The 113,029-nt window shown below is 57.2% G+C and carries 110 protein-coding genes and 1 pseudogene (1 of these 111 cut by a window edge); 56 read left to right on the top strand and 55 right to left on the bottom strand.

The genetic code is table 11. From position 1 onward, the window contains the following. The 3 genes from IM271_RS01815 to bioD all read left to right on the top strand — a co-directional run. On the top strand, positions 1 to 863 hold the 3' portion of the coding sequence (locus tag IM271_RS01815; protein ID WP_193052083.1) for a LysR family transcriptional regulator. The gene continues 34 nt to the left of window position 1, outside the view; only the last 863 of its 897 coding nucleotides appear in the window; its start codon lies off the left edge, out of view; its stop codon occupies positions 861 to 863. A 129-nt stretch (positions 864 to 992) separates the two neighbouring features. Next, positions 993 to 2,213 (top strand): sugar metabolism global transcriptional regulator Mlc, encoded by a 1,221-nt coding sequence (gene mlc, locus IM271_RS01810; protein WP_041910244.1) that lies wholly within the window; start codon positions 993 to 995, stop codon positions 2,211 to 2,213. A 130-nt stretch (positions 2,214 to 2,343) separates the two neighbouring features. Further along, entirely contained in the window at positions 2,344 to 3,039 is a 696-nt protein-coding gene (gene bioD / locus IM271_RS01805) for a dethiobiotin synthase (protein WP_028012980.1), read from the top strand. Here bioD and clcB read toward each other — a convergent pair. From clcB to IM271_RS01770, 7 genes are all read right to left on the bottom strand, one after another. Beyond that, entirely contained in the window at positions 2,974 to 4,284 is a 1,311-nt protein-coding gene (gene clcB / locus IM271_RS01800) for a voltage-gated ClC-type chloride channel ClcB (protein ID WP_193052082.1), read from the bottom strand. The two genes, bioD and clcB, sit on opposite strands and share 66 nt — an antisense overlap. A 102-nt stretch (positions 4,285 to 4,386) precedes the next feature. Beyond that, the gene (gene osmV / locus IM271_RS01795; protein WP_193031283.1) at positions 4,387 to 5,535 is read right to left on the bottom strand and encodes an osmoprotectant ABC transporter ATP-binding protein OsmV; all 1,149 of its coding nucleotides are present in this window, start codon (positions 5,533 to 5,535) and stop codon (positions 4,387 to 4,389) included. Further along, positions 5,535 to 6,182 carry an osmoprotectant ABC transporter permease OsmW gene (gene osmW / locus IM271_RS01790; protein WP_028012983.1) on the bottom strand — a complete coding sequence of 216 codons (648 nt, stop codon included), beginning with the start codon at positions 6,180 to 6,182 and terminating at the stop codon, positions 5,535 to 5,537. Before osmW ends, osmV begins: the two co-directional genes overlap by 1 nt. Positions 6,183 to 6,190: 8 nt before the next feature. Then, a complete protein-coding gene (gene osmX, locus IM271_RS01785; protein ID WP_041910236.1) occupies positions 6,191 to 7,090 on the bottom strand; it encodes an osmoprotectant ABC transporter substrate-binding protein OsmX in 900 nt (299 codons plus the stop codon). Between the two features lie 18 nt (positions 7,091 to 7,108). Further along, positions 7,109 to 7,819 (bottom strand): osmoprotectant ABC transporter permease OsmY, encoded by a 711-nt coding sequence (gene osmY / locus IM271_RS01780; protein ID WP_193052081.1) that lies wholly within the window; start codon positions 7,817 to 7,819, stop codon positions 7,109 to 7,111. 277 nt (positions 7,820 to 8,096) lie between these two features. Beyond that, entirely contained in the window at positions 8,097 to 8,834 is a 738-nt protein-coding gene (locus IM271_RS01775; RefSeq protein WP_193052080.1) for a YoaK family protein, read from the bottom strand. Positions 8,835 to 8,989: 155 nt separating this feature from the next. After that, entirely contained in the window at positions 8,990 to 9,613 is a 624-nt protein-coding gene (locus IM271_RS01770) for a glutathione S-transferase family protein (RefSeq protein ID WP_069732349.1), read from the bottom strand. Between the two features lie 251 nt (positions 9,614 to 9,864). Here IM271_RS01770 and catA point away from each other — a divergent pair, with 251 nt between their 5' ends. Beyond that, entirely contained in the window at positions 9,865 to 10,530 is a 666-nt protein-coding gene (gene catA / locus IM271_RS01765) for a type A chloramphenicol O-acetyltransferase (protein WP_048956348.1), read from the top strand. A 64-nt stretch (positions 10,531 to 10,594) separates the two neighbouring features. Here the strand turns inward: catA and IM271_RS01760 are convergent, their stop codons facing one another. Further along, positions 10,595 to 10,885, bottom strand: coding sequence for a YebG family protein (locus IM271_RS01760; protein WP_028012989.1), 291 nt, complete (start codon positions 10,883 to 10,885; stop codon positions 10,595 to 10,597). Between the two features lie 69 nt (positions 10,886 to 10,954). Then, entirely contained in the window at positions 10,955 to 11,308 is a 354-nt protein-coding gene (locus IM271_RS01755) for a helix-turn-helix domain-containing protein (protein ID WP_028012990.1), read from the bottom strand. 333 nt (positions 11,309 to 11,641) lie between these two features. Here IM271_RS01755 and IM271_RS01750 point away from each other — a divergent pair, with 333 nt between their 5' ends. Both IM271_RS01750 and oqxB read left to right on the top strand, forming a co-directional pair. After that, positions 11,642 to 12,817: an efflux RND transporter periplasmic adaptor subunit gene (locus IM271_RS01750; RefSeq protein WP_193052079.1), complete on the top strand. Its 1,176-nt coding sequence runs from the start codon at positions 11,642 to 11,644 to the stop codon at positions 12,815 to 12,817. A gap of 24 nt (positions 12,818 to 12,841) precedes the next feature. Beyond that, a complete protein-coding gene (gene oqxB, locus IM271_RS01745) occupies positions 12,842 to 15,994 on the top strand; it encodes a multidrug efflux RND transporter permease subunit OqxB (protein WP_028012992.1) in 3,153 nt (1,050 codons plus the stop codon). Positions 15,995 to 16,053: 59 nt separating this feature from the next. Here the strand turns inward: oqxB and IM271_RS01740 are convergent, their stop codons facing one another. From IM271_RS01740 to IM271_RS01730, 3 genes are all read right to left on the bottom strand, one after another. Further along, complete coding sequence (locus IM271_RS01740; RefSeq protein WP_028012993.1) at positions 16,054 to 16,533, bottom strand: Rrf2 family transcriptional regulator; 480 nt, start codon at positions 16,531 to 16,533, stop codon at positions 16,054 to 16,056. Between the two features lie 137 nt (positions 16,534 to 16,670). Beyond that, positions 16,671 to 18,059 carry a HAMP domain-containing sensor histidine kinase gene (locus IM271_RS01735; RefSeq protein WP_193052078.1) on the bottom strand — a complete coding sequence of 463 codons (1,389 nt, stop codon included), beginning with the start codon at positions 18,057 to 18,059 and terminating at the stop codon, positions 16,671 to 16,673. Then, positions 18,059 to 18,736, bottom strand: a complete 678-nt coding sequence (locus tag IM271_RS01730; RefSeq protein WP_028012995.1) for a response regulator — start codon at positions 18,734 to 18,736, stop codon at positions 18,059 to 18,061. The genes IM271_RS01735 and IM271_RS01730 overlap by 1 nt, the downstream gene beginning before the upstream one ends. Positions 18,737 to 18,939: 203 nt before the next feature. Between IM271_RS01730 and IM271_RS01725 the strand changes: the two genes are divergently transcribed. Both IM271_RS01725 and IM271_RS01720 read left to right on the top strand, forming a co-directional pair. After that, positions 18,940 to 19,776 (top strand): MipA/OmpV family protein, encoded by an 837-nt coding sequence (locus IM271_RS01725; protein WP_193052077.1) that lies wholly within the window; start codon positions 18,940 to 18,942, stop codon positions 19,774 to 19,776. Between the two features lie 233 nt (positions 19,777 to 20,009). Further along, a complete protein-coding gene (locus IM271_RS01720) occupies positions 20,010 to 21,740 on the top strand; it encodes a SulP family inorganic anion transporter (RefSeq protein WP_193052076.1) in 1,731 nt (576 codons plus the stop codon). Between the two features lie 35 nt (positions 21,741 to 21,775). Here the strand turns inward: IM271_RS01720 and dmsD are convergent, their stop codons facing one another. From dmsD to IM271_RS01705, 3 genes are all read right to left on the bottom strand, one after another. Next, entirely contained in the window at positions 21,776 to 22,390 is a 615-nt protein-coding gene (gene dmsD / locus IM271_RS01715) for a Tat proofreading chaperone DmsD (RefSeq protein ID WP_028012998.1), read from the bottom strand. A gap of 92 nt (positions 22,391 to 22,482) precedes the next feature. Beyond that, positions 22,483 to 24,921 (bottom strand): selenate/tellurate reductase subunit YnfE, encoded by a 2,439-nt coding sequence (ynfE, locus tag IM271_RS01710; protein WP_193052075.1) that lies wholly within the window; start codon positions 24,919 to 24,921, stop codon positions 22,483 to 22,485. A 131-nt stretch (positions 24,922 to 25,052) separates the two neighbouring features. Continuing rightward, positions 25,053 to 25,346 (bottom strand): DUF1161 domain-containing protein, encoded by a 294-nt coding sequence (locus IM271_RS01705; protein WP_193052074.1) that lies wholly within the window; start codon positions 25,344 to 25,346, stop codon positions 25,053 to 25,055. A gap of 69 nt (positions 25,347 to 25,415) precedes the next feature. Between IM271_RS01705 and IM271_RS01700 the strand changes: the two genes are divergently transcribed. Beyond that, positions 25,416 to 26,162 (top strand): YnfC family lipoprotein, encoded by a 747-nt coding sequence (locus IM271_RS01700; protein ID WP_032644870.1) that lies wholly within the window; start codon positions 25,416 to 25,418, stop codon positions 26,160 to 26,162. A gap of 17 nt (positions 26,163 to 26,179) precedes the next feature. Here IM271_RS01700 and speG read toward each other — a convergent pair whose 3' ends face one another. After that, positions 26,180 to 26,740, bottom strand: coding sequence for a spermidine N1-acetyltransferase (speG, locus tag IM271_RS01695; RefSeq protein WP_041910220.1), 561 nt, complete (start codon positions 26,738 to 26,740; stop codon positions 26,180 to 26,182). Further along, positions 26,740 to 27,078 (bottom strand): DUF1283 family protein, encoded by a 339-nt coding sequence (locus IM271_RS01690; RefSeq protein WP_008502414.1) that lies wholly within the window; start codon positions 27,076 to 27,078, stop codon positions 26,740 to 26,742. Before IM271_RS01690 ends, speG begins: the two co-directional genes overlap by 1 nt. 297 nt (positions 27,079 to 27,375) lie before the next feature. Here IM271_RS01690 and manD point away from each other — a divergent pair, with 297 nt between their 5' ends. From manD to IM271_RS01670, 4 genes are all read left to right on the top strand, one after another. Then, positions 27,376 to 28,590, top strand: a complete 1,215-nt coding sequence (gene manD / locus IM271_RS01685; RefSeq protein WP_028013004.1) for a D-mannonate dehydratase ManD — start codon at positions 27,376 to 27,378, stop codon at positions 28,588 to 28,590. Between the two features lie 14 nt (positions 28,591 to 28,604). Then, positions 28,605 to 29,624, top strand: coding sequence for a Zn-dependent oxidoreductase (locus tag IM271_RS01680; protein ID WP_193052073.1), 1,020 nt, complete (start codon positions 28,605 to 28,607; stop codon positions 29,622 to 29,624). Between the two features lie 72 nt (positions 29,625 to 29,696). Beyond that, positions 29,697 to 31,064 (top strand): MFS transporter, encoded by a 1,368-nt coding sequence (locus IM271_RS01675; RefSeq protein ID WP_193052072.1) that lies wholly within the window; start codon positions 29,697 to 29,699, stop codon positions 31,062 to 31,064. A gap of 221 nt (positions 31,065 to 31,285) precedes the next feature. Then, positions 31,286 to 32,749 (top strand): mannitol dehydrogenase family protein, encoded by a 1,464-nt coding sequence (locus IM271_RS01670; protein WP_193052071.1) that lies wholly within the window; start codon positions 31,286 to 31,288, stop codon positions 32,747 to 32,749. Positions 32,750 to 32,792: 43 nt separating this feature from the next. Here IM271_RS01670 and ydfZ read toward each other — a convergent pair whose 3' ends face one another. Continuing rightward, complete coding sequence (ydfZ, locus tag IM271_RS01665; protein ID WP_028013008.1) at positions 32,793 to 32,996, bottom strand: putative selenium delivery protein YdfZ; 204 nt, start codon at positions 32,994 to 32,996, stop codon at positions 32,793 to 32,795. Between the two features lie 288 nt (positions 32,997 to 33,284). Between ydfZ and IM271_RS01660 the strand changes: the two genes are divergently transcribed. Beyond that, positions 33,285 to 33,716, top strand: coding sequence for a universal stress protein (locus tag IM271_RS01660; RefSeq protein ID WP_041910207.1), 432 nt, complete (start codon positions 33,285 to 33,287; stop codon positions 33,714 to 33,716). A gap of 33 nt (positions 33,717 to 33,749) precedes the next feature. Here the strand turns inward: IM271_RS01660 and IM271_RS01655 are convergent, their stop codons facing one another. Further along, positions 33,750 to 34,436 (bottom strand): GntR family transcriptional regulator, encoded by a 687-nt coding sequence (locus tag IM271_RS01655; RefSeq protein ID WP_028013010.1) that lies wholly within the window; start codon positions 34,434 to 34,436, stop codon positions 33,750 to 33,752. Positions 34,437 to 34,527: 91 nt separating this feature from the next. Then, positions 34,528 to 35,274, bottom strand: coding sequence for a bifunctional NADP-dependent 3-hydroxy acid dehydrogenase/3-hydroxypropionate dehydrogenase YdfG (gene ydfG / locus IM271_RS01650; protein WP_048960516.1), 747 nt, complete (start codon positions 35,272 to 35,274; stop codon positions 34,528 to 34,530). A 142-nt stretch (positions 35,275 to 35,416) separates the two neighbouring features. On the opposite strand from ydfG, the gene dcp reads away from it, so the two are divergent. The 3 genes from dcp (at position 35,417) to IM271_RS01635 (ending at position 41,042) form a co-directional block, all read left to right on the top strand. Next, positions 35,417 to 37,450, top strand: a complete 2,034-nt coding sequence (gene dcp / locus IM271_RS01645; protein ID WP_193052070.1) for a peptidyl-dipeptidase Dcp — start codon at positions 35,417 to 35,419, stop codon at positions 37,448 to 37,450. A gap of 411 nt (positions 37,451 to 37,861) precedes the next feature. Further along, the gene (locus IM271_RS01640; RefSeq protein WP_063942539.1) at positions 37,862 to 39,409 is read left to right on the top strand and encodes a methyl-accepting chemotaxis protein; all 1,548 of its coding nucleotides are present in this window, start codon (positions 37,862 to 37,864) and stop codon (positions 39,407 to 39,409) included. 427 nt (positions 39,410 to 39,836) lie between these two features. After that, positions 39,837 to 41,042, top strand: coding sequence for an MFS transporter (locus IM271_RS01635; protein WP_193052069.1), 1,206 nt, complete (start codon positions 39,837 to 39,839; stop codon positions 41,040 to 41,042). An 18-nt stretch (positions 41,043 to 41,060) separates the two neighbouring features. On the opposite strand, the gene IM271_RS01630 is transcribed toward IM271_RS01635, so the two are convergent. Beyond that, positions 41,061 to 42,050, bottom strand: a complete 990-nt coding sequence (locus IM271_RS01630; RefSeq protein WP_028013015.1) for a 2-hydroxyacid dehydrogenase — start codon at positions 42,048 to 42,050, stop codon at positions 41,061 to 41,063. A gap of 210 nt (positions 42,051 to 42,260) precedes the next feature. On the opposite strand from IM271_RS01630, the gene IM271_RS01625 reads away from it, so the two are divergent. From IM271_RS01625 to IM271_RS01615, 3 genes are read left to right on the top strand one after another with little or no spacing between them, the layout of a single operon-like run. Then, positions 42,261 to 44,900, top strand: a complete 2,640-nt coding sequence (locus IM271_RS01625; protein WP_193052068.1) for a YdbH family protein — start codon at positions 42,261 to 42,263, stop codon at positions 44,898 to 44,900. Beyond that, the gene (locus IM271_RS01620; protein ID WP_028013019.1) at positions 44,897 to 45,082 is read left to right on the top strand and encodes a YnbE family lipoprotein; all 186 of its coding nucleotides are present in this window, start codon (positions 44,897 to 44,899) and stop codon (positions 45,080 to 45,082) included. The genes IM271_RS01625 and IM271_RS01620 overlap by 4 nt, the downstream gene beginning before the upstream one ends. A gap of 7 nt (positions 45,083 to 45,089) precedes the next feature. Then, positions 45,090 to 45,407: a YdbL family protein gene (locus tag IM271_RS01615; protein WP_028013020.1), complete on the top strand. Its 318-nt coding sequence runs from the start codon at positions 45,090 to 45,092 to the stop codon at positions 45,405 to 45,407. On the opposite strand, the gene feaR is transcribed toward IM271_RS01615, so the two are convergent. Next, positions 45,408 to 46,316, bottom strand: coding sequence for a transcriptional regulator FeaR (gene feaR / locus IM271_RS01610; protein WP_193052121.1), 909 nt, complete (start codon positions 46,314 to 46,316; stop codon positions 45,408 to 45,410). 241 nt (positions 46,317 to 46,557) lie between these two features. Here feaR and IM271_RS01605 point away from each other — a divergent pair, with 241 nt between their 5' ends. After that, the gene (locus IM271_RS01605; RefSeq protein ID WP_069732334.1) at positions 46,558 to 48,057 is read left to right on the top strand and encodes an aldehyde dehydrogenase family protein; all 1,500 of its coding nucleotides are present in this window, start codon (positions 46,558 to 46,560) and stop codon (positions 48,055 to 48,057) included. A gap of 49 nt (positions 48,058 to 48,106) precedes the next feature. Here IM271_RS01605 and IM271_RS01600 read toward each other — a convergent pair whose 3' ends face one another. Further along, positions 48,107 to 48,721, bottom strand: coding sequence for an FMN-dependent NADH-azoreductase (locus IM271_RS01600; protein WP_193052067.1), 615 nt, complete (start codon positions 48,719 to 48,721; stop codon positions 48,107 to 48,109). Next, complete coding sequence (locus tag IM271_RS01595) at positions 48,718 to 49,482, bottom strand: alpha/beta fold hydrolase (protein WP_063942534.1); 765 nt, start codon at positions 49,480 to 49,482, stop codon at positions 48,718 to 48,720. The genes IM271_RS01600 and IM271_RS01595 overlap by 4 nt, the downstream gene beginning before the upstream one ends. 121 nt (positions 49,483 to 49,603) lie before the next feature. Between IM271_RS01595 and IM271_RS01590 the strand changes: the two genes are divergently transcribed. Next, a complete protein-coding gene (locus tag IM271_RS01590; protein WP_193052066.1) occupies positions 49,604 to 50,590 on the top strand; it encodes a GlxA family transcriptional regulator in 987 nt (328 codons plus the stop codon). A gap of 9 nt (positions 50,591 to 50,599) precedes the next feature. Here IM271_RS01590 and IM271_RS01585 read toward each other — a convergent pair whose 3' ends face one another. From IM271_RS01585 to paaZ, 3 genes are all read right to left on the bottom strand, one after another. Beyond that, positions 50,600 to 51,706 (bottom strand): GGDEF domain-containing protein, encoded by a 1,107-nt coding sequence (locus IM271_RS01585; RefSeq protein WP_193052065.1) that lies wholly within the window; start codon positions 51,704 to 51,706, stop codon positions 50,600 to 50,602. Positions 51,707 to 51,824: 118 nt separating this feature from the next. Continuing rightward, the gene (gene tynA / locus IM271_RS01580) at positions 51,825 to 54,098 is read right to left on the bottom strand and encodes a primary-amine oxidase (RefSeq protein ID WP_193052064.1); all 2,274 of its coding nucleotides are present in this window, start codon (positions 54,096 to 54,098) and stop codon (positions 51,825 to 51,827) included. A gap of 203 nt (positions 54,099 to 54,301) precedes the next feature. Continuing rightward, the gene (gene paaZ / locus IM271_RS01575) at positions 54,302 to 56,344 is read right to left on the bottom strand and encodes a phenylacetic acid degradation bifunctional protein PaaZ (protein ID WP_193052063.1); all 2,043 of its coding nucleotides are present in this window, start codon (positions 56,342 to 56,344) and stop codon (positions 54,302 to 54,304) included. 284 nt (positions 56,345 to 56,628) lie between these two features. On the opposite strand from paaZ, the gene paaA reads away from it, so the two are divergent. From paaA to paaY, 13 genes are all read left to right on the top strand, one after another. After that, positions 56,629 to 57,558: a 1,2-phenylacetyl-CoA epoxidase subunit PaaA gene (paaA, locus tag IM271_RS01570; protein WP_028013027.1), complete on the top strand. Its 930-nt coding sequence runs from the start codon at positions 56,629 to 56,631 to the stop codon at positions 57,556 to 57,558. A gap of 12 nt (positions 57,559 to 57,570) precedes the next feature. Further along, on the top strand, positions 57,571 to 57,858 hold the full coding sequence (paaB, locus tag IM271_RS01565) for a 1,2-phenylacetyl-CoA epoxidase subunit PaaB (protein WP_003857353.1): 288 nt from the start codon (positions 57,571 to 57,573) through the stop codon (positions 57,856 to 57,858). Positions 57,859 to 57,866: 8 nt separating this feature from the next. Further along, positions 57,867 to 58,613, top strand: coding sequence for a 1,2-phenylacetyl-CoA epoxidase subunit PaaC (gene paaC / locus IM271_RS01560; protein ID WP_047365291.1), 747 nt, complete (start codon positions 57,867 to 57,869; stop codon positions 58,611 to 58,613). An 11-nt stretch (positions 58,614 to 58,624) separates the two neighbouring features. Continuing rightward, positions 58,625 to 59,122, top strand: coding sequence for a 1,2-phenylacetyl-CoA epoxidase subunit PaaD (paaD, locus tag IM271_RS01555; protein ID WP_028013029.1), 498 nt, complete (start codon positions 58,625 to 58,627; stop codon positions 59,120 to 59,122). 7 nt (positions 59,123 to 59,129) lie between these two features. Next, positions 59,130 to 60,200 carry a 1,2-phenylacetyl-CoA epoxidase subunit PaaE gene (paaE, locus tag IM271_RS01550; protein ID WP_193052062.1) on the top strand — a complete coding sequence of 357 codons (1,071 nt, stop codon included), beginning with the start codon at positions 59,130 to 59,132 and terminating at the stop codon, positions 60,198 to 60,200. Further along, positions 60,197 to 60,964 (top strand): 2,3-dehydroadipyl-CoA hydratase PaaF, encoded by a 768-nt coding sequence (paaF, locus tag IM271_RS01545; protein WP_069732324.1) that lies wholly within the window; start codon positions 60,197 to 60,199, stop codon positions 60,962 to 60,964. Before paaE ends, paaF begins: the two co-directional genes overlap by 4 nt. Continuing rightward, positions 60,964 to 61,752, top strand: coding sequence for a 2-(1,2-epoxy-1,2-dihydrophenyl)acetyl-CoA isomerase PaaG (paaG, locus tag IM271_RS01540; RefSeq protein ID WP_041910183.1), 789 nt, complete (start codon positions 60,964 to 60,966; stop codon positions 61,750 to 61,752). Before paaF ends, paaG begins: the two co-directional genes overlap by 1 nt. Position 61,753: 1 nt before the next feature. Then, positions 61,754 to 63,178: a 3-hydroxyacyl-CoA dehydrogenase PaaH gene (paaH, locus tag IM271_RS01535; protein WP_193052061.1), complete on the top strand. Its 1,425-nt coding sequence runs from the start codon at positions 61,754 to 61,756 to the stop codon at positions 63,176 to 63,178. Further along, positions 63,168 to 63,590: a hydroxyphenylacetyl-CoA thioesterase PaaI gene (gene paaI / locus IM271_RS01530; RefSeq protein WP_028013034.1), complete on the top strand. Its 423-nt coding sequence runs from the start codon at positions 63,168 to 63,170 to the stop codon at positions 63,588 to 63,590. Before paaH ends, paaI begins: the two co-directional genes overlap by 11 nt. After that, positions 63,590 to 64,795, top strand: coding sequence for a 3-oxoadipyl-CoA thiolase (gene pcaF, locus IM271_RS01525; RefSeq protein WP_150143683.1), 1,206 nt, complete (start codon positions 63,590 to 63,592; stop codon positions 64,793 to 64,795). The genes paaI and pcaF overlap by 1 nt, the downstream gene beginning before the upstream one ends. Positions 64,796 to 64,822: 27 nt before the next feature. Beyond that, on the top strand, positions 64,823 to 66,139 hold the full coding sequence (paaK, locus tag IM271_RS01520) for a phenylacetate--CoA ligase PaaK (protein ID WP_047365282.1): 1,317 nt from the start codon (positions 64,823 to 64,825) through the stop codon (positions 66,137 to 66,139). An 84-nt stretch (positions 66,140 to 66,223) separates the two neighbouring features. Then, positions 66,224 to 67,159 carry a phenylacetic acid degradation operon negative regulatory protein PaaX gene (paaX, locus tag IM271_RS01515; protein ID WP_021241337.1) on the top strand — a complete coding sequence of 312 codons (936 nt, stop codon included), beginning with the start codon at positions 66,224 to 66,226 and terminating at the stop codon, positions 67,157 to 67,159. A gap of 9 nt (positions 67,160 to 67,168) precedes the next feature. Next, positions 67,169 to 67,765: a phenylacetic acid degradation protein PaaY gene (paaY, locus tag IM271_RS01510; RefSeq protein ID WP_045630362.1), complete on the top strand. Its 597-nt coding sequence runs from the start codon at positions 67,169 to 67,171 to the stop codon at positions 67,763 to 67,765. Here the strand turns inward: paaY and IM271_RS01505 are convergent. Beyond that, on the bottom strand, positions 67,674 to 68,945 hold the full coding sequence (locus tag IM271_RS01505) for a serine hydrolase (RefSeq protein ID WP_193052060.1): 1,272 nt from the start codon (positions 68,943 to 68,945) through the stop codon (positions 67,674 to 67,676). The two genes, paaY and IM271_RS01505, sit on opposite strands and share 92 nt — an antisense overlap. A 136-nt stretch (positions 68,946 to 69,081) precedes the next feature. On the opposite strand from IM271_RS01505, the gene IM271_RS01500 reads away from it, so the two are divergent. Continuing rightward, positions 69,082 to 69,564 (top strand): glutathione peroxidase, encoded by a 483-nt coding sequence (locus tag IM271_RS01500; RefSeq protein WP_028013039.1) that lies wholly within the window; start codon positions 69,082 to 69,084, stop codon positions 69,562 to 69,564. A gap of 117 nt (positions 69,565 to 69,681) precedes the next feature. Here IM271_RS01500 and IM271_RS01495 read toward each other — a convergent pair whose 3' ends face one another. Beyond that, positions 69,682 to 70,473, bottom strand: a complete 792-nt coding sequence (locus tag IM271_RS01495; RefSeq protein WP_032674705.1) for a sulfite exporter TauE/SafE family protein — start codon at positions 70,471 to 70,473, stop codon at positions 69,682 to 69,684. Positions 70,474 to 70,582: 109 nt separating this feature from the next. On the opposite strand from IM271_RS01495, the gene IM271_RS01490 reads away from it, so the two are divergent. After that, the gene (locus IM271_RS01490) at positions 70,583 to 71,377 is read left to right on the top strand and encodes a helix-turn-helix domain-containing protein (protein ID WP_193052059.1); all 795 of its coding nucleotides are present in this window, start codon (positions 70,583 to 70,585) and stop codon (positions 71,375 to 71,377) included. 53 nt (positions 71,378 to 71,430) lie between these two features. Here the strand turns inward: IM271_RS01490 and IM271_RS01485 are convergent, their stop codons facing one another. Both IM271_RS01485 and IM271_RS01480 read right to left on the bottom strand, forming a co-directional pair. Continuing rightward, positions 71,431 to 72,051, bottom strand: coding sequence for a LysE family translocator (locus IM271_RS01485; RefSeq protein ID WP_048959092.1), 621 nt, complete (start codon positions 72,049 to 72,051; stop codon positions 71,431 to 71,433). Between the two features lie 127 nt (positions 72,052 to 72,178). Next, positions 72,179 to 72,781 (bottom strand): helix-turn-helix domain-containing protein, encoded by a 603-nt coding sequence (locus IM271_RS01480; RefSeq protein WP_193052058.1) that lies wholly within the window; start codon positions 72,779 to 72,781, stop codon positions 72,179 to 72,181. 43 nt (positions 72,782 to 72,824) lie between these two features. On the opposite strand from IM271_RS01480, the gene IM271_RS01475 reads away from it, so the two are divergent. Together IM271_RS01475 and IM271_RS01470 are read left to right on the top strand one after the other, a co-directional pair. Next, complete coding sequence (locus IM271_RS01475) at positions 72,825 to 73,523, top strand: B3/4 domain-containing protein (protein WP_193052057.1); 699 nt, start codon at positions 72,825 to 72,827, stop codon at positions 73,521 to 73,523. 21 nt (positions 73,524 to 73,544) lie between these two features. Next, on the top strand, positions 73,545 to 74,438 hold the full coding sequence (locus IM271_RS01470) for a dihydrodipicolinate synthase family protein (protein WP_193052056.1): 894 nt from the start codon (positions 73,545 to 73,547) through the stop codon (positions 74,436 to 74,438). Between the two features lie 45 nt (positions 74,439 to 74,483). On the opposite strand, the gene IM271_RS01465 is transcribed toward IM271_RS01470, so the two are convergent. Continuing rightward, on the bottom strand, positions 74,484 to 74,921 hold the full coding sequence (locus IM271_RS01465) for a VOC family protein (protein ID WP_193052120.1): 438 nt from the start codon (positions 74,919 to 74,921) through the stop codon (positions 74,484 to 74,486). A 186-nt stretch (positions 74,922 to 75,107) separates the two neighbouring features. Between IM271_RS01465 and IM271_RS01460 the strand changes: the two genes are divergently transcribed. After that, the gene (locus tag IM271_RS01460; RefSeq protein ID WP_193052055.1) at positions 75,108 to 76,034 is read left to right on the top strand and encodes a LysR substrate-binding domain-containing protein; all 927 of its coding nucleotides are present in this window, start codon (positions 75,108 to 75,110) and stop codon (positions 76,032 to 76,034) included. A gap of 42 nt (positions 76,035 to 76,076) precedes the next feature. Here IM271_RS01460 and IM271_RS01455 read toward each other — a convergent pair whose 3' ends face one another. Next, positions 76,077 to 76,547 carry a hypothetical protein gene (locus IM271_RS01455; RefSeq protein WP_048998454.1) on the bottom strand — a complete coding sequence of 157 codons (471 nt, stop codon included), beginning with the start codon at positions 76,545 to 76,547 and terminating at the stop codon, positions 76,077 to 76,079. A 293-nt stretch (positions 76,548 to 76,840) separates the two neighbouring features. Here IM271_RS01455 and IM271_RS01450 point away from each other — a divergent pair, with 293 nt between their 5' ends. Then, the gene (locus IM271_RS01450) at positions 76,841 to 77,317 is read left to right on the top strand and encodes a WbuC family cupin fold metalloprotein (protein ID WP_193052054.1); all 477 of its coding nucleotides are present in this window, start codon (positions 76,841 to 76,843) and stop codon (positions 77,315 to 77,317) included. A 51-nt stretch (positions 77,318 to 77,368) separates the two neighbouring features. Here the strand turns inward: IM271_RS01450 and IM271_RS01445 are convergent, their stop codons facing one another. The 7 genes from IM271_RS01445 to IM271_RS01415 form a co-directional block, all read right to left on the bottom strand. Next, positions 77,369 to 77,968, bottom strand: coding sequence for an NAD(P)H-dependent oxidoreductase (locus IM271_RS01445; RefSeq protein ID WP_193052053.1), 600 nt, complete (start codon positions 77,966 to 77,968; stop codon positions 77,369 to 77,371). Between the two features lie 74 nt (positions 77,969 to 78,042). Further along, positions 78,043 to 78,636: a TetR/AcrR family transcriptional regulator gene (locus IM271_RS01440; RefSeq protein ID WP_193052052.1), complete on the bottom strand. Its 594-nt coding sequence runs from the start codon at positions 78,634 to 78,636 to the stop codon at positions 78,043 to 78,045. Between the two features lie 34 nt (positions 78,637 to 78,670). Beyond that, complete coding sequence (locus IM271_RS01435; protein WP_193052051.1) at positions 78,671 to 81,760, bottom strand: efflux RND transporter permease subunit; 3,090 nt, start codon at positions 81,758 to 81,760, stop codon at positions 78,671 to 78,673. Beyond that, entirely contained in the window at positions 81,757 to 82,866 is a 1,110-nt protein-coding gene (locus IM271_RS01430) for an efflux RND transporter periplasmic adaptor subunit (RefSeq protein WP_193052050.1), read from the bottom strand. The genes IM271_RS01435 and IM271_RS01430 overlap by 4 nt, the downstream gene beginning before the upstream one ends. Positions 82,867 to 82,940: 74 nt before the next feature. Further along, the gene (locus IM271_RS01425) at positions 82,941 to 83,555 is read right to left on the bottom strand and encodes a TetR/AcrR family transcriptional regulator (RefSeq protein ID WP_047368492.1); all 615 of its coding nucleotides are present in this window, start codon (positions 83,553 to 83,555) and stop codon (positions 82,941 to 82,943) included. Between the two features lie 196 nt (positions 83,556 to 83,751). Next, entirely contained in the window at positions 83,752 to 84,066 is a 315-nt protein-coding gene (locus IM271_RS01420; RefSeq protein WP_193052049.1) for a PTS sugar transporter subunit IIB, read from the bottom strand. Positions 84,067 to 84,150: 84 nt separating this feature from the next. Next, complete coding sequence (locus IM271_RS01415; RefSeq protein WP_049137909.1) at positions 84,151 to 84,618, bottom strand: nuclear transport factor 2 family protein; 468 nt, start codon at positions 84,616 to 84,618, stop codon at positions 84,151 to 84,153. Positions 84,619 to 84,719: 101 nt separating this feature from the next. Between IM271_RS01415 and IM271_RS01410 the strand changes: the two genes are divergently transcribed. Next, positions 84,720 to 85,301: a TetR/AcrR family transcriptional regulator gene (locus IM271_RS01410; protein ID WP_193052048.1), complete on the top strand. Its 582-nt coding sequence runs from the start codon at positions 84,720 to 84,722 to the stop codon at positions 85,299 to 85,301. 85 nt (positions 85,302 to 85,386) lie between these two features. Then, a pseudogene (locus IM271_RS01405) lies at positions 85,387 to 85,788 on the top strand (VOC family protein). A 67-nt stretch (positions 85,789 to 85,855) separates the two neighbouring features. Here IM271_RS01405 and IM271_RS01400 read toward each other — a convergent pair. Both IM271_RS01400 and IM271_RS01395 read right to left on the bottom strand, forming a co-directional pair. Further along, complete coding sequence (locus tag IM271_RS01400) at positions 85,856 to 86,632, bottom strand: hypothetical protein (RefSeq protein ID WP_193052047.1); 777 nt, start codon at positions 86,630 to 86,632, stop codon at positions 85,856 to 85,858. 1 nt (position 86,633) lies between these two features. After that, positions 86,634 to 86,831 carry a hypothetical protein gene (locus tag IM271_RS01395; RefSeq protein WP_008502331.1) on the bottom strand — a complete coding sequence of 66 codons (198 nt, stop codon included), beginning with the start codon at positions 86,829 to 86,831 and terminating at the stop codon, positions 86,634 to 86,636. A 257-nt stretch (positions 86,832 to 87,088) separates the two neighbouring features. Here IM271_RS01395 and IM271_RS01390 point away from each other — a divergent pair, with 257 nt between their 5' ends. Genes IM271_RS01390 through IM271_RS01355 form a run of 8 tightly spaced genes read left to right on the top strand, consistent with a single transcriptional unit; the run spans position 87,089 to position 92,969 of the window. Beyond that, positions 87,089 to 87,523, top strand: a complete 435-nt coding sequence (locus tag IM271_RS01390) for a nuclear transport factor 2 family protein (RefSeq protein WP_041910128.1) — start codon at positions 87,089 to 87,091, stop codon at positions 87,521 to 87,523. Then, positions 87,520 to 88,239, top strand: coding sequence for an SDR family NAD(P)-dependent oxidoreductase (locus tag IM271_RS01385; protein WP_047368495.1), 720 nt, complete (start codon positions 87,520 to 87,522; stop codon positions 88,237 to 88,239). The genes IM271_RS01390 and IM271_RS01385 overlap by 4 nt, the downstream gene beginning before the upstream one ends. Continuing rightward, entirely contained in the window at positions 88,236 to 89,495 is a 1,260-nt protein-coding gene (locus IM271_RS01380) for an NAD(P)/FAD-dependent oxidoreductase (protein ID WP_193052046.1), read from the top strand. The genes IM271_RS01385 and IM271_RS01380 overlap by 4 nt, the downstream gene beginning before the upstream one ends. 1 nt (position 89,496) lies before the next feature. Further along, positions 89,497 to 90,219 (top strand): DUF1365 domain-containing protein, encoded by a 723-nt coding sequence (locus IM271_RS01375; protein ID WP_048960632.1) that lies wholly within the window; start codon positions 89,497 to 89,499, stop codon positions 90,217 to 90,219. Then, complete coding sequence (locus IM271_RS01370) at positions 90,216 to 91,436, top strand: cyclopropane-fatty-acyl-phospholipid synthase family protein (protein ID WP_192971034.1); 1,221 nt, start codon at positions 90,216 to 90,218, stop codon at positions 91,434 to 91,436. Before IM271_RS01375 ends, IM271_RS01370 begins: the two co-directional genes overlap by 4 nt. Continuing rightward, positions 91,433 to 91,918 (top strand): DUF2878 domain-containing protein, encoded by a 486-nt coding sequence (locus tag IM271_RS01365; RefSeq protein ID WP_028013061.1) that lies wholly within the window; start codon positions 91,433 to 91,435, stop codon positions 91,916 to 91,918. Before IM271_RS01370 ends, IM271_RS01365 begins: the two co-directional genes overlap by 4 nt. Beyond that, complete coding sequence (locus tag IM271_RS01360) at positions 91,915 to 92,439, top strand: hypothetical protein (protein WP_193052045.1); 525 nt, start codon at positions 91,915 to 91,917, stop codon at positions 92,437 to 92,439. Before IM271_RS01365 ends, IM271_RS01360 begins: the two co-directional genes overlap by 4 nt. Next, positions 92,436 to 92,969 carry a DUF3833 domain-containing protein gene (locus tag IM271_RS01355; RefSeq protein ID WP_193052044.1) on the top strand — a complete coding sequence of 178 codons (534 nt, stop codon included), beginning with the start codon at positions 92,436 to 92,438 and terminating at the stop codon, positions 92,967 to 92,969. The genes IM271_RS01360 and IM271_RS01355 overlap by 4 nt, the downstream gene beginning before the upstream one ends. Here IM271_RS01355 and IM271_RS01350 read toward each other — a convergent pair. Both IM271_RS01350 and IM271_RS01345 read right to left on the bottom strand, forming a co-directional pair. Further along, a complete protein-coding gene (locus IM271_RS01350) occupies positions 92,966 to 93,424 on the bottom strand; it encodes a DMT family transporter (protein WP_028013064.1) in 459 nt (152 codons plus the stop codon). The two genes, IM271_RS01355 and IM271_RS01350, sit on opposite strands and share 4 nt — an antisense overlap. Before the next feature lie 4 nt (positions 93,425 to 93,428). Further along, on the bottom strand, positions 93,429 to 93,863 hold the full coding sequence (locus IM271_RS01345; RefSeq protein WP_028013065.1) for a DMT family transporter: 435 nt from the start codon (positions 93,861 to 93,863) through the stop codon (positions 93,429 to 93,431). Positions 93,864 to 93,958: 95 nt separating this feature from the next. On the opposite strand from IM271_RS01345, the gene IM271_RS01340 reads away from it, so the two are divergent. After that, complete coding sequence (locus tag IM271_RS01340) at positions 93,959 to 94,891, top strand: LysR family transcriptional regulator (RefSeq protein ID WP_193052043.1); 933 nt, start codon at positions 93,959 to 93,961, stop codon at positions 94,889 to 94,891. 5 nt (positions 94,892 to 94,896) lie between these two features. On the opposite strand, the gene IM271_RS01335 is transcribed toward IM271_RS01340, so the two are convergent. Further along, complete coding sequence (locus tag IM271_RS01335; protein WP_048998482.1) at positions 94,897 to 95,925, bottom strand: methionine synthase; 1,029 nt, start codon at positions 95,923 to 95,925, stop codon at positions 94,897 to 94,899. A 23-nt stretch (positions 95,926 to 95,948) separates the two neighbouring features. Next, complete coding sequence (locus IM271_RS01330) at positions 95,949 to 96,923, bottom strand: DUF1852 domain-containing protein (RefSeq protein WP_028013068.1); 975 nt, start codon at positions 96,921 to 96,923, stop codon at positions 95,949 to 95,951. 254 nt (positions 96,924 to 97,177) lie between these two features. Here IM271_RS01330 and IM271_RS01325 point away from each other — a divergent pair, with 254 nt between their 5' ends. Then, positions 97,178 to 97,717 (top strand): DUF2058 domain-containing protein, encoded by a 540-nt coding sequence (locus tag IM271_RS01325; protein WP_028013071.1) that lies wholly within the window; start codon positions 97,178 to 97,180, stop codon positions 97,715 to 97,717. A 7-nt stretch (positions 97,718 to 97,724) separates the two neighbouring features. Here the strand turns inward: IM271_RS01325 and IM271_RS01320 are convergent, their stop codons facing one another. Continuing rightward, entirely contained in the window at positions 97,725 to 98,411 is a 687-nt protein-coding gene (locus IM271_RS01320) for an RluA family pseudouridine synthase (RefSeq protein WP_048998490.1), read from the bottom strand. Positions 98,412 to 98,500: 89 nt separating this feature from the next. Next, complete coding sequence (gene azoR / locus IM271_RS01315) at positions 98,501 to 99,106, bottom strand: FMN-dependent NADH-azoreductase (RefSeq protein WP_008502313.1); 606 nt, start codon at positions 99,104 to 99,106, stop codon at positions 98,501 to 98,503. Between the two features lie 205 nt (positions 99,107 to 99,311). Here azoR and hrpA point away from each other — a divergent pair, with 205 nt between their 5' ends. After that, a complete protein-coding gene (gene hrpA, locus IM271_RS01310) occupies positions 99,312 to 103,214 on the top strand; it encodes an ATP-dependent RNA helicase HrpA (RefSeq protein ID WP_193052042.1) in 3,903 nt (1,300 codons plus the stop codon). Between the two features lie 71 nt (positions 103,215 to 103,285). Here hrpA and IM271_RS01305 read toward each other — a convergent pair whose 3' ends face one another. The 4 genes from IM271_RS01305 to IM271_RS01290 all read right to left on the bottom strand — a co-directional run bounded on the left by IM271_RS01305 (position 103,286) and on the right by IM271_RS01290 (position 108,181). Then, positions 103,286 to 103,945, bottom strand: a complete 660-nt coding sequence (locus tag IM271_RS01305) for an O-methyltransferase (RefSeq protein ID WP_047368505.1) — start codon at positions 103,943 to 103,945, stop codon at positions 103,286 to 103,288. Between the two features lie 102 nt (positions 103,946 to 104,047). After that, positions 104,048 to 105,427: an efflux transporter outer membrane subunit gene (locus IM271_RS01300; protein ID WP_192971192.1), complete on the bottom strand. Its 1,380-nt coding sequence runs from the start codon at positions 105,425 to 105,427 to the stop codon at positions 104,048 to 104,050. Beyond that, complete coding sequence (locus tag IM271_RS01295; RefSeq protein WP_028013076.1) at positions 105,427 to 106,506, bottom strand: HlyD family secretion protein; 1,080 nt, start codon at positions 106,504 to 106,506, stop codon at positions 105,427 to 105,429. The genes IM271_RS01300 and IM271_RS01295 overlap by 1 nt, the downstream gene beginning before the upstream one ends. A gap of 22 nt (positions 106,507 to 106,528) precedes the next feature. Continuing rightward, a complete protein-coding gene (locus IM271_RS01290; protein WP_048959898.1) occupies positions 106,529 to 108,181 on the bottom strand; it encodes an MFS transporter in 1,653 nt (550 codons plus the stop codon). 202 nt (positions 108,182 to 108,383) lie between these two features. Here IM271_RS01290 and IM271_RS01285 point away from each other — a divergent pair, with 202 nt between their 5' ends. Next, positions 108,384 to 109,178, top strand: a complete 795-nt coding sequence (locus IM271_RS01285) for a YdcF family protein (protein ID WP_193052041.1) — start codon at positions 108,384 to 108,386, stop codon at positions 109,176 to 109,178. 42 nt (positions 109,179 to 109,220) lie between these two features. Here IM271_RS01285 and gap read toward each other — a convergent pair whose 3' ends face one another. Beyond that, entirely contained in the window at positions 109,221 to 110,222 is a 1,002-nt protein-coding gene (gene gap / locus IM271_RS01280) for a type I glyceraldehyde-3-phosphate dehydrogenase (protein ID WP_193052040.1), read from the bottom strand. Positions 110,223 to 110,411: 189 nt separating this feature from the next. Between gap and cybB the strand changes: the two genes are divergently transcribed. After that, on the top strand, positions 110,412 to 110,942 hold the full coding sequence (cybB, locus tag IM271_RS01275) for a cytochrome b561 (protein WP_032644876.1): 531 nt from the start codon (positions 110,412 to 110,414) through the stop codon (positions 110,940 to 110,942). A 44-nt stretch (positions 110,943 to 110,986) separates the two neighbouring features. Here the strand turns inward: cybB and IM271_RS01270 are convergent, their stop codons facing one another. Further along, positions 110,987 to 112,054: an oxidoreductase gene (locus IM271_RS01270; protein ID WP_028013081.1), complete on the bottom strand. Its 1,068-nt coding sequence runs from the start codon at positions 112,052 to 112,054 to the stop codon at positions 110,987 to 110,989. Between the two features lie 13 nt (positions 112,055 to 112,067). Continuing rightward, positions 112,068 to 112,811, bottom strand: coding sequence for a DeoR/GlpR family DNA-binding transcription regulator (locus IM271_RS01265; RefSeq protein WP_193052039.1), 744 nt, complete (start codon positions 112,809 to 112,811; stop codon positions 112,068 to 112,070). Positions 112,812 to 113,029: the final 218 nt, after the last annotated feature.

Here is a 113,029-nt window from a genome sequence, read left to right as displayed (position 1 = left end):
TCGCCGTCGCCGAAGAACTGCATTTTGGCCGCGCGGCGGCACGGCTGAACATTTCTCAGCCGCCTTTAAGCCAGCAGATTCAAATCCTCGAACAGCAGGTCGGGGCGCGTCTTCTGGCCCGCACCAACCGCAGCGTGAGCCTGACGGCAGCGGGTAAGCAGTTTCTGATCGACAGCCGACAAATTCTGAGCATGGTCGACGACGCCGCTGCCCGGGCGGAACGGCTCTATCTTGGGGAAGCCGGAGAGCTGCGCATCGGGTTTACCTCATCCGCGCCGTTTATCAGCGCCGTCTCGCAGACGCTTTCGTCATTCCGCCGTCATTTTCCGGACGTGCATATTCAGACGCGCGAAATTAATACCCGGCAGCAGATTGCGCCGCTTAACGAAGGTGCGCTCGATCTGGGGCTGATGCGTAATACCCAGCTGCCGGACACGCTGGCATGGGAGGTTATCCTGCGCGAACCGCTGATGGCCATGATCCCGAACGATCACCCGCTGGCGTCGCGTCCGGCGGTTTCGCTGGCAGAGCTGGCAAAAGAGCCGTTTGTCTTTTTTGACCCGCAGGTCGGGACGGGCCTGTATGACGATATTCTGGGGCTGATGCGCCGCTACGATCTGGCGCCGGTCATTACCCAGGAAGTGGGAGAGGCGATGACCATTATCGGCCTGGTCGCCGCCGGGCTGGGTGTGTCGATACTCCCGGCCTCCTTTAAGCGGGTACAGCTACGCGAGATGCGCTGGGTTGCTATCGCCGAGGAGGATGCCGTTTCGGAGATGTGGCTGGTGTGGTCAAAACATCGCGAACAGAGTCATGCTGCCCAGCGCTTCAAACAGCGGTTAATCCAGGCTTCCGCGGTCTGATATTTCCCGGGAAAACGGGTAAAAATGTGCGGTAAATCACAAGGCTAAGTAAATATTTGACGACACCCATGGAAGTGCTTCACCATAGCCAACAGTTTATTTCGAAGCTCGAAAATAAGGGAGTACGAGGTGGTTGCTGATAGTCAGCCAGGGCATATTGATCAGATTAAGCAGACCAACGCTGGCGCGGTGTATCGCCTGATTGATCAGCTTGGTCCGGTTTCGCGTATCGATCTGTCGCGCCTGGCACAGCTGGCACCTGCCAGTATCACCAAAATTGTCCGCGAAATGCTGGAAGCGCACCTGGTCCAGGAGACGGAAATTCAGGAGCCGGGCAGCCGTGGTCGTCCGGCGGTCGGCCTGGTGGTCGAGACGGAAGCCTGGCACTACCTCTCGCTGCGCATCAGCCGCGGAGAGATCTTCCTTGCGCTGCGCGATCTCAGCAGCAAGCTGGTGGTGGAAGACCGGCTTGAACTGCCGCTCAACGCCGAGGAACCGCTTCTCGATGCGATTGTCTCCCATATCGATCGCTTCTTTATTCGCCATCAGCAGCGGCTTGAACGCTTAACGGCGATTGCCATCACCATGCCCGGCATTATTGATACCGAAAATGGTATTGTTCACCGCATGCCGTTTTACGACGATGTTAAAGAGATGCCGCTGGGCGAAGTGCTGGAAAACCATACCGGCGTGCCGGTCTATATTCAGCACGACATTAGCGCCTGGACGATGGCGGAAGCGCTGTTTGGCGCGTCGCGCGGTGCGCGGGATGTCATTCAGGTGGTCATCGACCATAACGTCGGGGCGGGGGTGATCACCGACGGACGGCTTCTCCACGCCGGGAGCAGCAGCCTGGTGGAAATTGGTCATACCCAGGTCGACCCGTACGGTAAACGCTGCTACTGCGGGAACCATGGCTGTCTGGAGACGATCGCCAGCGTGGAAAGCGTGCTCGAACTGGCGCAGGTGAGGCTCAGTCAGTCCATGAGCTCCTCGCTTCACGGCCAACCCTTAACGGTGGATTCCCTCTGCGCCGCCGCGCGTCAGGGGGATCTGCTGGCGAAGGACATTATTACCGGGGTGGGTAATAACGTAGGCCGCATTCTGGCGATTATGGTGAACCTCTTCAATCCGCAAAAAATCCTGATCGGCTCACCGCTCAGCCAGGCGGCGGAGATCCTTTTTCCGGCGATTACGGCCTGTATTCAGCAGCAGTCGCTTCCCGCCTACAGCAGAAATATTGCGGTAGAAAGTACCCAGTTTTCCAACCAGGGCACAATGGCCGGCGCGGCGCTGGTCAAAGATGCCATGTACAACGGCTCGCTGCTTATCCGCCTGTTACAGGGTTAACTCTTTTCCGCAGATGTAAGAAAAATTGCGCTATCTCAAGCCGGGTAGCGCACGCATCCCGTAGACTTCCTCCACTGAATTATTTACCTGGTTGATATTTTCGAAGCATACCCAAGAGGTGGAGTGAGTCATGCTTAAGCGTTTCTTTGTTACTGGTACAGATACCTCTGTCGGCAAGACCGTTGTATCCCGCGCATTGCTGCAGGCTCTGACAGCAAGCGGTAAACGCGTCGCTGGGTACAAACCGGTCGCAAAAGGGAGTAAAGAGACGCCAGAGGGATTGCGAAATAAAGACGCCCTGGTGCTGCAAAGCGTCTCGTCACTGGAACTGCCTTACCACGCGGTCAATCCCATTGCGTTAAGCGAAGATGAAAGCAGTGTGGCGCACAGCGGCCCGATCAATTATTCCCTGTTATCCGACGGGCTGGCGAACCTGAGTGAGCAGGTCGATCACGTAGTCGTCGAAGGAACGGGCGGCTGGCGCAGCCTGATGAATGATTTACGCCCGCTGTCTGAATGGGTCGTGCAGGAGCAGCTGCCGGTAGTGATGGTAGTGGGGATCCAGGAAGGGTGTATCAACCACGCGCTACTGACGGCGCAGGCGATTGCCAATGACGGCCTGCCGCTGGCTGGCTGGGTGGCAAACCGTATTAATCCAGGCCTCGCGCACTACGCGGAGATCATCGACGTACTGAGCACCAAACTGCCTGGCCCGCTGGTGGGCGAGCTGCCTTATCTGCCTCGCGCCGAGCAGCGCGAGCTAGCGCAGTACATCGATCTCTCTGCCCTCGGTGGCGTGTTGACCGTAGATCGAGTCGTGGCGTAACGTCCGCGACAGTACGGACGCTATCACGCAGGCGACCAGTAAACCGGGCAGTAAAAAATACTGCCCGGTCATTTCACAGACCATCAGCGCCGACATAATCGGCGCATGCGTGGTCGCAGCGAGCAGCGTTGCCATCCCGGTCAGCCCCAGCAACATGGCCGTCTCAGAACCCGGCAGCCACAGCGCGAAAAGCTGCGCGAACAGCATCCCCGTAGCCATACCGACAAACAGCGTAGGCGTAAATACCCCGCCCGGCGCACCCGAACCGCTGCTTGCCAGCACCGCCAGCAATTTACAGATGAACACGCCGGCAATCACCGACAGCAGCGGCGGGGCGAGCAGAAAAGCCTGAACCACGCTGTAGCCGTTTCCCCAAACCTTCGGCGTCAAAAGAGAAAGCAGCCCAACAATCAAGCCGCCGAGCGCCAGCTGCCACGGCGGCGAAAGCCTGAGGCGCAGGAAAAGCCCGTGGCTGAACGCCATTAGCCACATCAGCAGCGGTCCGCAGAGACCTGCCAGCAGCCCCATCGCGACCAGCAGGGCATAATCGGCCGCGGTGAGAATGCCGCTCAGATGGACCTCGTAGAGCGTACCGGCACCCGGTGCCATGAGTTGCGTCGTAAGAAGCGCCACCACCGCCGCAATCACCACGGGGCCGAGCGAGGCCAGCATCAGCGTGCCAAACAGAATCTCTGCAATGAACAGGCTTCCCGCTAACGGAGCATGGTAGGCGCTGGCCATCCCGGCGGCGGCGCCACAGGCGATCCAAAGCTTCCATTCCGATTTGGGCGTAAAGCGCCGGGCAAAAAAGGAGGCGGCGAGGGCGGCAAGCAGGATCATGGCCCCTTCGCGGCCGATGGCGCTTCCGCTGGCAACGACCAGCAGCGAAGCAAGAGATTTAACGAGGCTCGCGCCGTAATCAAACTGACCGTCGCCGGTCTCCAGCGCTTCCATATAATCGGTGGGGGCATGAGGCCGCTGGGCGGTCAGGCGCTGCCATCCCCAGAGCAACAGCCCGGCAGCCAGCCCGCCCAGCGCGGGTGTCAGCGCGCGCCTCCAGGGGGAGAGCGACGCGGCGGCATTCACCAGGCTGCCGCTGTCGTTGCTCAGAAGCAGCCACTCCAGCAGGTACATGCTGTGGCGGAACACCGCAACGGCCAGCGCGGCCAGCACGCCGGTGACGGTGGCAATCAGGAGTCGGCGAAACATTGCGCGGATGTCGGGGTACGTATGAAGACGTTGCATGGGTCGCGAGTAAACGGGGACGATACAATATTGTGGCGGGAAATCGTGGGGTTAGCAAAAGGTATGCGTGCGAAAAAGCCGGGCGATGCCCGGCTGGAAAAATTAACTGTCGCTATGAATATTCAGCGCCCGGCGCGTACGCCCTGAACTCAGATACTCGGCAATATAGTCCTGCGAAATCTCGCCGTTGTAGCGCCCGTCCTCATCCACGATCGGCATCCAGCTGGTGTTGCTCTCATACAGGCGTGACAGCACCACGCGCAGGTTGTCTTCGGCTTTGCCGGTCATGCGGAACGGATGCAGGATGTCGGCGCAGGTCCCGCTGGCGTTACGCGCTTCGCGACGCTTCACAAAGCCCAGCGGCTTGCCGTGCTCGTCAACCACGGTAATCGCGCGAATATCGTTATCATCCATGGTTGCAAAGGCTTCCGGGAGCGGAGTCGAACCCCGTACCGTAATGGTCGGCTGCTGGTCGGTGACGTCGCCGGCGGAGACCAGCAGCAGGCGCTTCAGCGTGCGGTCCTGACCGACAAACGAGCCGACAAATTCGTTCGCCGGTTTCGCCAGCAGTTCGTCCGGGCTGGCACACTGGACGATTTTTCCCTGACGGAAGACCGCGATGCGGTCCCCGAGCTTAAGGGCTTCGTCGATATCGTGGCTCACCAGCATGACGGTTTTTTTCAGCTTGCGCTGCATCTCCAGGAACTGGTTCTGGATCACCTCACGGTTGATCGGGTCCACCGCACCGAAGGGTTCATCCATCAGCAGTACCGGAGGATCCGCCGCCAGGGCGCGAATAACGCCAATACGCTGCTGCTGGCCGCCGGACATCTCGCGCGGATAACGGTGGAGGAACTTGTGCGGATCCATTGCCACCATATCCATCAGCTCTTCGGCGCGGGCTTTGCAGCGCGCTTTATCCCAGCCCAGCATGCGCGGCACGACGGTGATGTTCTCTTCAATGGTCATGTTCGGGAACAGGCCAATCTGCTGGATCACGTAGCCGATGTTGCGGCGCAGGGTGACGGTGTCCATCCCGCTGGTGTCCTCGCCGTTAATCAGGATGTTTCCGCTGCTTGGGGTGATAAGTCGGTTAATCATCTTCAGGGTGGTGGTCTTTCCGCAGCCGGACGGGCCGAGCAGGACGCACATTTCCCCTTCGGGCACGTTCAGATTGACGTTATCGACGGCCTTAAAGGTCTGGCCGTGCTTCTGTGAAAATTGTTTGGTGAGGTTTTCCAGTTTTATCATTATCGAATCCCCTTTGGAGTCAGAACCACCTGCAGACGGTGCAGCAGCCAGTCGAGCACAATCGCTAAAAGACAGATCATCAGCGCGCCCGCAATCAACATACGAATATCGCTTCCGCCGATGCCGTTAAGCAGCAGCAGGCCAAGTCCGCCCGCGCCAATCACGGCGGCAATCGCCATCACGCCGATGTTCATCACCACGGCGGTGCGGATCCCGCCGAAAATCACCGGCAGCGCCATCGGAATTTCCACCCAGCGCAGACGCTGCCAGAACGTCATGCCGATGCCGCGTCCGGCTTCGCGCAGGCCCGGCGGCAGGCTGTCGAGCGCCGTGTGGGTGTTACGCACGATCGGCAGCAGCGAGTAGAGAAACACCGCCGTGATTGCGGGCAGGGCGCCAATCCCCTGACCGATCAGCGAAAACAGCGGGATCATCAGGCCAAACAGGGCAATGGACGGGATGGTCAACACGATGGTGGCAATCCCCAGCACCGGCGTCGCCAGCCACTTGTGGCGCACAATCAAAATGCCCAGCGGGACGCCGATGATAATCGCTAAGCCCACGGCCAGCGCCACCAGCCACAGATGCTGCAGCGTGAGGGTTAACAAATAGTCCCAGTTGTCCAGAATGTAGTGAACGGTATCCATAGCGCCTCCTACAGCAGCTGTTTGCTACGCAGGAAATCGCGGGCGACCTGCTGCGGTGACTGATGGTCAATATCCACCTTCTTGTTCAGCTCGGTGATAACGTCGTTGTTGAGCTGGGCCGAGAGGGTATTGAGCGCCTCTTCCAGACCGGGATTGGCCTCCAGGGTGTCCTTGCGCACCACCGGGGTGACCGCGTAGCTCGGGAAGAAGCCTTTATCGTCTTCCAGCACTTTGAGATCAAAGCCCTTCACGCGCCCGTCGGTGGTATAAACCAGACCGGCGTCGACGAAGCCGTCGCGCACGGCGTTATAGACCAGACCCGGGTCCATCTGGCGGATTTGCGGACGGTCCAGATCCATCTTATAGGCCTCCTGCAGTGGCTTCATGCCGTCGCTGCGCCCGGCAAATTCAAGGTCTAAGCCCAGCAGCCAGTTTTTGTCCGGGTTGGTTTTGCGAACCTGTTCAATTTTCGCCACCATCTCCGACATGGTGTTGATATGCTCCGCCTCGGCGCGCTTGCGCTGCATGGCGAAGGCGTAGGTGTTGTTCATGTCGGCGGGTTTGAGCCACACCAGACCGTGCTTCGCATCCAGGCGCTTCACCGTCTCCCAGGACTCCTGCGGCGACATGCGCTTGTTGATGTGGTTGAAGATGATCAGCGACGTGCCGGTGTACTCCCAGGTCATATCAATCTGCTTGTTGATCATCGCGTTGCGGGAGATCACCGTGGCAATATTGGTTTTTGGCTGAACCTGAAAACCTTTCTTTTGCAGGTACTGTACGGTCATCGCCGAGAGAATGTGCTGCTCGGTAAAGCTCTTGGTCGCCAGAATCAGCGGGGCCGCCATCGCCTGGCCGGTGAACAGCGCCGCGGCACACAGCGCCGCCAGGCTGGATATCAGTCTCATAATAGCTCCTTGTTATTGTTATCGAGCGAGATGGGGACTCATCACGCGACCCAGCGCCGCCAGCAGGGTGTCGAGGATCAGGGCGAACAGGGCGGTGGCCGCCGCGCCGAGGATCAGGGTCGGGAAATCGTTCAGGTAAATGCCCGGGAAAATCAGCTCGCCGTAGCTGCTGGCGCCAATCAGAAACGCCAGCGGCGCGGTACCGACGTTAATGGCGGTAGCGATGCGGATCCCCGAGAGCATAACCGGCCAGGCGTTGGGCAGCTCAACCTGGCGCAGGCGCTGCCATTTGGTCATCCCAATCCCGTTTGCCGCTTCCAGCAGCGACGACGGGACGGAGCACAGCCCGGCGTAGGTATTGCGCACAATCGGCAGCAGCGAGGCGAGGAACAGGGCGATGATGGCGGGCGTATCGCCGATACCAATCACCACCATCGCCAGCGCCAGCACGGCCAGCGGCGGCAGGGTGTTGCCGACATTAAAGATTTGCATCACGTATTCGGCGACGCCCCGCGCGGCCGGACGGCTCAGCAGAATACCGGCCGGAATGCCCGCCAGCAGGGCAAAAAACATCGACGAGAAAACCAGAATCATGTGCTGTTGCCCGAGGTAGACCAGGTCAACCTGACGCGCCTTGATTGTCTCAAGCCCGATTCCCCAGACGAGGAGGGCGAGGACCACGAGAATGGCGCCGACAAATAGCAGCGAGCGTTTGAGTAATGGGTGCATTGCGGTGTGTCTCCCTGTGCGCATGCGTTATAGCAACCACCGGTTGCCTGTTGTTATGCCATGTTTCGGCAGGGGTAATTGACCTATAGCAAGCGTTTGGGAAGGGTTCCAGCGAAGGGGGGAAATCAGTAACCCTATGAAATTAGTGACAACCTTAATTAAAGCCTTATGGCGTAAGGGCTGGTTGCGTGCCGGGCAGAATAGTCCTAAAGCGAATTTTCAATAGTGACAGTGTCACATATTAAAGGGCGCCCTTACGCCGAGAGTCGTTCGTTATTTAGATAGAGGCACGAACCCGGCGAACGCGAACCGAGATGCTAATGATAGAAAAAATGGCAACAATCGCGAGCAGCAGCCCAAGCGCCAGCATGGCGTTAAACCCAATCCATCTGAACAACAGCAGCCCAGCAATCCCTCCGCTCATAAACGAGAAAATGGTGGTTAAGTGAGTTTTCAGCTGACTTTTTTGTGCCGCGGTATCCTTCGAGTAATCCCTGCGAAGCATCGCCACCAGCACGGAGGCCAGTGATATGCCTGCATCCGTTAGCGTGCCGGTAATGTGCGTCGATCTCACCCGCCCTCCGGAGAGCTGCGTGGAGGTTGAATTATGAATGCCCATCAGGCCGCACAGAAAAATAATAATCTCGCGGTTGCTCGTGAGGGCGTGGAAATACATCTCGTAGAGAGAGATGCCGGTCAATAGTACCCCCTCGACGAAAAGGATTTGGCAAAAAACCAGCCTGATATTGCGGATAATGCCCCAGAGTACTATAAGACGAGCAAGGATGGCGCCGGTGACAAAAGAGAGAATAATCGAGCCAAAGAAAATCATATCGCTCAGATCGGTGGAGGAGACTTCGCTGGATAATTGTGAGGTATTGCCGGTCATGTGAGAGGGGAAAAAGCCAAATGCCCCAAGGGCGATGGCGTTAAGCAAACCTGCCGAGGTCGCCAGCCAGAGGGCAAGCCGACGATCCTCCTTATGCGTTCGTTCTTTCTTGAGTCTAATCAGCAAGAATACCTCCGGGTTGAGCTTTGCCTGAATAGTCAGGCTAGCAAAGCGGTGCAACGGGCTGTCCAGGATATGGCTTAATTATTATTCCCTCTGACGCCAATCAGGGTTTAGTAATTAAATAAAATATCCTTGCTCAAGGTGTGGGCGTAAATAATTTATATCATGCCGTTATTGCCGTGACGCAAAAACGCCGGGCGCTGGTTGAGGCGCTCATACCAGGCCTCAATCGCCGGCACGTCGGGCTTGTCAAACGGCGTCATCTTCCAGCGATTCACCGACAGCCCAAGCACCACGTCCGCAAGGGTAAACGTCTCGCCCGCCGCAAAGGCCCCGGTGCGCTGCAGCTGGTTTTCCAGAATGGTGATGCAGTGGTTCCACTCTTTTATTCCCGCCGCAATGCGCGCAGGGTCGTTAAAGTCCGGGTTTTTTCGTCCCAGCGCCGGGAAGACATAGCGCCAGGCGTTATTGAATTCAGTTGCCTGCCAGTCCATCCAGCGCTCAACGTTGGCGCAGGCCTGCGGCTCTGCAGGCAGCAGATCGTGACGTCCGGCCTTGCGCGCCAGATAGCGGCAGATGGCGTTGGACTCCCACAGCACGAAATCGTCATCCATCAGCACCGGCACCATGGCATTGGGGTTCAGCGCGCGGAAGTCATCCGTTTCTGTTGAGGCAAAACCGCTGCCGTAGTCTTCCTGCAGGTAAGGGATGCCCGCTTCTTCACAGGTCCAGAGCACTTTACGAACGTTGATGGAGGTGGTTTTACCGAGGATGTTAATCATGACGCCGCTTCTCTTCAGGGGGATTAATCATTTAAAAACAATACACCCTTTGCGCGAAGAGGGAGGGATAATATTGAGTGAGGAGTGCTCTGTACGGGCATGTCAGCGCGTTTTAAGCGGAAACGTTACGTCTTCAGGGTGCGTAATGGCGGTTATTCCGCGCCGTTTTCTCCAGAGGCGCCTGCTTGCTTAATGCATGGAAAAAATTTAGGCTAACATCAGAGATATGCTTGCTCATTAAAGGCTTAGAAATGGAAAAAATAACCCCTGAATATACGTCCGTTGACTTATCTCGTTGGGCAAGGAAGGAACATTTTGAGATTTTTCAGGGGTTCGCTCAGTCGACGTTTAACCAGACGGTTTTAATCGATATTACTGCGCTGTTAAAACATATCAAAGCGGTCGGCTGGAAATTTTACCCAACTATTATTTTTCTCATTTCGAAAATCGTCAACAGTCATCCGGAGTTCCGTATGGCCATGAAAGACAATGAGCTTATTATATGGAATGAAGTTCATCCAAATTATACCATTTTCCATAATGAAACAGAGACCTTTTCATCATTATGGAGCCATTATGATGGCAATATTCAGCACTTCCAGAAGACCTACGCTGAAGACATTGCGCGCTACGGTAATAATTTTTCTTATTGGCCTAAAGAAGAATCCCGGGAAAATATTTTTTTCATATCGGGTATTCCCTGGGTGAGTTTTACCAGCTTTAACGTCAACGTTGCGCACATGAAGAACTTTTTTGCCCCTATGTTTACGCTTGGAAAATACTATGAACAAGATGGCAAAGTATTATTGCCCCTTGCCGTTCAGGTTCATCATTCCGTGTGCGATGGTTTCCATGTGGCAAGACTGTACAATGAACTACAAGAGATGATTGATGCCTTGCCGCAATCCGGCGCGTGACGTTAATAAAAAAGCCGCAAGCAGCATGCTGCTTGCGGCGTCAGGCTCGGTGACGATGTGGCAATCAGGCAGCTTTTACCGCTCTGATTTTTTTACTGTCAGCCGCAGGGGCATCGAGAGCAGGGAGCTTGCTGGTGCGCAGAATATGCTGCACGGTCTCTTTCTGCTCGGCGAGATACAGACCAAGATTTTCAGCCTGCGTTTCATCCATCTGCATTCCGCTTTGCAACAGCCAGTCGGTGAACGCGTCTGCCATATCGAGCAGCTTGTCGTGAGCGTCAGCCTCTTTCTTACTGGCAAATGTCATTTTCTCTTCACCTTTTCTTACGACAACATATTTTATTTCAACAGCCATCACGCACCTCTCATACTGTATTTATATACAGTATAACAGCTTCGGGATGATGTTGCAGTAAAAAGTGAGCTACTGGTGCATCGGCTGCGTTTCACGGCCGCCGATACTGCGTCGCCATGCGCCAGGTGCCTGACCGAATTGGCGCTTAAAGCTGCGGTTGAACGACTGCTGAGAGTCAAACCCGAGCGCGATTGCCACGTTCAGGATGGGTTCATCGCTGTGGGCTAAGCGCTCAACCGATTTTTGCAGCTTTTGCGCGCGAATATAGCCGGCGAGGGGATAGCCCGTGTGCTCTTTAAACAGGCGCTGGAGGTGCCATTTCGAGTAGCCGGAGCGCCTGGAGACGGTCTCAATGTCCAGGCGACTGTCGAGGTTGTTATCAATCCAGTCGAGTAAATCATGCATAAATGCGCCAGTGTTCATCAGGTTTCCCCCACGCAGCGATAGAAAGGTATCTTTATCTGTTGCATTTTAAGGTGGCCTGGTTTCTCGATAATTGCAAGTTTTATTGTTGCATTTAAATCCTTGCCCGAAACGGGCCTTTTAACGCCGCCTCAAATAGCACATAAAGTGCAACAATTATTCTTGCACTTAGTTAGGCGCATTCCTACAATCGCCGCGATAGTGTATTCGAAACTGTTACAGTTTTGTGGCGATGAACGACACAAATGGCCTTAAGCCAGCCCGGACAAAGGAAGTGGCGCGGCACCTCCCGCTGCGTCTTGCCCGGCGGCTACAATTACCGGAATAAAAATAATGAGCCTGCAAAAAACCTGGGGAAACTATCATCTGAATGCGCTGGGAGCGATGATGCTCTCCGTGCTGCTCGTCGGATGTGATGACAGCGTCGCGCAAAACGCCGCGCCGCCCGCGCCCGCCGTTAATGCTGCAGACGTGGTTGTGAAATCCATTAGCCAGTGGGATAGCTTTAACGGCCGGATTGAAGCCGTGGAAAGCGTGCAGCTTCGTCCCCGTGTCTCTGGCTACATCGACAAAGTGAATTTCACCGACGGCCAGGAGGTGAGAAAGGGCGAGGTGCTGTTCACGATTGATGACCGAACCTATCGCGCCGCCCTGGAGCAGGCGCAGGCGACGCTGGAGAGAGCCAAAACGCAGGCCAGCCTGGCGCGAAGCGAGGCTAACCGTACCGATAAACTCATTAATACCAACCTGGTATCCCGTGAAGAGTGGGAGCAGCGCCGTTCGGCCGCCATTCAGGCGCAGGCCGATATTCGCGCAGCCCAGGCTGCGGTAGACGCCGCGCAGCTGAATCTCGACTTCACCAAAGTGACGGCTCCTATTGATGGCCGCGCCAGCCGGGCGTTAATCACCAGCGGCAATCTGGTCTCCGCGGGCGACAGCGCCAGCGTGCTCACCACCCTGGTCTCGCAGAAGACGGTTTACGTCTACTTTGACGTGGATGAGTCAACCTATCTTCACTATCAAAATCTCGCCCGCAACGGGCAGGGGGCGTCCAGCCACCATACGGCGCTACCGGTTGAGATCGGCCTTGCCGGCGAGGAGGGCTACCCCCATCAGGGTAAAGTGGATTTCCTTGATAATCAGCTCACGCCGAGTACCGGTACGATCCGCATGCGCGCGCTGCTGGATAACGCGCAGCGTCAGTTCACGCCGGGACTCTTTGCCCGCGTGCGCCTGCCGGGCAGCGCGGAATTCCAGGCCATGCTTATTGACGACAAAGCGGTACTGACTGACCAGGATCGCAAGTATGTCTATATCGTGGATAAAGAGGGTAAAGCGCAGCGTCGCGATATTACGCCGGGGCGTCTGGCCGACGGTTTACGCATCGTGCAGCAGGGGCTGAAACCTGGCGATAAGGTCATCGTTGACGGTCTACAGAAAGTGTTCATGCCGGGTATGCCGGTGAACGCGAAAACCGTCGCCATGACCACCAGCACCGCCCTCAACTGATCACTTGACCTGAGAATCCTTCCCATGGACTTTTCCCGCTTTTTCATCGACAGGCCGATTTTCGCTGCCGTACTGTCGATTCTGATTTTTATCACAGGATTAATCGCCATCCCGCTTCTGCCGGTGAGTGAATATCCTGACGTCGTACCGCCAAGCGTACAGGTGCGCGCGGAGTATCCGGGCGCCAACCCGAAAGTGATTGCCGAGACCGTGGCGACGCCGCTGGAAGAGGCGATCAACGGCGTCGAGAACATGATGTACATGAAATCCGTTGCCGGCTCGGACGGCGTGCTGGTTACTACCGTCACGTTCCGTCCGGGTACCGATCCGGATCAGGCGCAGGTGCAGGTGCAAAACCGCGTAGCGCAGGCCGAGGCGCGTCTGCCGGAAGACGTGCGGCGCCTGGGCATCACGACGCAGAAGCAGTCGCCAACGCTGACGCTAGTGGTGCATCTGTTCTCGCCCAACGGTAAGTACGATTCACTGTATATGCGCAACTACGCCACGCTGAAGGTGAAGGACGAGCTGGCGCGTCTGCCCGGCGTCGGCCAGATTCAGATTTTCGGCTCCGGTGAATACGCCATGCGCATCTGGCTGGATCCGAACAAGGTCGCGGCCCGCGGGCTGACCGCCTCGGACGTGGTCACGGCAATGCAGGAGCAGAACGTGCAGGTCTCCGCGGGCCAGCTTGGCGCCGAGCCGCTGCCGAAAGAGAGCGATTTCCTGATCTCCATTAACGCCCAGGGTCGTCTGCATACCGAAGAAGAGTTTGGCAACATTGTCCTGAAAACGTCGGAGGACGGTTCGGTCGTGCGCCTGCGTGACGTGGCGCGGATTGAAATGGGTTCCGGCAGCTATGCGCTGCGTTCCCAGCTTAACAATAAAGACGCGGTCGGGATTGGTATCTTCCAGTCACCGGGGGCGAACGCCATCGATTTGTCTAACGCGGTGCGTGCCAAAATGGACGAGCTGTCCACCCGTTTCCCGGAAGATATGAAGTGGGCGGCACCTTACGATCCGACGGTTTTCGTGCGCGACTCCATCCGTGCGGTGGTGCAAACCCTGCTGGAAGCGGTGGTGCTGGTTGTACTGGTGGTGATCCTGTTCCTGCAAACCTGGCGCGCGTCGATCATTCCGCTGATCGCGGTGCCGGTGTCGGTGGTGGGGACGTTCAGCATTCTCTATCTGCTGGGCTTTTCGCTTAACACCCTGAGTTTATTCGGGCTGGTACTGGCGATTGGTATCGTGGTGGACGATGCCATCGTGGTGGTGGAAAACGTCGAGCGAAACATTGAAGAGGGGCTTGCGCCGCTTGCGGCGGCGCATCAGGCGATGCGTGAAGTCTCCGGGCCCATTATCGCAATTGCGCTGGTGTTGTGCGCGGTGTTCGTGCCGATGGCGTTCCTCTCCGGCGTAACCGGTCAGTTCTACAAGCAGTTTGCGGTGACGATAGCGATTTCCACGGTGATCTCCGCCATTAACTCGCTAACGCTCTCTCCGGCGCTGGCCGCGCTGCTGTTAAAACCGCACGGCGCGCCGAAAGACTTCCCGACCCGGCTTATCGATCGCCTGTTCGGCTGGATTTTCCGTCCGTTTAACCGCTTTTTCCATCGTAGCTCTAACGGCTATCAGGGGCTGGTGGGCAAAACGCTTGGCCGACGCGGCGCGGTGTTTGTGGTGTATCTGCTGCTGCTGTGTGCCGCGGGCGTCATGTTTAAAGCGGTACCCGGCGGGTTTATTCCGACACAGGATAAGCTCTACCTGATTGGCGGCGTGAAGATGCCGGAAGGCTCGTCGCTGGCGCGCACCGACGCGGTGATCCGCAAAATGAGCGAAATCGGCATGAATACCGAAGGCGTGGACTACGCGGTGGCTTTCCCGGGGCTGAACGCGCTGCAGTTTACCAACACGCCGAATACCGGGACGGTGTTTTTTGGCCTGAAGCCGTTTGACCAGCGCAAGCACTCTGCGGCGGAAATTAACGCGGAGATCAACGCGAAAATCGCGCAAATCCAGCAGGGCTTTGGTTTCTCCATTCTGCCGCCGCCGATTCTGGGGCTGGGTCAGGGGTCTGGCTACTCGCTGTATATTCAGGATCGCGCGGGTCTGGGCTATGGCGCGCTGCAAAACGCGGTGAACACCATGTCCGGTGCGATTATGCAGACGCCGGGAATGCACTTCCCGATCTCAACCTATCAGGCTAACGTTCCGCAGCTGGACGTGCAGGTTGACCGCGATAAGGCGAAAGCGCAGGGCGTGTCGCTGACCGATCTGTTCGGTACGCTGCAAACCTATCTGGGCTCGTCGTACGTGAACGACTTCAACCAGTTCGGGCGCACCTGGCGCGTGATGGCGCAGGCAGACGGGCAGTTCCGCGACAGCGTGGAAGATATTGCGAATTTACGCACCCGGAATAGCCAGGGCGAAATGGTGCCGATTGGCAGTATGGTGAAAATCACGACCACCTACGGACCGGATCCGGTGATCCGCTATAATGGCTACCCGGCGGCGGATCTGATTGGCGATGCCGACCCGCGCGTACTCTCGTCCGCGCAGGCGATGACGCAGCTGGACGCGATGTCTAAGCAGATCCTGCCGAATGGAATGAACATTGAATGGACGGATCTGAGCTTCCAGCAGGCCACGCAGGGCAATACGGCGCTGATCGTCTTCCCGGTCGCGGTACTGCTGGCGTTCCTGGTGCTGGCGGCGCTGTATGAAAGCTGGACGCTGCCGCTGGCGGTGATCCTCATCGTTCCGATGACCATGCTTTCCGCGCTGTTTGGCGTCTGGCTGACCGGGGGCGATAACAACGTCTTCGTGCAGGTGGGGCTGGTGGTGCTGATGGGACTGGCCTGTAAAAACGCGATTCTTATCGTGGAGTTTGCCCGCGAGCTGGAAATTCAGGGTAAAGGCATCATGGAAGCAGCGCTGGAAGCGTGCCGCCTGCGTTTACGTCCGATTGTGATGACATCCATCGCCTTTATCGCCGGGACCATTCCGCTGATCCTCGGTCACGGCGCGGGCGCAGAAGTGCGCGGCGTCACCGGGATTACGGTCTTCTCCGGGATGCTGGGCGTGACGCTGTTTGGTCTGTTCCTGACGCCGGTCTTTTACGTGACGCTGCGTAAGTTCGTGACGCGCGGCAAAGTGGAAAGAGAGGTTCTGCCTGCGTAGGGATATCGCAGATAACAAAAAACCGCACTCACTATGAGGGCGGTTTTTTTTTGCGTAAATTACTGGGCTTTTTTGTACTGGGCAATCAGTTCAGGTAAAGGATCGCACCCGCTGGTATCGGCTTTTTTGACCTCGTCCAGCGCGCTTGCCACGGTGTGGCGCGCTAATACCGCGAGCGAAGCCTGCTCTGCTTCTTCGGAAATAGATTTGAAGTACCAGCAGGCGTTCGCGCTGACCACGCAGCGGGCCGGCACGTCCGGGCGCGACGCCCAGAGTTTTTTATCTTCGGTAACTGAAAGGTAGATATCGCGCAGGGTAATCTCTTCCGGCGGACGTCCAAGATGAATTGAGCCGTTGCGGCCAAGCGTTGAGACGATAATGCCGTCACGCGTGAGTGGAACCATCAATTTGCGGATAAAGCTCGGGTTGGCTTCCAGGCCGTAGGCCAGAATCGCACTCGTCGAACGTTCACCTAGTTGCTCCGCCATCGCTACGCTGAGAACCATCTGCAAAGCTGTCGGGAAGCGGTAATCTAACATTTCTCTTTCCTGGGTTGCGGTGAATCTTGTTCTTTTTGGCACCGCAGAGGTGAATAAGCAATAAACAACAATATAACAAATACGGTAATTTTTTTGAAGCAATCTGCGGCATTTGCGATCAAACACCCTGTTCTGGTTTAGCTATACGTGCGGTTCGGGAAGTCAACCGTCACCAGGAGGCCACCTTTTGCGGAAGTACTCAGGTTTACGCTGCTGCCGTGCTGCTGTGCAACGGCTTTGACAATGGCAAGCCCCAGTCCGCTCCCGCTTTGCAGCTGATTGGGATCGCGGAAAAACCGGTCGAATACGCGCTCGCGCAATTCAACCGGGATACCCGGCCCCCGATCGGAGACGCGTAGCTGGGCTGAATTATCTGCTGAGCGTACCTCTACCTGAATCCGCCCGCCCTCAGGACTGTACTTCACGGCGTTTTCAATGAGATTGTCTATAAGCGACATCAGACGCTCCCTGACGCCAGCGATCCAAATCTCATCCTCAGCGAAGAATTCCAGCTCAATCTTGCGCCCGGACGCTAGCGGCTCCAGCGCAGCCATCCGCTCTTGTATGAGCGAGGTTAGCGGCACGGGCTCCATCGCGGTGTCAATGCGCGCTTCACTGTGCATCATCAGCAGCAGCTGGTTGACAAGACGGGCCGCCCGGCTATTGCTGCGCACAATCCCTGCAAGCAGCTGCCGCTGGCTCTCGCTGCTCACCCAGGACTGCAGCGCCTCCACGTTGATGCGCATCGCGGCCAGCGGCGTACGCAGCTCGTGCGCGGCGTCCGCAATGAATACCCGTTCGCGTTCCGCGCTTTCCCGCACTCTGGCAAGAAAGTCATTAATCGCGTCCACCATCTGGCGGAGTTCCTTATGCCCGGGAACGGCCTTTAAAGGGGAGAGATCGTCAGGCGAACGTAATGAAATCTCATTAACCACCTTGCTCCAGGGGCGCATCGCAATGCGGATTGACAGCCACGCAGGAAACAGAAGAAAAGGAATGCATACCAGCAGCGGCATAATGTAGTAGCCCCGCGAGTTCAGGTAGATAAAGAAGTTCCAGCTTCCGGCAGGGGTGAAAAGGGTAACCTCCACGTTGGAGTGGGGGGATTTAAGCGTGCGGCTCGTCCAGGCGTGACCTTCACTCTGAACGCGCTGCATTTCGCCCAGTCTGGTGTTTTTTACCCCCGTAGGTGCACCATCAGAAGAGAAAATAACCGCGTTGTTTTTGCGAACGATCAGGTTAATCGACAGCTCCGGATCTTCACCGCCGCCATAGCCTTCCCGCAACGCTTTGCTGAATGCTTCCAGAACATCATTACGATCCTGCGGGCGCTCGTCACTGAGATCAACCAGAGTAAAAATGGTTTCGTAAGTCTTACTTCCCGTGAGTATCGGAGGGCTACGCAGGTCTTCCAATAAAATAAAGGTTAAAAAAAGACACCACAGCAGGGTAAGCAGCAGCATCTGGGCGATGATAATTCGCCGTACCAGCGTTGGGCGCCTCAGTTGGTGCCAGACATTTCGCATTAATCTGTCACCTTCTGGATAGCGACGGTATCAATGACATACCCGACGCCCCGCACCGTTCGTACATAGCCGTCACCAATTTTTCGCCGCAAATTCCCCATATGCACGTCGAGCGCATTGCTGAGATTTTCCTTCGCGCCAAATATCCTCTCTTCCAGGAACCGCCGCGTGATCACCCGGTCAGCGCGCAGCATCAACGTTTCAAGCAGCGCATATTCACTGGCCGTCAACTCAACGTGACGCGCGTTCACCGTTACGCGACGCGTCGGAATATGAAGCGATAAGCTCCTGATTTCTATCGCTTCATTTTCAAAACCGTAGCTGCGTCGCGCAAGGGCTCTGACTCGCGCCAGCAGTTCGGCGAGAACGAAGGGTTTGACAAGATAGTCGTCTGCGCCAGCATCCAGCCCGCACAGGCGATCCTGCAGGGTGCCTCGCGCCGTCAGGATAATGACGGGGATCCCCTTAAGCTGCTGGCGCAAACGCGTCATCAGGCTCATGCCGTCGCCGTCGGGCAGCCCCAGGTCGAGCAGAATAAGTTCCGGCACGCCGACCTCAAGCTGATGCAGCGCATCCTCTTTACGGCGAACCCATATGACATCAAACCCTTGATCTGAAAGGGCGATACGTACGCCATTGCCGAGATCCAGGTCGTCTTCGATTAGTAAGATTTTCACATTGGTAACTGTATCAACAGTGAATGAAGAACAACTTAAGAAAAAAACGGTAGCAGGAAATCCGTCCGGTTGACAGCGCCCGCACGCGCTTCAGCGTTTCTTCATTTTCGGCTCATAAGAACCTCAGGGTGAGTATTCAGAATGAGTGCTCTGGCGTGTAAACCGCTTGCATTGCAATCATTTGAATCCAAAGGACTTCTTCAATGAGTAACATCGAACTGCGTCATACTTTCCCCTATTTACTTCCGAGCCGCAGACTGAAAAACATCGTGCCGGGCGTTATTCTGGCGTTACTGGCTACCCCGGTACTGGCGGCAGAGCAGAAACAGGGCAATGTCTTAACCCTGGGGGGAGGCGTGGACGTCGCGCCACGCTACTCGGGTTCGGATAAAAGCCGGGTCTCGGCAGCTCAGGTAATAGATTATTCCATGGCAAATGGTTTCTTTATCAGCACCACGCGGGGTATCGGTTACGGAAACAACATTGGCAACCTGGATTACAACGCCGCACTGAGCTACCGAACAGGCCGTAAAGATAAAGACGTGAGCAGTGATTCGATCAGCTCCGGCAGCGACTACCTGCGGGGGATGGGCGATATCAAAGGTTCCGCTATCGTGGTGCCGGGGCTGGGGTATAAGGTGACCGACTGGCTCAATCTGCAGCTGCAGGCTGAGATCCCGGTTTCTGAGAGAGACAACGGTGAGGCGGTGCATTTCGGCATTTCCAGCCCGCTCTACACATCGTCGAAAAATGCGGTGACGCTGGGGCTGACGGGCAGCTGGGGTTCCGGCAAGTACATGCAAACGTACTATGGGGTTAATGCTGCCCAGTCCGCCGCATCGGGATTTGCCCGACATGACGCCGGAGCGGGAATTTACGCCTGGTCGATGAACCTTGACTGGACCTACAGGCTCACCTCGCGCTGGAGCGTTCTCACCTCCGCGGGCGTAACGCAGCTGACGGGGGATGCGGGTGATAGCCCGATCGTGCAACGTAAAACGTCGCCAACGGGAAGCCTGAAGGTGACGTACAGTTTCTGATTGCGGGTTGCTTATAGATATGAGCGCGCAATAGCGACGAATTTGAGCCGCCCCGGAAAGATGATGGGGCGGTAGTTTTTAAATGATGTTTAACAGCAGTCAGAATAATGAGTTGACTGACGTTTTATTAAGAACTGAGAGGCATCGACCTGACTCCGGAGCATTTGGAAACCAGAACCTCACTGAGAAGTGTGCCAATATGACGTGGCTATCATCCCTGTCCGGAGAATAAAGTGCTCGGAAAATTATTGTTAAAGTACATGCCAGGGTTACAAAATTTGTTAGCCTACGATAAAAGCTGGCTAAAACATGATGTTAAAGCTGGATTATCCGTTGCGGCTGTAGCGCTACCCGTTGCTATTGCTTATGCTGAATTGGCAGGTGTTGGGGCAATTGTGGGGCTCTATTCCTGCGTTTTACCGATGATAGCTTATGCACTGTTTGGTTCTTCACGTCAGCTTATTGTTGGCCCTGATGCAACGACCTGCGCCGTGATTGCAGCCGTCGTGTTTCCTCTTTCTGCAGGCAATCCTGAACTGCACTGGCAACTGACGATCGTCATGACGTTGATGATGGGCGGGTGGTGCCTGCTTGCCAGTAAATTTCACCTGGGTGCACTTGCCGATCTCCTTTCTCATCCCATTCTTACAGGGTTGCTTAATGGCGTAGCCGTGACGATTATTGTCGGGCAATTAGGCAAGGTTTTGGGGATCAAGCTCGATGAAGCGCAGGTTATTGAGAAAATACTGGCCTTGCCAGGCCAACTTTTAGACAGCCATGTATTAACAATAGGGATATCACTTTTAACGTTAATTATTTTAATGGTTATCAAAACGTATCGCAGCAACTGGCCAGCACCTCTGATTGCCATTGTGATAACAACGATACTGGTATGGGGAACATCTGCGCAACAGTATGGTATTGCCACGATTGGGGGGGATGGCTTCCAGCCTGGTTTACCCGTCGTTAACTGGGGTGCGTTCCAGCCCGGTCCGATGCGAGAATTAGTGATCCCGGCGCTGAACCTGGCTTTAGTGAGTTTTGTCAGTCTGATGCTGACCGCTCGCAGTTTCGCCGCGAAAAATGGCTATGAAATTAATGCTGATGCAGAGTTCCGGGCACTGGGTATTGCGAACATTATGTCTGGGCTATCTCAGGGATTTGCCATCAGTGGAGCCGATTCCCGGACCGCGGTTAATGATTCCGTTGGGGGGAAAAGTCAGCTGGTTTCCATAGTCGCAGCCTTACTGATAGGTTTAGTGGTGGTATTTTTCACGCAGCCATTACAATTTATTCCGGTATCTGCATTAGGTATTGTTCTAATGTATGCATCGTGGTCATTAATTGATTTACGTGGGTTATGGAACCTGAGGCGAAGAAATAAACAGGCATTTCGCCTGGCCTTCTTCACGTTTGGCTGTGTTTTAATCATCGGTGTAATTCAGGGGATCGGCCTTGCGGTGTTGCTTGGCCTGTTACAGTTCCTGCGTACGGTATTTCGTCCCTCTGAGCACTTACTGGGGACTGACGAAAATGGAATGATCCACTCATTAGGGAATACAACCGATATTAAAATGGTCCCGGGCGTGCTGATGTATCGATTTAACTCACCGTTGACCTATTTTAATGTGGCTTATTTTAAACGTCGGGTATTGAACCTGGTTGATGGTGCAGCATTACAACCTAAATGGGTGGTTATTGATGCCGTGGCTTGCTTCACCTATTCAGATATCAGTGTCCTGGCAACCATTAATGAGTTAAAGCGTGACCTGAAAGCCCGACAGATTATGTTAATCCTTGCGGGCAGGAAAACGGAATTAACACGTTGGTTTAAAGAAAGTAGGCCAACGATGAATGATGATGACATGATTCTGGCGCCAGACCTCTATTTGGCACTCCGGTTCATTCAAAGCAAAGAGAGTGTGAGTGAATCAGGTGGTGATGCACAACCAAACCCTGGTTAAAGGCTTGCTCGCCACCCGCGAGCAAGCCATATCCCTTAGCGATACAACGTCTTTTCCGCAACCGGAACAACCAACGCCGATCGCCAGTCCGCCAGCGTCAGCTGCGCAAGCCTGCCGAGCGCGATATAGAACGGATGCCCGGCGTTGTCGACAAACACCGACAGAAAGCGAGTGCTCCACGGCAGCAGATGCCACGCCAGAAGCCGATCGCACTCCGACTCGCGGCCATTCTCGGCCAGCCATGCCGCCAGCAGCAGCAGGGTGCCGAAATGATCTTCCGGTTCATTTTGCTGCATCTGAAACGCGATATTGTTTTCCCGCATCCACTGGCGCAGCGCGAGGGTTGAATCGCCAAACAGCACGGATTCACGGTCCAGCCAGACGGAACCCCACGGCGGAGCGGGCAGGGCATAAGGACCAATAAACAGCCGTTGCCAGGCATCCGTCAGCGGCTCATCGGAAGATGAAGCAAAGGTTTCGGCAACGGGCAGCAGCGTTTCCGGCGGCAGGGGCCAGTCCTCTATCCATTCGCCAGCGGTAAGTGCCTGCACCAGCGGGGCTGTCTGCTCGCTGTCTGGGGCGAAGTAAAACAGCGCGCCCAGTACGCGCGCGCTGAACGCGAACGAGTCACGGTGTGAGACGTCTTTCATTAAACCTTCCTTGCTCGCGCGGTTATGTCCGCGCGAAGTGATTAACCATTAATACAGACCAAAGCATAAACCAGGGTCATAGAATTCACCTTTTACACCTTCTCAATCTGCACCAGATTGGTGTGCTGCGGGTTGCCTTTTGCCAGCGGTGACGGGCGGTGCGTGGTCAGGGTGTTGATACACGAGCCGTGGTCGATACGATCGCCATTCATATTGGCATCGTGCCAGGCTCCCTGGCCCATGGCGCTTACGCCTGGCATGATGCGCGGCGTGACTTTGGCTTCTATTCTCACCTCACCGCGATCGTTAAAGACGCGCACCGTATCGCCGCTTTTAATGCTACGTTTCGCGGCATCAACGGGATTCAGCCAGACCTCCTGGCGGCAGGCCGCTTGCAGCACGTCGACGTTACCGTAGCTCGAGTGGGTGCGGGCTTTAAAATGGAAGCCAAACAGCTGCAGCGGGAACTGCGCGCGCTCGGGCGCATCCCAGCCGTCAAAGGTGGATGCATAGACGGGCAGCGGGCTGATGGTCTCATCTTTTGCCAGCTCCCAGGTCGCCGCAATATCCGCCAGCTTGCTGGAATAAATTTCAATCTTGCCTGAGGGCGTTTTAAGCGGGTTGGCTTCCGGGTTCTCGCGGAATTTTTTATAGGCCACAAAGTGTCCGTTCGGATCTTTGCGCTTATAGATGCCCATTTTTTTCAGCTCGTCATAGGACGGCAGCGTGGGATCTTTAGCGAGCATTTTGGCATACAGATACTGCAGCCACTCTTCCTGCGTTCGCCCTTCGGTAAATTTCTGATAGATATCCGGTCCGAGGCGTTTCGCCACTTCGCTCATGATCCAGTAGATAGGCTTGCGCTCAAACTTCGGCGCGGTCACGGGCTGGAGAAAAATCAGGTAACCCATGTTCCCGGCGTAATCGTTAGGGATAATGTCTTCCTGCTCGACGGTCATTAAATCTGGCAGCAGGATATCGGCGTATTTCGCCGATGAGGTCATAAAGTTGTCGATCACCACGATGGTTTCGCACTTGCTTTCGTCCTGCAGAATATCGTGGGTTTTATTGATATCGGAGTGCTGGTTAATAATGGTGTTGCCCGCGTAGTTCCAGATGAACTTAATTGGCACGTCCAGCTTATCTTTACCGCGCACCCCGTCGCGCAGAGCGGTCATTTCCGGGCCACGGGCGATGGCGTCCGTCCAGCTGAAGCAGGAAATTTGCGTTTTGACCGGGTTTTCCGGCAGCGGCATACGTTCGATAGTGATGGTGTAGGTCGACTCACGGGCGCCGCTGTTGCCGCCGTTGATCCCCACGTTGCCGGTCAGAATCGGCAGCATCGCGATGGCGCGGGAGGTCAGTTCACCGTTCGCCTGACGCTGTGGTCCCCAGCCTTGGCAGATATAGGCCGGCTTCGCGGATCCAATCTCGCGGGCCAGTTTAATGATGCGGTCTGCAGGAATGCCGGTGATGCGCGAGGCCCACTCCGGCGTTTTCGCCGTGTTGTCCTCACCCTGGCCGAGAATATACGCTTTATAGTGACCATTCGCGGGGGCACCTTCCGGCAGCGTTTTTTCGTCGTAGCCAACGCAGTATTTGTCCAGGAACGGCTGGTCCACCAGGTTTTCGTCGATCAATACCCAGGCAATCCCCGCCACCAGGGCGGCATCGGTACCCGGACGGATCGGGATCCACTCGTCTTCGCGTCCGGCTGCCGTATCGGTATAGCGCGGGTCGATGACAATCATGCGTGCGTTAGAACGCTCGCGGGCCTGCTCCAGATAGTAAGTAATCCCGCCGCCGCTCATGCGCGTTTCCGCCGGGTTATTGCCGAACATCACCACCAGTTTGGTATTTTCGATATCCGAGGTGCTGTTGCCGTCGTTGCTGCCGTAGGTATAAGGCATCGCGCAGGCGATTTGCGCCGTGCTGTAGGTGCCGTAGTGGCTCAGGAAACCGCCGTAGCAGTTCATCAGGCGCGCCACCAGCGAAGCGTAAGGGGAGGAGCGGGTGATATTGCCGCCGACAATCCCGGAGGAGTAATTAATATACACCGCTTCGTTGCCGTACTTGCTGACCACGTCTTTCAGGCTGGCGGTGATGGCGTTCAGCGCTTCGTCCCAGCTGATGCGCTCGAACTTGCCTTCACCCCGCTTACCCACGCGTTTCATCGGGTAGTTCAGACGGTCAGGGTGGTTGATGCGGCGGCGAATAGAGCGCCCGCGCAGGCAGGCCCGGACCTGGTGATTGCCGTAGATATCCTCACCGGTGTTATCCGTTTCGACCCAGTACACTTCGTCATCGCGGACGTGCAGACGCAGCGCACAGCGGCTACCGCAGTTGACCGAACAGGCGCCCCAGACCACTTTATCTTCTGCCGGTTTCATTGCATTTTGTACCGCGGCTGCGGCGCTTTTCAGTCCAAAAGGCAACGAAATTCCGCCAGCGGCAAGCGCCAGAGAACCTATCGCCGTAGATTTCACGAGTGTTCGACGGCTAATCCCGCCGTGATGTTCGATATCGGACATGGCTCACCCCACCATTGTGATTACATATTATTTTTCCCGAAACGATAACCGGGCTAATGATGGGGTGAGTGTTACTTATTTGGAGGTATTAAATATTAATCCTTGTCAAATCAAAGGGGATTGACGGTGATTTACTGAGGTTCAGCCGGTGCATTATCCTGATTGCCGGTCGCCGCCCCGCTGCCCGTACGGGTGTACAAAATTTTAAAGGTGTCGTTGGCACAGTGGCCCACCACCTGAGCGTCCGGCTGGTCAGCCTGATCGTTCGGCACAATGTTCAGCGTAAAACCTGACTCCGGCACGCCGTTGTTGATGATCTTCTGCTGAATGTCGCTTTTCACGCGCTCGCAGGAGTCCGGTGCCGCCAGCGCGGCCGTTGAGGCACTCATTAACAGCAGGGCGGTAATCCAGGGTAACCGTTTCATCTGTAGCTCCTTTTCTCTGTGTAGAGATTAATTTTAGCAGGCTTCGTGTAAACAACTGTATTTGCTAATATGATTGGGAATAATCTCTCTGTATTGGTAAAGAATGTGAAGAAATATGCAGCGATAACGCTCCTGGCAGCTACTCTCGCAGGGTGTGATAACAACTCCGCGCCGCTGTCGTTTACGCCCGAGATGGCGAGTTTTTCGAACGAATTTGATTTCGACCCTCTTCGCGGCCCGGTCAAGGATTTTACCCAGACGCTGTTCAACGAGAAGGGTGAAGTGTCCAAACGAGTCACCGGCACCGTGTCGGCGGAAGGGTGTTTCGATACGCTGGAGCTGCACGACCTGGAGGCTAACACGGGCGTAGCGCTGGTCCTGGATGCCAATTACTACATCGATGCAGAAACCCAGCAGCGTAAGGTGAAGCTGCAGGGCAAATGCCAGCTGGCCGAACTGCCGTCAGCCGGGGTGACGTGGGATACCGACGACAACGGCTTCGTGGTGGCCGCACATGGTAAAGAGATGGAGGTGAAGTACCGCTACGATGCGGATGGCTACCCGCTGGGCAAAACCACCGTCTCCGGGGATCAGCATTTATCGGTACAGTCGACGCCGTCTAAGGATCTGCGCAAAAGAATGGATTACTCGGCCGTGAGCCTGTTAAACGATAAGCCGCTGGGCAACGTGACGCAGAGCTGCGACTACGATCGCCACAATAACCCGGTGAGCTGCGATCTGACGATCACGGACGACAGCGTCAAACCCGCCGTTGAGCGCAAGTACACCATCAAAAACACGATTGAGTATTACTGAGAATGAAACCGCGCAGGCTACTGCGCGGTTGGTTTCAGCAGGCTGGCACCTGACGGCTTGTGACCGGCCAGATGCTGATGCTGGAAAATGCACATGCGAATGGTATTCCGGTATTCACCGTTGATAAAGAACTCATGAATCAGCTCGCCTTCTACCATAAAGCCCAGCTTGCGGTAGATATGGATCGCTTTTTCGTTCTCTTTATCCACGATCAGATAAAGCTTGTAGAGATTCAGGACGTTGAATCCGTAATCCATCGCCAGCTTCGCCGCCCGGGAGGCCAGGCCTTTCCCCTGGTGCTCCGGCGAAATAATGATCTGGAACTCCGCCCGGCGGTGAACATGGTTGATCTCAACCAGCTCCACCAGCCCGGCTTTGTCGCCTTCACACTCCACCACAAAACGACGCTCGCTCTGATCGTGAATGTGCTTGTCGTAAAGATCCGACAGCTCGACAAAGGCCTCGTACGGCTCTTCGAACCAGTAGCGCATCACGCTGGCGTTATTGTCGAGCTGGTGAACAAAGCGCAGGTCTTCACGCTCCAGCGGCCGGAGTTTTACGTCACAGGGCGCCGACATTATGGGGCTACCGTACGACCAGTGCGGCGATCCAGGCAGCGCAGGGTGTTCGGCTCCCAGTAGGCATTGACGTTCGCACTTTGCTGACACTTATCGCGTGCGTCAAAGGCGACATCTTCTTTGTCCCACTCTTTTTCAGCACGTTTGTTGACCTTCTGACGAAGGCTGCGGGTGTCATTCCATTGTTCTTTGTCCATCGCGGCGTTCTGGCGGCTTTGCGCGCTGTCACCAGACTCAATAATGAGCTTGCTGGTTTCCGCTGTCGCAGAGGCGGCAAAGGCGAACGATGACAGCGCCAGCAGGGCTGTCAGACAAAGGCGTTTGCTTAATGTAGTCATAGCGTTTCCTTTTAAATGGGTGCAGATGAGCAAGTTTCCCCGTTCAGATTCTACACCAAAGAGCAATAACGGCATACCCGCGACACGGGTATGGAAAAGTAAAAGATATCTTCAGGTACGCTGCCTAAATGAATCGTCACCTGAAATGAAACTGGCACAAAATGATGGGTTTTAGGGGGACGAGCAGGCGACCGTTTTTGTGATCGTTAGCCGATTTTATGATCATCATACTTGTATGGTAGTTATGTGAGTGGGTAAATTTCCGTCATCACAACGAACGATGTAAGGAAAGGAATTATGAAGATTGTCGCGGCTGACGTGTTTGTTACCTGCCCGGGGCGGAACTTTGTCACCCTTAAAATCACTACCGATGAAGGGATCGTTGGCCTCGGTGACGCCACGCTGAACGGGCGTGAGCTCTCCGTTGCTTCCTACCTGAAAGATCACCTCTGCCCGCAGCTGATTGGCCGCGACGCGCACCGTATCGAAGATATCTGGCAATTCTTCTATAAGGGCGCCTACTGGCGCCGCGGGCCGGTCACCATGTCGGCAATTTCCGCCGTGGATATGGCGCTCTGGGACATCAAAGCCAAAGCGGCCAATATGCCGCTCTATCAGCTGCTGGGCGGCGCATCCCGTGAGGGCGTAATGGTCTACTGCCACACCACCGGGCACACCATTGACGACGTGCTGGAAGATTACGCCCGCCATAAGGAGATGGGCTTTAAGGCGATCCGCGTCCAGTGCGGCGTGCCGGGCATGAAAACCACCTACGGCATGGCTAAAGGGAAGGGGTTGGCCTACGAGCCCGCCACCAAAGGCGACTGGCCGGAAGAGCAGCTCTGGTCCACCGAGAAATACCTCGATTTCACGCCAAAACTGTTTGACGCGGTGCGCAGTAAATTTGGCTTCAATGAGCATCTCCTGCACGACATGCACCACCGCCTGACGCCCATCGAAGCGGCGCGCTTCGGCAAGAGTATCGAAGCGTTCCGCATGTTCTGGATGGAAGACCCAACGCCTGCGGAAAACCAGGAGTGCTTCCGCCTGATCCGCCAGCATACCGTCACGCCAATTGCGGTGGGCGAGGTGTTCAACAGCATCTGGGACTGCAAGCAGCTTATTGAAGAGCAGCTTATCGACTATATCCGCACCACTATCACCCATGCAGGGGGGATCACCGGGATGCGCCGCATCGCGGACTTCGCGTCGCTCTATCAGGTGCGTACCGGCTCGCACGGCCCGTCCGATCTGTCGCCGATCTGCCACGCGGCCGCGCTGCATTTCGACCTGTGGGTGCCGAACTTCGGCGTGCAGGAATATATGGGATACTCCGAACAGATGCTGGAAGTCTTCCCGCACAGCTGGCGCTTTGATAACGGCTATATGCACCCGGGCGAGAAGCCGGGGCTGGGCATTGAGTTTGATGAAAAGCTGGCGGCGAAATACCCGTACGATCCGGCCTATCTGCCGGTAGCCCGTCTCGAAGACGGCACGCTGTGGAACTGGTAACCGAGGAGCAAACGATGAAAAGCGTAGTGATTCAACAGCCGAACCAGCTGGTGATTGAAGAGCGTCCGCGCCCGGAGCCAGGCGCAGGGGAAGTCCGCGTCAAAATCAAGCTGGCCGGGATCTGCGGGTCAGACAGCCACATCTACCGCGGGCATAATCCGTTTGCAAAATATCCGCGCGTGATTGGCCACGAGTTTTTTGGCACGATCGACGCCGTGGGCGAGGGCGTAGAACCGTCCCGGTTAGGGGAGCGCGTTTCGGTGGATCCGGTGATCAGCTGCGGGCACTGCTACCCGTGCTCCGTCGGCAAGCCTAACGTCTGCACCTCGCTGGTGGTGCTGGGCGTCCACCGCGACGGCGGATTCAGCGAATATGCCGCCGTGCCCGCTAAAAATGCCTGGCGCATCCCGGATGCGATCCCGGATAAACACGCCGTGATGGTTGAACCTTTCACCATTGCCGCCAACGTGACGGGGCAGGCTAACCCTACCGAACAGGACGTTGCGCTTATCTACGGCGCAGGGCCGATGGGACTGGTCACCGTACAGGCGCTGAAGGGCGTCTACAACGTGAAGCAGGTAATCGTCGTCGACAGAATCAATGAGCGTCTGGCCATGGCCCAGCGCAGCGGCGCGGACTGGGTCTTTAATAACGGCGAAAAGTCGCTGCAAGCCGCGCTGGACGAAAAAGGCATCAAGCCGACGCTGATTATTGATGCCGCCTGTCATCCGTCGATTTTGCAGGAGGCGGTCACCCTGGCTTCCCCGGCGGCGCGCATCGTGCTGATGGGCTTCTCCAGCGAGCCGAGCCAGATAGTCCAGCAGGGGATTACCGGTAAAGAGCTGGCGATCTTCTCCTCGCGCCTCAATGCCAACAAATTCCCGGTCGTCATCGACTGGCTTGAAAAAGGGCTGATCGACCCGGAAAAACTGATCACCCATACCTTTGACTATCACCATGTAACAGACGCCATCGAACTGTTTGAAAAAGACCAGCGGCAGTGCTGCAAGGTTTTACTGACGTTCGGGCAATAACCCTACACGCGGTTAAGAGCCCGCGAAGACGGGCTCTCAGTGGTACGCATCTTACCTTTAGAGATAGCCATTATGACGCAAGCACAACCTCAAAGAACCACCTCAGATCTGGTGAAAGCCGCCGTCTCCGGCTGGCTGGGCACCGCGCTGGAGTTTATGGATTTCCAGCTCTACTCGCTGGGGGCGGCGCTGGTATTTCATGAAATCTTCTTCCCGGAACAGTCGGCCGCGATGGCGCTGATTCTGGCGATGGGAACCTACGGCGCGGGCTACATCGCGCGTATCGTCGGGGCCTTTATCTTCGGCAGAATGGGCGACAGCATTGGTCGTAAAAAGGTGCTGTTTATCACCATCACCATGATGGGGATCTGCACCACGCTGATTGGCGTGCTGCCGACCTACGCGCAGATCGGCATTTTTGCGCCCGTACTGCTGGTGACGCTGCGTATCATTCAGGGGCTGGGCGCCGGGGCGGAGATCTCCGGGGCCGGGACCATGCTGGCGGAGTACGCCCCGAAAGGGAAACGCGGCATCATCTCCTCGCTGGTGGCGATGGGGACTAACTGCGGGACGCTGAGCGCCACGGCGATCTGGGCCATTATGTTCTTCGCCCTCGATCGTGAACAGCTGCTCGCCTGGGGCTGGCGCGTGCCGTTCCTTGCCAGCGTCGTGGTGATGATCTTTGCCATCTGGCTGCGAATGAACCTCAAGGAGAGCCCGGTCTTTGAGAAAGTAAACGATGCAGAAACCGTGCAGCCGGACACCTCGCTGGGTTCAATGGTGAAAAGTAAATCCTTCTGGCTGGCGACCGGCCTGCGCTTCGGTCAGGCGGGCAACTCGGGGCTGATCCAGACCTTCCTCGCGGGTTATCTGGTCCAGACGCTGCTGTTCGATAAAGCGATTCCCACCGACGCGCTGATGATAAGTTCTATTCTCGGGTTTATCTCCATCCCGCTGCTGGGCTGGCTTTCCGACAAAGTGGGGCGCAGGCTGCCGTACATTATCCTCAATATCTCCGCCATTATTCTGGCGTACCCGATGCTGTCGATTATCGTCGATAAGAGCTATGCGCCGGGGACAATCATGCTCTCGATCATCGTTATCCATAACTTCGCCGTGCTGGGGCTGTTTGCGCTGGAAAATATCACCATGGCGGAGATGTTTGGCTCGCGAAATCGCTTTACCCGTATGGCTATCGCCAAGGAGGCGGGCGGTCTGGTGGCGGTGGGCTTTGGCCCGGTACTGGCGGGGATTTTCTGCAATATGACGGGTTCCTGGTGGCCGATTGTAGCCATGCTGGTGGCTTATTCCGTGATTGGGCTGGTTTCGGCGTTCCTGATGCCGGAAGTCCGCGACCGCGACCTCAGCGCGGCTGAAGATGCCGCCGAGGCCGCGCCGAAAGAGCGCGTGGGTTACGGCGCGGTCTCCACGCGACGCTAGTGGTTTATATCTTTCGTGACTTATCACACAACTTTTTGTTTATGTCACACCACCTGAGCAAAAGTTAATATAAATCAAAAACTCAAACGGCAGTATCAGTATGGTTGATGGCAGTAATTTTTTACCCCGACTGCCATTCTAGTTGGTGTAGTCAGCAGGCGCTGCCGCTCTGGACTGGGGGCGGCAGCGATCCACAGCTTTCTAATTAGCGAGTCTTAATCATGGAAAACACCTTCTTACAGGCCAACGCGACGCTGCCTAAGTACGATCGCGACAGCCTTAAAGCACGCATTGTACATTTAGGCTTCGGCGCATTTCACCGCGCGCATCAGGCGGTGTATGGGGACATCCTTGCGGCTGAACACGGCAGCGACTGGGGGTACTGTGAGGTTAACCTGATAGGCGGCGAGCAGCAGATTGCCGACCTGAAGGCGCAGGATAACCTCTACACCGTAGCGGAAATGTCTGCCGATGGCTGGACGTCCCGCGTGGTTGGCGTAGTCAAAAAGGCCCTGCACGCGCAGGTCGACGGGCTGGAAAGCGTGCTGGCGACAATGTGTGAACCGCAGGTGGCGATTGTCTCGCTGACCATCACCGAAAAAGGCTACTGCCACTCTCCGGCAACCGGGCAACTGATGCTCGATCATCCTTTCATCGTTGCCGACCTGCAAAACCCGCATCAGCCTAAATCCGCGCCGGGCGTGGTGGTGGAAGCGCTGGCGCGCCGTAAAGCGGCTGGGCTGCCCGCGTTTAGCGTGATGTCCTGCGACAACATGCCGGAGAACGGTCACGTGATGCGCAATGTCACCTGCGCGTACGCCCGGGCGGTAGACGGCGAGCTGGCGGACTGGATCGAGGCTAACGTTACCTTCCCGTCAACCATGGTGGACCGCATCGTACCGGCGGTCACACCCGATACGCTGGATAAAATCGCGCAGCTGACCGGCGTACGCGATCCGGCGGCGGTGGCCTGCGAGCCGTTCCGCCAGTGGGTTATCGAGGATAACTTTGTGGCCGGGCGTCCGGAATGGGAAAAAGCCGGAGCCGAACTGGTTTCAGACGTGATCCCGTTTGAAGAGATGAAGCTACGCATGCTCAACGGCAGCCACTCTTTCCTGGCCTACCTGGGCTATCTGGCCGGTTATCAGCACATCAATGAGTGTATGGAAGACGAACACTATCGCGTCGCCGCGCACGCGCTGATGCTCAACGAGCAGGCGCCGACCCTGAAAGTGAAGGGCGTCGATTTAGAACGCTACGCTGACCTGCTGATCGCCCGTTACAGTAACCCGGCCCTGCGCCACCGTACCTGGCAAATTGCGATGGACGGCAGCCAGAAGCTTCCGCAGCGGATGCTGGATCCCGCGCGCTGGCACCTGGTGCACCAGACGCCTTTCCCACTGCTGGCGCTGGGCGTGGCTGGGTGGATGCGCTATGTCGGCGGCCTGGACGAGCAGGGTAACGCCATCGACGTGAGCGATCCGCAGCTGGCGGTGATTCAGGCGGCGGTGAAGGGAAGTGCCGAAGGGGAAAGCCGGGTTAACGCGCTGCTCGGCATTGAGGCCATTTTTGGGAAAGAGTTGCCGCGAGAAAAAGCCTTCACAGATGCCGTGATGAGCGCGTATCAGACGCTGCTGCAGAAGGGGGCAAAGACCACGGTGGCGGAGTACGTGTCGCACCTGTAATTCAACACATGCCGCCGTTCGCGGCGGCATGTCGGCGCACAATTTAGTGCATACCCAGACGAATCAGTTCAATTGGTTCGAACTTACCTTCGCATCCTTCCACTTCCACCGTTTTGCCACGGCGCACCTGCGCGGCATCCAGCCCGTCGCTGTGGATCGCCTTAATCACGCCGGTTTTGCCGGTGCCGCTAATCATGACGCGGCTGCCGGTGGTGATTGCATTGCGGTTACGGTCGTATGTCATCATGGTATTTTCTCCTCTCTAAACTATCCGTTACGGCGCTATTTCAGGTTTTGCCGTTCACGGGGCACTATAAATACGCCTGTCTGCCAGTCATGTTTTTGTTTTTGATCAAACTCACACTTTTTTCTTTATTACATGGTGCGTTGACGCTTCACGACGGCAATTTACAAAGCAGACCGTTATTTTCACTTATTGATAGTTTCTACGGGGAAGCGTTGAGGATTGGTTTATATTCCCGATGCCATTCTGGTTGCAGGAAATAACCCTTCATCGGAATAAGGAGTCAGGCTTATGTATAAGAAGATTTTGATGCCTGTTGACGTGTTTGAAATGGATTTAAGCGACAAAGCGGTTCGCCACGCGGCTAACCTCGCGAAGGCCGAGGGCGCGTCGATTACCCTGGTCAATATTCTGCCTGCCAGCAGCCGGTCTCTGCTGCGCGGATTCAACGCCGATATTAAAAAGTTTGAAGAGTATATGAGCGCAGAATCCGGGAAGAAAATGAACGAGTTAAAACGACTGTTCGATATCTCCCCGGAGAATATTCACACTCTGGTTCGTTTTGGCAGCGTCCGCGATGAAATTATCAAGCTGAGCAAAGAAGGGGAATATGACGTGATTGTCATCGGGTCAAAAAATCCGGGCATCACCACCCATCTACTGGGGTCAAATGCGGAATCTATTCTGCGCTACGCCACAATTCCGGTGTTAGTCGTTCGCTAATTACGGCGCCGCCCGCGGAAAGGGCGGCAAATATCACTCTTCGCTAAACCACTCGCTATTTTCCTGACGAATAAGCTGCACGGATTCGCCTATCTCCTGCAGATGCAGGGTCATCGCTTTTTCCACGCCGTCCGGGTCGCGTTTTTCCAGCGCGCTGAAAATATCGTGATGCTGGCGGAGCAGCATTTCCGGCGGGGAGACGTGATCGAGGCTCATGTAGCGCACCCGGTCAATGGTGGCCTTGATATTCTCGATGGTATCCCAGGCCAGCTGGCAGTCTGCAATTTGCGCCAGCTTCTGGTGAAACTCATCATCAAGCTGGAAGAAATCGTTGAGCTGTTTACGGTCAATCGCAATGCGCTGCTGATGCAGGTTTTGCTCCAGAAGGTAACACTGGTTGTCATTAATGAGCGTCGCGGCACGGCGCACCACAGCGCATTCAATCGCCTGGCGTACGAAACAGCCGTTGCGCACCTGTGAGAGTGAAATTTTGTTCACGTAGCTGCCGCGCTGCGGGCGGATCTGAATCAGGCCGTTCTCCGCAAGCTTAATAAACGCTTCACGCACCGGCTGACGGGACACGTCAAATCGCACGGAGACCTCTTTTTCAGAAAGCGGCGTTCCCGGTGGGATCAGGCAATGGACAATATCACGTCGCAAAATGCGATAGATTTGCTGGTTTACGGGCTGGGTGGGGTTGAGTTGCGATTCAGCGGCCATGAGTTGTCATTTCTCAGAGAGTTAGCCCGAACATACTACCATTCTTTTATGACCCGAAACAGACCCGGCCCGCGGGCCGGGAAGGGCTTATTTAGCCACGATGGACGCTAAGTCCGGCAAAACTCTGGCTGACCGGCATCATTTCCACGGTATTGATGTTCACGTGTTTTGGCAGCGTCGCGACCCACCAGACCGTTTCGGTGATGTCTTCCGGCGTCAGGGCGTTGGCGTTTTCGTAGGTTTTATCCGCTTTCGCGTCATCGCCCTTGAAGCGCACGTTGGAGAATTCGGTGCCGCCTACCAGCCCCGGCTCGATATCGGTGACGCGAATGGCGGTGCCGTGCAGGTCGGTGCGCAGGTTCAGGCTGAACTGGCGCACAAACGCTTTGGTCGCGCCGTAGACATTACCGCCCGCGTAAGGCCAACTCCCGGCGGTAGAACCAATGTTGATAATGTGGCCGCGGTTGCGCTCGACCATGCCCGGCAGCACCGCGCGGGTCATGTACACCAGCCCTTTGTTGTTGGTGTCGATCATGTTTTCCCAGTCTTCAACGCTGGCTTTGTGGGCAGGCTCCATGCCCAGCGCCAGACCGGCGTTGTTGACCAGCACGTCGATGGCGCGCCACTCTGCCGGCAGGCTGGCAATCATCTCTTCAATGGCCGCACGGTTACGCACGTCCAGCTGCGCGGTCAGGATACTGTCACCTAAATCGTCCTTCAGCTCCTGAAGGCGCTCCTGACGACGACCCGTTGCAATCACCTTATGCCCGTTGGCGACGAAGCGACGCGTGATGCTTTCACCAAAACCTGCCGTTGCCCCGGTAACTAAAATAATCATCTCACTGTTCCTCAACGCTTTTTGTGTGGTACTAACATAGCACGCCCGCAGAGGGTGCGTTAAGGCAACATTTGTATGACGGCGTTGCAGGCGATGGCGGCCTGGCCTACTCTGGGAAGATATTCGTTCGGAGGAGTGAAAGATGACGGCCACCAACCCCTTTTTTGACATCAGCCTGCTGCCTTACCAGGCTCCCCATTTTGATACCATCAAAGACGAGCATTATCGTCCGGCCTTCGATGAAGCGCTTCGCCAGAAGCGGGCGGACATAGAGGCGATAGTCTCTCACACCGCTGCGCCAGACTTCACTAACACCGTGCTGGCGCTGGAGAAAAGCGGCGTTATGCTTGCGCGCGTCAGCAGCGTTTTCTTCGCCATGACCTCCGCGCACACCAATGCGTACCTGCAGGAACTGGAGGAGCAGCTCTCCACCGAACTTGCCGCGCTGGCGAACGACATCTGGCTGAACGACACCCTTTTCGCCCGCGTCGAGAGCGTCTGGCAGGACCGCGCCGCGCTGGATGCCGAATCCCGTCGGCTGGTCGAGGAGACGTACCAGCGCTTTATTCTGGCCGGCGCGCGCCTGAATGAAGCGGAAAAAGCCGAGCTGAAGGCGCTGAATACCGAGGCCGCGTCCCTGACCAGCCAGTTTAACCAGCGCCTGCTGGCCGCTAACAACGCGGGCGGGCTGGTGGTGGATTACGCGCACCAGCTTGAAGGCCTTAGCGCCGAAGAGATTTCTGCTGCGGCGCAGGCCGCCGCGGAAAAAGGGCTTAACGACCGCTGGCTGATCCCGCTCCTGAATACGACACAGCAGCCTGCGCTAGCCGCGCTGCGCAATCGGCAGACGCGCGAAAACCTGTTCAACGCCGGCTGGACGCGCACCCAGAAAGGGGATGAAAACGACACCCGCACGCTGATCCTGCGCCTTACGGCGCTGCGGGCGCGCCAGGCCCGTCTGCTCGGCTTTGAGGATTACGCCAGCTGGAGCATCGCCGACCAGATGGCGAAAACCCCGGCCGCCGCGCTGGAATTTATGCGCGGCATTGTGCCCGCCGCCCGCGCCCGCGCGGAACGCGAGCAGGCCGATAGTCAGAAGGTCATCGACGACGAGCAGGGTGGCTTCACCGTGCAGGCCTGGGACTGGGCCTTTTATGCCGAGCGCGTGCGTCAGGCGAAATATGCCCTCGATGAATCGCAGATTCGACCCTATTTTGCGCTCAATACCGTATTGCAGGATGGCGTATTCTGGGCGGCCAGCCAGCTGTTTGGCATTCGTTTTGTGGAGCGTTTCGACATTCCGGTTTATCACCCTGACGTCCGCGTATGGGAAATTTTTGACCATACCGGTGAGGGCATGGCGCTGTTTTACGGCGACTTCTTCGCCCGCGATTCCAAGCAGGGCGGGGCCTGGATGGGCAATTTCATCGAGCAATCCTTTGAGCTTGCTGCCCGCCCGGTGATCTACAACGTCTGCAACTACCAAAAGCCGGGTAACGGCGGCGTCGCGCTTCTCTCCTGGGATGACGTGATAACCCTGTTCCACGAGTTTGGCCATACACTGCACGGTCTGTTTGCCAGCCAGCGCTTCGCCACGCTGTCCGGTACCAATACGCCGCGTGATTTCGTTGAATTCCCGTCGCAAATCAATGAGCACTGGGCCAGCCATCCTCAGGTGTTTAGCCACTATGCCCGTCATTACGAAACCGGTGACCCCATGCCGGACGCGCTGCGGGAAAGCATGCTCAACGCGACCCATTTCAACAAGGGCTATGACATGACGGAGCTGCTGAGTGCGGCGCTGCTGGACATGAACTGGCACGGCATCAGCGAGGCCGTGTCGAGCGTTGAAGAATTCGAAGCCGCCGCGTTGAAAAAAGAGGGGCTGGATCTGCCCGCTGTACCGCCGCGCTATCGCAGCAGCTACTTTGCCCATATTTTTGGCGGCGGCTACGCGGCGGGGTATTACGCCTACCTGTGGACGCAAATGCTGGCGGACGATGGCTATCAGTGGTTCGTGGAGCAGGGTGGATTGACGCGTGAAAACGGGCAGAAATTCCGCGAGGCGATTTTGTCCCGTGGTAACAGTACGGACTTGGCTGAACTGTATCGCAGCTGGCGCGGGCACGATCCGAAGATTGAACCGATGCTGGAGAATCGCGGGTTGAGCGCATAAAGTCACTTTTAGCTAAGAAGATAACCGGGCCCCGCGCCCGGTTTTTTTTTTAAGGTCTGAAAGCCCGTAAATGGTCAAAAAAAGAGCTAAAATTTACATTTGTTAACGGTTTGAAATATATTTATATTAAATGTGCTTAAATTTAGGCGCTTTTACCAATCTCAAATTTATAATGCTCGCAAGTTTATTTAATTATTTATGCTGACTGAAGCATGGCCGTTTATTGCATATAAGAATCATCGCAAAAAGATGATTATAATATTTTTATCCCAGTCTAAAGTATTAATTTTCTCTGCCGATTAGCATGGGTGTGGTCGTGGTGGAAACCCATTTCCATTAACCACAAAAAATAAGCCGTTATTAAAATTCATCTCCAGAAGATGAACCTATGCTAATTATTAAGGAAGAGTCATGTTTAAAAATCTCAACATCGGCACCCGGCTTACCATAGCATTTGGCGCAATTGTGGTTTTAATGTCAGTCGTCTGCGGGCTGCTCTATTTGAGCTTTGACAGAGTGACGGCCGTCAGCAAGCTCAACGTTCATAGCTATAAAGTGGTCGATAACCTTCGCTCCGTAACCGAAAACCTGATCAACATGGAAACCGGCATTCGCGGTTTTGCGCTCACCGGTAATCAGGACGTTCTTCAACCCTTCACGCAGGGGGATGAGAGGTTTAAAAGCAAAGTTGACGAAATTGCAGGGCTTACGCGTGATAACCCGTCGCAGCAGCAAAAATTAACCACCCTCTCCAGGCTTGAAGAAGAATGGAAAAGGTCATTTGCGCTGCCGTTAATCCAGCGAAGAGAGAGTGTATCCCGCGGGGGCGAAGAGATGGATGCGTTCATCAGTAGCCTGGAGCGTAATACCGGAAAAGAGCAAATGGACGCCATGCGGGGCGTTATTCAGCAAGCGCTGAACGACGAGTACCGCATTATGGCTGAACGTCAAACCCGACTGGCTGAAGAACGCTTCCGTACGCGCATGATGATAATCCTGGGAATGATTGCGGCGGTTGTCACCGCGCTGCTGACGGGTATTTTGCTGTCGCGCAGTATTCTCCGACCGCTAAAGCAGGCCGTGAATACGGCGAACACCATTGCCGCTGGCGATCTCACCTCAACCATACGTATTACCCGGATGGATGAAACCGGCACGCTGCTTGCGGCTCTGGACAACATGCAGACCCAGTTGAAAACCCTTGTCACTGAAATCAAAGAGGCCGCGACGTCGGTGGATCTGGCTGCCGGTGAGATCGAGCAGGGCAATATGGAGTTATCGTCTCGTACCGAGGAGCAGGCGGCGGCGTTGCAGCAGACTGCCGCCAGCATGGAACAGCTGACGATGACCGTTCGGAACAATACCGAGGTCGCGGAGCATACGGCAACGTCAGCAAGAAAGACGGAAGCACTGGCACGTGAAGGTGAGTCTGCCGTGGGCGAAATGAGCGAAACGATGCAGAATATCTCGGCTAACGCCCTGAAGATAAAGGAAATCACCAGCGTTATAGAAGGGATTGCTTTCCAGACTAATATTCTGGCGCTGAATGCGGCGGTCGAGGCTGCACGTGCCGGTGAGCATGGTCGTGGCTTCGCCGTAGTGGCGACGGAAGTCAGAAATCTCGCTCAGCGCAGCGCAACGGCGTCCAAAGAAATTGGGGCGCTGATTGAGCATGCCGTTGAGGATGTCGATAACGGTGTGTCGGTGGCATCCAGAACGGCAGAGACGATTTTGCGGGCTGCGAGCAACGTGGCTACGCTTGCTGAAACTATGGACAGTCTTTCAATGGCCTCGGTTGAGCAAATGCAGGGCATCATGCAAATCAGCGCTGCTGTCACCCAGATGGATGGCGTGACGCAGGGTAATGCGGCGCTCGTTGAGCAATCCGCAGCGGCATCGCAGGCGCTGACCGAGCAGTCCAGGGCACTGAAGCAGATGACGGAAAACTTTGCTATTTGAGCAGCAAAAGCATAATCAAAAGGTAAAGCTCCGGCGTTTTAAACGCGAATTTTAATCAAACCAGCAACGGGGGCGTCTTAATAAAAAGGGGCGTCCCCGTGAATAATGAAGAAAATAGCCGAGCGTCAGTGACAAATTAAAAATACTGACTACGATTTCGTAAAACGAAAATTTAAAAGGAGTTTCTGATGGCGATTGCTGTGGTGACAGTTTTACTCTTCCTGTTGATGTTCCCGGCGGCTATTCACATTTTGCTACAGCTCGTTGGAGGCTGGTGTGACGCGTAGCCTCGCCGGTTAATCCGGTCTTTTGGGCCGTCATCTGATTTTCAATAAGCAGCGCTACGCTACATTTTAAATTTTATTGTACGAGCGTCTGGACGCGGGTCATCGCGAAACGCGAGCCGGATAATTTACAGGCAGGAAGTATGTCTCTTCGTTCGCTGCGGGCGTTATGCCTGACAAGTTTTTTCATTGCGGATGTCCGTGATGGCCTTGGTCCTTTTCTCGGTATCTTTCTGACAGAACGCCACTGGAGCCCCGATGATATTGGCATCCTGATGACTGCCGGTGGGCTGGCGGGATTGCTGGCTACGCTCCCGGCGGGGGTAATTACTGACACTTCGCGGAACAAACGCGCCGTGCTGGCGCTGCTCTGCACTTTGATCACTCTCAGCACGCTGCTGCTCTGGTTTAGCCAGCAGACCAGCGTTGTTGCCGTCTCACAAATGGTCACCGGCATCTGCGCGGCGTTTGTCGGGCCGCTCATCGCCGGGATTACGCTGGGCCTGACCGGCCAGCGCGGGTTCAGCGCGCAGATGGGCAAAAATGAGGCGTTTAATCACGGCGGCAATTTTGTCACCGCAGTGATAGCAGGCGGTATTGCCTGGTATTGGGGCGTCGGGGGGATTTTCCTGCTGATGACCTGCACGACGCTGCTGACGCTCTGCGCGCTGCTTGCCATCCGCAACGGGGACATTGATAACGATGCGGCGCGAGGGCTTTCATCCTCAGGTAGCGTTCCTGTCCCCGGCTACGCGGTGCTGATTAAAAACCGGGCGCTGTTTGTGACCGGACTGACGCTACTGCTGTTCCATCTGGCGAATGCCGCACTGCTGCCGATGCTGAGCATGAGGGTGGCCGCGGCACCCGCCTCGATCAACCCTGGCCTGTACGCGGCAGGCACCGTCATCATCTCGCAGGCGGTGATGATCCCCGTTGCCATCTGGGTTGCAGGCCGAATAGAACGCTACGGCTACTGGCGCTTGATTATGCTGGCGCTGCTGGTTATGCCGGTGCGCGCGGCGCTGGCGGCATCGACCGACGCGCCGTTAATGATGATCCCAGTACAAATTCTCGACGGTCTCGCCGCCGGGATCCTGGGTGTCGTCGTACCGTCGTTTATTGTGGTGCTGCTGCGCGGAAGCGGGCACGTTAATGCCGGGCAGAGTGTGGTGATGCTGATGCAGGGAGTGGGGGCAGCCATGAGCCCTGCGTTAACCGGGACGATCGCCGGTCATTACTCGTTTGCGACGGCATTCAGTGTCCTGAGCGCGATTGCGCTGGCCGCCGTCCTGCTCTGGTGGCGCGTTGCTCACCGAAGCTGGGAAACAAACGCGCCGGATGAAGCTTAGCCCCACCCGGCGTAGCATTTAAGCCAGTTCGTTAGGACACGGTTCACCCTTTTCTAACTGCTGAAGATTCCCCAGCGTGGTTTCCGAAATGCTGATCAGCGCTTCGGCAGTCAAAAACGCCTGGTGGCCGGTAAACAGGACGTTATGGCAGGCAGACAGACGGCGGAACACGTCGTCCTGGATCACATCGTTGGACTTGTCTTCAAAGAACAGATCGCGCTCGTTCTCATACACGTCCATCCCCAGCGCGCCAATTTTCTGGGTTTTCAGCGCTTCGATAGCAGCCTGAGAGTCAACCAGACCGCCGCGGCTGGTGTTGATGATCATCACGCCGTCTTTCATCTGGTCAAACGCCGCCTGGTTAAGCAGGTGGTAGTTTTCCGGCGTCAGCGGGCAGTGCAAGGAGATCACGTCGGACTGCGAGAACAGCGTCGGCAGGTCGACGTACTCCACGCCCAGATCCAACGCTGCGGCGCTTGGGTACGGATCGAATGCCAGCAGACGCATGCCGAAGCCTTTCAGAATGCGCAGGGCAGCCACGCCAATTTTACCGGTGCCGATCACGCCCGCGGTTTTGCCGTACATGGTAAAGCCGGTCAGCCCTTCCAGCGAGAAGTTGGCGTCACGGGTGCGCTGATAAGCGCGGTGAATACGACGGTTGAGCGACATCATCATGCCAATCGCATGTTCTGCTACCGCTTCCGGGGAGTACGCCGGGACGCGAACCACCTTCAGACCCAGCTCTTTTGCCGCGTCGAGATCAACGTTGTTAAAGCCGGCGCAGCGCAGGGCGATATATTTCACTCCCTGCTTTTTCAACTCTTCCAGCACCGGACGACTGCCGTCATCGTTAACAAAAATGCAGACGCCTTCACAGCCGTGCGCCGTTTTGGCGGTTTTTTCGGACAGCAGAAAGTCGAAAAATTCAAGCTCAAACCCGTAAGCTTCGTTAACATGTTGCAGATACTTTTTGTCGTACTGCTTTGTGCTATATACCGCGAGTTTCATAAGACTTTCTCCAGTGATTTTGCATTCACGTTAGCATGATTAAAATTATCTTACAATTTCTAAAATATTATTGAATTCAATAAGTTCTATCAATTATTCTAGAGCATCTATCCTTAAAAATGACACTCGCTACAACTGACTGGCTAAACATGCGACAATATTCGGCATTGCTGGCTTAATTCTTTTGAAAAATCAGGACATTAATTGCCCATGAAGGGTAAATACAAAGCCGCCATTGCGGTTTTACTGCTGTTGATTTTGGTGCCGCTGACGCTGCTGATGACGCTCGCCCAGTGGGTGCCGACGCTTGCCGGGATCTGGCTCCCCGTCGGGACGCGCATTGCTTTCGAAGAAAGCCCAAAACTGACTCGCCACGCGCTGGTGATCCCCGATCTTCGCTATCTGGTGGAAGACTGCGAAATTGCCCGCATCGATAACGTGACGCTGTCACATCCTAGCCGCTGGAAACTGGATATCGGCGCGCTGGATCTTAACACCGTCTGCCTGAGCAAAATTCCCCAGTCTGCACCCTCAACGGTCGCCCCCAAAACGCTGGCCCAGTGGCAGGCTGTGTTGCCCAATACCTGGCTCACCATTCACCGTCTGACGCTCTCGCCCTGGCAGCAGTGGCAGGGCGAGCTCAATGCGTCACTGACGCCCTCCAGCCAGGAGATCGCTTACAGAGGCGAACAGGTCAGCATCAAAGGCACGCTTCGCGGCCAGACGCTCTCGGTCAGCCAGTTTGATGTTCAGCTCCCTGACCAGCCGCAGCCGATTAAGCTGGTGGGCGAGTTCACTTTGCCGCTGGTGCCGGACGGCGTGCCGGTGAAAGGCCATGCGGTCGCGACCTTTAACGTGCCACAGTTAACGTCTCTGGTCGATGCCGATCTCGACTGGGAAGACAATCAGGGACAGCTGGTGGTGATGGCGCGGGATAACCCCGATCCGCTTCTCGACCTGCCGTGGCAGATCACGGCGAAACAGCTGAACATCAGCGACGGGCGCTGGAACTGGGATCTTTCGGGTATGCCGTTGAGCGGACGCGTGTCCCTTCGCGCCGACAACTGGCAGCAGGGGCTGGAGAAAGCCACCCTGACCGGACGACTGAACGTGTTGACGCAAGGCGATGCGGGTAAAGGTAACGCGGTACTGAACATTGGGCCCGGCAGGCTCAGCATGGAAAACAGCAACATGCCGCTGCATCTGAGCGGCGAGGCGAAGCAAAACGATCTCATTCTTTACGCCAAATTGCCCGCCACACTGACCGGCAGCTTGTATGAACCGCAGCTTGCTTTTGAGCCCGGCGCGCTGCTCCGCTCGCGCGGGCGCATTATTGACTCACTCGATATCGATGAAATCCGCTGGCCGCTGGCGGGCGTGAAGCTCACCCAGAAGGGCGTGGACGGGCGTCTGCAGGCTATTCTGCGTGCCCATGAAAACGAGATGGGCGGTTTTGAACTCCACCTGGACGGTCAGGCCAACGACTTTTTACCTGATAACGGCCTGTGGCAGTGGCGCTACTGGGGAAAAGGCGGCTTTACGCCGATGCATGCCCGCTGGGATGTCGCCGGGAAAGGCGAGTGGCGCGACAACCTTATTGAGCTGACGGCGCTCTCCACCGGTTTTGACAAGCTTCAGTACGGCACCATGGAGGTCAGCAAGCCGCGTCTGGTGCTGGATAGGCCTGTACGCTGGCTGCGCGATGCCGAAAAACCTGCATTCAGCGGCGCGCTGTCGCTTAATGCCGGGCAAACCCGGTTCTCCGGCGGCAGCGTATTGCCGCCCTCGGTCCTGACCTTCAGCGTCGACGGTACCGACCCGACTGTTTTTCAGTTTAAGGGCGACCTCCATGCGGACAACATCGGCCCGGTACAGGTGAACGGACGCTGGGATGGCGTGCGCCTTCGCGGGCAGGCCTGGTGGCCGAAACAGTCGCTCACCGTCTTCCAGCCGCTGGTCCCGCAGGACTGGAAAATGACGCTGCGTGACGGAGAACTCTATGCGCAGGTTGCCTTCTCGGCGGCGCCCGATCAGGGCTTTGAGGCGGGCGGACACGGCGTGCTGAAATCCGGCAGCGCCTGGATGCCGGACAACCAGATCAACGGTGTCGATTTTGTGCTGCCGTTCCGCTTCAGCGAGGGCACCTGGTCCCTGGGCACGCGCGGCCCGGTCACGTTGCGCATTGGCGAAGTGGAAAACCTGGTGACCGCGCGCAACATTACCGCGGACCTGCAGGGGAATTACCCCTGGACGGAGGACAACCCGCTGCTGCTCACCAACGTTAAGGTAGAAACGCTCGGCGGGAAGATCACCATGCAGCAACTGCGGATGCCGCAGCACGATCCGGCCCTGCTGCGCGTGGACAATATCTCCTCAAGCGAGCTGATCAGCGCCGTCAACCCGAAGCAGTTTACCCTGTCGGGCCCGGTGAGCGGGGCGCTGCCGTTCTGGCTGGACAATGAAAAATGGATCATTAAAGATGGCTGGCTGACCAACCCGGGGCCAATGACGCTGCGCATCGACAAAGATACGGCAGACGCCATCGTGAAGGATAATATGGTCGCGGGCGCAGCGATTAACTGGCTCCGCTACATGGAAATTTCGCAGTCGTGGACGAGAATCAATTTAGATAACCTGGGTGAATTAACTATGCAGGCGACCATCAAGGGGACCAGCCGCGTGGACGGCAAAAGCAGCTCCGTCAATCTGAACTACACCCATGCCGAGAATGTCTTTACTCTGTGGCGCAGCCTGCGTTTTGGCGACAACCTGCAAACCTGGTTTGAGCAACACGCGGCGATTCCCGGTCTCCGCAGTTCGACTGGCAAGGAAAGTGAGGAACAACAATGAAAAAGATGGCTGGTGCGCTCACCGTTGCCGCGCTACTGACCGGCTGTACGCCGCGCATTGAAGTCGCTGCGCCAAAGGAGCCGATTACCATCAATATGAATGTCAAAATCGAACACGAGATCCACATTAAGGTCGATAAAGACGTTGAAGCCCTGCTGAAATCGCGCAGCGATCTGTTCTGAGGAAGCCATGAAACGATTAGCGTTGATTTTACTGGCCCTGAGTATAAACGTGCAGGCGGCTGCGCTGACCTTAAACGATGCCCGCGCGCAGGGGCGCGTGGGGGAAACCCTGAGCGGCTATCTTGCTCCGATCCAACAGGATGCCGAAACGCTGGAGCTGGTGAATCGCATTAACGCAGCGCGCACGGAGAGCTATCAGAAGCTGGCCGACAGCAATAATTTGCCGGTTGATGAAGTGGCGAAAATGGCGGGGCAAAAGCTGGTGGCCCGCGCGCAGCCGGGCGAGTACGTGAAGGGCATTAACGGTAAGTGGCTGAAAAAATAGCTAGCGGTAGCGCTTGCGGTATTCACCCGGCGAGACGCCAAAACGCTGCTTAAAGGCCGTTGAAAAGTGGCTATGGTCGGTGAATCCCCAGCTGTAGCCAATGCCCGCCAGCTTTTCATCGTCGCCGGTTGACTGCAATTCCTGCGCGCAGAGATCCAGACGACGGTTTTTAATGTACTGCGCCACCACCAGCCCCTTCTCGGCAAACATGCGGTAGAGGCTGCGCACGGACATTCCGCTCTCGGCGGCAATCCATTCCGGACGCAGCGATTCAGACTGAATATGGTTGTCAATCAGCGCCACAACGTGCTGGAACTGGCGCTCCTTGCGCGGCTGAATCACGTCGCGCTGCTGGAACGCGGGGCGCAGCAGGCAGACCATCGCCTCAAGCGCCGCTTCACTCTCCCGGTCACTCAGGTCGCGGTTGTTCATACTTTCCATCAGCAGGCGATGGCTCAGCTGGACCGTGGGTAAGGTGCGGGAAAGGGCGAGCGCGCAGCTTACCTCCTGAAAGCGGCACTGCTGCTCGATAATCTGACGGGGAACCAGCAGCGAAATCTGGCGGGACTTTTCCTGCCAGTTGATCGAGCAGGGACGAGAGGCGTCAATCAGCGTGATATCCCCTGTTCTAAGCACCGCGCGACGCTCATCCTGCTCAATTTGCGCGCTGCCTTCAAGCTGGAAGACGGTGTAGAACCAGGCATCATTACTCTGTGCGATCTCCCGTCGGGAGCGGAACAGGTTAACGCCGCCGGCGGTGACGGTACTGAGCTTCAGGCTGCGCGCGTAGCTGGTTTCCAGCTCGCCGAAGAATTTGCCTTCGGTGGGCTGGGCGTTGAAACGCCCGCAAACCTGGTTAATCTGCGCCAGCCACTGCTGATACTGTTCCTGCTCGCTTGCACACGCCATCGTTTCTCTCGCTGCACCGTCAACGTTTTCGCATTGTTGCATTTGTGTTGCATTTTGTCAGAGCTATGAGGCTGACTATAGGAAAGAACACTCACCGGTAACAGCGATATAAGCGGCGATTATCGCGATTTGCGGCACCTGTCACAGGTGGCAAAGCGAATGTCACAGAGACAAAAGCGAGAATGCAAAACCCCACATAGACTGGATGAACACCCTGCGAAGAATAACGAAGGAGTATCCTATGTCTGAATCACCGGTGGCTATTCTGCCTGCCGTGCAGCAGTTTTTAGACCGACACCACGGCCTGTGGATTGAAGGGCGTCAGGCCGCGTCGGACAGCGAAAAACGGCTGAACGTCTACAACCCGGCCACGGGCGAGGTGATTGCCTCGACCGCCGATGCCAGCGTCGATGACGTTGACCGGGCCGTTATGTCCGGCTGGCGCGCCTTTGTGGCCCGCAGTTGGGCCGGAAAATTACCGGCGGAGCGCGAGCGGATCCTGCTCCATTTCGCCGATCTGGTCGAACAGCACGGCGAGGAGCTGGCCCAGCTTGAAACGCTGGAGCAGGGCAAATCAATTAACATCTCCCGGGCTTTTGAAGTGGGCTGCACCCTCAACTGGATGCGCTATACCGCCGGGCTGACCACCAAAATTGCGGGCAAAACACTCGATCTTTCCATCCCGCTGCCGCAGGGTGCGCGCTACCAGGCGTGGACGCGTAAGGAGCCGGTTGGTGTGGTGGCCGGGATTGTGCCCTGGAACTTCCCGCTGATGATCGGGATGTGGAAAGTGATGCCAGCGCTGGCTGCGGGCTGCTCTATCGTCATTAAGCCGTCTGAAACCACGCCGCTGACCATGCTGCGCGTGGCGGAGCTGGCCAGCGAAGCGGGCATCCCGGACGGGGTGTTCAACGTGGTAACCGGCAGCGGCGCGGTGTGTGGCGCAGCGCTGACCTCGCACCCGCATATTGCGAAGGTGAGCTTTACCGGCTCAACGGCAACGGGTAAGCAAATTGCCCGCGCGGCGGCGGACACGCTAACCGGGGTGACCCTGGAGCTGGGCGGGAAAAACCCGGCCATCGTGCTGAAGGATGCGGACCCCGCATGGGTGATAGAAGGATTAATGACCGGCAGCTTCCTGAACCAGGGGCAGGTGTGCGCGGCGAGCTCACGCATCTACATTGAAGCGCCGCTGTTTGACACGCTGGTGAGCGGGTTCGAACAGGCGGTGAAATCCCTGAGCGTCGGGCCGGGCATGTCGCCGGAGGCGTTTATCAACCCGCTGGTGTCGCGCGCCCACTGCGATAAGGTGCAGACCTTCCTCGACGAGGCGACGTCGCGCAATGCGGAGCTGATCGTCGGTAATCGCGGCCCGGAGGGCAAAGGCTATTACGTGTCGCCTACGCTGGTGGTGAACCCGGATGCCGCGCTGCGGTTAACCCGAGAAGAGGTGTTTGGTCCGGTGGTCAACCTGGTGCGGGTATCCGACGGAGAAGAGGCGCTCCAGCTGGCAAACGACACCGAATATGGCCTGACGGCCAGCGTCTGGACGCAGAATATCAGCAAGGCGCTGGAGTACACCGATCGGCTGCAGGCGGGCACCGTGTGGGTGAACAGCCATACGCTGATTGACGCTAACCTGCCGTTCGGTGGCATGAAGCAGTCCGGTACAGGACGTGATTTTGGCCCGGACTGGCTGGACGGCTGGTGCGAAACCAAGTCGGTTTGCGTGCGGTACTAAAAAAAGCCGGGTGGCGGCCACGCTTACCCGGCATGCTTTCACCCGATGACTATTTCAGCGAGGCGGCGATGACGGACGGAATTGCGTCAAACGCCTGCGCAACGCCTTTAGCGCGGATCTCCTCACCGCGCGTCGCCCCTTCAGCACGCACGAATTCCACTCTGTCGATGCCCAGAAAGCCAAAAAACTTCTGCAGGTATCGCTCCTGAAAATCCATGTCCGCGATTGGCGTACCGTGATAGATCCCGCCGCGAGTAGAAACGACGATAATCCTCTTGCCGGTCGCATGTCCCACCGGGCCCGTTGGGGTATAGCTGAATGTTTTTCCCGGCTGGGCCAGCCGATCTAACCAGGCTTTAAGCTGCGTTGAAACGGAGAAGTTATACATAGGCGCGCCTATTACAATAATGTCGCTGTCGAGAAATTCGCTCACCAGCTCCCCGGACAGCTGGCGTTCGCGGACGTCTTGCGCCGTCGCGTCCGTGGCTATCCGCAGCGTCCGGAAGCCGGCGGCAACGGCGCCGGTGAGATGGGCAACGGGCGCCTTAACGACGTCGCGATAGACCACCTTGTCTGACGCGAGCTGGCGAACCACCTCTGCCGTCAGCTGACGTGAAAGTGAGAACTCGCCGTTAATGCTTGAATCTATATGCAGGATCTTCATTTTTTGGTTTCCTTTACGTTGAGCTGGGTTGCTTGTTCGATAAGCTGGCTGACGGCGTCCGGGTGGGAAATCATCGACATATGGCTACTCTTTATCCGCATGACGGTGGCGTTCATGGCACCGGCAAGCTGCTGCTGGACGCCGGGAGAGAGGGCGCGATCGTCTTCGGTCAGCAAATACCATGAGGGTTTTTCACGCCAGGCGGCGTGCTCAATCTTCTCGCTAAAGGCGCTCGCCGCGATAGGCTGCTGGGTCGCCGTAAGTACTTTTACGCGTCTGAGAGGCAGGTCATTGGCCATAACGCGCTGATAAGCCACGGGATCGTCCAGCCAGATGAATCCCTGCTTATCCGGGCGCATGTCCGCCATCGGCGCGTTAAGACGTGTCAGAAGAGAGGCGACCGATTCTCCGCTATCGGGGGCAAGGGCGGAAAGGAAAACCAGCTTCTTCACCTTCGGGTTATTGCCCGCTTGGGCGATCGCCGCGCCGGCCCAGGAGTGCCCGACAAGGACGACATCCCCTTGTTGGCGATCGATGACGCGCTCCGTGGCGGCGACGTCATCTGCCAGCGAAGTCAGGGGGTTCTGCACTGCCGTGACGTGGTAGCCCCGGGACTGCAAGCGGCCGATTACCGCCTGCCAGACGGAACCATCGGTAAAGGCTCCGTGCACGAGGATGATGTTATTAATCCGCGCCTGCACTGGCTGCGATGCGGCCAGGCACAGCAAAGTAAGAAGAACGGGCAAGCGTGTCGGTTTCATAGGCGTGACGTAATTTCCTGAGGGACGGTGAGGCACAGTGTAACGAGAGGTGTAATGACGCTTGTAGTGTCCGAAATGACGGTTATCATACGAAATCAGACATTCTGCTCAGACCTGAATCATGAAAATTGGCATTTTAGCGTTACCCGGCAGCATGAAATCCGCCGTGGCTGGGATCTGCGATATGTTCTGGCTGGCCAACGAGGTGATTGCCCAGCAGCCGGACGGCGAGGGCATTTCTGCTTTTGAAGCGGCCACCATCACCGCGGAGGGGACGCCGGTTCCGGACGCACAGGGCCGGCTGATTGACGCCGACGGGAGTTTTACAACCGGCGGAACCTTCGATCTCGTGATTGTCAGCGGGATGAAGCTTGACGAGCAAAAGCGCCCGGTCTCGCCAGCGGCGGTCCACGAGGCTGGCGAATGGCTGCGGGGCCAGCATAGTCAGGGGGCGTTGCTGGCGGGAGCCTGTGCCGGCGGGCTGGTTCTCGCCGAAGCGGGGGTGCTAAATGGCCGGACATGCACGACGACCTGGTGGCTTTACCACACTTTCCGCCAGCGTTATCCACTCAGCAAACCGGTCTGGGGGAAGGCGCTGGTGCAGGACGCGCGGATTATCACTTCCGGAGGCCCGCTCTCGTGGGTTGACGTGGCGCTGCACATCATTCGTCTGCACGCGGGGCAGAAGCTGGCGCGCCTGACGGCCGATATGGCCGTGGCTGACAGCCAGCCGTTGTCTCAGCAGGTTTACGCGCCGGCTGGTTTTTTAAACTCAGTACACCCGATGATTATGAAAGCGGAGCACATCGTCCGGTATGAAAATCCGGCGATTACCGTGGAGCAGCTTGCGCGGGCGCTGAATATGACCACCCGTACCCTGCATCGAAAAATGGCGGAAGAGATGAATGAAAGCCCTAAAAACTTTTTGACGCGCATGCGTATTGAAAAGGCGATGCGGCTCCTGGAGCAGCCGGGAAACGTGATAGGGCAGATTGCCGAGGCTTGCGGTTACGCTGACGATACGGCATTCAGACGCGCATTCTCTGGCGTGACAGGAATGTCGCCCGGGCAATACCGTAAGTGGATCGCCGAGCGGCATAAGGAATAGCCGTCGTTCTCAGCGGCATACCCGATCCCGCCCGGCCTCTTTCGCCCGGTACAGCGCCGCGTCGGCGCGGGCAATGATCTCGGTGCCGGCTAATCCCTCCGCCATGCTCGCAATGCCCATGCTCACGGTGACGTGGTCACTGACGGTTGAGGAGCCGTGCGGTATGGACTCCGCGCGCAGGCCGTCCTTAATACGCAGGGCGACCTTTTCCGCGATGGCTTCAGGGCAATTAAACAGAATCACCAGAAACTCTTCGCCACCGTAGCGTGACACCACATCCTCAGGTGTGCGCACCGACTGCTTCAGCACCCGCGCCACCCGCGTCAGACATTCGTCACCCGCCTGGTGACCGTAGGTGTCGTTGTAGCGTTTGAAATAGTCAATATCCAGCATAATCAGCGAGAACGGTTTCTTCTGCTCAACCGCGTTCTCCAGCACCACCTCCATCTTCCGGCGGTTGGCGGTTGTGGTTAACGGATCCTGATGCGCCAGCGCATCCAGTCGTGAGATCAGCAGCTGGTTTTGCTGGTTACGTCGCCAGGCCTCGTCAAACCAGCTTAAGAGGATGAAGCGCCCGCAGATCAGGATCAGCGAAAAGACGCTCCAGATGATAACGAAGTGAAGATTAAGGCCATCATTCAGTGCCCAGCTTGCAATCGGCAGGGTTATCCAGAGCGGGAGCACGAAGGCGAGCAACCCCACAGGGTAAAAGTAGAGGGCCGTTAACCCAGCGAGTAATAAAATAACGCACAGCGGCCAGACGTGGGGCAGCAGTAAATCAGTGATGAACCAGAAGCACGATATCGACCAGATAGCACTACAGATACACAGCACTACGCTGATACCGGCGATGCGCCGCCAGCCCATAAGGATCAGTGCAGCCGAGAGGATAATAATGCCGAGCATCGATGCGTCGACCATTTTCATCATATGCGGCAAGTGGGGATAAAGGGGATCGCTGGCGTTAAGCAGAACATGGCGCAGCAGAATCATCACGGCGAAGCTGATGTTGACGAAAGCCAGCCAGGGCAGGTTCATCGCCAGCCCGTGCATAACCATGGCGTGGCGCGTCGGCCAGGTTGCTCGTTCCAGCGTCGGTTTTTTTCTTTTTTCCATAAAGCCCTTTCCCGTCCGGGGGAAAAATCATGCAGGTGAGATATCAGTAACTATAAGCAAGCCAGGACGATCCTCAAACGCCAGGGCAAAAAAAACCGGGCAATTGCCCGGCGGATGGTTATTTTTCGTCTTTTTTCTTCCCGAGCGTTGGCGTCTCGTCGAAGAAGTTCCACGGTTTAAGCAGGGTATGCACCCATTCCGTCGGCATGATCGGCCACTCTTCCGCGCGTGCGACGTGGGTGGTGCCAGTGGTCATCCACACCACGTCGTCCTGGTCGTTGAGCGACTCGTTATCCTTGCTGTACTGGCCCAGACCCGTATCGTGGATAGAGCGGTTCGGGAATTTCCCTTCCGGATACAGCTCATCCGGGTGGTAACGCGTCACCCACAGCTGTTTATCCATAAAGCTCAGACGATGGTAGATCCACTCGTCCGGCGCAAATTTCGCGCCTGTCGCCACCGGATGAGTACCGCCCGCGTAAGGGATAATCTGGTACGAGACCGGGTTGCCCATGCGGTTCTCCTTGCTGGTGTTGCTCAGCAGTCGGATGGTGCCCGGGTCAAACTTCTGCGCCGCCTGCTGTTCGGTATCAATGTCATACTGGTTCACCTGCATGGTGCTGGTGCGCGGGCCGCCGGCGGTATTCGGCTTCACCTCCGGATCCATCGCCACCAGCTTGTTGTTGATGCCGTCCACGTCCATATCAAGACGGAAGTTATAGATGTGCTGATGCGTGGTGCCCACGATATTATGATCGATCAGCGTGCCGTACTTTGTGTCGTCTTTGGCGGTGGCATCATGCATGGTTTTTGCCTGCACGCCTTTCACCGCCTCGATACCCGTTGCACCGGCGTCAATGCCGATGGTGCCGTTTTCGTGGAACACCCAGTCGAAGATGTAATCGTAGTTGCCCACGGTACTCACCCAGCGCACCACCAGCTCGCGGCGTTCGGCGCTGACGTTCGGCTTGCCCATCTCCTGATGTTTATATTCTGGCCCCGCGTAGCGTTCGAAAATGGCGATCGCGCGCGGGATCTCCATCGGCGTGCCGGTGTAGTCCGGGATGGTTTCGTTGAGCATCACGGCGTTGGACGGCACGTCTTTACCGCGCACCAGTGGCGAGGTCAGGGTGCCCATGCCGTAGTCGCCGGAGTCGAGATAGGCCTTGAAGTACCAGCCCACGTCCGGATCGCCGTAAGGGACAATCATGCCGCCGAGCGATCCCTGATACATCACCTGACGCTTTTTCCCGTTGTCGTTGTAAGTGACGGTCGAAATCATCGGGCCGACGCGGGAATCCAGGCTCAGGTGGAAATCCCAGTTCTGCCAGTGCACCATGTCGCCGGTAATGGTGTAGTTCTTGCCTTCCGGCTCAATGATGTCGAGCGGCTTTTTCGGCGTCTCGACACGGTCGCGGCCGTCATAGGGGCGCGGAGTCATCGGAACCGGCACAACGGCACCTTCTTCAATCTTCTGAATTTTTTTCTGCTCAAGATCGACCACGGCCACGAGGTTCTCGATCGGGTGCGCCCAGTAGTTGCCGTCGCCGACGTCCAAATAGCTCACCACCTTAAGCAGGCGGTCTTCCTGCTTCAGGCCGTCTTTACCGTCGAAGTAGCCGACGGTAAGCGGCGTGGTGATCACTTTTTTCGGGTCGGTTATGCCGTGTTTTTTAAGCACCTCGGCAAACTCCGAGCTCTCGTTAATGATCTGCTGAACCGCGGTGAAATCATCCAGCAGCACCATGCCGTGCGCGTCCTTCACCGGCTCCCAGCGCAGGATTTTTTTATCCTTCAGGTCCACTACGCTTTCGATAACGTGCTTGCCGTCGAGCATGACGATCTTCGCCTGGCGAGGGGCGTCCACTGCCGTACCGTTGAGCACAAAGTCCCACACTTTGGCTTTCTCTGGTTCCGCAAGGGCGATCTGGGTAAAGCGGGTATTGGGTTTAAAATCCGCAGAGGCTTTCACAATCCCGACAGCCTGCTTAATTTCGTCCGCCGTGAGCGCGTTTAGCGGGTGAGGACGTTTTTCAACCTGGAAGGTCTGGTCAAGACCAGACTGGAAAACATCGTTGATGAAGGTCTCTGAGATAAAGGCTTTTTTGTCCTTCATCACTACCGGCACTTCAAGCTTGAGGGGGTGACCGTTGACGATGGCCGTCTTTGCGCCCGGTTTGACCTTCACGAAGGCGCCGTCTTTCGCAATGGTGAACATCTGTGCGTAATCATCCCACTGAACGTCCGCGCCAAAATCCTGCAGTGTTTTGTCCATCGGGACCATATGCGCCTCGCTGCCGTGGGCGAAAGCAGGGGATTGCCAGGCGCAACAGAGCGCAACGGCCATAGCAAGCGCCGTTCTACGGGCAGAAAAAGAAGAATTGCTTCCCATCGTAGACCTCATCTTGTTGTGTTTTTAGGGTTTATTGTGTTATGACAGCCTTATCCTGACAGGCGCCTGAGAAAAGCGTTTGCCTGCATCTGCCAGGTTATTTGTTGGTCTTGCCAGGTTAAAAAAGACGCTGAGATAAATAACAGGACGTGCAGAGCAATCTCCTCTCCCCGTTGGGGAGAGGGTCAGGATGAGGGAGAACGTTAGCTGAAATCACCCCGCTGGCGCGCCACCAGCGTCAGAATGGAGTAGAGCGCCACGGCCTGCTGGTGCTGGTTGAAAATCTCTACCGCCCATTCCACCACGCCGGTCGGTTTTTCCTCGGCGGTACGCTGTTTCTTCAGCGTTTTGCGCTTGCAGGTCAGACGCACCTGGATGGTGTCGCCCGGCTTGACCGGCTCGATAAAGCGCAGGTTTTCCATGCCGTAGTTGGCAATCACCGGCCCGACGCCTGCATCAACGAACAGTCCCGCCGCGGCGGAGATCAGGAAGTAGCCGTGGACCACGCGTTCGCCAAAGATCGACTCTGCCGCCCCGATCTTGTCCATATGGGCGTAGAAGTGGTCACCGCTCAGGCAGGCAAAATTGACGATGTCCGCCTCCGTTAGCGTGCGGCGCGGCGTCAGCAGGCTGTCGCCCGGCTGCAGTTCCTCAAAGTATTTACGGAACGGATGGACGCGATCTTCCTGCACCGCTGCGCCACGCACCCACTGTTTGCCGATGGCGGCCAGCATCGTCGGGCTACCCTGAATCGCGGTGCGCTGCAGGTAGTGCTTCACCGCGCGCAGGCCGCCCAGCTCTTCGCCGCCGCCCGCGCGGCCAGGGCCGCCGTGCATTAGCTGAGGAAGCGGGGAGCCGTGGCCGGTAGACTCTTTTGATGATTCTTCATTAAGAATCTGAATACGCCCGTGGGCACGCGCCGCGCCGGCAATAAACTGGCGGGCAATGTTCAGGTCTGCGGTGACAAGCGTCCCCGCCAGGCTGCCGCCGCCCGCGCGGGCAAGCTGCATGGCGTGCTCTGCACTGCGATACGGCATCAGGGTGGCGACCGGGCCGAAGGCTTCGGTATCGTGCACCGCCGGGGTTTCATCCGGCTGCGGGCAGAACAGCAGGGTCGGCGGGAAGAACGCCCCCGCGGCCTGCAAATCCGCTTTGCCGCCCAGACGGATCTGGCAGCCTGCGGCGACCAGCCGATCCACTTTCTCCTGCACGTCTGCGCGCTGTTCAGCGTTGACCAGTGCTCCCATCTTCACCCCTTCCTGCGCCGGGTCGCCCATTACCACCTTTTCCAGACGGGCAATCAGCGCCTGGCTGACGGCATCAACCTGGCTTTGCGGGACGATAATCCGGCGAATGGCGGTACATTTCTGCCCGGCCTTGGCGGTCATTTCGCGGACCACCTCCTGAATGAACAGGGCAAACTCCGGCTGCTCCGGCGTGACGTCTTCACCCAACACGCAGCAGTTCAGGGAGTCGGCTTCCATGGTGAACGGTATCGAATTCGCCACAATATTCGGGTGCACGCGCAGGCTTTGCCCGGTGCTGGCGGAGCCGGTAAAGGTCACCACGTCCTGGCTGTCGAGCTGGTCGAGCAGATCGCCCGCGCCGCCGCAAATCAGGCTGATGGCGCCGTCCGGCACCAGTCCGCTGTCCACGATGGATTTGATCATCGCCTGCGTCACCTGCGCGGTAGCGGTGGCGGGCTTGATGATGGCGGGCATCCCGGCAAGCCAGGTCGGCGCGAGTTTTTCCAGCATTCCCCAGCAGGGGAAGTTGAAGGCGTTGATGTGTACCGCCACGCCGGATTTCGAGGTCAGAACGTGGCGCGCCGCAAAGCCGCCTTCTTTCGACAGGGGGATTAGCTCATCTTCCGGCCACAGCGTGTCGTCCGGCAGCTCGCGGCTGCCCAGGCTGGCATAAGTGAAGAGGGTGCCGATGCCGCCTTCAATATCGACCCAGCTGTCCGCCTTCGTCGCGCCCGTCTGGGCGGACAGGGCATAAAACGCCTCTTTTTCGCCGAGCAGGTGTTTCGCCACCGCTTTCAGCATGGCGGCACGTTCAATAAAGGTCATGGTGCGCAATGCCTCGCCCCCATGCTCAATGGCATAGCGACGGGCGGCCGCCATGTCCAGCCCTTCGCTGGTCACTTCCCAGAGTGCTTCGCCGCTGATGGCGTGATGAATCGCGCGTTCGCGGCCCCGGCCAGACTGCCAGGTACCGGACAAGAAGCTGGCTAACTGCTGCATCGCTTATCTCCAAATGTTTCGTGATTTCACTATTAATAGTTTGATCGCGAATCATAAAAATCAAGCTGTGTTTTTAATGAATTGTTAACGTTGTGATCTGACTGGACGAATCGCGTCGCGTAAGGGCGCTTCGCAAAAGGTTGGCGTATAAGCCTTGCGAGCAGCATCACAAAACCGGGAAACAATTCTTGGGGTTATATTTAACCTTTGTGTAACTTTTAAAAAACAAAGTGATTCAACATTTCACTTTAATTTGCAAACTAACGAATCATAAAGGTGATGACGTGACGCAAGAACAACGGTTTGAGCAGCGCATAGCGCAGGAGACGGCGATTGAGCCTCAGGACTGGATGCCGGAAGCCTACCGTAAAACGCTGATCCGCCAGATTGGTCAGCACGCGCACTCCGAAATTGTCGGCATGCTCCCGGAAGGGAACTGGATAGCCCGCGCGCCGACGCTGCGCCGAAAAGCGATCCTGCTGGCGAAAGTGCAGGACGAAGCCGGACACGGGCTTTACCTCTACAGCGCGGCGGAAACGCTGGGCTGCGCGCGGGAAGACATCTACCAGAAGATGCTCGACGGCAAGATGAAATACTCCTCCATCTTCAACTATCCGACCCTGAGCTGGGCCGATATCGGCGTGATCGGCTGGCTGGTGGACGGGGCGGCCATCGTCAACCAGGTGGCGCTGTGCCGTACCTCCTACGGCCCGTATGCCCGGGCGATGGTGAAAATCTGTAAAGAAGAGAGCTTCCACCAGCGTCAGGGTTTTGAAGCCTGCATGGCGCTGGCGCAGGGCAGTGAGGCCCAGCGTCAGATGCTGCAGGACGCCATCAACCGCTTCTGGTGGCCGGCGCTGATGATGTTCGGGCCGAACGACGACAACTCGCCGAACAGCGCCCGCAGCCTGGCCTGGAAAATCAAACGCTTTGGCAACGACGAGCTGCGCCAGCGCTTTGTCGACAACACGGTTCCGCAGGTGGAGATGCTAGGCATGACGGTGCCGGATCCGGACCTGCGTTTCGATGAAGAGAGCGGACACTACCGCTTCGGCGAGATCGACTGGCAGGAGTTTGACGAGGTCATTAACGGGCGTGGCATCTGTAACCACGAACGTCTGGCCGCGAAACGCAAAGCCTGGGACGACGGGGCGTGGGTGCGGGAAGCCGCGCTGGCGCACGCCGAAAAACAACGTACCCGTCAGGCCGCATAAGAGGAAATAACCATGAGCAATGTCTACTGGCCGCTGTACGAAGTGTTCGTACGCAGCAAACAAGGGTTATCCCACCGTCACGTGGGCAGCCTGCATGCCGCCGACGATCGCATGGCGCTGGAAAATGCCCGTGATGCCTACACCCGCCGCAGCGAAGGGTGTTCTATCTGGGTGGTGAAGGCGAGTGAAATTGTGGCCTCCCAGCCGGAAGAGAGCGGCGAGTTCTTCGACCCGGCGGAAAGCAAGGTTTACCGCCATCCGACGTTCTACACCATCCCTGACGGCATCGAGCATATGTGAGGCAAAGAATGAACTCAGTGACTGCCTATGCCCTGCGTCTGGGCGACAACGGTCTGGTGCTCTCCCAGCGTCTCGGCGCCTGGTGCGGCCACGCGCCTGAACTGGAAATTGACCTCGCGCTCGCCAATATCGGCCTCGACCTGCTGGGGCAGGCGCGCAATTTCCTGACCTATGCCGCGGAATTAGAAGGCCAGGGCGATGAAGACACGCTGGCGTTTGGCCGCGACGAGCGCCAGTTCCGCAACGTCCTGCTGGTGGAGCAGCCGAACGGCAGCTTCGCCGACACGATTGCCCGCCAGTACCTGATGGATGCCTGGAACGTGGCGCTGTACGAACGTCTGACCCAAAGCCGCGACGGCCAGCTTGCCGCCATCGCCGCCAAAGCGATTAAAGAGGCGCGCTACCACCTGCGCTTCAGCCGCGGCTGGCTGGTGCGGCTGGGCGACGGGACCGAAACGTCCGCGCAAAAAATGCAGCAGGCCATCGACAGCCTGTGGCGTTTTACGGCGGAGCTGTTTGACGCCGATGAGGTCGAGCTTGAACTGATTGACGCCGGCGTGGCGGTGGATCCGCGAACCCTGCGCCAGCCGTGGGAAAGCGAAGTGTTTGCTGGTCTGAAAGAAGCCTGTCTGCAGGTTCCCGCAGAGGTGGCGTACCGCACCGGGGGCAAGAAGGGGCTTCATACCGAACATCTGGGTCCGATGCTGGCGGAAATGCAGTATCTCCAGCGCGCGTATCCCGGTCAGCAGTGGTAAAGGAGAACGCTATGCAACGCCTCGTCGACATCGCGCCCGCGCAAATCCCGCAGATCTGGTCGCTGTTAAGCCAGATCCCCGATCCGGAAGTGCCGGTGTTAACCATCACCGATTTAGGCATGGTGCGCAGCGTGAAGGCGCAGGGGGAAGGCTGGGTGATTGGTTTCACGCCAACCTACTCGGGCTGCCCGGCAACGGAACACCTGCTGGGGGCGATCCGCGAGGCGATGACCGCGCACGGCTTCACTCCCGTGCACATCGTGCTCCAGCTTGAACCTGCCTGGACCACCGACTGGATGACCGCCGACGCGCGCGAGCGCCTGCGGGCGTACGGCATCAGCCCACCCGTGGGGCATAGCTGTCACGCGCACGCCCCTGCAGAGGTGAGCTGCCCGCGCTGCGCCAGTACCGACACCTCCCTTATCAGTGAATTTGGCTCGACGGCCTGCAAAGCGCTCTACCGCTGCAATACCTGCCGCGAGCCCTTCGACTATTTCAAATGTATTTGAGGCTGCCATGACAACGTTTCATTCATTAACAGTGGCAAAAGTGGAACCCGAAACCCGCGACGCGGTAACCATCACCTTCGCGGTGCCGCAGGCGTTGCAGGAGGCCTACCGCTTCCGCCCCGGCCAGCACCTGACCCTGAAAACGACGCTGGGCGAAGATGAGCTGCGCCGCTGCTACTCCATCTGCCGCAGCACCGCGCCGGGTGAGATCAGCGTGGCGGTCAAAGCGATTGAGGGCGGGCGCTTTTCCCGCTACGCCCGGGATGAGATCAAAGCCGGCATGGCGCTGGAGGTGATGGTTCCTCAAGGGCAGTTTGGCTACCAGCCGCAGGCTGAACGTGAAGGCCACTACCTGGCAATTGCCGCAGGTTCCGGGATCACCCCGATGCTGGCGATTATCTCCGCCACGCTTTCAACCGAATCCAACAGCCATTTCACCCTGATCTACGGCAACCGCAGCAGCCAGAGCATGATGTTCCGCCAGGCGCTGGCGGACCTGAAGGACAAATACCCGCAGCGGCTGCAGCTGGTCTCCATCTTCAGCCAGGAGCGGCTGGACAGCGACCTGCTCTTTGGCCGCATCGACGGGGAAAAGCTGCAGGCGCTGGCGAAAACCCTGATCAACTTCCGCCAGTATGACGAGGCCTTTATCTGCGGCCCGTCGGCGATGATGGACGACGCCGAAGCGACGCTGAAGGCGCTGGGGATGCCGGACAAATCCATTCACCTTGAGCGCTTTAACACCTCCGGAATCACCGTTAAGCGCGCGGTGCACGTGCAGGCGGAAGGTCAAAAAGTGACCGTGCGCCAGGACGGGCGCGACCGTGAAATCATCCTGACGGCGGACGACGAAAGCATTCTTGATGCTGCCCTGCGTCAGGGGGCGGATCTTCCGTATGCCTGCAAGGGCGGCGTGTGCGCCACCTGCAAATGCAAAGTGCTGCGCGGCAAGGTGGACATGGCAACCAACTACAGCCTGGAGCCGGACGAGCTGGCCGCCGGGTATGTACTGAGCTGTCAGTCGCTGCCGTTAACCGCCGACGTGATTGTCGACTTTGACGCGAAGGGGATGGCATGAGCGAGCTGATTGTTACCCGTCATGACCGCGTGCTGCAGCTGACGCTGAACCGTCCGGCGGCGCGCAATGCCCTTAACAATGCGCTGCTGGCGCAGCTTGCGGAACAGCTTGAGGCTGCCGCCGTGGATGACGATATCGCCGTCTGCGTGATTTACGGCAGCGAGCGCTGCTTTGCCGCCGGGGCCGATCTCAACGAAATGGCGGAGAAAGACCTGCCCGCCACACTGAACGATATCCGTCCGCAGCTGTGGGCGCGCATTAACGCGTTTAACAAACCGCTGATTGCCGCCGTGAACGGCTTCGCGCTGGGCGCAGGCTGCGAGCTGGCGCTGCTGTGCGACGTGATCATTGCTGGCGATAACGCCCGTTTCGGCCTGCCGGAAATCACGCTGGGCATCATGCCCGGCGCGGGTGGCACCCAGCGACTGATCCGCAGCGTCGGTAAATCCCTGGCCAGCAAAATGGTGCTAACCGGCGAGAGCATTACCGCAGAGCAGGCGCTGGGCGCCGGGCTGGTGAGCGATCTCTTCCCGGCGTCTCTGACACTGGAGTACGCCCTGAAGCAGGCGGCGCTGATGGCGCGGCACTCTCCGCTGGCGCTGCAGGCGGCGAAGCAGGCGCTGCGCCAGTCCCAGGAGGTGCCGCTGCAGGCCGGGCTCGCGCAGGAGCGCCAGCTGTTTACGCTGCTTGCCGCCACCGAAGACCGCCGGGAAGGTATCGACGCCTTCTTACAAAAACGCACCCCCGACTTTAAAGGACGCTAATTGTGGAATTTATTCTCAGTCACGTAGAACAGGGCGTAATGACCATTACGCTGAACCGTCCGGAGCGTCTGAACAGCTTTAACGACGTGATGCACCAGCAGCTTGCCGAGTGCCTGAAGCAGGCCGAGCGCGATGACGCCATCCGCTGCCTGCTGATCACCGGGGCAGGACGCGGGTTCTGCGCCGGTCAGGATCTGAACGACCGTAACGTCGACCCCAACGGCCCGGCGCCGGATCTGGGAATGTCCGTGGAAACCTTCTACAACCCGCTGGTGCGCCGCCTGGCAAAGCTGCCGAAGCCGGTCATCTGCGCGGTTAACGGGGTGGCGGCTGGCGCGGGAGCTACGCTGGCGCTCGGCTGTGACATGGTGATTGCCGCCCGGTCGGCCAACTTCGTGATGGCCTTCAGCAAGCTCGGCCTGGTGCCGGACTGCGGCGGCACGTGGCTGCTGCCGCGCGTGGCCGGACGCGCCCGCGCCATGGGGCTGGCGCTGCTCGGGGACAAACTCAGCGCCGAGCAGGCGCAGGCGTGGGGGATGATCTGGCAGGTGGTGGACGACGACCAGCTTTCCGCCACTGCGCAGCAGATGGCGCTGCACTTTGCCTCGCAGCCGACCTTCGGCCTGGGCCTGATCAAGCAGGCGATCAATGCTGCGGAAACCAACACCCTCGACGCGCAGCTTGACCTGGAGCGCGACTATCAGCGTCTGGCCGGTCGCAGCGACGACTACCGCGAGGGCGTCAGCGCTTTCCTCGCGAAGCGCGCGCCTAACTTTACGGGGAAATAAGATGCTCAACATACGGACTGTCGCCGTGATTGGCAGCGGCACGATGGGCGCGGGGATTGCAGAAGTGGCGGCCAGCCACGGGCATCAGGTGCTGCTCTACGATATTTCCAGCGATGCGATAGCACGCGCTATCGAGGGGATCCGCCAGCGTCTGGCCTCCCGGGTGACGCGCGGAAAACTCTCCGCCGATGCCGGGAGCCAGATCCTCGCCCGGCTGCTTCCCGTCACGGATATCGACGCGCTCTCCGCGGCCGAACTGGTGATTGAAGCGGCCTCGGAACGGCTGGAGGTTAAAAAGGCGCTGTTTTCGCAGCTGGCGGAAATCTGCCCGCCGCAGACGGTGCTGACCAGCAATACCTCTTCGATCTCCGTCACGGCGATTGCGGCGGACATCCACCATCCGGAGCGCGTCGCCGGGCTGCATTTCTTCAACCCGGCGCCGGTCATGAAGCTGGTGGAGGTGGTGAGCGGGCTGGCAACCTCCCCGGAAGTGGCCGACGCGCTGTGCGAGCTGGCGCTGAACTGGGGCAAGCAGCCCGTGCGCTGCCAGTCGACGCCGGGGTTCATCGTCAACCGCGTCGCGCGCCCGTTCTATTCCGAGGCCTGGCGCGCGCTGGAGGAGCAGGTAGCCGCGCCGGAGGTGATTGACGCCGCCCTGCGCGAAGGCGGCGGCTTCCCGATGGGCCCGCTGGAGCTGACCGACATGATTGGTCAGGACGTGAACTTCGCGGTGACCTGCTCGGTATTTAACGCCTTTTGGCAGGAGCGTCGTTTTCTGCCCTCGCTGGTGCAGCAGGAGCTGGTGCTGGCTGGCAGGCTGGGCAAAAAAAGCGGGAAGGGCGTTTATGACTGGCAGGGCGACAGGCCCGGGGTGCGCTGGGCTGATACCGTGAACGACAGCTACAGCCCGATGCGCGTGGAAAAAAGACGTGACGGTGTCACGGAAATTGATGATGTGTACCTGATTGAAACGCAGGGCGAAACCGCGCAGGCGCTGGCGCTGCGGCTCAACGGGCCGGTGGTTGTAGTAGACCGCATCGAGCGTGACGTCGCGATCATCGCCGCAGCCGCCAGCAACCCGCATACGGCGACGCAAAAGGCCATCCGCTACCTGCAGCAGCAGGGGCTTCGGGTGGTGCAGATTGCCGATTATCCCGGCCTGCTGGTCTGGCGCACGGTGGCGATGATTGCCAACGAAGCGCTGGATGCTCTGCAAAAAGGGGTCGCCAGCGAGAAGGACATCGATACCGCCATGCGCCTGGGCGTCAACTACCCGAGCGGGCCGATCGCCTGGGGCGAGCGTCTGGGCTGGCAGCGCCTGCTGACGCTGCTGGAGAACCTGCAGCGCCATTACGGCGAAGAACGCTATCGCCCCTGTTCCCTGCTGCGCCAGCGCGCGCTTCTGGAGAGTAGCTATGAGTCATAACGCCTGGCACAACGCCCGCGCCATGTACGAACGGGACGCCTGCGCGCAGGCGATGGGGATGGACATTGTCGATATGGACGACGGCTACGCGGTGGTGTCCATGACCATCACCCCGCAGATGCTCAACGGCCACCAAACCTGCCACGGCGGACAGCTGTTTTCGCTGGCAGACACCGCCTTTGCCTACGCCTGCAACAGTCAGGGGCTGGCGGCGGTGGCCTCCGGCTGTTCGATTGACTTTCTGCGTCCGGGCTTTGCCGGGGACACGCTCACCGCCACCGCGCGGGTGAAGCATCAGGGCAGGCTGACCGGCGTGTACGACATTGAAATTCAGAACCAGCAACAGAAAACCGTCGCCCTTTTTCGCGGAAAATCTCACCGCATCGGCGGCAATGTGACAGGAGAGGCCTGATGCGTGACGCATTTATTTGTGATGGCGTTCGAACCCCGGTGGGGCGCTACGGCGGAGCACTTTCCGCCGTTCGGACTGACGATCTCGGCGCCGTGCCGCTGCGCGCGCTGCTGGCCCGCTATCCGCAGCTCGATCTGGAGCGGATTGACGACGTGATCTTCGGCTGCGCGAACCAGGCGGGTGAAGATAACCGCAACGTGGCGCGTATGTCGTCGCTGCTGGCCGGGCTGCCGCAGACGGTGTCCGGAACCACCATTAACCGCCTGTGCGGGTCGGGGCTGGACGCGATTGGTTTTGCCGCACGCGCCATTAAGGCGGGCGACGGCGACCTGCTGATTGCGGGCGGCGTGGAGTCCATGTCCCGCGCGCCGTTTGTGATGGGCAAAGCCACTGCCGCGTTCCAGCGACAGGCGGAGATCTTTGATACCACCATCGGCTGGCGATTTGTGAATCCGCTCATGCATCAGCAATTCGGAACTGACAGCATGCCGGAAACGGCAGAGAATGTAGCTGAATTGTTAAATATCAGCCGTGCCGATCAGGACGCGTTCGCGCTGCGCAGCCAGCAGCGTACCGCGCAGGCGCAGCAGAATGGCATTCTGGCGCAGGAGATTGTGTCGGTGCAGGTGCCGGGGAAAAAAGGGGCGGTCAACGAGTTCAGCGAGGATGAACATCCCCGCGCGGACACCACGCTTGAGCAGCTTTCCGGGCTAAAAACGCCGTTCCGCAGGAACGGGGTGGTCACGGCGGGAAATGCCTCCGGCGTCAACGACGGCGCAGCGGCGCTGATCGTCGCCAGCGAGCAGATGGCGCTGGCGCAGGGGCTGGTCCCGCGCACGCGGATCGTGGCGATGGCGACGGCAGGCGTGGAGCCACGTCTGATGGGACTCGGCCCGGTACCGGCCACGCGCAAGGTGCTGGAGCGCGCCGGACTCAGCATTAACGAGATGGATGTGATCGAGCTTAACGAAGCTTTCGCCGCGCAGGCGCTGGGCGTGCTGCGTCAGCTGGGATTGCCGGATGATGCCGCGCACGTCAACCCGAACGGTGGCGCGATAGCGATTGGCCACCCACTGGGGATGAGCGGCGCCAGACTGGCGCTGGCCGCGAGTAACGAACTGCACCGACGCGGCGGGCGCTACGCGCTGTGTACGATGTGCATCGGTGTGGGTCAGGGCATTGCCATGATCCTTGAGCGTGTTTGAGCATAAAAACAATGTGAGTACCCTACAATGACAAATACAACAAAGCTTGATCCGATTGAAACGGCCTCCCTTGACGAACTGCAGGCGCTACAGACCGCGCGTCTGAAATGGACGCTGCACCACGCCTATAACAACGTGCCAATGTACAAACGCAAGTTTGACGCCGCGGGCGTTCACCCTGACGATTTCAACGAGCTGGCGGATATCCGCAAATTCCCGTGCACCACCAAGCAGGACCTGCGGGATAACTACCCCTTTGATACCTTTGCCGTGCCGATGGAGCAGGTGGTGCGCATTCACGCGTCATCCGGCACCACCGGCAAACCGACGGTTGTCGGCTACACGCAGGGCGACATCGACAACTGGGCCAACCTGGTGGCGCGCTCCCTACGCGCGGCGGGCGGCAGCGCGAAGGACAAAATTCACGTGGCCTATGGCTATGGCCTGTTTACCGGCGGGCTGGGCGCGCACTACGGTGCCGAGCGTTTGGGGGCGACGGTGATCCCGATGTCCGGCGGCCAGACAGAGAAACAGGCGCAGCTGATCCGTGATTTCCAGCCGGACATGATTATGGTGACGCCATCCTACTGCCTCAACCTGATTGAGGAGCTGGAGCGCCAGATGGGCGGCGACGCCAGCACCTGCTCACTGCGCGTTGGCGTTTTCGGCGCGGAGCCGTGGACGCAGGCCATGCGTCGCGAAATCGAAAAACGCTTAGGCATTACGGCGCTGGATATTTATGGCCTCTCCGAGGTGATGGGGCCGGGCGTGGCGATGGAGTGTATCGAAACCGCCGACGGCCCAACCATCTGGGAAGATCATTTCTACCCGGAGATCGTCAACCCGAACGACGGCACGCCGCTGGATGACGGCCAGCAGGGCGAACTGCTGTTCACCACGCTGACCAAAGAGGCGCTGCCGGTGATCCGCTACCGCACCCGCGACCTGACGCGTCTGCTGCCGGCAACCGCGCGCAGCATGCGGCGCATGGACCGGATCAGCGGCCGCAGCGACGATATGCTGATCATCCGCGGCGTCAACGTTTTCCCGTCGCAGCTGGAAGAGGAGATCGTGAAGTTCGAACACCTTTCTCCGCACTATCAGCTGGAGGTGAATCGTCGTGGGCATCTTGATTCACTTTCCGTGAAGGTGGAGCTGAAAGAGAGCAGCTTAACGCTGACGCACGAGCAGCGTTGCCAGGTGTGCCACCAGCTGCGCCACCGCATAAAGTCGATGGTCGGGATTTCCACCGACGTGATGATTGTGAACTGCGGCAGCATCCCGCGCTCGGAGGGGAAAGCCTGCCGGGTGTTTGATCTGCGTAAAGTTGCGGCTAACGGTTAAAACACCTTCCCCTCTCCCCTTTGGGGAGAGGGCCAGGGTGAGGGACTTATGCTATGATTCATCCAGGACAAAAATAACAACAGAATGAATCACATGAATAAACTCGATGCCTTTATCCAGCACGCTGTCAGCTCGGTTCCCGTCAGCGGAACGTCGCTTATCTCCTCGTTATACGGTGACGCGCTTTCCCACCGCGGCGGCGAGATTTGGCTCGGCAGCCTGGCCGCCTTACTGGAAGGCATGGGATTTGGCGAGCGCTTCGTGCGCACCGCGCTGTTTCGCCTCAACAAAGAGGGCTGGCTGGACGTCTCCCGCATCGGGCGGCGCAGCTTTTACCGCCTGAGCGATAAGGGGCTGCGGCTGACGCGTCGCGCGGAGAATAAGATTTATCGCGCAGAGCTGCCCGCCTGGGACGGCAAATGGCTGCTGCTGCTTTCCGAAGGGCTGGATAAAACTACGCTCGCGGATGTGAAAAAACAGCTCATCTGGCAAGGATTTGGCACGCTGGCACCGAGCCTGATGGCCTCGCCGTCCCAGCATCTGGCGGACGTGCAGTCCCTGCTTCATGATGCCGGCGTGGCGGAAAACGTGATCTTCTTCGAAGCCCACTCGCCGCTGGCGCTCTCCCGCGCCGCGCTGCGTTCGCGGGTGGAAGAGTGCTGGCAGTTAACCGAGCAAAACGCGATGTACGAGTCGTTTATCAACTCGTTCCGCCCGCTGCTGCCTCTGCTGAAGGAGGCCGCGCCGGAGGAGCTGACGCCGGAGCGCTGCTTCCAGATCCAGCTGCTGCTGATTCACTTTTATCGCCGCGTGGTGCTGAAGGACCCGCTGTTGCCGGAGGAGTTACTGCCCGCGCACTGGGCGGGGCAAAGCGCCCGACAGCTCTGCATTAATATCTATCAGCGTGTCGCGCCGGGGGCGCTGGCGTTTGTCAGCGAGAAGGGCGAAACCTCCGTGGGTGAACTGCCCGTGCCCGGCACGCTCTACTATCAACGCTTTGGTGGTCTTACAAGCGCATAAGGAGTGAAGATGCCAGTTTATCAAATTGACGGTCTGACGCCGGTGGTACCTGACGAAAGCTATGTTCACCCAACGGCGGTGCTGATTGGCGACGTAATTCTGGGTAAAGGCGTTTATGTTGGCCCTAATGCCAGCCTGCGCGGTGATTTTGGCCGTATCGTGGTGAAGGATGGCGCGAACATTCAGGATAACTGCGTGATGCACGGTTTCCCGGAGCAGGACACGGTGGTGGAGGAGGACGGACATATCGGCCACAGCGCCATCCTGCACGGCTGCATCATCCGCCGCAACGCGCTGGTGGGTATGAACGCGGTGGTGATGGACGGGGCAGTGATTGGTGAAAACAGCATCGTCGGCGCGGCGGCGTTCGTGAAGGCGAAAGCGGAGATGCCTGCCAACCACTTGATTATCGGCAGCCCGGCCAAAGCGATTCGCGAGCTGAGCGAGCAGGAGATGGCGTGGAAGCGGCAGGGCACGAGGGAGTATCAGGTGCTGGTGGAGCGCTGCAAGCTAACTATGCACCAGGTTGAGCCGCTGCGCGAGGCTGAGCCTGACCGGAAACGGCTGGCGTTTGACGAGAACTTAAGGCCGAAGTCGGCGATGTAGGGGTAAGGCCGTCTTTTTTCGCCATATCCATCAGTAGCGCGATGCCAATATAGTTGCTCCAGTTAAAGATATTTTGCAGCACCACCACCGCATTGCCTTTCTCTTTGTCATAGCCGATGAAGCTGGAGTAGCCGCCGATATAGCCGACCTGATAAGTGATTTTTTCCAGACCGATAAAGTCGGTGGTCCAGGCAATGCCCTGCACCCCGTCGGGGCGTTGAATATCGGTATTTCTGACTTCGTCAAAGACGCTGTCCAGCAAGGGATTGTGGGTCGTAGAGACGTGATAGCGGGCATAGGCCGCCAGATCTTCGGCGTTACTGTACAGGCTTGCTGCCGCCACCATGTTGTTGGAAAAATGCCAGTCTGGCGTCAGCTGCCCGCGCGGGATGAATTTTGGCTGATCGCCCGCGTGGCCGAGCGCCCGCTGGGGGTATCCTTTGAGCTTCTGGGGCGTAAAGCTGCTGTTAACCATGTGCAGCGGACGGAAAATATAGCGTGACGCTAAACTCTGAATATCTTCGCCGGTTTTGTGCTTCAGGATATAGCCAATCAGGGCGTAGCCGGTATTCGAGTATTGCGGGGTTTTATCTCTCGGCGCGCGCCAGTTCGCCAGATAACGCAGCACGTTATCGCTGTCCAGTTCACCGTAGAAATTATCACCCGTGCCTAAGTAGCGGATGAATTTTCCTAGCATCGAAACGTCCATATTCTGGCGCGGAAGGCCGGAGGTGTGGGTTACCAGCTCCAGCAGGGTGATTTTTTGTGCATCCTTACTTAGCAGCGTTCCCGGCGGTAGCAATGTCGCCAGGCTGTCGTTCCAGTTCAGTTGCCCCTCACTCACCAGACAGGCCACCACTTCCGCCGTGATCCCTTTGCTGAGCGAGCCGAGCGCAAACAGGGTATCGGGCCTGACCGGGTAGCGGTTGACCGCATCGGTAACGCCCCAGGTGTAAAACTGAGGCGAGCCGTGATTATGGATTACCGCGACCGTCATTCCTGGAACGGACTTTTGCGCCATGTAGTGGCGCACCACGCTGTCAACGTCGCCATCCAGCGATTCATGGGTGAGGAGTTCCTGGGTACCTTCCGGGGAGGACATTTGCGAGAGCGTGCCACAACCGCTGAGTAATGGGATAGCAAACAGAAGCCAGCGAATTTTTTTTGTGATGTTCTGCATACCTGATAGCGAGTGTGGTGGTCATTGGCGCGGCGGGAATGTATCACACTTAGCCTGTTTGAATGTAAACTTTCTGTACGGAGGCCGCCGCGTGGGTGGTCATAGCAGCTTTTCGGCCTGCTTTGAGGATTTCAGCATGACACGCTTTCATCAGCTTACCGCCACCCGCCTGGATGGCAGTCTTATCTCAATGGCCGACTATGCGGGGAAGGTGGTTTTGGTCGTCAATACCGCCAGCCAGTGCGGCTTTACGCCTCAGTATGCGGGTCTCGAAGCGCTATACAAGAAATACGCCGAACAAGGGTTAGTGGTGCTGGGCTTCCCCTGCAACCAGTTCGGTAAGCAGGAACCCGGCGACGCCGATGAAATCTCAAAGACCTGTTACATTAACTACGGCGTCAGTTTTCCCATGTTCGGGAAAGTTGAGGTCAATGGCGCTGAAGCACATCCGATGTTTCGTTATCTGAAAAGCGAATTGCCTGGCGTGCTGGGTGGGCGGATCAAGTGGAACTTTACCAAGTTCCTGGTCGGACGCGACGGAAAGCCGCTCAAGCGTTTTGCACCGATGACGACGCCAGAGAAAATGGAGGGGGCAATTGTTGCGGCACTGGGAAGGTGAGTGTTTTTGTCGCCAGAGCCATCCATTTGCCGGGTATAGCCGAAATTCATTATGTCCGCTCTGTGCCAGGAGCGGACGTTGGTACAGGTAGCCCAGTAGTCGCCGCGATGGATGGGTTTACTGGAGCAGCATCGCCAGTAGCACCAGGCACAGCAGTATTACATAGATTCGTGCGTGCCATATGTCAGGTAAAGCAGGTATAACCCGACGGCTAAAAACTATTCCAGCCCAGCCCGTCAGTACCAACAGGCCTAAAATTTTCAGGCTGATAAAACCGAGAAATCCGCTCACCGGAATATTTTGCCAACCAATGACCGCATACGTCACGGCACCACACAGCGCGACAGGCAGAGAAAGCGGGTTAGAAGCGCTAATACATTCACCCATCGCATAGCCGTGTCGCCGTAATAATGGCACTGTCATCACGCTGCCACCCACGCCCAGCAATGCGGCTATCATGCCTATGATCACTCCGCCGCCCGTTACCACAGAAAGTGACAAGCGACGCGGGGAACTGCAGCTAAAAAAACCTTTGCGCAACAAACAATCGCCAATGGTTACCAGCATATAAAGAATGAACAGTGCGCGAACAATATTCTCGCTGAAGACTCCCGCCAGACAGGAACCCACGACAGCCCCGATGGCGATAAACCATAATAATGGGAACAATGTCTGCGCTGAAAGTTTGCCGGCGCGCCAGTTTCGGTAGCTGACCCAGCCCGCGTTAAAAATCATCACCGCCGTTGAGGTAGCAACCGCGATATGCATGGCGTTTCCTGCCAGCTCAGACTGCCGCAGCATCAGTTGATAAACAAATGGCACCACGACAAAACCGCCCCCAAAACCAAAGAGCACCGTGGTGATACCGGTAGTAAAGCCTGCCAGTGCAATAATTGCGATATCGTTCAAGAGAATATCCCCGACCTGAAAATGAGCGAGCAGCTTATACCGGTAGCATCCTGCTTCCCATTTGCGCAGCGCTCAATTACCTTTGTAAATCGTTCAGACGGAGACCGGTGTGCGCAACGTAAAAATTGAAGATGTCGATAAGCTCGATCGTGAAGTGGTGGCGTTAGGCAATGACTATGCGCAGGGATTTATACTGCCACAACACCAACATCGCCGCGCGCAGCTGCTGTATGGTGCAACGGGTCTCATGTACGTCTCAACCTGTAACGGAGAGTGGGTTGTTCCCCCACAACATGCAGTATGGATCCCACCCGAAACCCCTCACGCTGTCCGGTTTGTAGGTGTGACCACGCGTAGCTTATATATTGAACCAACATGTGTGACGGGATCGCTTAAGTATCGACACTGTAAGGTGATCAGCGTATCGCCATTGTTACGTCAGTTGTTGCTTGATGCCGTGGATTTGCCGCTGATGTATGACAGCGCACGCGACCGTGCGCTGGTAAATCTGCTGTTACTGGAACTGGCGGAAATGCCGGTTCGCGAATTCGATGTTCCGCTGCCACAACATCCGGCACTGTTGGCTCTTTGTCAGGCGTTTTTACTCAACCCCTCAATCCATGACCCTGCTGAGCGCTGGGCCAGTACGCTGTTTATGAGCGCCAGTACCTTTCGTCGACTTTTCTTACGGCAAACCGGCATGTCATTTTCTGCATGGCGACAGCGAGCCTGTGTCGTCAGTGCACTGACGTTGCTGATAACAGGTAAACCGGTGAATGAAGTGGCACTCACTCTCGGATACGACAATGCATCATCTTTCGCCACGATGTTCCGCCGTGTCACGGGACAGCCGCCTTCGTATTATCGGTTTGATTTCAAAAGCTTCACAGGGCACCGTTCATAACGTCAGTTATGTGACCACAGCGGACGTTCTGAGCTGTGTTAGCGTTAATCAGGTTATCTTGTGCTGAGTGCAAGTTTAGCCGCAAAGCACAAAAACAATCCTCCTGTAGCTCTGTCCATTCCCCTGACAACACTGCTTTTCTTCAGTATGGCTGATGCAAAGTGAGTGGATAAAATGAGCGTGACTGACCACATTGTCCCTATTGCGACATGAATGCTGACAAGTATAAAAGTCCATACAAAGGGGGAATGTCCGGCAGGTATGAATTGAGGTAAAAAAGAGACATAGAAAATACCCATTTTAGGATTGAGTACATTTCCCAGCATTCCTTTTATAAACCAGTTCCCCGCTGAAGGATTAACGCCATCGCCGTGATTGAAAGATGAACGTGGCCGCCTCAGCAGTTGTAAACCCAGCCAGCAAAGGTAAGTCGCACCACACATTTTCAGCATGGTATAAGCGAGTTCTGACACCGCCAGCAGCGCTCCCAGTCCCAGCGCAACAAGTGCGCCCCAGATAAAACAGCCAGTATCAATTCCAAGAGCTGCCTGAAAAGCCTTCTTTCCACCTTCAGCACATGCCGTTCGTAGAATGAGTGCCGTATCCAGGCCCGGAGTGAGGGTGAGCAGTAGTGCAGCGAGAGAGAAGGCAAGGAGAGAATCAGTAACAGACATTTTCTTTATCCGAAAGAGTGGATGTTACCCCCTTACTTTGCGCCAATCAATTAGACAAAGGCAGTTATGTGAATAAATTGTAAATTGCTTTAATGAGAAAAGCCCTGCTGGCATACCGGGCTACAACTCAGGACGCTTTCTCATGCACTGTCATGATGAATACCAATGGGTCCTTCTCCCGGTTTTCATAGAAATGAGGAACGTCCGTTCTGGCAGTTGCCGAACAGCCAGTTTTTACCTGATACACGTGATCCTGTACGCCGAGTGTGAGCGTGCCCGACTGAACATAAAACAGTTCTAGCGTTCCTTCCGCGTGGCCGGGTGACGCAAACTTTTCCCCGGGCTGCATTTCCCACATCCAGAGCTCGGTCATATCAGGGCCACCCGACCCTGCGAGCAATCTTGCTCTCCCGCCTGTTTCACCTTTCCACAACTCTGGGATCTCATTTTCAGCAATGAGATGCACGGTCGGTTTGACACTGACATCCACAAAATCAGCCACCGAAACCCCCATCGCGGCAGCCAGGCGACATAACAGGGCAATGCTGGGATTCGCCCGGCATCCCTCTATCTCAACCAACGCTCCCTTACTTACACCCGCCTGACGCGAGAGTTCATCAAGGGAGATTTTCTTTTGCTTACGATACAGTTTAATTCGCTGCGATACGGCTTCATTCACGGAGCTGGCGATCGAATTTGCATCGGTCATTAAATTGACTTTTTTGGTCATTGGTCATTATCATGGAATAAATTGGTCATTACAGGATTATCACGTGTTAACAGTATCTCCGTCAATTTCTCCTGAAATTTATCGTATTGCTCCCGGTTTTCGGGCGCTCAGTATCCGCGTAAAAGCTGCGCCAGTGCTTAATCCCGGCACTGGAGAAACGGCGCTGCGAGAAGCCTGTGAGGCGGTTCTGGCCGGTGAGCCTGCCTGGGCGGAATCTCATCTGGCGGCATGGGCCGACGTTTTTCAAAAATTTGGGGCTAAACCTAAACGCACCCCTTGCTCAGCGGATGCGTTACGCAAGCGCGTCTTACGTGACGGAACGATGCCAGCGCTCGATCCTGTCGTTGATCTTTATAATGCCGTCAGTCTCCGCTATGCCGTTCCGGTTGGTGGAGAGGATCTCTCTGCCTATCAGGGGGCGCCGCGTCTGACTGTGGCAAAAGGAACAGAACCTTTTGATACGGTCAAAGAGGGAGAGACCACCGTTGAGTATCCTTCACAAGGTGAGGTTATCTGGTGTGATGATATCGGCGTGACCTGCCGTCGCTGGAACTGGCGACAGGGGATCAGAACCCGCTTAGGCGTGGAAGCGCAGCAACAAATGTGGTTCATTCTGGAGAGTCTCCCGCAGATGCCGCTGGAGACGCTTCACGAAGCCGGAAAAATGCTGACCGACGGCCTGGAAAAAATGATGCCCGGTCTGTGGTTTGACGTTGCTCTCATCGAAGAACCACAGCAGTAATATCCTCCAGGAGAAACATGTATGTTTACCGGCTTGTCGGCATTTCCATTAACCCCAGTCACCGCCAGCGGCGTGGATGAAAAGGGTTTCAGCCATATCCTTTCCCGTCTTACAGACGCTCGGGTTGATTCTATGGGCATCCTGGGGTCAACCGGAAGCTACGCCTATCTGACCCGGGAGCAGCGCAAGCGCGTAGCAACGCTGGCCAAACAGCATGCAGGGAACATCCCCGTGATGGTGTGTGTGGGAGCGGTCAGTACCGATGCCATTCTGCATCTGGCAGATGATGCACAGGCCGCTGGTGCAAATGCGCTGTTACTCCCGGCGGTCAGCTACCAGCCACTACGTGACGAAGAAGTCTTCTCACTCTTTGAGACCGTTATCCGGCACGTGTCTGTACCGGTGTGTATCTATGATAATCCGGGCACGACGCATTTTACCTTTACGGATGAACTCCACGGTCGTCTCTCATCACTTGAGGGTGTTCGCTCGGTCAAGATCCCTGGCGTCCCGAATAGCCCCGCTGCAGCAACTGAGCGGGTGAAGGCGTTGCGTCAACATCTGAACCCTGGCGTAACAATCGGTATCAGTGGCGACGCTTATGCGGGACTGGGATTAAACGCCGGTTGTGAAGTGTGGTATTCCGTGTGTGGCGGTCTGTTCCCTGAGATGGCGAAACAAATCACTGAAGCCGCGGCGGCAAACGATCGTCAACGCGTTACAGCCCTGACAACCCGCCTTGAGCCATTGTGGTCGCTGTTCCGTAAACATGGCGGAAGTATTCGCGTTATTGCCGCTGCGGCTGGCGTGCTTGGGCTTACCGACATGGATTGCCTGCCTCGACCTCTGCAACCGTTGTCAGCTGGCGACATCGCGGATATTTCCCATGTAATAAGCACGATGGAGCTGAAGTGATCTCCGCAGGACTGGGTGTCTACCGGTCCTTACAGCAAAATTTTATTATTGAAGTGACTCTTCTTCGCCTGATAGCTTATCTGCATCAGGAGAATAATGCTGGCAAACGCACGCCAGTTTATGCCCGTCAGGATCGCGCAGATAGGCAATATAAAAGTCGGGGCCGTAGGCGGTTCGTGTACCGGGCACGCCTTCATTTTTCCCACCCGCGCGGAGGCCCGCTGCATGGAAGCGTCTGACAATGTCCGCGTTATCTGCTCTGAAGGCGAACATTGTCCCGTTTCCCGCCGTCGCGGGTTGCTGGTCAAATGGAGGACAAATACAGAAGCTAAATTCGTCATCCGGATGATTTTCGTTTCCCCACATTGCCCAGCTATCAGTCCAGGCGGGCAGACGCGTATAGCCCAGCACGTTAAAAATAGCGTCATAAAAGTTCACGGCGCGCTGAAAGTCATTTGTCCCAATCGTGATATAAGCGAGCACTTTAAACATCCTCTTTTCCGTCAGTCTGAACAGAGATTATCGCAAAGTAGCTATCTTCATCACCACCCAGGCCAGGATCATCGGCATGCCTCAGCTGGACGCCTCGGCGATAAAAAATGTTGGCTGACGTCATCGTGTGCCGATAATACAAAAACTGTATGATTACACCTTCCAAAAAGGGAATGTATGTCTTTACCGCCACTGTATGCGCTGCGCGCGTTCGAAGTTGCCGCACGGCTGAACTCGTTCAGCAAAGCGGCTGAAGTCCTGAATATCACGCCGGGGGCGGTCAGCAGGCATGTCCGCACGCTTGAGATGTGGTTCGACTGCGAGCTGTTTAAACGGCAGGGACCGAGAGTGGAGGTCAGCGACGCCGGGCGTATTCTGGCCGGGCAGCTTAGCGAAAGTTTCTCGAATATTGAGTGGGCCTGTCGCGCATTTAAAAGTGAAAACCATCTTCTGCGCCTAAAGGCCCCCAGCACACTGACGATGCGATGGCTTCTCAATGTGCTTAAATCCTTTCGGGAGAATCATGCGAAGCCGAAAATCGAAATCGCCAGCGTCTGGATGGACTTCGACACCGTTGACTTCAGCCGCGAGCCATACGATTGCGCGATCCTCCTCGGTAACGGTTATTTTGGCGAGTCAACGGAGAGCAGGCTGCTGTTCAGCGAATGGCTTATTCCGGTTTGTACGCCGTCTTTGCTGGAGTCTGCCCGGCATCAGCTTTCTGAGTGCGATCTTATTCATCCGTCACCGGACCGACGGGACTGGAAGCGCTGGCTGAAAAGGACGGGCTTATTCCCCGGCCTCGACATGAGCGGCGGGATCGTGTTCGACACCCTGGAGCAGGGAAGCCTTGCGGCCATGCACGGACACGGCGTGGCGATGGCCGATCTCCGGCTCACGCTCGACGCGCTGAAAAGCGGCCTGCTCGCGCTGCCCTTCCGGGAGGCGATAGCAACAGGGGACGGTTACTATCTTGTCTGGCCGAAAAATTCGCTCAGAGGACAGAGTATTGAACGGTTGCTGGCCTGGCTTAACCTCAATTCGCCGGTCGTTCCTTCGCTGGATATCGTCTGTCTTGAGTATAATGAAAAGCGGCTGTCTTAAATTAAACAGGATATTCCTTACGGACTATCCTGTTTAATAAGTTTACGCGTAGGGTATATTCGCCATCTTTTTATATCTTTCCGGCAGTGCGCTATTCAGGTTAAGTAATTTATCCAGAATATAAAGCGCTGGCGTCCCCTTTGCGCGCTCTTCGTCGATCAGCGAAGAACGTAGCACATTGGCAGCCGAGGTCATTTTACGAAAATACTCTTCTGATTCCGGCGTCTGTACTTCACCGGACTCCGCGTAACGCACCCGTGGCCAGTCCGCGAAGTCAGGCTGGGGGAAGAGTCCGACGTCTTTTGTCATATGTGCTGAGAGTAGCTCCTCGGCATTGCCAGGAGCGTTCTGGGCAAATGAGAGCAGGTGCAGTCGATGTATAAATGGCGAAAGCGCTTCTGAACGATGACTTTCTGAGGAAAGTAAGGTGATTAGCGCAGGTATTTTTTCATCAGCGGTGCTTTTTTCTGGTGAGAGGGTTTTCAATAAATGGAATAAAACATCGAGTGTCATAGGTGCTCCATATCCGCACATTATTATTTATTGTTTTTACGTCGCTATCTGTTTTTGACAGCGGTATACCAGGGGTAAATGGATGGTATTTCAGTGCGGTTATGTTTCAAAAACGATAAATAGTTGGCATTAATGTGAGTTTTACTCAATGTGGCGCTCTGGGCTCCAACATTGCAGATCCTCTCACGGCAGCGTTTTGTTTCACAAATGCCTTAGCTTATCGGCTTTTCAGGATGGTATAACGTCGTACAGCAATCGGCTTGCCGTTAATCGCCACATTCTCAAAGGCTTATATGAAACAAATTACTTTTAGTGACCTGCAGCAGCAAAGCGAGCAGGCCGCACATTCTCCTCGCTTACGCGCACACCGTAATTTACACCCTGACCTGAGCGACCCGGTGCAGCGCCTGGCCATTGCAATGGAACCCGGTACCTATGTCCGCCCCCATCGCCATCCGCAAACGTTTGAACTGCTGACGGCGCTGAGCGGCCGCTTTCTGGTGCTGAATTTTGACGACAGCGGAAACGTGACCCGGCGCGTGGTGTTAGGCGAAGAGTGTAAAGTCCTGGAGATGGATGCCGGAACCTGGCATGCCGTGCTGTCGCTGGATAAAGGCGGCGTCATTTTTGAGGTAAAACACGGGGCGTATCAGCCCGTGCCTGAGCACGATACCGCCCCGTGGTCGCCTGCTGAGAACGCGCCAGGTACTGTAGAGTTGATGAAATGGTACGCCCAGGCGCAGGTGGGTGATAGGCGTTTTACCCTGTAATTTTCCTATAGTATTCCCGGCGCGCAGAAAAGCGCGCCAGCACCGTATGGTTTACTGGATGTCGCCCAGTCGTTGCAGAAATTCCTCAACCTGCTCAGGCGTAGCCGTGTCTGCCTGGTAAAGGATATCGAGCTTAACGTTCTTCAACCCGCAGAAGCCAAATACCCCTTCGATTATCTGCGTCTGGATCGCCGTCGAGTAGCCGTGTTTGTCGAACCCGGTAAGATCGCTACCGCCGGTGGCAATCAGGCGGACGGGAACATCACGTAAGTTTCCCACAATCCGGCCGTCGTCGGCCACCTTATACGCCCAGTTCAGGGTTAACACGCGATCGAACCAGCCTTTCAACAGCGCGGGAACCGACCACCAGTACACCGGGAAGACGAATACCAGCATATCCGCGCGCTCGACGCGCTTTTGCTCGCGCAGAATATCGTCGGGAAGGGCGCTCGGATCACCGTGATACAAATCGAGATCGGCGCGGGTCATCGCCGGATTAAACCCTTCAGCATGCAGATCGGCGATCTCAACCTGCGTACCTTCCTCGCGTAATTTCCCGGCAATACGGGCTGCCAGCGTATGGGATAACGAATTGTCGATCGGGTGTGCCGTCACGATCAGCGCGTTTTTAATGGCATGGGTTGCAGACATAGCGACCTCCAGATGGGGGAGAAGTGATGCCTATATTACTATTGGTAACTTAGGTGTCAATCCGCCCCCGGCGATCATTTTGTGCTATTCGCGTAGGTCTCCAGCACCCCGGTCATGGCGCCGCAGAGCATATCTTCTGCCACATTCCGGGCGAGCACGCCGTTGCCAGCCGAGGTGCTGAGCGCCTCCGCCGCGCCAATGATGGCCGTCAGTACCGCTTCTCCCTGAACGCCTTTTAAGACGATAAAAGGAGAAAGCGCGGTGCGCAGGCAGTCGGCGCATTCGGCCACGCATGCTTCCCGAAACGTCTGCAGCACGCGAGAACCGGACAGCGCCGCGGCGATTGGCCCGGTTTCAGGCCCGGCGGCAATGGCACAGTCGATATAGGCCGCGCTGAAAAAGCGGATCGTCTTCTCCAGCGTTTTGCTGTCCACCGCCAGCGTCTCGCGGAATTTCGCCAGCTGCCGATCGCTATAGTCCTGATACAGTGCCATCAGCAGCCCCTCACGATCGCCAAAGTGGTCGTAGGGGATAGGCTTGGTCACGTTGGCCCGTTCTGCCAGATAGCCAAGGGTCAACGCCTCCGTGCCTTGCTGACGCACGATCCCTCGCGCAACCTCCAGCAGCTGCACGCGGCGGTCCTCTTTTCTTAAGCGCTTAACAACCATGCTTGCCTCAGGTCAGTTATCTACTGATGGTAGTTTACACGTTTTCCGTGGCATGCTGTACACGTTGTTCAGCCGGGCGGATCCGGAACCAGATCGCATACATCGCGGGCAGGAAGACGAGCGTAATGATCGTCCCGCCCAGCGTGCCGCCGATCAGCGTCCAGGCCAGCGTGCCCCAGAATACCGAATGCGTCAGGGGAATGAACGCCAGCACGGCCGCCATGGCGGTGAGTAAGACCGGCCGCGCTCGCTGGACCGTCGCCTCGACCACCGCCTGGAACGGATCGAGGCCGTCCTTCTGGTTATGATCGATTTGACCGATCAGGATCAGCGTATTGCGCATCAGAATGCCAGAAAGGGCGATCAGGCCGACCAGCGCGTTGATGCCAAACGGCTGATTAAATATCAGCAGGGTCGGCACAACGCCAATCAGCCCCAGCGGCGCGGTTAAGAACACCATGACCATCGCGGAGAGTGAGCGCACCTGCAAAATGATGATCAGCAGCGTCAGGGCAATCATGATCGGGAACAGCGGTAACATGGCCTGCGTGGCTTTACCCGACTCCTCAATCGACCCCGCCATGTCAATGCGGTAGCCGGCCGGCAGCGTATCAACGATCGGCTGGAGCTGCTTCATGATGGCGACCGACACGTCCGGCGGCTGAAGATTGTCGGCGATATCGCCCCGTACGGTAATCGTGGGGGTGCGATCGCGACGGCGAAGGACCGGGTCTTCCATGCCGACCTCTATCTTGCCAATTTGAGACAGTGGCACGCGCTGTCCCGCATTGCCGACCAGGGTAAATCCTTCGATTTTTGCCGGGTCAAGGCGGATATCACCCGCCGCGCGGGCAACGACCTCTACCGATCGAATATCTTCCCGCACGGAGGTGACAGGCACGCCTGAGAGCAGGAACTGAAGCTGCCCGGCAACGGCGCTGGAAGTTAAGCCGGTCGCCTGCAGGCGGTTCTGATCGAGAGTGAAATGGAGCACCGGAACGCGCGAGCCCCAGTCGGTGTTAACGGTTCGCATCATCGGGCTTGCCTGAAGCACGGCTTTCACCCGTTCGGCGATGTCCTGCACCTGTTTGACATCCGGCCCTGACACGCGCCAGGCAACCGGGAAAGGCGAGTAGGGGCCAAACACCAGCTGCGTCACCCGCACGCGGGCTTCGGGGGCAAGGCCGCTGGCGACGGCCTCCCTGAGCCTGAACTTGAGCGCCTCGCGTGACGTCTCGCTGTCCGTCAGGATCACGATTTTCGCAAAAGAGGGATCGGGCAGCTCGGGGGCCATTGCCAGATAGAAACGGGGCGAGCCCTGACCAATATAGGCCGTGACGATTTTGGCTTCTGGCTGCTTGCCCAGCCACGCTTCTATTTTTGCAGTAGCGGCGCTGGTTTGCGCAATCGAGGTACCATAAGGCATCTGTACTTCAACCAGCACTTCCGGGCGATCGGAGGTCGGGAAGAACTGTTTTTTTACCAGCCCCATGCCGAGCACGGCCAGAATGAAAATGGCGACCACGGACCCGGCCACGCGCCATTTTCTGGCGATAACGCGGCCAAGCAGCTGGCGAAAACGATTATAGCGAGGCGTGTTATAGATGGCGGCATGGCCGCCTTCCACTTTGGGGATCGCCGGCAGGATCTTCACCCCCAGATACGGTGTGAACACCACCGCAACAAACCATGAGGCAATCAGGGCGAGGCCGACAATCCAGAACATATTGCTGGTGTATTCCCCGGCGGTCGACTGGGCAAACCCATTCGGCATAAAGCCAATCGCCGTCACCAGGGTACCGGCCAGCATCGGCGCGGCGGTGTGGCTCCAGGCGTAGGCTGAGGCTTTGATTCTGTCGTAACCTTCCTCCATCTTCACCACCATCATTTCGATGGCGATAATGGCATCGTCAACCAGCAGGCCGAGGGCGAGGATCAGGGAGCCCAGCGTGACGCGGTCAAAGTTTATTCCCGCGGCCTCCATCACCACGAAGACGACCGCCAGCGTCAGCGGGACCGCCGCCGCGACCACCACGCCCACGCGCCAGCCCATGCTGATAAAACAGACCACCATAACCACGAGCAGGGCGACGAAGAATTTGATCATAAACTCATCGACCGACGAGCGGATATTCACGGACTGGTCGGTGACCTTGGTCAGGGTCATGCCAAGCGGCAGGCTATCATTGATTTTCGCCGTCTCCGCATCCAGCGCTTTACCCAGCGCCAGGCCGTTCCAGCCCTCACGCATGACAACACCCAGCAGCAGGGCGGGTTCATGCTGATTGCGTATCAGCATCGTCGGGGGATCTTCATAGCCTCGTTCAACCGTTGCCACATCCGACAGCGTGAGCGTTTTGCCCTGAGCGACTAAAGGCGTATCGCGGATTTTCTGCAGTTCATCGAACGCGCCGTCCAGGCGGATAAAAATCTGCGCGCCCCGGGTCTCAATGGCGCCCGCCGCGGCCAGGGCATTCTGGTCGTTGAGGGCATTGAAAATATCCTGCGGTGAGAGGCCCATTGTCGCCAGACGGTCATGGGAGAAGGCGATATAAATCCGCTCGGCCTGTTCACCGATGATATTCACTTTTTTGACTCCTGGAACGTGCAGAAGCTGCTGGCGCAGGCCTTCGGCATCGCGTACCAGCTGCCGCTGCGGTTCGCCTTTTGCTTTCAGAGCAAAGAGGGCAAAGGTGACATCCGAGAATTCGTCATTGATCATCGGGCCGATGACGCCCGCCGGGAGACGCTGGGATTCATCCCCAAGCTTTTTACGCGCCTGATAGAACTCCTCCTGCACCTCAGAAGGCGGGGTTTTGTCCTGCAGTGACAGGGTGATAAACGCCATGCCGGGGCGGGTATAGGTTTCCGTACGGTCATACCATTTGAGTTCCTGCAGGCGCTTTTCCAGCGGTTCGGCCACCTGATCCTGGATCTCCTGCGCGGTTGCGCCCGGCCAGACGGCAATTGCCGTCATCTGCTTCACGGTGAAGGGCGGATCTTCCGCGCGTCCCAGTCCAAAAAAAGCGTAAATACCGGCAATCGTCACCAGAACGATCAGAAACAGCGTGACGGAACGCTCGCGGACGGCCAGCGCGGACAGGTTGAAGCGACTTTGGCTCATGGCGCGTTCTCCGCCGGAGCGGCATGGCGCTGTTCTGCCAGCCTGACAACTTCACCTTCGTGCAGAAGATGGGCGCCTAACGCAACAATTTTCTCCCCGGGCTTCACGCCGCCCGTGACCTGGACCGCATCTTCGCCCACGCTCAGCACCTTAACCGGCGTCCATGTGACCTTTGCCGGCTGGGCGGAAATGCGCCAGACGCCGGGCCCTTTACCCGCATCGTAGAGTGAAGCCAGCGGGACCTGCATGGCCTGACCTTCCGCTTTCGGGTCCTCAAGGCTGAGCGTGACGGTCGCCCCCAGCGGCGCGTTCGCCAGCTGGCCAGCCAGCACGTAGCGTGCTTCATACGTCCGGGTTGTGGCATCCGCGGAGTCAGACAGCAGGCGCAACGTGGCGGTGACCGGGTGTTGTTCACGGCCATAAAGCGTGGCTCGTGCTTCGCTGCCGACGGCAGGGCGCAGCGTCTCCGGAAGCTGCACGAGCGCTTCGCGCTGTCCCGCTCTGGCAAGGCGGATCGCCACCTGCCCGGCGCTGACCACCTGACCGGGTTCGGCAAGCGTCTCCATCACCACGCCGTCTGAATCCGCCAGCAGGACGGCATAGCCCGTGGCGTTTTGCGCCACGTTGGCCTGCGCCCGGGCGGCGCTGAGATCCGCCCTGGCCGTATCGGCCGCCGCTTTAATCTGATCGTACTCCGCGGCGGACACCGCGCCGGATGCCACCAGACCGCGATAACGCGCCTCATCGCTGGTGGCTTTTCTCGCCCGCGCCTGGGCAGCATCCACCGCGCGCTGCTGCGCCTGAGCCTGTAATTTCAGGTCAACCGGATCCAGACGCAGTAAGGGCTGGCCCTGTTTGACAGTCTGCCCGGTATCCACCAGACGTTCGAGGATTTTACCCTGAACCCTGAAGCCCTGGTCGCTTTGCGTTCTTGCCATCACCACGCCCGTAAAGGTGCGAGCGGCTGGATTCGCCATCTCGACGGAGGCGGATCTGACAAGCGGTGGCCTGGTGCGCGGATCGTCACTCGCGGAAATATCGCCGCATGCCGCGAGGGCAAACGGCAGAAGACATATGGCAAGGCGGGCTGAAGTGAGCCTGAGCATGGGAAACCCTTTTGAAGTAACAGGACAGTTTCCGCATTCTGTGATTAGTGACCAATAAAGTCAATGGTCACTAATCAGGGGGCCAGGCTTCTTAAAATCAGTGAGGAGAGGAGTACCGCTGCCGTTGGGGCAGTTTCAAGGTTGTACTGCAACTGAACGGGGTTAATGTAAGGGCACATCACCATGTAAACGGCGCAGGTGACCTCATCCAGCGGCGTCTTCCTTTCGAACTCTCCAGCCTGTCTGCCTTCGATAATGATGCTCTCAATCAGCTTCAGGAGGCTTTCGGTATACCTTTCCGTCGAAGGCCACTTCTCCCGTGACGCGACGGCGGCGATGTCGTAGAGCTTGCGATCGTGGAAAAACAGCTCGCTTCCGGCCTCGGTAAGTGCTTTGAAGAGACGGCGGATTTTTTCGCTGGCTGACGGCGCATCCGCAATGGCGGAAAGCACGGCCGTCATGATCAGCTCCAGGCGGTTAGCGCAGATCACCTCGCCGATAGCCTGCTTGGAATCGAAGAACTTATAAATGTAGGATTTTGAAAAACCGATAGATTTCGCCAGCTCGGCGACGGTGGTTTTTTCATAGCCGTAGTGACCGAAGTGCTCAAAGGCCGCTTCGACGATTTGCTCTCTGACAGAATGGTCAAGTGGACCACGTATTGATGGGGCGTTCATAGTTTTAGTCATTATGTAAGCTTAGCGTGACGAGCTACGATTGACAACGAGTGACCATTTCGTATTTTGGTTACATCCGTTTTCGTCGTGAGCCGTTCAGACGGGACGATCAACCAGGTGGGGTAAGTGTATCACTGTTTTTCGCGCGCTATGGCATCTATCTGTCTGCGGGGGCGAGGAGGCCGCAATAGCGATGCGGCCTTGTCTGTCAGGCAGCCAGTTCAGGCATTTGCTCCTTTACGAAATTCAACACCTTCTTCGCGTCCAGAGACGCGTAGGGAAGACTCTCAATGATGGCGATTGAACGTGTATTGCCCACCGTTGCGTGTATCTCGTCGAGTTTGTACTGAATGTGCGGCGCGATAAGAAAACCGTCGAAAGCGGGGACGACGCTGGCGAAGTTATCCAGCCCAACGGCGCTAATCATCAGTGGATAGCCTTCTTGTTCTGTCAGGGACTGCATTTTTTTGGCAAGAGCGTTTGCGGTATTACCGAACAAACAACATATCAGAAGCTTTTTCATATTTTGTTCCTCCTGAAAACCGCTCATAGGGTAGTCCTGAGGTGGTCACCGAAATGCGCGCTATCTCTGATTTTGGTGACAAAACTATAACCCCAGATCGCTCAATGAGGGATGATCGTCCGGGCGTCTACCCAACGGCCAGTGGAACAGTCGCTCGGATTCTTTTATCGGCATATCGTTAACGCAGGCAAAACGGCGCTTCATCAGTCCGTCCGGTTCAAACTCCCAGTTTTCATTGCCGTACGAGCGGAACCAGTTGCCGGAATCATCATGCCATTCATAGGCATAGCGCACCGCGATCCGGTTGCCCGTAAATGCCCAGAGCTCTTTAATCAGACGATAGTCGAGCTCTTTTTTCCATTTCCGCGCCAGAAACGCCTGGGCTTCTTCACGGCCATTGGCGAATTCCGCACGGTTGCGCCATTGGGTATCCAGCGAATAGGCCAGCGCGACTTTCGCCGGATCCCGACTGTTCCAGCCATCTTCTGCCAGTCTGACCTTTTCGATCGCGCTTTCACGGGTGAAGGGCGGTAAGGGTGGGCGTGTGTTCATGGCGATTACCTCTGTATGATGAAGTAGACAGGTCTGTCTACTTGCGCTAATCTATGCCTGAAAAATAACGCTGTCAACATCCGTTTTGAGGCTACCGAAAAGTGAAAACCGAGCACGCAGGCAACGAAGCAAAAATCAGCGTCAGGGATAAAATATTACTGACGGCGCACGATCTTTTTTATTCCAATGGCTTCAGGGCGACGGGGGTGGATACGCTGATTAAAGATGCGAAGGTGACCAAGGTGACGTTTTATCGCCATTTTCCGAGTAAAAGTTTACTCATTCTCGCCTACCTGCACTATCGACATGAAATATGGATCAGCTGGTTTGAGACTACGCTGCGTCGACATCTTGATGAAGGCGAAATACCTTCTGATGCGATATCTGCAACCCTTTATGAATGGTTTATTTCGCCCGAGTTCCACGGCTGCGCGTTTATTAATGCCAGCGCAGAAGCCAAATCCGAGGATATAGAAAGCGAAATAAAAGCGATATGCCGCGATCATAAAATCGAAACTAAAAATATGATTGCGTCGCTGACGAAGATCGCTGATGAGCGCGTCGTCAATGAAATCACGCTGCTTATTGACGGCGCCATTATTCATGCACAAATGGGCACGGATTCAGAGACGGTAATAAATGTGCTAAAAAGGGGATTAGAGGCGTTGACCGGTCAGAAATAAGCCCTGAATCTGCCGCAAGTATTACGGTAGCTGGAATATCGACTCACCGAATCGGTAAGCTATTTATCCAAAGGAAACGAAAAATATGAGAACGCAGAAACGATGCCTGGGATGCGTGGCTATCGTGGTTGATGACTACGATCGCGCCATTGAATACTACACCGACAGGCTGGGTTTTACCCTCGTAGAGGATACGCCCCAACCGGGGAAACGCTGGGTCGTCGTCTTACCCAACCCGGAAAGCGACTGCAACATCCTGCTGGCTCGTGCCTCCAACGAAAGGCAGGAAGGTTTTATCGGTAATCAAAGCGGCGGAAGAGTTTTCCTGTTCCTTCAGACGGATGACTTTTGGCGCGATTACCATGCCATGAAAGCAAAAGGCGTTCATTTCTGCGAAGAACCTCGTGAGGAATAGTACGGGACGGTAGTGGTTTTTGAAGATATTTACGGCAACCGCTGGGATCTTTATCAGAATGCGCAACCGTGAATATCACCATAAATGATGTGTCATTCGCCTTTCGTCGTGCACGCTTCCCAGCAGAGCGTACTCAAAATTATGGGGACGTCTGGCTCTCGTCCCGCTGTGCCAGCGACAGCGCGCTGGCGCTGGCGGGGTCGAACAGCGATATGCTCTCAATCTGATTAAGCAAAATCACCTTGCGGAATGACATGGCGCTGCGGGGTTCAGAGTCGAGCGTAATGTCATGCTCCGCATACCACCTGCTGTAATTATTCTCGATGCGCAGGTTCATCGTCTTCTGGTCTCTGTACCCGCTCAACATGGGGATCAGCACGATATTGGCCGTTTTTTCATATTCCAGCGTCGCGGTGTGGATCATGCCGACGTAAATCCGCCGCGACCGGAGCGTCACCTGCGCCAGCTCGCCTTGCTCCATACACTGATAGAGCAGTTGTTCAATCCCGCTCGCCTGCGCAAGCCGTTTGTAGAGCTTTTTCCGGCTCTCGCCGTCCAGCCTGGCGCTTCCTGCCCAGTTAGAGCGGTAGAGGCAAAACAGAATGGCAAACGCCAGCATTACGACCACCGGCGCCTGAATGCCTAAAAAGCTCCAGTTCATAAAGTCGATTTGCCAGTCGGTGTATTTCGGTGAGGCAAAGTGAAAAGCGTTGTTGGCGGCGGAAAGGGCGAACAGCAGCAGCCAGAGCAATCCCGTGGCGATTACGCCCTGCAAAACGAAAATACAGCCGTAAAGCGCGACGAGAAAATAGACGTCCCAGCCAAAGGAACGCTTAATTTTAAAGCGGGTCGACAGGTCGCGGCTGGTGTACCAGTACCCGCAGACCATCAGCACCATAAATATCGCCGTTCCCATATCAGGCCCTCTTCAGCGCGTTAACGTGACGCAGAAAGTCCTGCCGCACCTCGTTGCTCTTGTAGTTCACCGAGGCGTTCCCGTCCTGGTCGATAATGATGCGGTCGCCATCTTCCACGGCTTCAATAATTTCCTGCTGACTCATCACCTGCAGTAAGGATTCCGGGCTTGAGAATAGGGAGAGAAAGAAACGTTTCATGTCAGGCATCCTTATGAATAAAAAGGATAAGCCTGGAAGATGACGGCTGAATTTGCCTTAAGGATAACCTGAAAGTGAAAGCCGGGTGGCGGCTACACCTTACCCGGCCTACAAAACCGTCAAATGATCGAGTTTTCAAATTGTTGATATTTATGGGTAATAAAAAATAAACTTGCACAAACTTGGACAAATAACGTTAATTGTGTAAGTTTTAATTATGCGATTACGCCACGTTGTTTACAGCCAGGATGTGACCCATGAGCACTTTGCCCTCTGTCGTGAGTCGGTTTATTGAGTACTACGCCGCACTGGATAGCCAGCCGCCGACCGCGCTGGTCGGGCTTTACCATTCGAATGCCACCCTTATCGATCCGTTCGGCGAGCACAACGGTATTTTCGCGCTTCAGCGCTATTTCACCCATCTGCTGGCAAACGTCGAGAAGTGCCGTTTTGTCATCGATCCGCCGCTCTGCAGCGGGAACCGGTTTGTTGTCACCTGGGTAATGCACTGGTCGCATCCGCGCATTGCCGGGGGCGAGCCGCTTGAACTGCCCGGATGTTCGGTGGTGGACACCGAAAACAATCTCATCACGCGTCAGCGGGACTTCTACGATGCGGGAGAGATGATCTACGAACACCTCCCTCTGCTGGGCTGGGCGGTACGCGGCGTGAAGCGGAGGGTCAAATCATGAAGACGGTGCTGATTACCGGCGCAAGCTCGGGCATCGGCGCGGGGCTGGCGAAGTCCTTTGCCGCTGACGGCTACCACGTGATTGCCTGCGGGCGCGATCCGGCGCGGCTTGAAGCGCTACATCAGACCTGTCCCAATCTCACCGTTCGCCCGTTCGATATGACAGACAGGGACGCCTGTCGCAAGGCGCTCAGCAGCGTTTACGCCGATCTGGTTATTCTCTGCGCCGGTACCTGCGAATACCTCGACGGCGGCGTGGTGGATGCGGCGCTGGTGGAGCGGGTCATGACCACCAATTTTCTCGGGCCGGTGAACTGCCTGGCCGCGCTGCAGCCGCAGCTGGTTGCCGGTAACCGCGTGGTGCTGGTGAGCTCGATGGCCCACTGGCTTCCCTTCCCGCGGGCAGAGGCCTACGGTGCGTCCAAAGCGGCGCTGAGCTGGTTTGCCGACAGCCTGCGTCTGGACTGGGAGCCAAAGGGGATTGCCGTGACGGTCGTCTCTCCGGGATTTGTCGATACCCCGCTGACGCGCAAAAACGATTTTGCCATGCCGGGTAGGGTGAGCGTTGACGAAGCGGTCAAGGCGATCCGTACCGGGCTGGCGAAGGGCAAAATGCATATCGCGTTTCCGGCCGGGTTTGGCCTTATTTTGCGGCTGCTCTCCGGGCTGCCCGCGTTTTTGCAGCGCACGCTTCTGCGCAGGATGGTGCGCTCATGAACATTGCAATTATCGGCAGCGGCATCGCCGGGCTGACCTGCGCCTGGCGGCTGGCAGGGCATCATCAGGTAACCCTGTTTGAAGCGGGCACCACGCCCGGCGGCCATACCGCGACGGTTGACGTCTCAACGCCCCAGGGCACATACGCGATCGATACCGGGTTTATTGTCTACAACGACCGCACCTACCCGCGCTTTATGGGCCTGCTCAGCGAGCTCGGCATCAGCGGGCAAAAAACACAAATGAGCTTTTCAGTACACAACCCCGAGACGGGGCTTGAGTACAACGGCCACACCCTGACATCGCTGTTTGCCCAGCGCCGAAACCTGGTAAATCCGGCATTCTGGCGTCTGCTGGGCGAAATCGTTCGCTTTAACCGCCTGGCGAAACAGGCCCTTGAAGGGGAAGTCGATCCGAACGCCACGCTGCAGACGTTTCTGGACCAGCACGGCTTCACGCCGTTTTTTGCGCGCCACTACATTCTGCCGATGGGAGCCGCGATCTGGTCGTCATCGCTGCAGGAGATGAAGCGTTTCCCGCTGCCGCTCTTCCTGCGCTTCTTTCACCATCACGGCCTGCTGGATATCACCCAGCGTCCGCAGTGGTACGTGGTGCCGGGCGGCTCGCGGGAGTATATCCGCGCCATGCTGGAAAAACTGGTCGACCGCCTGACGCTGCACCTGAACGCGCCTGTTCTGCGGGTGAGCCGCCACGCGCACGGGGTCACGCTTCAGCTTGAAAACGGCAGCCACACCTTCGACCAGGTGATATTTGCCTGCCACTCCGCCCAGGCGCTGGCCATGCTTGAGGATCCTACGCCCGCGGAGCGCGAAGTGCTGGGCGATATCGGCTGGCAGCGCAACGAGGTTGTTTTGCACAGCGATCCGCGCTGGCTGCCGGTGCGGCAGCGCGCCTGGGCCAGCTGGAACTACCGCCTGAGCGCGCAGGAGCAGGCCAGCGCCTGCGTCACCTACAACATGAACATTCTGCAGGGTCTGCCTGCGGGCAGCCCACTGTTCTGCGTCACCCTGAACCCGGACGCGCCGGTGGATGAACGCTTCGTTCTGCAACGCTTTGTCTATGAACATCCGCTGTTTAACCCGCAAAGCTGGCGTGCGCAGGCGCGCCGTGGGGAGATCAACGGTCATCACCGGAGCTGGTTCTGCGGCGCTTACTGGTACAACGGTTTTCATGAAGACGGCGTGCGCAGCGCGCTGGACGTGGTCAATGAAATAGCCGCCGGGGAGGGGAACTGACATGAACAGCTGCCTCTATCACGGCGTATTGCGCCACCGCCGCCTTCAGCCGAAAACGCATGAATTCAGCTACGGCGTTTTTATGGCCTGGCTGGATCTTGATGAACTGCCGCTGCTGGCGTCCGTCGGCGTGCGGCGCAACCGCTTTGCCGCCGCCGCGTTCCATGACGCGGACTATCCGCTCGGCACGCCGCTTAAAGAGAACGTGCTGAACAGGCTGGAGAGCCTGACCGGGGAACGTCCCGCAGGGCGGGTCATGCTTCTGACGCAGCTGCGCTACTTCGGGTTTCATTTCAATCCGGTCAATTTTTACTACTGCTATGACCAGGAAAACACGCTTCGCTGGGTGTTGGCGGAGGTGCGCAACACGCCGTGGAACGAGCGCCATTATTACGCGGTCGACGGGCAACATGCCCGGCCCACGGAGAAAGCGTTTCACGTTTCCCCCTTCAACCCGATGGACATGGTCTACCACTGGCGCTTCAACAACCCGGACAACACGCTGCATATGCACATTGAAAATCATCAGGAGGCGAAGGTCTTTGACGCCACGCTGGCCCTGCGCCGGGAGCCTCTGACCCGCCCGGCGCTGCGCGCGCTGCTGCTGCGCATCCCGCTGATGACTCTGAAAACCGTTTTCGCCATTTACTGGCAGGCGCTGAGGCTATGGCTCAAGCGCGTGCCGCTGTATAACCATCCCGTCAGCAGGAGTGAACGCTCATGACCGATCCCGTCTTTGCGCTAGAACCCGATATCCCGCGCAACGTCCGCATCGCGCGATGGCTGCTGTTTCGTCTGTTAAGCGGCATTCGCGGCGGCTCACTCACCCTGCGTGAAGGGGCGCAGACCTTCCATTTTGGTGAGACATCCTCCGCGCTGCACGCCGACGTGCAGATCCTCACGCCCGGCGTCTACTGGCGCGTCTTAACGGGCGGAAGCCTTGCCGCCGCAGAAGCCTGGATGGACGGCGAATGGGAGACCGCGCAGCTTACGCCGCTTCTGCAAATTCTGGCCCTCAACGGCGAGGTGCTTGGTCGTCTGGAGAACGGGTTTCGGCTGCTTGGCCGACCGCTGGAGCGGCTGCGCCACTGGACGCGGCGCAACTCTCGCGCCCAGGCCCGCGAAAATATTGCCGCCCATTACGATCTGGGCAACGCTTTCTATGCCCATTTTCTGGATAAGGAACTGCTTTACTCCAGCGCGCTGTTTACCGCGGACGAGCAGGATCTGACGGCGGCTCAGCAGGCCAAAATGGCTCGCCTGTGCGACCAGCTGTCACTAAACCCGGATGATCACCTGCTGGAAATTGGCACCGGCTGGGGGGCGATGGCGGAATACGCCGCCCGTCACTACGGCTGTCGGGTGACCACCACCACGCTGTCGCAGGAGCAATATATCTGGGCGACCGAGCGCATTGCCCGCGCCGGGCTGCAGGATCGGGTTGAGGTACTGCTCTGCGACTATCGCGACCTCACCGGGCAGTACGACAAGCTGGTCTCGATAGAGATGATTGAAGCCGTCGGGCAACGCTATCTGCCCACGTTCTTCCGTACCTGTCAGGCGCGGCTGCGCCCCGGTGGACGGATGGCGATTCAGGCCATCACCATTCAGGACCAGCGCTACCGCGACTACAGCAAAAGCGTCGATTTTATCCAGCGCTATATTTTCCCCGGCGGCTTCCTGCCGAGCATTACGGCGATGAACGAGCTGATGACGCGCCACACCGATTTTGTGGTGCGCAATCTCTTCGACATGGGACCGGACTACGCCCGCACGCTGGCCCACTGGCGGCAGCGCTTTGTCCACGCCTGGCAGGAGATTGAAAAGCTTGGCTTTGATGAACGGTTCCGCCGCATGTGGCTGTACTACTTCGGCTACTGCGAAGCCGGGTTTAACGCCCGCACCATCAGCGTGGTGCAGCTGACCGCCGAGCGCGTATGAGACGCTACCTTCAGGTCTTTCTGCTGGCCGTCGCGTTCGATCTCTACTGGGCGCTGGTAGTGCTGTTTCGCGAACAGGGCCTGATTATCTGGCTCGGGCTGGCGATCCTGGCGTGCTTGCTCTTGCCGTCAGCATACCGTCTTTACGCCATTGGGCTGGCCGCGGCGGGCAGCCTGCTGGATGCGCTCTGGGCGCTGACGGGGCTGATTGCCTTCACGGGCGACTCCCTGATGCCGCTATGGATGGTGGCATTGTGGCTGATGTTCGCCGTGGTCTGGACGCAGCTTGCGCGTACAACCACGTTACCCGGCTGGCTGCTGACCCTGCTGGCGGCCGTGGGAGGCCCGGTGGCCTACCTGATTGGCGAGCGGTTGGGCGCCATCACGTTTCTGGAGCCGACCTTTATCGTCGTCAGCTGGATGGCGCCGGGCTGGCTGGTGCTGATGCTGTTTTTCCACCTGCTGATGGGGAGACAAAAATGAGGGCTGCGGTTCTGCTGTTTTGGCTCATGCTGGTTGTTCCTGGTGCTCAGGCCGCCGACTGGCTGGCCTGGCGCAAGGTGGGCGACGCCACGCTCACCTGGGGGCCGTTCACGGTCTATACCTCTCAGCTCCGCACGCCGGATGGCCGTTACAGCCGGGACGATCAGGATCAGGCGCTGATTATTACCTACGCGCGCGACATAGATCGCGATGAACTGGTTGAGGCGACCCGCGACCAGTGGCAGGCGCAGGGGATCCTGACGCAGGAACCGCAAAGTGAAGCCTGGCTAAGGATGCTCCAGTCCCTGTGGCCGGATGTCCGGCCGGGTTCACAGCTGGCGTTTGTTCTCAACGATAAGCAGGGGCAGTTCTGGTACCGCGCGTCGTCGGCGCAAAAATCCTTTATTCCGCTCGGTTCGCGCCAGTCAGAAGCGTTCAGCACCCGCTTTCTGGCCATCTGGCTCGATCCCCGCACCCAATATCCTGAGCTGCGTCAGCAGCTAATCGGAGGCAAAAAATGAAACGAATCCTGACGCTGGCGCTGGCATTCACGATGCTGCTGGCCGGCTGCAGTACGGAGGTGTCCGAGTATCGCCAGCAGCAGCCGCGGCTTGATATCTTCCACTACTTCCAGGGCAAAACCGAAGCGTGGGGCATGGTGCAGGATCGCAGCGGCAAGCAGATCCGCCGCTTTCACGTTGAGATTGCCGGGGACGTCATCGGCGATACGCTGACGCTGAACGAGCGCTTCGTTTACGACGACGGCGAGAAGCAGCAGCGGGTATGGCACATTCGCCGCGTGGGGAACGACCGCTACGAGGGAACGGCAGGTGATATTGAAGGGGTTGCCACCGGGCAGGCCGCAGGCAACGCCTTTAACTGGCATTACAGCATGAACGTGAAGGCCAACGGCAAAACGTGGCTGCTGAACTTTGATGACTGGATGTACCTGCAGGATGAGACGCATCTGTTCAATAAAACCGAGATGAAGAAATTTCGCGTCACCGTCGCCACGGTGACGCTGTTCTTTACCCGGAATACGGAAGCTTAGTCGCGAACATCGCCGGTTTTGCTGCTGGAGTAAATGAAGTACAGGGCAATCCCCAGGCACACCACCGCGCCCAGACGGCTCGGTGAAAACGGAATAGCGGGATTGTTCAACCAGCCAAAGTTATCTATCAGCATGCTCATGGCGAGCTGGCCGAATATCACCGCCACCGTGGCGACGGCGGTGCCGATGCGCTGCACGGCGAGCACCATGATCACAATGTAGGGCACGCCGAACATCGCCCCGAGGAGCTGCCATTTCGGCACGTCCAGCAGCGTGACCGTCTGCTTAGGCTCAAAGAAGAAAATGAGCAGGGCGGTCACCAGCGCGCCGACGGAAAACGTCAGAAACGCGCTCTTGAAAACGCCCACGCTGCTGCCGAGCTGTCCGTTAATTGCGGCCTGTATGCTCAGCGTCGCGCCGCCGCAGATGGCGAGAATTATCATCATCAGTGTCATGTGCTTACCCCTTTGCGACCAGTACCAGTGCGGCAATAATAAAAACCAGCGCCACGATGCGTCTTGCGTTTATCTTCCTGTGCGGCGTACCCAGCAGGCCAAAGTGGTCAATGATCAGGCTTTTAAAAACCTGACCTGCCAGAATGCCGATCATCGTCAGAGCGATGCCGATAGCGGGGGTGGCGATAGTCAGAATGACAACGTAAACAGGACCCAGCACGCCGCCAAGCAGCTGCCAGCCGGGCTGTGCGAAAAACGACGGACCGTTGCGCGGGCTGAAAAACAGCATCAGCAGAAAGGTCAGCGCGGCGCCGACCCCGAAAATGCTGAACGTGGCCCATAAATCGCCTACTTCTCCCCCTAACGGCCCCAGCAAACCCGCCTCGACGGAGAGGCCCATCCCGCCGGCAATCACCAGTAAAATCAATACAAACTGCATTATGCTTCCTCCATTTTCAGGCGAAGAAGATTACGTCGGTAGACATGTGAGAAAAATGCCATAATGCAGGAAACACCTTTGCAGGAAATGCATTAATGTCAGATGCCGGAAGCATGAACCTTCGCTCACTGCTGCTGTTTATTGCCGTCTATGAAACGCAGAACTTTTCCTTCGTTGCGCGACGGGAGGGAATTTCTGCCTCGCAGGTGTCGCGGATTATTCATCAGCTTGAGGACGCGCTCGGCCAGCAGCTGTTCTATCGCAATACCCGGGCGGTGATCCCCACGGAAAACGGGCATCTTTTTATCCGCTATGCCCGGGCGATGGTCGATAACTTCGAAGAGGCGCGTCGGGAGCTGGATGAACGTTCGACCGAACCCTCCGGCACGGTACGCATTAACGGGCCGGTATTTTTTGGACAGAGGCATGTTGCACCCGGCCTGGCAGGCCTGGCCGAGCGTTATCCACGGTTAACCATAGAGCTGACGCTGACCGATGACTTTATCGACCCGCACCGGGATGCCGCCGACCTCATTTTTCGCATCGGCACGCTGACGGACTCGACGTTCCACGCCCGCATCTTCGGGCAGCAGCGCTACCATCTTGCCGCGTCGCCCGCGTATCTGCGTCAACACGGCGTACCGGCCGACCCGGCCGAGCTGAGCCAGCATAAATGCCTGGTGTATCGCGGTTCGTCTGGCCCTAATCGCTGGCTTGTGCGACGCAAGGGGGAGAATTGGGTGCACTATCCCGTGGCGCCGCTGATGACGTCCAATAATGCGGAGTCGCTGCTCATTGCCGCGCTGGGTGGAATGGGGATCGTCCTGTTTCCGGACTGGCTGATTGGCGACAGGCTGCAGCGCGGGGAGCTGGTCGCTCTTATGCCGGAAATGGCGTGCGCTATCAATACGGAGCCGCTGAATATTGCGGCGATCTATCCTCACGCACGTCATCCGCCCCTGAACGTCAGGGCGGTGATTGATTATTACGTGGCGTTTTTCGGCTCGCCGCCGTACTGGCAAACGTAAGGCAATTACGCGCCGAGCTCCTTGCGGATAATTTCTGCGCCAGCGCTGAGCGCTTTCAGCTTACCGTTAGCCACCTGACGGGAGAGGGGAGCCATGCCGCAGTTGGTTGAGGGGTAAAGCTTGTCGGCGTCGACGAACTGCAGCGCTTTACGCAGGGTGTCGGCGACTTCTTCTGGCGTTTCGACGGTGTTGGTTGCCACGTCAATCGCCCCAACCATCACCTTTTTACCGCGAATCAGCTCCAGCAGATCCATCGGTACGCGGGAGTTGTGGCACTCCAGGGAGATGATGTCGATATTAGAGGTTTGCAGCTTAGGGAAGGCCTCTTCATACTGGCGCCACTCGGAGCCGAGCGTCTTTTTCCAGTCGGTATTGGCCTTGATGCCGTAGCCGTAGCAGATGTGTACCGCGGTTTCGCATTTCAGACCCTCAATGGCGCGCTCGAGCGCGGCGATACCCCAGTCGTTGACCTCATCAAAAAAGACGTTAAACGCCGGCTCGTCGAACTGGATAATATCCACGCCCGCGGCTTCTAATTCACGCGCTTCCTGGTTGAGGATTTTGGCGAATTCCCAGGCCAGCTTTTCGCGGCTTTTATAATGCGCGTCGTAAAGGGTGTCGATCATGGTCATTGGCCCAGGCAGGGCCCATTTGATCGGCTTGTCCGTGAGCTGGCGCAGGTACTTTGCATCGTCCACGAATACCGGCTTCTGACGCGCAACGGCAGAAACCACGGTCGGCACGCTGGCGTCGTAGCGGTTACGAATGCGCACGGTCTGGCGATTTTCAAAATCGACGCCGCTCAGGTGTTCAATAAAGGTGGTGACGAAGTGCTGACGGGTCTGTTCCCCGTCGCTGACAATATCGATTCCCGCACGGATCTGCTCGTCAAGAGACAGGCGCAGTGCATCCTGTTTACCCGCCAGTAATTCCTGATCCTCCAGTTTCCACGGAGACCAGAGCGTTTCAGGTTGCGCAAGCCAGGTCGGCTTAGGCAGGCTGCCAGCCGTAGACGTCGGGAGCAATGTTTTCATAATAAAAGACCTTTTTTGATGAATTAAAGCGTGTAGTTATCAGACCACTGCTCGAGAATGTGTTTATAAGGCTTAATGAAATATTCTTCGGTAAATCGACCCTGTTCAATCGCCAACCGGCTTCGCTCTTCGCGGTCGTAAACAATTTTGGTTAATGAATGATCCTGCTGGTTCAGGTCCGGGCGATAAAACAGTCCCGCCGCCGAGTTCGCGTTATAAATTTCCGGGCGATAGATTTTCTGGAATGTCTCCATCGTGCTGATGGTGCCGATCAGTTCCAGATCGGTGTAATCGCTCAGCAAGTCTCCGGTAAAGAAGAACGCGAAAGGTGCCACGCTGTTCTCCGGCATGAAGTAGCGGACCTTCAGGCCCATTTTGGCGAAGTACAGTTCCGTTAACGACTCGCCATCCGGCGCGTACTCAATACCCAGAACAGGGTGCTGGTTACCGGTGCGGCGATAGGTGTCTTTGCTCGAGACGCTCAGGCAGATTACTGGGCCCTTTCTGAAGTTCTCTTTGTATTCCGGCGAGTTCACAAAATGGCGGAAAATATTGCCGTGCAGTTCGCCAAACCTTTCCGGAATACTGAAGTGCTGCTGGTTCTTGTTGTGCTCCAGCAGCAGGACGCTGAAATCATAATCCCGCACGTAAGAGGAGAAGTTATTCCCGACAATGCCTGCGATACGCTGGTTATTTTTTTTGTCGACAATATACGTCTGCAAAATCTCGATGGCCGGGAACGGCTTTTCCGCGCCAATGTTCAAATCGACAGAGATGATTTCAAGCTCAACCGCGTAGCGATCGGCGGTCGGGTTATCCCAGCGCGCCAGGGCATTAAAGCGGTTGTTGATCATCACCAGCGTATTGCGCAGGTTTTCCTGACGTTTTTCCCCACGTGCCAGGTTGGCAAAGTTGGTGGTCGTACGCGTATTTTCTGACGGGTTGTAATTCTCATCGAAGCAACTGCGCTTAAGGGTATATGTGAAAGCTTTGCTCATTGTGGTTATGCATCCTAAGTTCATGTTGCTAAGAAGTTACTAATGCATAATTTATGCCTGAGCCCGCGGCGCAGGGGAAGTGACTTAATTTCAATGCAACATGAGGGAAGTTCATGAAGTGTAATGCTCGCGGTGTTGCTGCCTTTCTTGCCGGGTGGCGCTGCGCTTACACGGCCTACGATTCTCCTAATGTCGCACTCTTTACTCAATTCCCGTTATAATCCCCAAAATTTCCAACCGGTTTAGAAACGATCATGACAAAACTCACCTTACAAGAGCAGATGCTGAAAGCGGGCCTGGTCAGCAGCAAGAAAGCGGCGAAAGTGCAGCGCACGGCAAAGAAATCACGCGTTCAGGCACGTGAGGCTCGGGAAGCGGTAGAAGAGAACAAGAAGGCGCAGATCGAGCGTGACAAGCTGCTGAGCGAGCAGCAGAAGCAGGCCGTACTCGCGAAAGAGTTTAAAGCGCAGGTGAAGCAGCTGATCGAGATGAACCGCATTACCGTGGCGAAGGGCAACATCACCTTTAACTTCACCGACGGTAATCTGATCAAAAAAATTGAAGTCGACAAGCAGACGCAAACCCAGCTGATCAACGGCCGTCTGGCCATTGCGCGCCTGGTGCTCAATGCAAACGGCGACTGTGAATACGCGATCATTCCGGCGGTGGTGGCTGATAAAATTGCCCAGCGCGATGCCGACAGCATCGTGTTAAACAGCGCGCTCAGTCAGGAAGAGCAGGACGAAGACGATCCGTACGCGGACTTCAAAATTCCTGACGATTTGATGTGGTAAACCGCGTTCAAAACGGGGCGGCGTGGCGGGCGTTAACCGGCTCTCCGCTCACGGGATGAATAAAATTCAGCTCGCTGGCATGCAGCATCAGCCGGGGCGTTTCCTTAGCCCCCGGCGCGTCAAGACCGCCATACAGATCGCAGCCCAGAATAGGGTGCCCCAGCTGTTGGCAGTGGATGCGCAGCTGGTGGGTTCGCCCGGTTTCCGGCGTCAGTTCCACCCGCGTTAACGGCACTCCTGTCCCCCGAAAAAAACGTTCCACCACCCGATAGCGGGAACGGGCGGGTTTACCGTTGATGGCGCAGATCGACATCAGCGGGAACAGCGCCGGGTCTTTGGCAATGGGCGCGTCTATTATTCCCTCGTCGTTTCCCAGATGTCCATAAAGCAGGGCGCTGTAGACTTTCTCCACGCTGCGCTGGCTGAACTGCTGGCAAAGCGCCGCATTGATGGCCTTATTGCGCGCAACCACCATCAGCCCGGACGTGCCGAAATCCAGACGATGTACCAGCGTGCAGCCGGGGAACGTCTGGACCAGACGATAATGGACAGAATCGAGGTTTTGCGGGTTTTTGCCCGAGAGGCTGAGCAGGCCGGAAGGCTTATTAATCAGCAGCAGATGTTCATCCTGCCAGAGGATCTCAATGTCGTCGTGACACGGTGGGGCAATAAAAGAATCGATAATCGCAGACATCAGGCCGCCCGGCTGGAGAGTGGGAGCGGATGATAGCGAAATGCGGGGAAAAGAAAAACCCTCCCACCGGGCGGTGAGAGGGGGAAATCTTACGCGGCCACCAGGCTGTCGATGGCGGCTTTCGCGTCGGTCTGCGCTTTGGTCGCCACTTCAGGACCGTAAGCGATGCCTTCCGCAAACACGAAGTTCACGTCAGTGATGCCGATGAAGCCGAGGAACAGGCTCAGGTACGGCGCAACCAGGTCAGTTGGGGTATCTTTATGGATACCGCCACGGCTGGTAAGGACGATCGCACGCTTGCCTTTTACCAGACCTTCCGGGCCGTTCTCGGTGTAGCGGAAGGTTACGCCAGCGCGCGCCACCAGGTCGAAGTAGTTCTTCAGCTGGGTAGGAATGTTGAAGTTGTACATTGGAGCGTTGATGACGATAACGTCGTGCGCCTGCAGCTCAGCAATCAGCTCGTCGGACAGGGCCAGGGCTTCCTGCTGACGCGGGGACAGTGGCGCATCGCTTGGGCGCAGCGCGCCAACCAGCTCGCCGTCCAGCACAGGAATGGGGTTTGCTGCCAGGTCACGCACGGTGATTTCGTCTGCAGAATGCTGTTCACGCCATTGTTCAACGAAGTAATCAGACAGCTGACCAGACTGAGAGTACCCTGCCAGAATACTGGATTTCAAAACTAATACTTTGCTCATGGGTGATTCCTGTTGTTGCATTTGATTGAAGGGGGGGGGCCCGTTGCTTGTTGACACTTTATTCACAATCCTGCCACAGAGATAGCGCAATATATCGAAGTCTATGTTCGAATTTTTTGAATAAGGCGCTAAAAGCGTCAATGTGGTACTCTATAGCAATCATTAAAAAGAGATTTTATCCGGCAGAGCACTGCCCGTTAACGCTATGACAGAACAACCCAAAATCACCTTCCCGATGCTCCTGCAACAGCTTGATTCCCTGATGCTGCGCGATAAACAGCGGTTTTCCCGCCGGCTGCACGGCGTGAAGAAGGTTAAAAATCCTGATGCACAACAGGCCATTTACCAGGAGATGGCCAAAGAGATTGAACAGGCGGCAGGGAAGGTTGTGCTGCGCGAAGCCGCGCGTCCGGCGATCACCTACCCGGAAAACCTGCCCGTCAGCCAGAAGAAACAGGACATCCTTGAGGCCGTCCGCGATCACCAGGTGGTGATTGTCGCGGGGGAAACCGGTTCGGGAAAAACCACCCAGCTGCCGAAAATCTGCATGGAGCTGGGCCGCGGGGTGAAGGGGCTGATTGGCCACACCCAGCCGCGTCGTCTGGCGGCGCGCACCGTGGCGAACCGTATTGCCGAAGAGCTGCAGACGGAGCCAGGCGGCTGCATCGGCTACAAGGTGCGATTCAGCGACCACGTCAGCGACAACACCATGGTCAAGCTGATGACGGACGGTATCCTGCTGGCGGAAATACAGCAGGACCGCCTGCTGATGCAGTACGACACCATCATCATCGATGAAGCGCACGAGCGCAGCCTGAACATCGACTTCCTGCTTGGCTATCTTAAAGAGCTGCTGCCGCGTCGCCCTGATCTGAAAATCATCATCACCTCCGCGACCATCGACCCGGAGCGCTTCTCAAAACACTTCAACAATGCGCCGATTATTGAAGTGTCGGGCCGCACCTATCCGGTGGAAGTGCGCTATCGCCCGATTGTGGAAGAGGCGGATGATACCGAGCGCGACCAGCTGCAGGCCATCTTCGACGCTGTTGACGAGCTGGGCAACGAGAGCGCGGGCGACATCCTGATCTTCATGAGCGGCGAGCGCGAAATTCGCGATACCGCCGATGCGCTCAGCAAGCGCGACCTGCGCCACACCGAGATCCTGCCGCTGTATGCGCGCTTGTCCAACAGCGAACAGAACCGCGTCTTCCAGCCACACAGCGGACGCCGCATCGTGCTGGCGACCAACGTGGCGGAGACCTCGCTGACCGTACCGGGGATTAAATACGTTATCGACCCGGGCACGGCGCGCATCAGCCGCTACAGCTACCGCACCAAGGTTCAGCGCCTGCCGATTGAGCCGGTCTCCCAGGCTTCCGCTAACCAGCGTAAGGGCCGCTGCGGCCGCGTGTCGGAAGGGATCTGTATTCGTCTCTATTCCGAAGACGATTTCCTGTCGCGCCCGGAGTTTACCGACCCGGAAATTCTGCGCACCAACCTGGCGTCCGTTATCCTGCAGATGACCGCGCTGGGGCTGGGCGACATCGCGGCGTTTCCGTTTGTGGAAGCGCCGGACAAGCGCAACATTCAGGACGGCGTGCGTCTGCTGGAAGAGCTCGGGGCGATTACCACCGACGAGCAGGCGAGCATCTATAAGCTGACGCCGCTGGGCCGCCAGCTCAGTCAGCTGCCGGTCGACCCGCGTCTGGCGCGCATGGTGCTGGAAGCGCAAAAGCACGGTTGCGTGCGCGAGGCGATGATCATCACCTCGGCGCTCTCGATTCAGGACCCTCGCGAGCGTCCGATGGACAAACAGCAGGCGTCGGACGAAAAGCACCGTCGCTTCCACGATAAAGAGTCTGATTTCCTGGCCTTTGTGAACCTGTGGAACTACCTCGGCGAGCAGCAGAAAGCGCTCTCCTCGAACCAGTTCCGCCGCCAGTGCCGCGTGGATTTCCTTAACTACCTGCGCGTGCGTGAATGGCAGGATATCTACACCCAGCTGCGCCAGGTGGTGAAAGAGCTGGGCATTCCGGTGAACAGTGAACCGGCGGAGTACCGCGAAATTCATATCGCGCTGCTGACTGGCCTGCTGTCCCATATCGGGATGAAGGATGCGGATAAGCAGGAATATACCGGCGCGCGTAACGCGCGTTTCTCCATCTTCCCGGGTTCCGGCTTGTTCAAGAAGCCGCCGAAGTGGACCATGGTCGCCGAGCTTGTGGAAACCAGCCGCCTGTGGGGGCGCATTGCCGCGCGCATCGACCCGGAATGGGTTGAGCCGGTGGCTCAGCACCTGCTGAAACGCTCGTACAGCGAGCCGCACTGGGAGCGCGCGCAGGGCGCGGTGATGGCGACCGAAAAAGTGACCGTTTACGGCCTGCCGGTGGTCGCCGCGCGTAAGGTCAACTACAGCCAGATCGATCCGGCGCTCAGCCGCGAGCTGTTTATCCGCCACGCGCTGGTGGAGGGGGACTGGCAGAGGCGCCACGCGTTCTTCCGTGAAAACCTGAAGCTGCGCGCCGAGGTGGAAGAGCTTGAGCACAAGTCCCGACGCCGCGACATTCTGGTGGACGATGAGGCGCTGTTTGAGTTTTACGACCAGCGCATCAGCCATGATGTTATCTCCGCCCGCCACTTTGACAGCTGGTGGAAGAAGGCCAGCAAAGCGACGCCGGACCTGCTCAACTTCGAAAAGAGCATGCTGATTAAAGAGGGGGCGGAGTCGGTCAGCAAGCTCGACTACCCGAACTTCTGGCATCAGGGCAACCTCAAGCTGCGTCTGACCTACCAGTTTGAACCGGGCACCGACGCGGACGGCGTAACCGTCCACATTCCGCTGCCGCTGTTAAACCAGGTCGACGAGAGCGGGTTTGAGTGGCAAATTCCCGGCCTGCGCCGCGAGCTGGTGATTGCGCTGATCAAATCCCTGCCGAAACCGGTGCGGCGCAATTTTGTGCCAGCACCAAACTATGCGGAAGCGTTTCTGGGCCGCGTCACGCCGCTGGAACTGCCGCTGCTGGACGCGCTGGAGCGTGAGTTCCGCCGCATGACCGGCACCACTATCGACCGCGAAGACTGGAACTGGGATCAGGTGCCCGATCACCTGAAAATCAGCTTCCGCGTGGTGGATGATAAAAACAAAAAGCTGCTGGAAGGGCGTTCCCTCAGCGAGCTGAAAGAGGCGCTGAAAGGCAAAGTTCAGGAGACGCTTTCTGCGGTGGCGGACGACGGCATCGAGCAGAGCGGGCTGCATATCTGGAGCTTTGGCCAGCTTCCGGAAAGCTACGAGCAGAAGCGCGGCAACTATAAGGTCAAAGCCTGGCCGGCGCTGGTGGACGAACGTGACAGCGTGGCGATCAAACTGTTTGATAACCCGCAGGAACAGCAGCAGATGATGTGGCGCGGGCTGCGCCGCCTGCTGCTGCTCAACATCCCGTCGCCGATCAAGTATCTGCACGAGAAGCTGCCGAACAAAGCCAAGCTGGGGCTCTACTTTAACCCGTACGGCAAAGTGCTGGATCTGATTGACGACTGCATCTCCTGCGGCGTGGACAAGCTGATCCACGAGGCGGGTGGCCCGGTCTGGACGGAAGAAGGTTTTGCGAAGCTGCATGACAAGGTTCGGGCCGAGCTGAACGACACCGTGGTGGAGATTGCCAAACAGGTCGAGCAGATCCTCACCGCCGTGTTCAACATCAACAAGCGCCTGAAGGGGCGCGTGGATATGACCATGGCGCTGGGGCTGTCGGACGTGAAGGCGCAGATGGCGGGGCTGGTGTACCGCGGCTTTGTCACCGGCAACGGCTTTAAGCGTCTGGGCGATACGCTGCGCTATCTGCAGGCGATTGAAAAACGTCTGGAGAAAATGGCGATCGATCCGCACCGCGATCGCGCGCAGATGCTGAAAGTGGAGAGCGTGCAGCAGGCGTGGCAGCAGTGGTTAAACAAGCTGCCGCCGGCGCGCCGCGACGATGAAGATGTGCAGGAGATCCGCTGGATGATCGAGGAGCTGCGCGTCAGCTTCTTTGCCCAGCAGCTCGGTACGCCGTATCCGATTTCGGATAAACGTATATTGCAGGCGATGGAGCAGAATTCCGCTTAACGTCCTTGCCCGGTTTTCTCCCTCTCCCTGTGGGAGAGGGTCGGGGTGAGGGCATCAGCCCGCACATTTTTTCACCCATTCACAATCGCCAGCGTAAACCCATCCCATCCCTTAACCCCCACCGTTTGCAGTGCGGTGGCGGTTAAGCGCGGGTTATCCCCCGTCATCTCGATAAAACGCCGCACGCCCAGCACGCGCGCGTCGTCGCTTTGCCCGTTAATGACCTCGCCGTCGCGGACCACGTTATCGCCGATAATCACCGTGCCGGGACGGGAATAGTGCAGCGCCCACTCCAGATAGCCGGGATTGTTTGGCTTATCGGCATCAATAAAGATCAGGTCGAACGGCGGAACGTCACCGAAATTCTCCAGCGAGTTCAGCGCCGGGCCTTCTATTAATTCAATACGATCGTTCAGCCCCGCGAGGCGAATATTCTGGCGGGCAACATCGGCATGCGTTGGGTCCGCCTCGAGCGTAATCAGCTTTCCGTCCGGCGGCAGGGCGCGCGCCATCCAGATAGAGCTATAGGCACCCAGCGTACCGATCTCAAGAATGCGTCTTGCCTGCGTCATTCGCACGAACAGCGCCAGCAGCTGTCCCTGATTGGCCGCAACATCGTGTTCGGGTAGCCCGGCGCGTTTGTTGTTCTCAAGAACCTTCTGTAGAACCTCATCCTCAGGGATAAGCGAAGAAATCATGTAATTATCTACTGCAGACCATTGTTGTTGCATAGATTGACTCCTTTAGAGGGATTGCCGGGTGGCGGCTACGCCTTACCCGGCCTACGGGTGCGAAATGCAGGTCCGGTAAGCAAAGCGCCACCGGGCAGGTTTTCAGGCACTGACCCATCCTCCGCCCAGCGCTTTATACAAATCAATCTGCGCCAGCAGCAGGTTATTTTTTACCTGCACTACGCTGGTCTGGACCGAGTACAGCGTGCGCTGCGCGTCCAGCACGTCAAGATAGGATGAATAACCGTTGCGATAGCGGTTCTGCGCAATGCGCAGCGTCTCCCGGGCCACATCCTGCTGGGCAAGCAGCTCCGTCAGCTGTTCCTGATAGCGCGTAATGGCATCAAGGCTGTTGTTCACTTCGGCAAACGCGTTACGCACGGTTTTCTCATAGGCGTACAGCGCCTGATTACGCTGCGACTGGGAGATATCCACCTGCGCATTCAGCGCCTGGCGGTTCAGCAGCGGGGCGAGAATACTGCCGCCTGCGCTCCAGAGCTGTAACGGGTTGTCCAGCAGGCCGGAAAGGGTGCGATCCTGGATCGATCCGGTTGCGGTCAGGTTGATCGACGGCAGCAGGCTGGCGCGTGACGCGGCAAGCGAGGCATCAGCCGCAACCAGCTGTCGCTCAGCCTGCACGATATCCGGCCGACGATTCAGGAGCGTGGAGGGCAGCTGTGACGGCAGCGTGAGCGGCGTCAGCGTCGCAAAGCTTTCGCTACGCGCTACCGCACCGGGATTGCTTCCCAGCAGCAGGCTCAGGGCATTCTCCTGCTGCGCAATCTGATGCCGCAGCACGGGCACCTGCGCTCGCGTTGAGCGAAGCTCGGAATCCGACTGCATCAGCTCCAGGCGCGAACTGTAGCCCGTCTCAAGCTGGCGTTTGGCAAGATTAAACGCCTCTTCGCGCGATTTCAGCGTGGATTCGGTCACGCGCAGCTGTTCATCAAGCGAGAGCAGGGTGACGTACCCGGAGGCAACGGACGAGGCGACGGTGAGATCCGCAGCTGCGGCGGCGGCTTTTTGCGCCTCCAGCGAGGCTTCGGCGGCATTGGCCGTGCTGCGGTTGACGCCCCAGATATCAACGTCATAGCTCGCCGTCAGGCTGCCTCTGTACAGCGTGCTGTAGACCGGCAACCCGGTGGCGGCGGATTGCGAACGGGCGCGCGTCCCGGTTACGCCAGCGTCGAGCGAAGGAAACAGGCTGCCGTCGGCGGCAAAGACCCGCGCCTGATATTCGTTTATCCGCTCGCGGGCAATCAGCACATCGCTGTTATTTTTAAGCGCCCGATCCACGTAGCGGTTCAGGTCGCTGTCATGGAAGTTGCGCCACCAGAGTTGCTCCGCCGGGCTGGCCGGGCCGGAGGCTGCTCTCCACTGCGCAGGGGGGTGAAGCGTCGGCTGCGCCGGTTTTACGTCGACGGACTGGCATCCGGCCAGCATGAGCGCCCCCACCAGCGCGGCTATCGGGCGAAGGATCATCACTTCGCCTCCCGCGTATCGATCGTCACCTGGACCGACATACCCGGACGCAGCAGCGCGGACTCTTCAGGCTTACCGAGCACCTCAATGCGCACCGGAATACGCTGGGCGATTTTGACAAAGTTGCCGGTGGCGTTGTCCGGCGTGATAGCGCTGAATTCAACCCCGGTCGCCGGAGAGATGCTCTCCACGCGGCCCTGATACGCTTTGTTGTTTAAGGCATCGACGGTAAACTTCACCGGCTGACCGACGCGCAGCTCCGCCAGCTGGGTCTCTTTGATGTTAGCAATCACCCAGTGCTGCGGCGGTACCAGCGTAGTGAGGTGCGTTCCGGCGGTCACGTACGCGCCGAGACGCACGGCAATCTGGCCGAGCTGGCCGTCGCGCGGGGCGATAATGCGGGTGTTTTGCAGGTCAATCTGCGCCAGCTCCAGCGCCGCTTTGGCGTTTTCAACATCTGCCTCCAGCGCGCCGCGGTTCACAATCACCGTCTGCAGATCCTGACGCGACATCTCAAGCGTGGCTTTCGCCTGGTCGATATCCGCGCTGCCCTGAGCCGCACTGGCCAGCGCGGCATCGCGCTCGCGTATGGAAAGCGACCCATCCGCCGTCAGATCCTTCACGCGCTTTAAATCCGCCTGGGTTTTCAGGCTCTGGGCGCGGGCATTTTTCAGCGCGGCTTCATTTTTGGCAATGGTCGCTTCGGCGCTTTTCCGCTGCTGCAGGTTGTTATTCAGCGCGGCAATTTTCATCGCCAGCTGCGCCTCGGCCTGATGCACGCGCTGACGATAGATGCGGTCATCGATCTGCAGCAGCAGATCGCCTTTTTTGACCTGCACAAAGTCCTGAACCTTCACCTCGGTGATATAGCCGTTAACCTGGGGGCTAATGAACGTCGTCTGGCCGCGCACGTAGGCGTTGTCTGTAAACTGCGCGTGGCGGGTAAACGGCGGCAGCTGCCAGGCGTAAAGAATGACCAGCACGCCGACAATACCGATGGCAGCGGCGGTGAAAACGGAAACAATGCGCACATTTTTGCGGGTGTTGGCCTGCTCTTTGGCGGCATCCTGCTGACTCATAAACTCTCCAGAAATATTACAATTATTTGTTGCCGGTGGCGTTCTTCAGCGCCATACGGGCAGTAATGCGCAGGCGCAGCAAGCGCCATAAAATCCAGACCAGCGTGGCGGCAGCGATGCTTGCCGTCAGCAGATAAGTATCGTTGTAGGCCAGAATATTTGCCTCAAGGGTAGTCACCGTCTGTAGCTGGGTAATGGCCTGCGTTCCCAGCAGCGTACTGTCGCCAATCAGGCTTTTATACATCTGGGTATAAAGCTGAATCCGCTCGTTGACCAGCGGGTTAAGCGTGGTGAGCTGATCCGCCAGCAGGCTGGAGTGGTATTTCTCGCGCCAGGTCTGGAAGGTGCCGAGAATCGCCGATCCCAGCAGGCCGCCGAGGTTCTGGCTCATGCCAAACATGACCGAAAAGCTGACCAGGTTACGCGGGTCGGCAATTACCCCGCCAATGGCGGCCAGCATGGCGGGCGCCAGGAAGAAGGCGCTGCCGAAGCCCAGCAGGAACTGGCTGACCATCAGCTGATCCGGGCGGGTCAGGTTATTGGACTGGCTGTCCAGCAGCGAGGCAACAATCATCAGCGCCAGAGAGGTGATAATCGGCCACGCCAGCTTTGTGGGCTTGATGGTGAGGCAACTGGTGACGATCCCGCAGACGATCCCGGCGAAAATGGACCACGCCAGATGGGTCATCTGCTCATTCTGTAACCCCACGTACTGCAGCCAGCCGATGACGCCGGTATTTTGCTCCGCCAGCACGATGCGGATCAGCAGCATAATCAGCCCCAGGCGAACGATGCTGCCGCTCGACAGCCAGCGGGTGTTCAGCAGCGGGTTGGCGCGGTTATGTTCAAACACGATGGCGGAAACAATCAGCACCAGCGATAGCGCCAGCGACCAGCCGATCCACGGCGCCTCGAACCACCAGTCAAGACGGCCTAAAGAGAGCACGGCGCAGAGCAGGGCCATTCCGGGAGCCAGTAAAAAGAAGGTGACAAAGTCTTTCTTCTCGAAGACCTTGCGTCGGTCACCCGGCGGCAGTTTTAAGGCGATTACGCAGGCCAGGGAGATCAGCGCCAGCCCCAGTTCAAAGAAATAGAGCCCGCGCCACTCGTCCAGCTGGAGAAGCTCAGTGGAAAACAGACGCGCCAGCGGAATAGCGAGCGACGATCCGGTGATCCCGATGGTAAGCGCCTTCAGGCGATGCTTCGCAGGCCAGGCCTGGATTTGGTAGTAAATCCCCAGTGAGCTGAGCGCGGCGGCCACCATCCCGTGCGCGGCGCGTACCATCAGCGCGGAACTGAGGTCGTTAACGAACAGGTGGAAAAAAGTGACCAGCACGTACAGCACCAGAAAACCTTCCGTAAAGGCGCGCAGGCCGTACTGTTGACGAAATTTGACCAGCAGCAGGTTAATGGAGATGTTGGTCATCACATAGACTGCGGGCAGCCAGGCGATTTCGGTTGACCAGGCCCCGAAGGTCCCCTGCAGGTTTTGCAGGTTGGCGGTGACCACCGCATTGCCCAGCGCCCCCGTCAGGCAAACCAGCAGCCCAACGACGCCATAGGCGACGCGTTTTGGGGTACTGTGCTCGGGGGTGGAAGGCGAACCCAGCAGGGCGGGTTTCTCATGGGGCTGCCACTCGCGAGGAGCATAAGGGTCGCGTTCGGGCAGGCGCATAACGTCATTACCTTAGAAATGATTGAATAATTAGCGGGCTAGCGATTCTACGTCTGCCGCAAATGATAATTCAAGTGAATATGATTTGCGCATGTTAATCAAATGTACGAAAGAAATTTAAGGAAAAAGAGCGGCCCGATGTCGCCGTTGTGTTGAGAACCTGAAGTCGCTACCCTGCAGGGATAGCGAGAAGGAGTTCATCATGGAACAGACCCATTTTCCCATCCTGCCGGATGCCACACTGGCGGCCATTAATACTGTCGGTGAATGGCTGGCGCAGGATGACCTGAGCGACAGCCGCCTGTACCCGGACGTCGATGCGGTAATTCTGGCAGGGAACGCGGTGATCCCGACCATTGATGCAGCCTGCCGTATTGCCGCGCAGCGAGAAATCCCGCTCCTGATTAGCGGAGGTATTGGTCATTCAACCGCGTTTTTATATTCAGCTATCGGAAATCATCCGCGTTATCACACCTTACAAGTCGAAGGGCGGGCCGAAGCGAGCATTCTTGCCGACGTTGCGCGGGCGTTCTGGCAGATCCCCGAGGCGCGCCTGTGGGTTGAAGATCGTTCCACCAACTGCGGTGAAAACGCGCGTTTTAGCTGGAACATGCTGAAAGAGCGTCAGCGGACAAGCGGGCGCGTGCTGGTGCTACAGGACCCAACGATGCAGCGCCGCACGATGGCGACGTTTGCCCGCGTGTGCCGCGATGAACCCGCATCACTGCAGTGGATCAGCCATCCCGGGTTTACGCCAGTGCTGCAAAACGGCACAGAGGGCGTGGAGTTTAGAGGGGGCAACGCCGGGCTGTGGCCCGTTGACCGGTATCTGTCGCTGGTTCTGGGTGAACTACCGCGGCTGTATGATGACGCCAACGGCTATGGCCCGGCCGGGCGGGATTTTATCGCCCACGTTGAATTCCCTGAAACCGTCACCGCCGCATGGAGACAGCTTCAACAGGACCCAGTCCTGAAGGTGGCGCGTAAAATCATCTAATCCCCTCGCCCCATTGGGGAGAGGGTTAGGGTGAGGGGAGAATCACAGCGCCGCAAACTTATCCAGCGTCCGCACCAGCTGCGTCACAAACCCATACTCGTTGTCATACCAGGCAACGGCTTTCACCAGGTGCAGGTCTCCCGCTTCTGACACCTCCGTCTGCGTGGCGTCAAACACCGAACCATAGTGCGAGCCAATCACATCTGACGACACAATCTCGTCATCGGTATACCCGAACGATTTATTCCCCTGGGTCGCCTTTTTCAACGCGGCGTTGATCTCCTCGACCGTCACCTTTTTACCCAGAATCGCTACCAGCTCGGTTACCGATCCGGTTTTCACCGGCACGCGCTGGGCGTGACCCTTTAGTTTGCCGCTGAGCGCGGGGATCACCAGGCCGATGGCTTTCGCCGCACCGGTGGTATGCGGAATAATATTTTCTGCCGCCGCCCGCGAGGCACGCAGATCTTTCCCGCGCGGGCCATCCACCAGCGCCTGGGTGCCGGTATAGGCATGAATGGTGGTCATGGTGCCCACTTTAATTTCAAACGCGTCGTTCAGGGCTTTTGCCAGCGGGGCGAGGCAGTTGGTGGTGCAGGACGCGACGGAAATAATGGTATCACTGGCGTCAATGGTATCGTCATTCACGCTATAGACGATGGTCTTCATCTCACCCGCGGGCGCCGAAATCAGAACTTTCTTCGCACCGGCGTCCAGGTGCGCCCGCGATTTTTCTTCTGAGGTATAAAAGCCGGTGCACTCCACGACGATATCCACGCCCGCGGCTTTCCACGGAATGTGCTTTGCCTCTTTTTCGGCGTACACCGCGATGGTTTTACCGTCGACAATCAGCGCATCCTCGGTGAAGTCCACGCTCCAGGGGAAGCCACCGTAGTTGGAATCATGCCTGAGCAGGTAGGCCAAGACTTTCGGGGAGGTGAGGTCGTTGATGGCGACGACGGTGTTACTGTCCTGGGTTTCAAGAAGGCGGCGCAGCACAAGGCGTCCAATGCGTCCAAATCCGTTAATGCCAATTTTACTCATGGTGTTCTCCTGTGAACGTGTCGATACGACAGTTTGAACTCATCCAGGCTTAGACCATCACGGGCAGGGCAGCAATTGAAGATGCTTCATGCGAGGGGAAGTATTTGAAAAACCATACAGAAAAGTTAATGAATTTTTAAGGAAAGGAGATTATGTTGGCGCGGTGACTGTTTTTTTTCAGGAAATCCCATGCGCACTAAATATACAAGCCTGCAAATCACGATTCACTGGCTGGTGTTTTTGTTAATCGTCGTCGCCTACTGCGCGATGGAATTCAGGGGCTTTTTCCCGCGTTCCGACCGACCGCTTATTAACATGATCCACGTCTCCTGCGGCATCTCGGTTCTGGTGCTGATGGTGGCGAGATTGCTGATCCGCCTGAAGTTTCCCGCACCGCCCATTCAACCTAAACCTAAAGCGATGATTACCGGTATGTCCCACCTTGGGCATCTGATCGTCTATCTGCTGTTTATTGCGCTGCCGCTGATTGGCATTGTAATGATGTATAACCGTGGAAACGACTGGTTCGCCTTTGGTCTGGCGATGCCTCACGCGGCGGAGGGGAATTTTGACCTAGTGGATGTGCTGAAGGAGTGGCACGTTACGCTGGCAAACCTGGGCTATTTCGTGATTGGTCTTCACGCCTTTGCGGCGCTGATGCACCACTATTTCTGGAAAGATAATACTCTTTTGCGCATGATGCCGAATAAGCGTCAGTAGTCTTTAACTCGTGCCGGGCGGCGCAGCGCCACCCGGCTTGTTTTTTAACCCAGAAGAACACGCTCTTCATCAGTTAACGCCAGCGTCTGCGTTGACCCCGTCTCTGACGATTTCACCGCCGCTTCCAGAACAGCCATGACCGCTAACGCCTCGACAGGGTGAACGGGATTGGCGATCTTCCCGAGCATCGCATCCCGCACGTTGATGTAGTACTGCCGCTGATCGCCCTTTGGCGTGGCAATCGTTTGGGGTTCACCATCAGCTCCGAAGAACACCATGCTGTCGTCGTCTTCGCCCCAGGCGTCGCTGCCGGGGATTACGCCAGCCAGCAGCTGCGCTTCCTGCTGATCGATTCTGGCTTTCACCACGCTGCCTTTGTCCCCGTGAACGGTAAAGCGCGCCGTACCGCCAGCCACCAGCATGCTGGCGTGCAGAACCACCTTATGAGCCGGGTAATTGAGGACCACGTGCGCCCAGTCGTTAACCTCTGCGCCGTCGCGCAGCGTGGCGATATTTCCCTGAACAGACTCTGGCAGGCCAAACAGCTGAAGCGTCTGGTCGATCAGGTGAGGGCCCAGGTCAAACCACAGACCGCTGCCGGGGACGTTCTGCTCGCGCCAGCGCACGCGCACTTCCGGGCGGAAGCGGTCAATATGCGACTCCAGATGTTTAACCTTGCCAACCGTGCCTTGCTCAATAATCTGCTTAATGCCGAGGAAATCGCTGTCCCAGCGGCGGTTGTGGAAAACGGAGAGCAGAAGCTGCTTTTCATCCGCCAGGGCAATCAGGTCCCGGGCTTCCTGCATGTCCAGGGTGAAAGGCTTATCCACGACCACGTGTTTTCCCGAGTTCAGGGCCAGCGTCGCCAGCGGCGCGTGGGTGGCGTTAGGGGAGGCAATAACCACCAGGTCAACATCAGGATGTTGAATGGCTTCTTCGGGCGTGGCTACCACCAGCACATCCGGAAGATCGCGCTTCACTTTCTCTTCATCACGGGAAGAGACCACCGCCAGCTTGAGCCCGTCCACGGACTGGATCAGCGGGGCATGGAAGGTTTTACCGACAAAACCATACCCGATCAGCGCAATGTTGATTGTTTGAACTTTACTCATGACCTTCTCCACGTTATTGCGCGCACACCGTGACCCGTAATGCGCCAGGGTCCCCAAGCTCAGGCCAGGGACGATCTAAAAAGAGTTGATGAATATCGGTTAGCCCGGAGACCAGATACGGCTCGCAGCGGTTAACTTTCAGGTGATCGGCAACAATCCAGTGCGCATGGCTTGCGGCGAGCATCGCGCGTTTCACCTCGGCATCCGCTTCTTTACCGGCACTCAAACCGAGTTCGGCATGAAGGGCGCACGCACCGAGAATGGCGATATCGGCCCGATAGCGTGACAGCAGGGACAACGTGGCGCTGCCGGCAAACAGGCGCTGCTTCGGGTCCCATTTTCCACCGAGCAGAATAAGCTCAATGTCTTCCCGGTCGCTAAAATGCTGGGCGATATCCAGCGAGGTAGTGATCACGGTGTGAGGCCCCTGCAGAAAAGAAGCGACGGCCATCACCGTACTGCCGGCATCCAGAAACAGGGTGGAACCCGGCGGAACCGCCTGCGCAACCTGTTTCCCCAGGCGCTGCTTGGTTTCCGGCAACAGGGTATTGCGGCCCTGACGATTCATGGCCGAAAGATTCAGAGCAATAGCCCCGCCGTGATTCTTCTGGGCAAGCCCCTGATTTTCCAGATCGGTCAGATCCCGACGAACGGTATCCGCCGAAACCTGCAGCTTTTCTGCCAGCTCGGTGATGCTGGCCTGACCTTGTTCACTGAGAATATCAAGGACATAGCGTTGACGTGCGGTTTTGTGCATGGGCAGCAATCCTGCAAAATGTCGCAATAAATCGCATAATACAGCATTTTGACGCAGAAGGAAGGAGTATCGTAAACCAGGTTGATGTTTAATTATTGGAATTATATTAAGCGGATATCATTAAGCCGTTCTGAATGTTAACCACAGTGTTAATGTTATGTTTTAATCAACGATTTGGGTTATGTAACCAACGCATTGTCATTAACTGGTGGAATATG

Source organism: Enterobacter cloacae complex sp. I3 (assembly GCF_014896175.1).
Classification (GTDB): Bacteria; Pseudomonadota; Gammaproteobacteria; order Enterobacterales; family Enterobacteriaceae; genus Enterobacter; species Enterobacter bugandensis.
Note: the sequence above shows the minus strand (reverse complement) of the source record. Positions and strands in the feature narration are given on the sequence as shown.

Coding starts and splice junctions, on each gene's coding strand:
- bioD (WP_028012980.1), top strand. CDS start 2,344: ATGCTTAAGCGTTTCTTTGTTACTGGTACAGATACCTCTGTCGGCAAG.
- clcB (WP_193052082.1), bottom strand. CDS start 4,284: ATGCAACGTCTTCATACGTACCCCGACATCCGCGCAATGTTTCGCCGA.
- osmV (WP_193031283.1), bottom strand. CDS start 5,535: ATGATAAAACTGGAAAACCTCACCAAACAATTTTCACAGAAGCACGGC.
- osmW (WP_028012983.1), bottom strand. CDS start 6,182: ATGGATACCGTTCACTACATTCTGGACAACTGGGACTATTTGTTAACC.
- osmX (WP_041910236.1), bottom strand. CDS start 7,090: ATGAGACTGATATCCAGCCTGGCGGCGCTGTGTGCCGCGGCGCTGTTC.
- osmY (WP_193052081.1), bottom strand. CDS start 7,819: ATGCACCCATTACTCAAACGCTCGCTGCTATTTGTCGGCGCCATTCTC.
- IM271_RS01770 (WP_069732349.1), bottom strand. CDS start 9,613: ATGATTAACATCCTCGGTAAAACCACCTCCATCAACGTTCGTAAAGTG.
- catA (WP_048956348.1), top strand. CDS start 9,865: ATGGAAAAAATAACCCCTGAATATACGTCCGTTGACTTATCTCGTTGG.
- IM271_RS01760 (WP_028012989.1), bottom strand. CDS start 10,885: ATGGCTGTTGAAATAAAATATGTTGTCGTAAGAAAAGGTGAAGAGAAA.
- IM271_RS01755 (WP_028012990.1), bottom strand. CDS start 11,308: ATGAACACTGGCGCATTTATGCATGATTTACTCGACTGGATTGATAAC.
- IM271_RS01750 (WP_193052079.1), top strand. CDS start 11,642: ATGAGCCTGCAAAAAACCTGGGGAAACTATCATCTGAATGCGCTGGGA.
- oqxB (WP_028012992.1), top strand. CDS start 12,842: ATGGACTTTTCCCGCTTTTTCATCGACAGGCCGATTTTCGCTGCCGTA.
- IM271_RS01740 (WP_028012993.1), bottom strand. CDS start 16,533: ATGTTAGATTACCGCTTCCCGACAGCTTTGCAGATGGTTCTCAGCGTA.
- IM271_RS01735 (WP_193052078.1), bottom strand. CDS start 18,059: ATGCGAAATGTCTGGCACCAACTGAGGCGCCCAACGCTGGTACGGCGA.
- IM271_RS01725 (WP_193052077.1), top strand. CDS start 18,940: ATGAGTAACATCGAACTGCGTCATACTTTCCCCTATTTACTTCCGAGC.
- dmsD (WP_028012998.1), bottom strand. CDS start 22,390: ATGAAAGACGTCTCACACCGTGACTCGTTCGCGTTCAGCGCGCGCGTA.
- ynfE (WP_193052075.1), bottom strand. CDS start 24,921: ATGTCCGATATCGAACATCACGGCGGGATTAGCCGTCGAACACTCGTG.
- IM271_RS01705 (WP_193052074.1), bottom strand. CDS start 25,346: ATGAAACGGTTACCCTGGATTACCGCCCTGCTGTTAATGAGTGCCTCA.
- IM271_RS01700 (WP_032644870.1), top strand. CDS start 25,416: ATGATTGGGAATAATCTCTCTGTATTGGTAAAGAATGTGAAGAAATAT.
- speG (WP_041910220.1), bottom strand. CDS start 26,740: ATGTCGGCGCCCTGTGACGTAAAACTCCGGCCGCTGGAGCGTGAAGAC.
- IM271_RS01690 (WP_008502414.1), bottom strand. CDS start 27,078: ATGACTACATTAAGCAAACGCCTTTGTCTGACAGCCCTGCTGGCGCTG.
- manD (WP_028013004.1), top strand. CDS start 27,376: ATGAAGATTGTCGCGGCTGACGTGTTTGTTACCTGCCCGGGGCGGAAC.
- IM271_RS01680 (WP_193052073.1), top strand. CDS start 28,605: ATGAAAAGCGTAGTGATTCAACAGCCGAACCAGCTGGTGATTGAAGAG.
- IM271_RS01675 (WP_193052072.1), top strand. CDS start 29,697: ATGACGCAAGCACAACCTCAAAGAACCACCTCAGATCTGGTGAAAGCC.
- IM271_RS01670 (WP_193052071.1), top strand. CDS start 31,286: ATGGAAAACACCTTCTTACAGGCCAACGCGACGCTGCCTAAGTACGAT.
- ydfZ (WP_028013008.1), bottom strand. CDS start 32,996: ATGATGACATACGACCGTAACCGCAATGCAATCACCACCGGCAGCCGC.
- IM271_RS01660 (WP_041910207.1), top strand. CDS start 33,285: ATGTATAAGAAGATTTTGATGCCTGTTGACGTGTTTGAAATGGATTTA.
- IM271_RS01655 (WP_028013010.1), bottom strand. CDS start 34,436: ATGGCCGCTGAATCGCAACTCAACCCCACCCAGCCCGTAAACCAGCAA.
- ydfG (WP_048960516.1), bottom strand. CDS start 35,274: ATGATTATTTTAGTTACCGGGGCAACGGCAGGTTTTGGTGAAAGCATC.
- dcp (WP_193052070.1), top strand. CDS start 35,417: ATGACGGCCACCAACCCCTTTTTTGACATCAGCCTGCTGCCTTACCAG.
- IM271_RS01640 (WP_063942539.1), top strand. CDS start 37,862: ATGTTTAAAAATCTCAACATCGGCACCCGGCTTACCATAGCATTTGGC.
- IM271_RS01635 (WP_193052069.1), top strand. CDS start 39,837: ATGTCTCTTCGTTCGCTGCGGGCGTTATGCCTGACAAGTTTTTTCATT.
- IM271_RS01630 (WP_028013015.1), bottom strand. CDS start 42,050: ATGAAACTCGCGGTATATAGCACAAAGCAGTACGACAAAAAGTATCTG.
- IM271_RS01625 (WP_193052068.1), top strand. CDS start 42,261: ATGAAGGGTAAATACAAAGCCGCCATTGCGGTTTTACTGCTGTTGATT.
- IM271_RS01620 (WP_028013019.1), top strand. CDS start 44,897: ATGAAAAAGATGGCTGGTGCGCTCACCGTTGCCGCGCTACTGACCGGC.
- IM271_RS01615 (WP_028013020.1), top strand. CDS start 45,090: ATGAAACGATTAGCGTTGATTTTACTGGCCCTGAGTATAAACGTGCAG.
- feaR (WP_193052121.1), bottom strand. CDS start 46,316: ATGGCGTGTGCAAGCGAGCAGGAACAGTATCAGCAGTGGCTGGCGCAG.
- IM271_RS01605 (WP_069732334.1), top strand. CDS start 46,558: ATGTCTGAATCACCGGTGGCTATTCTGCCTGCCGTGCAGCAGTTTTTA.
- IM271_RS01600 (WP_193052067.1), bottom strand. CDS start 48,721: ATGAAGATCCTGCATATAGATTCAAGCATTAACGGCGAGTTCTCACTT.
- IM271_RS01595 (WP_063942534.1), bottom strand. CDS start 49,482: ATGAAACCGACACGCTTGCCCGTTCTTCTTACTTTGCTGTGCCTGGCC.
- IM271_RS01590 (WP_193052066.1), top strand. CDS start 49,604: ATGAAAATTGGCATTTTAGCGTTACCCGGCAGCATGAAATCCGCCGTG.
- IM271_RS01585 (WP_193052065.1), bottom strand. CDS start 51,706: ATGGAAAAAAGAAAAAAACCGACGCTGGAACGAGCAACCTGGCCGACG.
- tynA (WP_193052064.1), bottom strand. CDS start 54,098: ATGGGAAGCAATTCTTCTTTTTCTGCCCGTAGAACGGCGCTTGCTATG.
- paaZ (WP_193052063.1), bottom strand. CDS start 56,344: ATGCAGCAGTTAGCCAGCTTCTTGTCCGGTACCTGGCAGTCTGGCCGG.
- paaB (WP_003857353.1), top strand. CDS start 57,571: ATGAGCAATGTCTACTGGCCGCTGTACGAAGTGTTCGTACGCAGCAAA.
- paaC (WP_047365291.1), top strand. CDS start 57,867: ATGAACTCAGTGACTGCCTATGCCCTGCGTCTGGGCGACAACGGTCTG.
- paaD (WP_028013029.1), top strand. CDS start 58,625: ATGCAACGCCTCGTCGACATCGCGCCCGCGCAAATCCCGCAGATCTGG.
- paaE (WP_193052062.1), top strand. CDS start 59,130: ATGACAACGTTTCATTCATTAACAGTGGCAAAAGTGGAACCCGAAACC.
- paaF (WP_069732324.1), top strand. CDS start 60,197: ATGAGCGAGCTGATTGTTACCCGTCATGACCGCGTGCTGCAGCTGACG.
- paaH (WP_193052061.1), top strand. CDS start 61,754: ATGCTCAACATACGGACTGTCGCCGTGATTGGCAGCGGCACGATGGGC.
- paaI (WP_028013034.1), top strand. CDS start 63,168: ATGAGTCATAACGCCTGGCACAACGCCCGCGCCATGTACGAACGGGAC.
- pcaF (WP_150143683.1), top strand. CDS start 63,590: ATGCGTGACGCATTTATTTGTGATGGCGTTCGAACCCCGGTGGGGCGC.
- paaK (WP_047365282.1), top strand. CDS start 64,823: ATGACAAATACAACAAAGCTTGATCCGATTGAAACGGCCTCCCTTGAC.
- paaX (WP_021241337.1), top strand. CDS start 66,224: ATGAATCACATGAATAAACTCGATGCCTTTATCCAGCACGCTGTCAGC.
- paaY (WP_045630362.1), top strand. CDS start 67,169: ATGCCAGTTTATCAAATTGACGGTCTGACGCCGGTGGTACCTGACGAA.
- IM271_RS01505 (WP_193052060.1), bottom strand. CDS start 68,945: ATGCAGAACATCACAAAAAAAATTCGCTGGCTTCTGTTTGCTATCCCA.
- IM271_RS01500 (WP_028013039.1), top strand. CDS start 69,082: ATGACACGCTTTCATCAGCTTACCGCCACCCGCCTGGATGGCAGTCTT.
- IM271_RS01485 (WP_048959092.1), bottom strand. CDS start 72,051: ATGTCTGTTACTGATTCTCTCCTTGCCTTCTCTCTCGCTGCACTACTG.
- IM271_RS01480 (WP_193052058.1), bottom strand. CDS start 72,781: ATGACCAAAAAAGTCAATTTAATGACCGATGCAAATTCGATCGCCAGC.
- IM271_RS01470 (WP_193052056.1), top strand. CDS start 73,545: ATGTTTACCGGCTTGTCGGCATTTCCATTAACCCCAGTCACCGCCAGC.
- IM271_RS01460 (WP_193052055.1), top strand. CDS start 75,108: ATGTCTTTACCGCCACTGTATGCGCTGCGCGCGTTCGAAGTTGCCGCA.
- IM271_RS01455 (WP_048998454.1), bottom strand. CDS start 76,547: ATGACACTCGATGTTTTATTCCATTTATTGAAAACCCTCTCACCAGAA.
- IM271_RS01450 (WP_193052054.1), top strand. CDS start 76,841: ATGAAACAAATTACTTTTAGTGACCTGCAGCAGCAAAGCGAGCAGGCC.
- IM271_RS01445 (WP_193052053.1), bottom strand. CDS start 77,968: ATGTCTGCAACCCATGCCATTAAAAACGCGCTGATCGTGACGGCACAC.
- IM271_RS01440 (WP_193052052.1), bottom strand. CDS start 78,636: ATGGTTGTTAAGCGCTTAAGAAAAGAGGACCGCCGCGTGCAGCTGCTG.
- IM271_RS01435 (WP_193052051.1), bottom strand. CDS start 81,760: ATGAGCCAAAGTCGCTTCAACCTGTCCGCGCTGGCCGTCCGCGAGCGT.
- IM271_RS01430 (WP_193052050.1), bottom strand. CDS start 82,866: ATGCTCAGGCTCACTTCAGCCCGCCTTGCCATATGTCTTCTGCCGTTT.
- IM271_RS01425 (WP_047368492.1), bottom strand. CDS start 83,555: ATGACTAAAACTATGAACGCCCCATCAATACGTGGTCCACTTGACCAT.
- IM271_RS01420 (WP_193052049.1), bottom strand. CDS start 84,066: ATGAAAAAGCTTCTGATATGTTGTTTGTTCGGTAATACCGCAAACGCT.
- IM271_RS01415 (WP_049137909.1), bottom strand. CDS start 84,618: ATGAACACACGCCCACCCTTACCGCCCTTCACCCGTGAAAGCGCGATC.
- IM271_RS01400 (WP_193052047.1), bottom strand. CDS start 86,632: ATGGGAACGGCGATATTTATGGTGCTGATGGTCTGCGGGTACTGGTAC.
- IM271_RS01395 (WP_008502331.1), bottom strand. CDS start 86,831: ATGAAACGTTTCTTTCTCTCCCTATTCTCAAGCCCGGAATCCTTACTG.
- IM271_RS01390 (WP_041910128.1), top strand. CDS start 87,089: ATGAGCACTTTGCCCTCTGTCGTGAGTCGGTTTATTGAGTACTACGCC.
- IM271_RS01385 (WP_047368495.1), top strand. CDS start 87,520: ATGAAGACGGTGCTGATTACCGGCGCAAGCTCGGGCATCGGCGCGGGG.
- IM271_RS01380 (WP_193052046.1), top strand. CDS start 88,236: ATGAACATTGCAATTATCGGCAGCGGCATCGCCGGGCTGACCTGCGCC.
- IM271_RS01375 (WP_048960632.1), top strand. CDS start 89,497: ATGAACAGCTGCCTCTATCACGGCGTATTGCGCCACCGCCGCCTTCAG.
- IM271_RS01370 (WP_192971034.1), top strand. CDS start 90,216: ATGACCGATCCCGTCTTTGCGCTAGAACCCGATATCCCGCGCAACGTC.
- IM271_RS01365 (WP_028013061.1), top strand. CDS start 91,433: ATGAGACGCTACCTTCAGGTCTTTCTGCTGGCCGTCGCGTTCGATCTC.
- IM271_RS01360 (WP_193052045.1), top strand. CDS start 91,915: ATGAGGGCTGCGGTTCTGCTGTTTTGGCTCATGCTGGTTGTTCCTGGT.
- IM271_RS01355 (WP_193052044.1), top strand. CDS start 92,436: ATGAAACGAATCCTGACGCTGGCGCTGGCATTCACGATGCTGCTGGCC.
- IM271_RS01350 (WP_028013064.1), bottom strand. CDS start 93,424: ATGACACTGATGATGATAATTCTCGCCATCTGCGGCGGCGCGACGCTG.
- IM271_RS01345 (WP_028013065.1), bottom strand. CDS start 93,863: ATGCAGTTTGTATTGATTTTACTGGTGATTGCCGGCGGGATGGGCCTC.
- IM271_RS01340 (WP_193052043.1), top strand. CDS start 93,959: ATGTCAGATGCCGGAAGCATGAACCTTCGCTCACTGCTGCTGTTTATT.
- IM271_RS01335 (WP_048998482.1), bottom strand. CDS start 95,925: ATGAAAACATTGCTCCCGACGTCTACGGCTGGCAGCCTGCCTAAGCCG.
- IM271_RS01330 (WP_028013068.1), bottom strand. CDS start 96,923: ATGAGCAAAGCTTTCACATATACCCTTAAGCGCAGTTGCTTCGATGAG.
- IM271_RS01325 (WP_028013071.1), top strand. CDS start 97,178: ATGACAAAACTCACCTTACAAGAGCAGATGCTGAAAGCGGGCCTGGTC.
- IM271_RS01320 (WP_048998490.1), bottom strand. CDS start 98,411: ATGTCTGCGATTATCGATTCTTTTATTGCCCCACCGTGTCACGACGAC.
- azoR (WP_008502313.1), bottom strand. CDS start 99,106: ATGAGCAAAGTATTAGTTTTGAAATCCAGTATTCTGGCAGGGTACTCT.
- hrpA (WP_193052042.1), top strand. CDS start 99,312: ATGACAGAACAACCCAAAATCACCTTCCCGATGCTCCTGCAACAGCTT.
- IM271_RS01305 (WP_047368505.1), bottom strand. CDS start 103,945: ATGCAACAACAATGGTCTGCAGTAGATAATTACATGATTTCTTCGCTT.
- IM271_RS01300 (WP_192971192.1), bottom strand. CDS start 105,427: ATGATCCTTCGCCCGATAGCCGCGCTGGTGGGGGCGCTCATGCTGGCC.
- IM271_RS01295 (WP_028013076.1), bottom strand. CDS start 106,506: ATGAGTCAGCAGGATGCCGCCAAAGAGCAGGCCAACACCCGCAAAAAT.
- IM271_RS01290 (WP_048959898.1), bottom strand. CDS start 108,181: ATGCGCCTGCCCGAACGCGACCCTTATGCTCCTCGCGAGTGGCAGCCC.
- IM271_RS01285 (WP_193052041.1), top strand. CDS start 108,384: ATGGAACAGACCCATTTTCCCATCCTGCCGGATGCCACACTGGCGGCC.
- gap (WP_193052040.1), bottom strand. CDS start 110,222: ATGAGTAAAATTGGCATTAACGGATTTGGACGCATTGGACGCCTTGTG.
- cybB (WP_032644876.1), top strand. CDS start 110,412: ATGCGCACTAAATATACAAGCCTGCAAATCACGATTCACTGGCTGGTG.
- IM271_RS01270 (WP_028013081.1), bottom strand. CDS start 112,054: ATGAGTAAAGTTCAAACAATCAACATTGCGCTGATCGGGTATGGTTTT.
- IM271_RS01265 (WP_193052039.1), bottom strand. CDS start 112,811: ATGCACAAAACCGCACGTCAACGCTATGTCCTTGATATTCTCAGTGAA.